At 73.5% G+C, this 114,255-nt stretch carries 98 protein-coding genes and 1 pseudogene (2 of these 99 only partly in view); 68 read left to right on the top strand and 31 right to left on the bottom strand.

Features of this window, described 5'->3' with window-relative positions:
* Positions 1–1,257, top strand: the 3' portion of a protein-coding gene (locus ACZ4UX_RS05215) for an NCS2 family permease (RefSeq protein ID WP_359803806.1). The gene continues 204 nt to the left of window position 1, outside the view; the window shows 1,257 of its 1,461 coding nt (coding positions 205–1,461); its start codon lies off the left edge, out of view; it ends in the stop codon at positions 1,255–1,257.
* Positions 1,258–1,333: 76 nt separating this feature from the next.
* On the opposite strand, the gene ACZ4UX_RS05210 is transcribed toward ACZ4UX_RS05215, so the two are convergent.
* Positions 1,334–1,783, bottom strand: coding sequence for a VOC family protein (locus ACZ4UX_RS05210; protein WP_465705651.1), 450 nt, complete (start codon positions 1,781–1,783; stop codon positions 1,334–1,336).
* Between the two features lie 131 nt (positions 1,784–1,914).
* On the opposite strand from ACZ4UX_RS05210, the gene ACZ4UX_RS05205 reads away from it, so the two are divergent.
* Both ACZ4UX_RS05205 and ACZ4UX_RS05200 read left to right on the top strand, forming a co-directional pair.
* The gene (locus tag ACZ4UX_RS05205) at positions 1,915–2,838 is read left to right on the top strand and encodes a DUF4231 domain-containing protein (RefSeq protein ID WP_329489183.1); all 924 of its coding nucleotides are present in this window, start codon (positions 1,915–1,917) and stop codon (positions 2,836–2,838) included.
* A 186-nt stretch (positions 2,839–3,024) separates the two neighbouring features.
* The gene (locus ACZ4UX_RS05200; protein ID WP_465705650.1) at positions 3,025–4,737 is read left to right on the top strand and encodes a hydrogenase maturation protein; all 1,713 of its coding nucleotides are present in this window, start codon (positions 3,025–3,027) and stop codon (positions 4,735–4,737) included.
* Between the two features lie 117 nt (positions 4,738–4,854).
* Here the strand turns inward: ACZ4UX_RS05200 and ACZ4UX_RS05195 are convergent, their stop codons facing one another.
* A complete protein-coding gene (locus tag ACZ4UX_RS05195; RefSeq protein ID WP_352291457.1) occupies positions 4,855–5,637 on the bottom strand; it encodes an MHYT domain-containing protein in 783 nt (260 codons plus the stop codon).
* A gap of 351 nt (positions 5,638–5,988) precedes the next feature.
* A complete protein-coding gene (locus ACZ4UX_RS05190; RefSeq protein ID WP_329489186.1) occupies positions 5,989–6,393 on the bottom strand; it encodes a VOC family protein in 405 nt (134 codons plus the stop codon).
* Positions 6,394–6,639: 246 nt separating this feature from the next.
* Between ACZ4UX_RS05190 and ACZ4UX_RS05185 the strand changes: the two genes are divergently transcribed.
* The 7 genes from ACZ4UX_RS05185 to ACZ4UX_RS05155 all read left to right on the top strand — a co-directional run bounded on the left by ACZ4UX_RS05185 (position 6,640) and on the right by ACZ4UX_RS05155 (position 13,798).
* On the top strand, positions 6,640–7,362 hold the full coding sequence (locus ACZ4UX_RS05185) for a WXG100-like domain-containing protein (RefSeq protein WP_329489187.1): 723 nt from the start codon (positions 6,640–6,642) through the stop codon (positions 7,360–7,362).
* Positions 7,359–8,348: a nucleic acid/nucleotide deaminase domain-containing protein gene (locus tag ACZ4UX_RS05180; RefSeq protein ID WP_465705649.1), complete on the top strand. Its 990-nt coding sequence runs from the start codon at positions 7,359–7,361 to the stop codon at positions 8,346–8,348. The genes ACZ4UX_RS05185 and ACZ4UX_RS05180 overlap by 4 nt, the downstream gene beginning before the upstream one ends.
* Before the next feature lie 36 nt (positions 8,349–8,384).
* Complete coding sequence (locus ACZ4UX_RS05175; RefSeq protein ID WP_329489189.1) at positions 8,385–8,945, top strand: SUKH-4 family immunity protein; 561 nt, start codon at positions 8,385–8,387, stop codon at positions 8,943–8,945.
* A gap of 16 nt (positions 8,946–8,961) precedes the next feature.
* Positions 8,962–9,798 carry a nucleic acid/nucleotide deaminase domain-containing protein gene (locus ACZ4UX_RS05170; protein WP_465705648.1) on the top strand — a complete coding sequence of 279 codons (837 nt, stop codon included), beginning with the start codon at positions 8,962–8,964 and terminating at the stop codon, positions 9,796–9,798.
* A 66-nt stretch (positions 9,799–9,864) separates the two neighbouring features.
* Entirely contained in the window at positions 9,865–11,685 is a 1,821-nt protein-coding gene (locus tag ACZ4UX_RS05165; protein WP_465705647.1) for a hypothetical protein, read from the top strand.
* A 41-nt stretch (positions 11,686–11,726) separates the two neighbouring features.
* Positions 11,727–12,161: a MarR family winged helix-turn-helix transcriptional regulator gene (locus tag ACZ4UX_RS05160; protein WP_329489192.1), complete on the top strand. Its 435-nt coding sequence runs from the start codon at positions 11,727–11,729 to the stop codon at positions 12,159–12,161.
* Between the two features lie 134 nt (positions 12,162–12,295).
* Positions 12,296–13,798 carry an MFS transporter gene (locus ACZ4UX_RS05155; RefSeq protein ID WP_465705646.1) on the top strand — a complete coding sequence of 501 codons (1,503 nt, stop codon included), beginning with the start codon at positions 12,296–12,298 and terminating at the stop codon, positions 13,796–13,798.
* 48 nt (positions 13,799–13,846) lie between these two features.
* On the opposite strand, the gene ACZ4UX_RS05150 is transcribed toward ACZ4UX_RS05155, so the two are convergent.
* Positions 13,847–14,365 carry a GNAT family N-acetyltransferase gene (locus ACZ4UX_RS05150; protein WP_465705645.1) on the bottom strand — a complete coding sequence of 173 codons (519 nt, stop codon included), beginning with the start codon at positions 14,363–14,365 and terminating at the stop codon, positions 13,847–13,849.
* A 45-nt stretch (positions 14,366–14,410) separates the two neighbouring features.
* Between ACZ4UX_RS05150 and thpR the strand changes: the two genes are divergently transcribed.
* Positions 14,411–14,998, top strand: coding sequence for an RNA 2',3'-cyclic phosphodiesterase (gene thpR / locus ACZ4UX_RS05145; RefSeq protein WP_465705644.1), 588 nt, complete (start codon positions 14,411–14,413; stop codon positions 14,996–14,998).
* 387 nt (positions 14,999–15,385) lie between these two features.
* On the opposite strand, the gene serC is transcribed toward thpR, so the two are convergent.
* Entirely contained in the window at positions 15,386–16,504 is a 1,119-nt protein-coding gene (gene serC, locus ACZ4UX_RS05140; protein WP_329489198.1) for a phosphoserine transaminase, read from the bottom strand.
* Between the two features lie 133 nt (positions 16,505–16,637).
* The gene (locus tag ACZ4UX_RS05135) at positions 16,638–17,738 is read right to left on the bottom strand and encodes a citrate synthase 2 (RefSeq protein ID WP_329489199.1); all 1,101 of its coding nucleotides are present in this window, start codon (positions 17,736–17,738) and stop codon (positions 16,638–16,640) included.
* Between the two features lie 416 nt (positions 17,739–18,154).
* Between ACZ4UX_RS05135 and pdxH the strand changes: the two genes are divergently transcribed.
* The 12 genes from pdxH (at position 18,155) to ACZ4UX_RS05075 (ending at position 37,629) form a co-directional block, all read left to right on the top strand.
* On the top strand, positions 18,155–18,787 hold the full coding sequence (pdxH, locus tag ACZ4UX_RS05130; protein WP_329492207.1) for a pyridoxamine 5'-phosphate oxidase: 633 nt from the start codon (positions 18,155–18,157) through the stop codon (positions 18,785–18,787).
* A 200-nt stretch (positions 18,788–18,987) separates the two neighbouring features.
* Complete coding sequence (gene fxsA / locus ACZ4UX_RS05125) at positions 18,988–19,173, top strand: FxSxx-COOH cyclophane-containing RiPP peptide (protein WP_329489200.1); 186 nt, start codon at positions 18,988–18,990, stop codon at positions 19,171–19,173.
* A 106-nt stretch (positions 19,174–19,279) separates the two neighbouring features.
* Positions 19,280–20,617: a TIR-like protein FxsC gene (locus ACZ4UX_RS05120; protein WP_352291451.1), complete on the top strand. Its 1,338-nt coding sequence runs from the start codon at positions 19,280–19,282 to the stop codon at positions 20,615–20,617.
* Positions 20,607–24,620, top strand: coding sequence for an FxSxx-COOH system tetratricopeptide repeat protein (gene fxsT, locus ACZ4UX_RS05115; RefSeq protein ID WP_465705643.1), 4,014 nt, complete (start codon positions 20,607–20,609; stop codon positions 24,618–24,620). Before ACZ4UX_RS05120 ends, fxsT (ACZ4UX_RS05115) begins: the two co-directional genes overlap by 11 nt.
* Positions 24,621–24,664: 44 nt before the next feature.
* Positions 24,665–25,837: an FxsB family cyclophane-forming radical SAM/SPASM peptide maturase gene (locus tag ACZ4UX_RS05110; protein ID WP_352291449.1), complete on the top strand. Its 1,173-nt coding sequence runs from the start codon at positions 24,665–24,667 to the stop codon at positions 25,835–25,837.
* Positions 25,838–25,840: 3 nt separating this feature from the next.
* Entirely contained in the window at positions 25,841–26,878 is a 1,038-nt protein-coding gene (locus ACZ4UX_RS05105; RefSeq protein ID WP_465705642.1) for an aKG-HExxH-type peptide beta-hydroxylase, read from the top strand.
* A 457-nt stretch (positions 26,879–27,335) separates the two neighbouring features.
* A complete protein-coding gene (gene fxsA / locus ACZ4UX_RS05100; RefSeq protein WP_329489205.1) occupies positions 27,336–27,521 on the top strand; it encodes an FxSxx-COOH cyclophane-containing RiPP peptide in 186 nt (61 codons plus the stop codon).
* A gap of 61 nt (positions 27,522–27,582) precedes the next feature.
* Entirely contained in the window at positions 27,583–29,970 is a 2,388-nt protein-coding gene (locus ACZ4UX_RS05095; protein WP_465705641.1) for an FxsB family cyclophane-forming radical SAM/SPASM peptide maturase, read from the top strand.
* Positions 29,971–30,104: 134 nt separating this feature from the next.
* Complete coding sequence (locus ACZ4UX_RS05090; protein ID WP_465705640.1) at positions 30,105–30,815, top strand: AAC(3) family N-acetyltransferase; 711 nt, start codon at positions 30,105–30,107, stop codon at positions 30,813–30,815.
* Between the two features lie 209 nt (positions 30,816–31,024).
* On the top strand, positions 31,025–32,392 hold the full coding sequence (locus ACZ4UX_RS05085; RefSeq protein WP_359803791.1) for a TIR-like protein FxsC: 1,368 nt from the start codon (positions 31,025–31,027) through the stop codon (positions 32,390–32,392).
* 227 nt (positions 32,393–32,619) lie between these two features.
* The gene (gene fxsT / locus ACZ4UX_RS05080) at positions 32,620–36,612 is read left to right on the top strand and encodes an FxSxx-COOH system tetratricopeptide repeat protein (RefSeq protein WP_465705639.1); all 3,993 of its coding nucleotides are present in this window, start codon (positions 32,620–32,622) and stop codon (positions 36,610–36,612) included.
* 48 nt (positions 36,613–36,660) lie between these two features.
* The gene (locus tag ACZ4UX_RS05075) at positions 36,661–37,629 is read left to right on the top strand and encodes a 2-hydroxyacid dehydrogenase (protein WP_465705638.1); all 969 of its coding nucleotides are present in this window, start codon (positions 36,661–36,663) and stop codon (positions 37,627–37,629) included.
* A 45-nt stretch (positions 37,630–37,674) separates the two neighbouring features.
* Here the strand turns inward: ACZ4UX_RS05075 and ACZ4UX_RS05070 are convergent, their stop codons facing one another.
* From ACZ4UX_RS05070 to ACZ4UX_RS05060, 3 genes are all read right to left on the bottom strand, one after another.
* Complete coding sequence (locus ACZ4UX_RS05070) at positions 37,675–38,631, bottom strand: alpha/beta fold hydrolase (RefSeq protein ID WP_465705963.1); 957 nt, start codon at positions 38,629–38,631, stop codon at positions 37,675–37,677.
* 58 nt (positions 38,632–38,689) lie between these two features.
* Positions 38,690–39,625, bottom strand: coding sequence for a DUF4231 domain-containing protein (locus tag ACZ4UX_RS05065; RefSeq protein ID WP_329489210.1), 936 nt, complete (start codon positions 39,623–39,625; stop codon positions 38,690–38,692).
* A gap of 175 nt (positions 39,626–39,800) precedes the next feature.
* The gene (locus ACZ4UX_RS05060) at positions 39,801–40,565 is read right to left on the bottom strand and encodes a sugar isomerase domain-containing protein (RefSeq protein WP_380382240.1); all 765 of its coding nucleotides are present in this window, start codon (positions 40,563–40,565) and stop codon (positions 39,801–39,803) included.
* A 220-nt stretch (positions 40,566–40,785) separates the two neighbouring features.
* Here ACZ4UX_RS05060 and ACZ4UX_RS05055 point away from each other — a divergent pair, with 220 nt between their 5' ends.
* Positions 40,786–41,478, top strand: coding sequence for a metal-dependent transcriptional regulator (locus ACZ4UX_RS05055; RefSeq protein ID WP_329489212.1), 693 nt, complete (start codon positions 40,786–40,788; stop codon positions 41,476–41,478).
* Between the two features lie 598 nt (positions 41,479–42,076).
* Here the strand turns inward: ACZ4UX_RS05055 and ACZ4UX_RS05050 are convergent.
* A complete protein-coding gene (locus ACZ4UX_RS05050; RefSeq protein WP_465705637.1) occupies positions 42,077–42,784 on the bottom strand; it encodes a bifunctional DNA primase/polymerase in 708 nt (235 codons plus the stop codon).
* 306 nt (positions 42,785–43,090) lie between these two features.
* Between ACZ4UX_RS05050 and ACZ4UX_RS05045 the strand changes: the two genes are divergently transcribed.
* Both ACZ4UX_RS05045 and ACZ4UX_RS05040 read left to right on the top strand, forming a co-directional pair.
* Positions 43,091–44,467, top strand: coding sequence for a tetratricopeptide repeat protein (locus ACZ4UX_RS05045; RefSeq protein ID WP_329489213.1), 1,377 nt, complete (start codon positions 43,091–43,093; stop codon positions 44,465–44,467).
* Positions 44,468–44,640: 173 nt separating this feature from the next.
* The gene (locus ACZ4UX_RS05040; RefSeq protein WP_465705636.1) at positions 44,641–45,795 is read left to right on the top strand and encodes a hypothetical protein; all 1,155 of its coding nucleotides are present in this window, start codon (positions 44,641–44,643) and stop codon (positions 45,793–45,795) included.
* Positions 45,796–45,893: 98 nt separating this feature from the next.
* On the opposite strand, the gene ACZ4UX_RS05035 is transcribed toward ACZ4UX_RS05040, so the two are convergent.
* Positions 45,894–47,195, bottom strand: a complete 1,302-nt coding sequence (locus tag ACZ4UX_RS05035; RefSeq protein ID WP_465705635.1) for an ABC transporter substrate-binding protein — start codon at positions 47,193–47,195, stop codon at positions 45,894–45,896.
* 245 nt (positions 47,196–47,440) lie between these two features.
* Here ACZ4UX_RS05035 and ACZ4UX_RS05030 point away from each other — a divergent pair, with 245 nt between their 5' ends.
* The gene (locus ACZ4UX_RS05030; protein ID WP_465705634.1) at positions 47,441–47,884 is read left to right on the top strand and encodes an SCO4402 family protein; all 444 of its coding nucleotides are present in this window, start codon (positions 47,441–47,443) and stop codon (positions 47,882–47,884) included.
* Positions 47,885–48,075: 191 nt separating this feature from the next.
* Positions 48,076–48,942: a formyltetrahydrofolate deformylase gene (purU, locus tag ACZ4UX_RS05025; RefSeq protein ID WP_396488814.1), complete on the top strand. Its 867-nt coding sequence runs from the start codon at positions 48,076–48,078 to the stop codon at positions 48,940–48,942.
* A 44-nt stretch (positions 48,943–48,986) separates the two neighbouring features.
* Here the strand turns inward: purU and ACZ4UX_RS05020 are convergent, their stop codons facing one another.
* The gene (locus ACZ4UX_RS05020; RefSeq protein WP_465705633.1) at positions 48,987–50,171 is read right to left on the bottom strand and encodes an anti-sigma factor family protein; all 1,185 of its coding nucleotides are present in this window, start codon (positions 50,169–50,171) and stop codon (positions 48,987–48,989) included.
* Entirely contained in the window at positions 50,168–50,959 is a 792-nt protein-coding gene (locus ACZ4UX_RS05015; protein ID WP_380382231.1) for a sigma-70 family RNA polymerase sigma factor, read from the bottom strand. Before ACZ4UX_RS05015 ends, ACZ4UX_RS05020 begins: the two co-directional genes overlap by 4 nt.
* A 545-nt stretch (positions 50,960–51,504) precedes the next feature.
* Here ACZ4UX_RS05015 and ACZ4UX_RS05010 point away from each other — a divergent pair.
* Positions 51,505–52,059, top strand: coding sequence for an ATP-binding protein (locus ACZ4UX_RS05010; RefSeq protein WP_465705632.1), 555 nt, complete (start codon positions 51,505–51,507; stop codon positions 52,057–52,059).
* A gap of 393 nt (positions 52,060–52,452) precedes the next feature.
* Here the strand turns inward: ACZ4UX_RS05010 and ACZ4UX_RS05005 are convergent, their stop codons facing one another.
* Entirely contained in the window at positions 52,453–53,430 is a 978-nt protein-coding gene (locus tag ACZ4UX_RS05005) for a GlxA family transcriptional regulator (RefSeq protein WP_329489220.1), read from the bottom strand.
* Between the two features lie 169 nt (positions 53,431–53,599).
* Here ACZ4UX_RS05005 and ACZ4UX_RS05000 point away from each other — a divergent pair, with 169 nt between their 5' ends.
* The 4 genes from ACZ4UX_RS05000 to ACZ4UX_RS04985 all read left to right on the top strand — a co-directional run bounded on the left by ACZ4UX_RS05000 (position 53,600) and on the right by ACZ4UX_RS04985 (position 57,270).
* Positions 53,600–54,988, top strand: coding sequence for an MFS transporter (locus ACZ4UX_RS05000; RefSeq protein ID WP_465705631.1), 1,389 nt, complete (start codon positions 53,600–53,602; stop codon positions 54,986–54,988).
* A gap of 21 nt (positions 54,989–55,009) precedes the next feature.
* Positions 55,010–55,537 carry a GNAT family N-acetyltransferase gene (locus ACZ4UX_RS04995; RefSeq protein ID WP_329489222.1) on the top strand — a complete coding sequence of 176 codons (528 nt, stop codon included), beginning with the start codon at positions 55,010–55,012 and terminating at the stop codon, positions 55,535–55,537.
* Between the two features lie 105 nt (positions 55,538–55,642).
* Positions 55,643–55,984 (top strand): DUF4229 domain-containing protein, encoded by a 342-nt coding sequence (locus tag ACZ4UX_RS04990; RefSeq protein WP_329489223.1) that lies wholly within the window; start codon positions 55,643–55,645, stop codon positions 55,982–55,984.
* A gap of 62 nt (positions 55,985–56,046) precedes the next feature.
* Positions 56,047–57,270, top strand: a complete 1,224-nt coding sequence (locus tag ACZ4UX_RS04985) for a LacI family DNA-binding transcriptional regulator (protein WP_465705630.1) — start codon at positions 56,047–56,049, stop codon at positions 57,268–57,270.
* Positions 57,271–57,492: 222 nt separating this feature from the next.
* Here ACZ4UX_RS04985 and ACZ4UX_RS04980 read toward each other — a convergent pair whose 3' ends face one another.
* Complete coding sequence (locus ACZ4UX_RS04980; protein ID WP_465705629.1) at positions 57,493–58,701, bottom strand: MFS transporter; 1,209 nt, start codon at positions 58,699–58,701, stop codon at positions 57,493–57,495.
* 428 nt (positions 58,702–59,129) lie between these two features.
* Between ACZ4UX_RS04980 and ACZ4UX_RS04975 the strand changes: the two genes are divergently transcribed.
* On the top strand, positions 59,130–60,476 hold the full coding sequence (locus ACZ4UX_RS04975; protein WP_465705628.1) for a dicarboxylate/amino acid:cation symporter: 1,347 nt from the start codon (positions 59,130–59,132) through the stop codon (positions 60,474–60,476).
* Positions 60,477–60,802: 326 nt separating this feature from the next.
* On the opposite strand, the gene ACZ4UX_RS04970 is transcribed toward ACZ4UX_RS04975, so the two are convergent.
* Complete coding sequence (locus tag ACZ4UX_RS04970; RefSeq protein WP_057227626.1) at positions 60,803–61,006, bottom strand: cold-shock protein; 204 nt, start codon at positions 61,004–61,006, stop codon at positions 60,803–60,805.
* Positions 61,007–61,328: 322 nt separating this feature from the next.
* On the opposite strand from ACZ4UX_RS04970, the gene ACZ4UX_RS04965 reads away from it, so the two are divergent.
* The 8 genes from ACZ4UX_RS04965 (at position 61,329) to ACZ4UX_RS04930 (ending at position 69,574) form a co-directional block, all read left to right on the top strand.
* The gene (locus ACZ4UX_RS04965; RefSeq protein ID WP_465705627.1) at positions 61,329–62,228 is read left to right on the top strand and encodes a menaquinone biosynthetic enzyme MqnA/MqnD family protein; all 900 of its coding nucleotides are present in this window, start codon (positions 61,329–61,331) and stop codon (positions 62,226–62,228) included.
* A gap of 148 nt (positions 62,229–62,376) precedes the next feature.
* Positions 62,377–64,116, top strand: coding sequence for a serine/threonine-protein kinase (locus tag ACZ4UX_RS04960; RefSeq protein WP_465705626.1), 1,740 nt, complete (start codon positions 62,377–62,379; stop codon positions 64,114–64,116).
* A 92-nt stretch (positions 64,117–64,208) separates the two neighbouring features.
* Positions 64,209–65,432: a cyclic dehypoxanthinyl futalosine synthase gene (gene mqnC, locus ACZ4UX_RS04955; protein ID WP_329489229.1), complete on the top strand. Its 1,224-nt coding sequence runs from the start codon at positions 64,209–64,211 to the stop codon at positions 65,430–65,432.
* Positions 65,433–65,495: 63 nt separating this feature from the next.
* Entirely contained in the window at positions 65,496–66,185 is a 690-nt protein-coding gene (locus ACZ4UX_RS04950) for an amidohydrolase family protein (RefSeq protein ID WP_465705625.1), read from the top strand.
* A 231-nt stretch (positions 66,186–66,416) separates the two neighbouring features.
* Positions 66,417–67,004 carry a hypothetical protein gene (locus tag ACZ4UX_RS04945; RefSeq protein WP_465705624.1) on the top strand — a complete coding sequence of 196 codons (588 nt, stop codon included), beginning with the start codon at positions 66,417–66,419 and terminating at the stop codon, positions 67,002–67,004.
* Positions 67,005–67,126: 122 nt separating this feature from the next.
* Positions 67,127–67,822 carry a demethylmenaquinone methyltransferase gene (locus ACZ4UX_RS04940; RefSeq protein ID WP_329489232.1) on the top strand — a complete coding sequence of 232 codons (696 nt, stop codon included), beginning with the start codon at positions 67,127–67,129 and terminating at the stop codon, positions 67,820–67,822.
* Positions 67,823–67,938: 116 nt separating this feature from the next.
* A complete protein-coding gene (locus tag ACZ4UX_RS04935; protein ID WP_465705623.1) occupies positions 67,939–68,163 on the top strand; it encodes a hypothetical protein in 225 nt (74 codons plus the stop codon).
* A 121-nt stretch (positions 68,164–68,284) separates the two neighbouring features.
* Positions 68,285–69,574, top strand: a complete 1,290-nt coding sequence (locus ACZ4UX_RS04930; RefSeq protein WP_329492213.1) for a geranylgeranyl reductase family protein — start codon at positions 68,285–68,287, stop codon at positions 69,572–69,574.
* Between the two features lie 99 nt (positions 69,575–69,673).
* Here ACZ4UX_RS04930 and ACZ4UX_RS04925 read toward each other — a convergent pair whose 3' ends face one another.
* Positions 69,674–70,381, bottom strand: coding sequence for a peptidylprolyl isomerase (locus tag ACZ4UX_RS04925; RefSeq protein WP_465705622.1), 708 nt, complete (start codon positions 70,379–70,381; stop codon positions 69,674–69,676).
* A gap of 271 nt (positions 70,382–70,652) precedes the next feature.
* On the opposite strand from ACZ4UX_RS04925, the gene ACZ4UX_RS04920 reads away from it, so the two are divergent.
* From ACZ4UX_RS04920 to ACZ4UX_RS04820, 21 genes and pseudogenes are all read left to right on the top strand, one after another.
* Positions 70,653–71,582: a DMT family transporter gene (locus ACZ4UX_RS04920; protein ID WP_465705621.1), complete on the top strand. Its 930-nt coding sequence runs from the start codon at positions 70,653–70,655 to the stop codon at positions 71,580–71,582.
* Positions 71,583–72,144: 562 nt separating this feature from the next.
* A complete protein-coding gene (locus ACZ4UX_RS04915; protein ID WP_014137597.1) occupies positions 72,145–72,504 on the top strand; it encodes an NADH-quinone oxidoreductase subunit A in 360 nt (119 codons plus the stop codon).
* Between the two features lie 116 nt (positions 72,505–72,620).
* A complete protein-coding gene (locus ACZ4UX_RS04910) occupies positions 72,621–73,175 on the top strand; it encodes a NuoB/complex I 20 kDa subunit family protein (RefSeq protein ID WP_329489235.1) in 555 nt (184 codons plus the stop codon).
* On the top strand, positions 73,172–73,891 hold the full coding sequence (locus ACZ4UX_RS04905; RefSeq protein ID WP_465705620.1) for an NADH-quinone oxidoreductase subunit C: 720 nt from the start codon (positions 73,172–73,174) through the stop codon (positions 73,889–73,891). The genes ACZ4UX_RS04910 and ACZ4UX_RS04905 overlap by 4 nt, the downstream gene beginning before the upstream one ends.
* A complete protein-coding gene (locus tag ACZ4UX_RS04900; protein ID WP_465705619.1) occupies positions 73,891–75,246 on the top strand; it encodes an NADH-quinone oxidoreductase subunit D in 1,356 nt (451 codons plus the stop codon). Before ACZ4UX_RS04905 ends, ACZ4UX_RS04900 begins: the two co-directional genes overlap by 1 nt.
* A complete protein-coding gene (gene nuoE / locus ACZ4UX_RS04895) occupies positions 75,243–75,983 on the top strand; it encodes an NADH-quinone oxidoreductase subunit NuoE (RefSeq protein WP_465705618.1) in 741 nt (246 codons plus the stop codon). Before ACZ4UX_RS04900 ends, nuoE begins: the two co-directional genes overlap by 4 nt.
* The gene (gene nuoF / locus ACZ4UX_RS04890) at positions 75,983–77,344 is read left to right on the top strand and encodes an NADH-quinone oxidoreductase subunit NuoF (RefSeq protein ID WP_329489239.1); all 1,362 of its coding nucleotides are present in this window, start codon (positions 75,983–75,985) and stop codon (positions 77,342–77,344) included. Before nuoE ends, nuoF begins: the two co-directional genes overlap by 1 nt.
* A pseudogene (locus tag ACZ4UX_RS04885) lies at positions 77,341–79,797 on the top strand (NADH-quinone oxidoreductase subunit G); the annotation flags it as partial. The gene nuoF and the pseudogene ACZ4UX_RS04885, both read left to right, overlap by 4 nt.
* 149 nt (positions 79,798–79,946) lie before the next feature.
* Entirely contained in the window at positions 79,947–81,290 is a 1,344-nt protein-coding gene (gene nuoH, locus ACZ4UX_RS04880) for an NADH-quinone oxidoreductase subunit NuoH (RefSeq protein ID WP_329489241.1), read from the top strand.
* 5 nt (positions 81,291–81,295) lie between these two features.
* The gene (gene nuoI, locus ACZ4UX_RS04875) at positions 81,296–81,889 is read left to right on the top strand and encodes an NADH-quinone oxidoreductase subunit NuoI (protein ID WP_329489242.1); all 594 of its coding nucleotides are present in this window, start codon (positions 81,296–81,298) and stop codon (positions 81,887–81,889) included.
* Between the two features lie 5 nt (positions 81,890–81,894).
* Complete coding sequence (locus ACZ4UX_RS04870; RefSeq protein ID WP_465705962.1) at positions 81,895–82,809, top strand: NADH-quinone oxidoreductase subunit J; 915 nt, start codon at positions 81,895–81,897, stop codon at positions 82,807–82,809.
* Positions 82,806–83,105 (top strand): NADH-quinone oxidoreductase subunit NuoK, encoded by a 300-nt coding sequence (nuoK, locus tag ACZ4UX_RS04865; RefSeq protein WP_209412994.1) that lies wholly within the window; start codon positions 82,806–82,808, stop codon positions 83,103–83,105. The genes ACZ4UX_RS04870 and nuoK overlap by 4 nt, the downstream gene beginning before the upstream one ends.
* Before the next feature lie 14 nt (positions 83,106–83,119).
* Positions 83,120–85,033, top strand: coding sequence for an NADH-quinone oxidoreductase subunit L (nuoL, locus tag ACZ4UX_RS04860; RefSeq protein WP_352290596.1), 1,914 nt, complete (start codon positions 83,120–83,122; stop codon positions 85,031–85,033).
* Between the two features lie 37 nt (positions 85,034–85,070).
* Entirely contained in the window at positions 85,071–86,699 is a 1,629-nt protein-coding gene (locus ACZ4UX_RS04855) for an NADH-quinone oxidoreductase subunit M (protein WP_352290598.1), read from the top strand.
* Entirely contained in the window at positions 86,696–88,333 is a 1,638-nt protein-coding gene (gene nuoN / locus ACZ4UX_RS04850; protein ID WP_465705617.1) for an NADH-quinone oxidoreductase subunit NuoN, read from the top strand. The genes ACZ4UX_RS04855 and nuoN overlap by 4 nt, the downstream gene beginning before the upstream one ends.
* A gap of 264 nt (positions 88,334–88,597) precedes the next feature.
* On the top strand, positions 88,598–89,608 hold the full coding sequence (locus ACZ4UX_RS04845) for a polyprenyl synthetase family protein (RefSeq protein ID WP_465705616.1): 1,011 nt from the start codon (positions 88,598–88,600) through the stop codon (positions 89,606–89,608).
* Between the two features lie 242 nt (positions 89,609–89,850).
* Positions 89,851–90,513 carry a response regulator transcription factor gene (locus ACZ4UX_RS04840; protein ID WP_329489248.1) on the top strand — a complete coding sequence of 221 codons (663 nt, stop codon included), beginning with the start codon at positions 89,851–89,853 and terminating at the stop codon, positions 90,511–90,513.
* A 256-nt stretch (positions 90,514–90,769) separates the two neighbouring features.
* On the top strand, positions 90,770–92,872 hold the full coding sequence (locus ACZ4UX_RS04835) for a 2-oxoacid:acceptor oxidoreductase subunit alpha (protein WP_465705615.1): 2,103 nt from the start codon (positions 90,770–90,772) through the stop codon (positions 92,870–92,872).
* Complete coding sequence (locus ACZ4UX_RS04830) at positions 92,869–93,921, top strand: 2-oxoacid:ferredoxin oxidoreductase subunit beta (protein WP_465705613.1); 1,053 nt, start codon at positions 92,869–92,871, stop codon at positions 93,919–93,921. The genes ACZ4UX_RS04835 and ACZ4UX_RS04830 overlap by 4 nt, the downstream gene beginning before the upstream one ends.
* 144 nt (positions 93,922–94,065) lie before the next feature.
* The gene (locus ACZ4UX_RS04825) at positions 94,066–94,416 is read left to right on the top strand and encodes a hypothetical protein (RefSeq protein ID WP_465705611.1); all 351 of its coding nucleotides are present in this window, start codon (positions 94,066–94,068) and stop codon (positions 94,414–94,416) included.
* A gap of 111 nt (positions 94,417–94,527) precedes the next feature.
* Entirely contained in the window at positions 94,528–95,154 is a 627-nt protein-coding gene (locus ACZ4UX_RS04820; protein ID WP_359836681.1) for a GNAT family N-acetyltransferase, read from the top strand.
* Here the strand turns inward: ACZ4UX_RS04820 and ACZ4UX_RS04815 are convergent.
* Complete coding sequence (locus ACZ4UX_RS04815; RefSeq protein WP_465705608.1) at positions 95,123–95,503, bottom strand: VOC family protein; 381 nt, start codon at positions 95,501–95,503, stop codon at positions 95,123–95,125. The genes ACZ4UX_RS04820 and ACZ4UX_RS04815 overlap by 32 nt on opposite strands.
* 238 nt (positions 95,504–95,741) lie before the next feature.
* Between ACZ4UX_RS04815 and ACZ4UX_RS04810 the strand changes: the two genes are divergently transcribed.
* On the top strand, positions 95,742–96,197 hold the full coding sequence (locus tag ACZ4UX_RS04810) for a carboxymuconolactone decarboxylase family protein (RefSeq protein WP_359836679.1): 456 nt from the start codon (positions 95,742–95,744) through the stop codon (positions 96,195–96,197).
* A gap of 62 nt (positions 96,198–96,259) precedes the next feature.
* Here the strand turns inward: ACZ4UX_RS04810 and ACZ4UX_RS04805 are convergent, their stop codons facing one another.
* From ACZ4UX_RS04805 to ACZ4UX_RS04790, 4 genes are all read right to left on the bottom strand, one after another.
* Positions 96,260–96,463: a hypothetical protein gene (locus tag ACZ4UX_RS04805; RefSeq protein WP_465705606.1), complete on the bottom strand. Its 204-nt coding sequence runs from the start codon at positions 96,461–96,463 to the stop codon at positions 96,260–96,262.
* 186 nt (positions 96,464–96,649) lie between these two features.
* Positions 96,650–97,393 (bottom strand): DUF305 domain-containing protein, encoded by a 744-nt coding sequence (locus ACZ4UX_RS04800; RefSeq protein WP_465705604.1) that lies wholly within the window; start codon positions 97,391–97,393, stop codon positions 96,650–96,652.
* The gene (locus ACZ4UX_RS04795; protein ID WP_465705602.1) at positions 97,390–98,055 is read right to left on the bottom strand and encodes a DUF3105 domain-containing protein; all 666 of its coding nucleotides are present in this window, start codon (positions 98,053–98,055) and stop codon (positions 97,390–97,392) included. The genes ACZ4UX_RS04800 and ACZ4UX_RS04795 overlap by 4 nt, the downstream gene beginning before the upstream one ends.
* A gap of 132 nt (positions 98,056–98,187) precedes the next feature.
* On the bottom strand, positions 98,188–98,790 hold the full coding sequence (locus ACZ4UX_RS04790; protein WP_465705600.1) for a hypothetical protein: 603 nt from the start codon (positions 98,788–98,790) through the stop codon (positions 98,188–98,190).
* 282 nt (positions 98,791–99,072) lie between these two features.
* Here ACZ4UX_RS04790 and ACZ4UX_RS04785 point away from each other — a divergent pair, with 282 nt between their 5' ends.
* A complete protein-coding gene (locus tag ACZ4UX_RS04785) occupies positions 99,073–100,722 on the top strand; it encodes a PP2C family serine/threonine-protein phosphatase (protein ID WP_465705598.1) in 1,650 nt (549 codons plus the stop codon).
* A 19-nt stretch (positions 100,723–100,741) separates the two neighbouring features.
* On the opposite strand, the gene ACZ4UX_RS04780 is transcribed toward ACZ4UX_RS04785, so the two are convergent.
* Both ACZ4UX_RS04780 and ACZ4UX_RS04775 read right to left on the bottom strand, forming a co-directional pair.
* Entirely contained in the window at positions 100,742–101,350 is a 609-nt protein-coding gene (locus tag ACZ4UX_RS04780; RefSeq protein WP_465705596.1) for a TetR/AcrR family transcriptional regulator, read from the bottom strand.
* A gap of 147 nt (positions 101,351–101,497) precedes the next feature.
* On the bottom strand, positions 101,498–102,073 hold the full coding sequence (locus ACZ4UX_RS04775) for an NUDIX hydrolase (protein WP_465705594.1): 576 nt from the start codon (positions 102,071–102,073) through the stop codon (positions 101,498–101,500).
* A gap of 299 nt (positions 102,074–102,372) precedes the next feature.
* Here ACZ4UX_RS04775 and ACZ4UX_RS04770 point away from each other — a divergent pair, with 299 nt between their 5' ends.
* Complete coding sequence (locus ACZ4UX_RS04770) at positions 102,373–103,359, top strand: hypothetical protein (protein ID WP_465705592.1); 987 nt, start codon at positions 102,373–102,375, stop codon at positions 103,357–103,359.
* Between the two features lie 140 nt (positions 103,360–103,499).
* Here ACZ4UX_RS04770 and ACZ4UX_RS04765 read toward each other — a convergent pair whose 3' ends face one another.
* From ACZ4UX_RS04765 to ACZ4UX_RS04755, 3 genes are read right to left on the bottom strand one after another with little or no spacing between them, the layout of a single operon-like run.
* Complete coding sequence (locus ACZ4UX_RS04765; protein ID WP_465705590.1) at positions 103,500–104,540, bottom strand: agmatine deiminase family protein; 1,041 nt, start codon at positions 104,538–104,540, stop codon at positions 103,500–103,502.
* Between the two features lie 32 nt (positions 104,541–104,572).
* Positions 104,573–106,294, bottom strand: coding sequence for an urease subunit alpha (locus ACZ4UX_RS04760; RefSeq protein ID WP_396486802.1), 1,722 nt, complete (start codon positions 106,292–106,294; stop codon positions 104,573–104,575).
* Positions 106,291–107,001 carry an urease subunit gamma gene (locus tag ACZ4UX_RS04755; protein ID WP_465705588.1) on the bottom strand — a complete coding sequence of 237 codons (711 nt, stop codon included), beginning with the start codon at positions 106,999–107,001 and terminating at the stop codon, positions 106,291–106,293. The genes ACZ4UX_RS04760 and ACZ4UX_RS04755 overlap by 4 nt, the downstream gene beginning before the upstream one ends.
* A gap of 501 nt (positions 107,002–107,502) precedes the next feature.
* Between ACZ4UX_RS04755 and ACZ4UX_RS04750 the strand changes: the two genes are divergently transcribed.
* Together ACZ4UX_RS04750 and ACZ4UX_RS04745 are read left to right on the top strand one after the other, a co-directional pair.
* Positions 107,503–107,871 carry an ATP-binding protein gene (locus tag ACZ4UX_RS04750; RefSeq protein WP_465705586.1) on the top strand — a complete coding sequence of 123 codons (369 nt, stop codon included), beginning with the start codon at positions 107,503–107,505 and terminating at the stop codon, positions 107,869–107,871.
* Positions 107,872–108,437: 566 nt separating this feature from the next.
* Positions 108,438–110,600 (top strand): ATP-binding SpoIIE family protein phosphatase, encoded by a 2,163-nt coding sequence (locus ACZ4UX_RS04745; RefSeq protein ID WP_465705584.1) that lies wholly within the window; start codon positions 108,438–108,440, stop codon positions 110,598–110,600.
* 190 nt (positions 110,601–110,790) lie between these two features.
* Here the strand turns inward: ACZ4UX_RS04745 and ACZ4UX_RS04740 are convergent, their stop codons facing one another.
* From ACZ4UX_RS04740 to ACZ4UX_RS04725, 4 genes are all read right to left on the bottom strand, one after another.
* Positions 110,791–111,840: a DUF2637 domain-containing protein gene (locus ACZ4UX_RS04740; protein ID WP_465705582.1), complete on the bottom strand. Its 1,050-nt coding sequence runs from the start codon at positions 111,838–111,840 to the stop codon at positions 110,791–110,793.
* A 201-nt stretch (positions 111,841–112,041) separates the two neighbouring features.
* The gene (locus ACZ4UX_RS04735; RefSeq protein WP_465705580.1) at positions 112,042–112,950 is read right to left on the bottom strand and encodes a (2Fe-2S)-binding protein; all 909 of its coding nucleotides are present in this window, start codon (positions 112,948–112,950) and stop codon (positions 112,042–112,044) included.
* A 164-nt stretch (positions 112,951–113,114) separates the two neighbouring features.
* On the bottom strand, positions 113,115–113,966 hold the full coding sequence (locus tag ACZ4UX_RS04730; RefSeq protein WP_380390210.1) for a tetratricopeptide repeat protein: 852 nt from the start codon (positions 113,964–113,966) through the stop codon (positions 113,115–113,117).
* A 258-nt stretch (positions 113,967–114,224) separates the two neighbouring features.
* Positions 114,225–114,255, bottom strand: partial view of a hypothetical protein gene (locus ACZ4UX_RS04725; protein ID WP_329487120.1) — the end only. Its footprint extends 824 nt past the window's final position; the window shows 31 of its 855 coding nt (coding positions 825–855); the start codon falls outside the window, past its right edge; its stop codon occupies positions 114,225–114,227.

Genomic DNA, 114,255 nt, shown 5'->3' with positions numbered 1-114,255 from the left:
ATGACCGGCGCCCACCTGGACAGCGCCCAGCTGGTCACCGCGACCGCGCTCACCGCGGGTCTCACCACCCTGCTGATGGGCGTGATCGGCAACGTCCCGATCGGCCTCGCCGCCGGCCTGGGCGTCAACACCATCGTCGCGCTGCAGCTCGCGCCCAAGATGACCTGGCCGGACGCCATGGGCATGGTGGTGCTGGCCGGTTTCGCGATCATGATCCTGGTCGCCACCGGTCTGCGCGAGCGCGTCATGAACGCCGTCCCGCTCGGCCTGCGCAAGGCGATCGCGATCGGCATCGGCCTCTTCATCAGCCTGGTCGGCCTGGTCGACTCCGGCTTCGTCAGCCGCATCCCGGACGCCGCCCACACCACCGTCCCGCTCCAGCTCGGCGGCAACGGCCACCTGCTCGGCTGGCCGGTGCTGGTCTTCGTGCTCGGCCTGCTGCTCACCCTGGTGCTGGTGGTCCGCAAGGTGCCCGGCGCGATCCTGGTCTCCATCGTCGTGATGACCGGCCTCGCCGTGGTGATCGACAAGGTCGCCGACATCCCGGCCACGAGCTGGGGCCTCACCGTCCCCAGCTGGCCCGGCAACCCGGTGGCGGCGCCCGACTTCGGCCTGGTCGGCAAGGTCAGCCTGTTCGGCGGCTTCGAGAAGGTCGGTGTCCTCACCGGCGTCCTCTTCGTCTTCACCGTCCTGATGTCCTGCTTCTTCGACGCGATGGGCACCATCCTCGGCGTCGCCGACGAGGCGCACCTGCTGGACGCCAAGGGCGACCTGCCCGGCATCAACCGGATCCTGATGGTGGACGGCATCGCCACCGCCGCCGGCGGCGCGACCTCCTCCTCCGCCAACACCTGCTTCGTGGAGTCCACGGCCGGCGTCGGCGAGGGCGCCCGTACCGGCTTCGCCTCGATCGTGACCGGCGCCTTCTTCATGGTCGCGCTCTTCCTCACCCCGCTCGCCACCATGGTCCCCGCCCAGGCCGCCACCCCGGCCCTGGTCACCGTCGGCTTCCTGATCCTGGCCAACTCGATCAAGGAGATCGACTGGGCCGACTACACGATCGCGATCCCGGCCTTCCTGACCATCGTGATGATGCCGTTCACGTACAGCATCACCAACGGCATCGGCTTCGGCTTCATCGCCTTCTGCGTCCTGCGGCTCGCCGCCGGGCGCGGCCGCGAGGTGCCGATCGCGATGTACGCGGTCTCGGCCGTCTTCGCCTTCTACTACCTGATGCCGGCCCTCGGCCTGCTCTGAGCCGTGGTGCCCACCGGGCCCCTCCCCGCTTCGTGCGGGGAGGGGCCCGGTGCGTTTGCGGGGGCCGGGGCACTCCTTAGTGGACGCAGAACTCGTTGCCCTCCGGGTCCTGCATGACCGTCCAGGAGCCGCCGGGCTCGTCGACCGCGCGCAGGACGGTGGCGCCGAGGGCCTCCAGCCGTTCCACGGTGGCGTCGCGGGCGTCGGGGCCGGGGTGGAGGTCGAGGTGGAGGCGGTTCTTGGCGGTCTTCGCCTCGGGGACCTGCTGGAAGAGCAGCCGGCGGCCGAGGCCGGTGCCGCTGACCGGGTCGAAGGGCTCGTCGGGGTGGCGGACGCCGGCCAGGGTGCGCCAGGCGGCGCGGCCGTCGGTCTCCGTGACGAGGTCGGGGGTCACGACGCCGGCCGCGAGCAGGCGGGCGATCAGGGCGCTGTGGTCCTCGACGGTGTAGTCGAGGGCGGCGGCCCAGAAGGCGGCCTGGCGGTGGGGGTCGGCGCAGTCGATGACGAGCTTCCAGTGCAGAGGCATGTAACCCGTTATATCGGTTACCTGACGTGCGATCAATGACCGACCTGACGGACTTGCCAAAAATGGCACTGTGTAGGGCAGTTGGCGGTGGGCATACTGCCTGGACGGGAGACGGGGAGGGGGCTCTACCGATGGTGCAACAGGATCCGCCCGGGGGAGACGAGGCGAGGCTGCTGCCGGAGCTGTTCCGGACGGCGGACCAGGCCTCGCTGGACGGTCAGCGCGAGACACTGCGCTGGTACCGGGGGCTGATCGGGATGCTCGTGATCGCCGCGGTGGTCGGCTCGCTGCCGGGGCCCGAGCACCGGGGGGACAGCGACATCACGCCGCTCTTCTCGGTGGTGGCGTTCCTGGTGGCCGGCTACTTCTGGTCACGGCTGCGCCGCAGCAACCCGCAGGGGCGGTGGTACGAGGCCCGGGCGGCGGCCGAGTCGGTCAAGACGCTCGCCTGGAAGTACTCGATGCGGGCCCGGCCGTTCGACGGCGAGGCGGAGTCGGCGGAGGTGGACCGCGGCTACCTGCTCCAGATGGAGGACGTGCTGCACGCCTTCGAGGACCCGGAGATCGTGCCGCCGGACACCACCGTGGAGATCACCCCGGAGATGCGCCGGGTGCGCGCCGAGAGCCTGGTCGCGCGGCGGACGTTCTACCTGCGCACCCGGGTCGAGGGGCAGCGCACCTGGTACCGCTCGCGGGCCGAGGCGTGCGAGACGCAGGCGGTCTCCTGGGGGCTGGGGATCGCCGCCCTCATCATCATCGGGGCGGCGGCGGCGATCGCGCAGGCGGTCGGCGCGCTGCCGGTGCACGTCTTCGGGGCCAGCTCGGCGGCGGCCGCCGCGGTGATCGCCTGGACCCAGCTGAAGCAGCTGCGCCCGCTGGCTGCCGCGTACCAGCTGGCCGCGCGCGAGCTGGAGAACGTCGGGAACCAGCTCTCCGACCTCGATCTGAAGGCCCCGGACGCCGAGGCCCGCTGGGCCCGGCTGGCCGCCGAGGCGGAGGACGCCGTCTCGCGCGAGCACACCACCTGGCGGGCCCGGCGCGCCTTCCCCCGGTGAGCGGCCGACCCGGTGTGGAATCGGGAGGTCGTGAGGAGATCGGGCGAAATGTACGGGGTGCTGTCGGCACAGGTGTGCGAGGTGGGTGAGGGTCGGCGGGAGAAGCGCCGTCCGTAATCGTTACGTGTCCATGCCCTGGTTTCATCGCCTCCGCGCACGACGTCAGTCACTGCCCGGAGGCCCCCTTTGCGCGTTCTTCTGATCGCCACCGCGTTCAACAGCCTGACCCAGCGCGTCCACGCCGAACTCCGCGAGCGCGGTCACGAGGTGGCCGTACAGCTCGCGCTCGGCGACGAGCCGGTCCGGGCCGCCGTGGCCCGGACCGACCCCGAGCTGATCATCTGCCCGATGCTCACCAAGGCGATCCCGAGGGATGTCTGGTCGACCCGGACCGTCCTGATCGTGCACCCCGGCCCGAAGGGCGACCGGGGCCCCTCCTCGCTCGACTGGGCGATCACCGAGGGCGCCGAACGCTGGGGGGTGACCGTCCTCCAGGCGGTGGAGGAGATGGACGCCGGGGACATCTGGGCGTCCGTGGACTTCCCGGTGCGGGCCTGCGGCAAGAGCGAGCTGTACCGGGGCGAGGTCGCGGACGCCGCCGTGGAGGCGGTGCTGCTCGCGGTGAGCCGCTTCGAGGGCGGGCTGTTCACGCCCGAACCGCTCGACTACGACCGGCCGGACGTGGGCGGCCGGCTGCGGCCCTTCCTCAAGCAGGAGGCCCGCCGGATCGACTGGGAGGCCGACGACACCGCCACCGTGCTGCGCAAGCTGCGCGCGGGCGACTCGCAGCCGGGCGTGCTCGACGAGCTGTACGGGCGCGAGTACTTCCTGCACGGCGGCCACCCCGAGGACGAGCTGCGCGGCGCCCGGCCCGGCGCGGTGATCGCCCAGCGGGACGGTGCGATCTGCCGGGCCACCACGGACGGCGCGGTCTGGATCCCGCAGCTGCGCCCGCGGCGGACGCCCGGCGGGCCGGCCACCTTCAAGCTGCCGGCCGCGACGGTGCTCGCCGACCACCTCCACCGGGTCCGCGAGGTACCGGTCACCCCGGCCTCGGCGGCCGGCCGGGACACCTGGGCGGAGATCCGCTACCACGAGCGGGCGGACGTCGGTTTCCTCGAATTCTCCTTCGCCGGCGGGGCGATGAGCACCGAGCAGTGCCGCCGGCTGCTGGCCGCCTACCGGGAGGCGGCCGACCGGCCGACCTCGGTGCTGGTGCTCGGCGCGGCCCGGGACTTCTTCTCCAACGGCATCCACCTCAACGTGATCGAGGGGGCGTCGTTCCCGGCGCTGGAGTCCTGGGAGAACATCAACGCGATGGACGACCTGGTCGAGGCCGTGCTGACCACCACCGACAAGCTCACCGTCGCGGCGCTGGCCGGGAACGCGGCCGCCGGCGGCCTGATGCTGGCGATCGCCGCCGACGAGGTCTGGTGCCGCGAGTCGGCCGTGCTCAACCCGCACTACCGGCTGATGGGCCTCTACGGGTCCGAGTACTGGACGTACACGCTGCCCCGGCGGGTCGGCGCCGAGCAGGCGGAGCAGCTGACCACGCAGACGCTGCCGGTGGGCGCGGCCCGGGCCGAGCGGCTCGGCCTGGTGGACCGGACGGCGGGCGGTGGCGCGGCCGAGTTCCGGGGCTGGGTCGAGCGGGAGGCGGCCGCGCTGGCCGGCTCGCCGGAGCTGACCGGCCGGCTGGTGGAGAAGAAGCGCCGCCGGGCCGAGGACGAGGAGGCGCGGCCGCTGGCCGACCACCGGACGGAGGAGCTGCGGCGGATGCACCGCAACTTCTACCGGGAGGGCGAGCCCTACCACCGGCTGCGGCGCGACTTCGTGCACAAGGTCTGCCCGGTGGCGACGCCGGAGCACCTGACGGGACTGCTCGGCCGACCGGAGTAGCGGGCGGCCGCAGTGCGACCGGCCGGAGTGGGACCGGCCGGAACGAGGGCGGTCCGGACCGAGGACGGTCCGGTGGGGGCGTCGCGCCGGGGCCGGCGCCCCCACCGGACCGGGCGCTCAGCGCCCGCGGCCGGCCAGCGGGGCGGCCCGGCCGATCAGCACCGGCTGCGCGTTGAGGGTGCTCCGGCTCGGCGAGACCGCGAAGGCCAGCGAGCCGAAGAAGATGTAGCAGCCCAGCCCGACCACCAGCGGGAAGATGAACTGGAGCGCCATCACACCGCCCTGGGTGCCCTGTTCGGCGTCGAGCCGGACGGAGACCGCCGCCATCCCGGTGTAGTGCATGGCGCACACCGCGACGCCCATCACCGGGGCGGCGGCCAGGACGGCGACGGTGCCCTTGATGTTCAGCGCGGCCCAGAGCGCTGCCGTCGCCGCGAAGATCGCGATGGCGACCGAGAGCCCCACCGTGGTGTGGTCGTAGCCGAGGTGGCCCGGCAGGACCATCGCGGCCATGCCGAGGTAGTGCATCGCGGCCACCCCGAGGCCGGTGGTGAGACCGCCCGCGAGCAGCGCGGTGCGGGGGTGGCGGCTGTAGCCGACCGTGAAGATGCCGAGCCCGACCACCGCGATCGCGACGAGCAGGCTGAGCACGGTCAGGCCAGGGCGGTAGGTGATCTCGGCCCCGGTGACGGAGAAGCCGAGCATCGCGATGAAGTGCATCGACCAGATGCCCGCGCCGAGCGACGTCGACGCGAACAGCAGCCAGTACGTCCGGGTGCGGCCCGACGAGACCAGGGCCCATCGGGCGCTGCGCAGGGCGACGAAGGCGCCCAGACAGGCGACGAAGTACGAAACCGCCGGCGTCACCCAGCCGAGGTCGGCATGGTGGATCTCACCCACGAGGAACTCCTGGACGGATTGGGGGAGGACGGACGCCAGGATCGGGCGGGCTCGTCGGCCGGGAACGGCCGGTCATGGATGGCGGCAGTGCCGGGACGCGGCACGTGCGGCGTCGTGGTCCTGCCCGGGGGAAGCCTGGCGTGTGGTGCCCCTGACAACGGGGGACAGTAACCACTACCGGTGAGTCGCACAAGGTTCGATCATTTGGTGAAACCGCAGGTCAGAGCCGTCCTTCACGTGATCGGCAAGATCTCGCCACCAAGCCCTGACGCCGCCTGCGCACGCACACGGGCCCTGCGCATGTGCCGTCCGGGCCCGCTGCGGCGCCGGCGTCCGGCCGCCGGGGCTCGGTCACTCCAGGGGGGCTAGGCCGAACGGGTGGCCGGCCGGATCGATCAGCACCCTGAGCGTGCGGCCGTGCTGGAACTGCGGCTCGGTGGCCCCGAGCGCGAGTGCCCGGGCGGTGGCCTCCTCCAGGTCGTCGACGTAGAAGTCCAGGTGGAAGTGCTTGCTGCCGTCGGGTTCGGTCCACGGCTCCTGGCGGTACCCGGCGACCCGTCCGAACCCGAGCGGGCTGCCGCCCTCGGGGTTGTCCAGGATGGCGAAGCGCTCGTCCACGTGCCTGGTCTCCCACCCGAGCAGCTCACCGTAGAAGGCGGCCAGCGCGACCGGGTCGGCGCAGTCGATGGTGACCATGGCGAGGCGGGCGAAGCCGGTGTCGTTCTGCTCGGCCTGCTCAGCGGCGACGTCGGTCATTTCTGGTCGGCCCTTCTACTGAGGGGTGGTGCCGGGGCCCGCGTGGATCGGGCCCCAGAACCAGCATCGCACCGGGAGTCACGGAGGGCGCGGCCGGTGGTGCGGGGGGCTCGTGTCCGGCGCCGTGCGCCGTGGAGCCGGGTGGATCGCTACAGAATCAGGACGTTTCCGCCACTGTCGGTGGGATGCGGGATGTATAAACTTTCGACGATATCGAAGGATTGTTGTTAACCGGGGGGTTCTCCAATGGCGATCGAGCTGCCGAGCGAGGTAGCGACGCTCCTGGACTTCATCGGCATCCACTGGCCCTCGGTCAACGAGGACAAGGTCCGTGAATTCGGGGAGCACGTCAAGGAGTTCGCGAAGGGCCTCGAAGACCTGCACGCGGACTCGACGGCGACGGTCCATCAGCTCGGCGGGGCGTACGAGGGGGCGTCCTACGAGGCGCTCATCGCCAAGTGGGCGCTGATGTCCGACAAGCACTTCAACGAGGTCGTCCAGGCGGCCCACGTGGTGGCGAAGGCGCTGGACACCGCCGCCGACGTGATCGTGGCGATGAAGCTGGAGGCGCTCGGCGAGCTCATCGTGCTGGCCGCCTCCTTCGTCGCCGCCCAGGCCGCCGCGGTGGCGACCTTCGGCCTGGCGGAGGCCGGGGTGATCGCGATCCAGCAGGCCGGGCGCAAGCTGATGTCCTACCTGGCGCACCAGTTGGAGGACCACATCGTCTCCGAGGTGATCGAGGCGGCGATCACCCCGCTGGTGGAGATCGTCTCCGGGGCGGTGGCCGGGTTGGTGTTCGAGGCCGCCGAGGCCGCGCTGAGCGGCGGTGGCGGGTCGGGGGGCACCCAGTTCAAGATCAACCCTGACGCGGTGGAGGCGCACGCCAAGGCCCTGCACGAACAGGCCGAGAAGGTGGCCCAGCACGCGCAGGTCTTCAGCAGCCGGGTCGCGGGGGTGAGTTTCGCGTGACGGACCCGATCGTCAAGGCCCTGGAGAAGGGCGCCCAGAAGCTCGGCAAGGCGCTCGCCGACGACATGGGCAAGGCCGCCAAGAATATGTACAAGCAGGCCGGCGACAACCTGTCGAAGGCCGCCAAGCACCACAAGGTCAACGAATCCGGCAACGCCCACACCTTCGACGAGAAGAACAAGGACAAGGCCGCGCCGCCGCCGAAGGCGGGCAGCAGCGGCGGCGACGGGCCGAAGACGCCGCCCCGGAAGTACTACGTCCACGACGACGGCCGGGTCCAGGAGATCAAGGACGGCAAGTTCGTCGACGTCGACGGGAGCGACAAGTCCCTGAAGACCCTGCTGGACGGGGCTTCGGAGAAGGTCAAGGACCCCTCCCCGGACGATCTCAAGGACAAGTACCACGCGAAGAAGTACAAGAAGTCCGACAAGGACGAGGACGGGAAGCCCAAGAAGGACGAGAAGGTCCCGAGCAGCCGGATCGACACTCCGACCCCGCTCTCCCGGGCCGTCGAGGAGGCCCGCCGGGCCCAGGGCGACTACGGCGGCAAGAACTACGCGGCGCTCCGGTACAAGCACCCGGACGGCGACGAGATCATCCTGGTCGGCCGCAGCGGTGACCGGAGCCACTCCGAACGGTCCATCGGCAAACCGCTGCTCGGCGGCCGGGAGGACCACGTCTCCGAGTTGTACACCGAGCGGGCCCCCTGTCAGGCCAACGAGAACTGCGAGCGCTGGCTCGGCCGGCACTTCCAGCCCAAGAACCCCGACCTCGACGTGAACTACGGCGTGGAGTACGACAGCAAGGTCCCCACGAAGAACCGGGACTGGGGCCACCGGGCGTACCTGGACCAGCTCCACCAGGATCACACCGCGGGCCAGCATGGTGGCACGATGGGCACGAAGGACTTCGACGCGCAGGGGCAGCAGGACAAGGCGGCCCACGAGACGAAGCACGTGGCGAAGAAGGCGAAGCATGGACAGTAGGGCAGTTGGCGGGCGGACCGAGAGGACGGATGACCGGTGCTGGTAGGGATCGACTGGCCCCGGGTCGTCGCCGAGGCCGCGCCCGGCGACCTGTTGAGGTTCAAGCCCGACGAGGCGGCCCGGATCTGGCCGGACGGGGACGGCGCCCGCTTCGTGACGGAGATCGGGGTGCCGTTCTCCAACGGGCTGTTCCGGTTGCTGGAGGAGCTCGCGGACCGGCGGCCCGAGAACCCGGACTGGGCGTTCGCCCGGCCGCTGACCGATTCGCTGGTGGAGACCGAGCACGGCACGCTGCGCCAGTTGGGCGAGTTGTCCAGCGCGTTCGTGTTCGTCAACCTCGACGACGGGACGATCTGGGTCTGCGACCCGGACGCCGACGAGGAGTACCAGCTGATCCACCGTGACATCTCCTCGCTGGCGTACCTGGTGTACAAGATCGCCATCGAGCGGCCGCGGCCCGAGGAGCGGCCGACGCCGTACGACTGGGCCGATGCCGAGGAGTACATCCGGGAGGGCATGGGCCGCTGGGACGATCTGCCGTTCGGCAGCGAGGCGGAGTTCTGGAACTCCTTCCTCGACTTCTACCAGACGACGTGAGAGGGCCGGTGCGGACATGGACGACGAGCTGACGGCGGCGCTTACGGCGCACTTCGGGCCGCGGGGGCTGCGCAGCCTGTCGGTCGCGCCCGCCGGGCCGCTGCGCGACCCCGGCCTGCCGCTCCAGGTGGGGCCGTACTTCCGGGCCGCCGAGGAGTCCGACCCGCTGTCGCTGGGTGAGTACGCGGCCGGGGCCGGGCTGGAGGCCGGAGCGTCGGCCGCCCAGCTGCGGATCGGCACCGACGGCGGGGCCGAGCTGTTCTTCGCCCCGGACCGGTCCGTCCGCGCGCTGCTGCTGGGGTCCGAGCCCGCGGAGCTGCCGGTCGCCTCGACGGTGGAGGCGTTCGCGGCTGGGCTGCTGCTGCTGGACCGGTACCTGCCGGCGGTCGCCGCGTCCGACCGGCCGGAGGCGGCCTTCGCCGCCTACCGGGAGCTGCGCCAGGGGCTGCTGGCGGCCGACCAAGCCGCCTTCGAGGACCGCGAGGGCTGGTGGCCGCGGGTGCTGGACGACCTGCGGCGCCCGCTGAACGTCGACTCCTCGGCGGCCTTCGAGGTGGTCGACGAGCAGGGCGGGACGCGGATCGAGACGGCCATCGGCGGCCCCGGCCTGCTGCACCCCGAGGAGGTGCTCTGGCACCGCCTGCGGGCGGAGGGCGTGGAGGCCGAGCAGGTGGTGCGGGTCTACTGCGAGCTGGAGCCGTGCATGATGCCCGGGCACTACTGCGCGCGCTGGATGGCGGCCGAGTTCCCGCAGGCGGAGTTCACCCACGGCTTCGACTACGGGGAGACGGCCGAGTCGCGCGAGAGCGGGATCAAGGCACTGATGATCAGCCTGGCCGAGCGGCAGGGCTGAGCGGTCGGGCCGCGCGGGGAGGCCCGAGCGGTCGGGCCGCGGTGGAACCAGGAGAGGGAAGCGGGAATGGTGCGGGACGGGCGACGGATGCCGCCGCTGGGGGCGGGGCGCAGGGCGGCCGGACTGGCACTGCTCGGCTGGCTGGACGACATGCGGGCACCGCGGCTCTGCCGGGTGGCGGGGCCGCCCGGGGCCGGCAAGTCGCACCTGCTGGCCTGGCTGGTCCGCGGCTGCACGACGGACGAGGCGCCGGGCGAGCGGCGGATCCACGCCGTGCTGCCCGCCGCCGGGGCCACCCTCCGGGCGGCCGTCTGGTCGCTGGGCCACCAGCTCGACCTGGTGGCGCACGCCCCGGGCCCGCTGATCGAGGCGATCGCGGCGGACAACCGCCCGACCCTGATCTGCGTCCCCGAGCTGGACAAGGCCGACGACCCGGCCGGCCTGGTGACCGGGCTGCTCGACCCGCTGCTCCGGCTGCCCGGGGTGCGCCTGGTGGTCGAGGCGACGACCGGGGGCGCGGCGGCCGGGGCGTTCACCGCGGTGCCCGCGCCGGCGGTGCTGGAGCTCGGCGATCCGCAGTGGACGGACCGGGAGCGGTTCGCGCAGTGGGCGGCGGCCCGGGGCGGCGACGCGGGCGCGTACCCGCTGCCCGGCCCGGTCCTCGGGACGCCGGCCGCTCCGCCGGTGGTGCCGGCCGGTGCCGATCTGCGGTCCGCCGGTGAGGAGGCGCTGTCCGCGCTCTGGGCGGCGGCCGCGGCCGGTGGCGATCCCGGCCCGCTGACCGCCGATCCGCTGCTCTACGCGCTGGCCCGCCCCGTCCCGGTGACGGCGGCCGTCGAGCGGCGGGACGACGCGCTCGGCCGGGCCTGGCGCGCCGCCGGTCCGGCCGTGATCGAGGAGCCCGACCCGGCCGTCCGGGCCGCCGTGCTGCGGACCAGGCTGCTGGGCGCGGACACCGCCGCCGCGGCCGCCGCGGCCGTCCTCGCGCAGCTGCCCGCGCCGTGGTCCGGGCGCTGGGCGCGTTGGGAGGGCTCCGACCGGGACTGGCCGGGCCCGGCCGTCGCGGTCACCGCCGGGGTCGGGCCGTACCTGTCGCAGGTGCTGGTGGCCGATCCGACCGGCGCGGTGCGGACCTTCGACGTCGCCACCGGCCGCCGGGTCGGGGCCGTGGTGGTGCCGTCCCCGCGCCCGCTGCGGGGGCTGGCCGTGACGGCCGGCGGTTCCGTGGTGCTGCTCGACGCCTGGGGCCGGGCGGAGCTGGTGGTGCCGGCCGAACCGCGACCGGGGCTGGACGGGTACGGGCTGATGGCGGCGCTGGACGCGGTCCGCGCGGTGGCCGGCGGTCCGGGCGGCGGTCTGAGCGCGGTGGCCGCGATCGGCGGGCTGGCCGACTCCGCGCCCGCCTTCGGCGACGCGGCCGGCGCCGTGCACTGGTACCAGGACGGCGCGGTGGTGAGCGAGCGGCTGCACCACGGGCCGGTCACCGCGCTGGCCGGCGCCGCGCTCGGGGGTGGACCGCTGTCCGACCCGGAGATCCCGCTGCTGGTCAGCGGCGGTTTCGACGGCGCCGTCCGGCTCTGGGGCCCGCGCTCGGCGCCGATGCCCGAGCCGTCCGACCGGCGCGGCTGCCCGGTGACGGCGGTGGCCGCCGGGGCGACCGCGGCCGGCCCGGTGGTGGCCGCGGCCTGGTCCGACGGGCTGGTCCGGGTGCGCGACCTCGGCACCGGCGGGGTGCTGGACCTGCGGACGGGCTCCGAGGTCTGGTCGCTGGCGCTGGCCGGGACGCTGCTGGTGCTGGGCATGCCGGACGGCCTCGCCGCGGTGGACACCCGGCCCCGGCCGCACGGGGCCGCGGCCCCCGCCGTCGGGCTGCGGGCCGGCGCCTGAAGCAATTTTCATTAGCGAGAGTAATGACATAGACTAAGGACATGCCCGAGATGTCCGAGCAGGACCTCGCAGCCGTCAGTCAGCTGCGGTCGTCCACCATGCGCCTCTCCCGCCGCCTGCGTCACCAGCGGGTCGAGGAGTCGCTCAGCCCTACCGAGATGGGGGTGCTGGGCACCCTCGCACGCTGCGGGAAGGCCACGCCGGGTGAGCTCGCCCGGAAGGAGCACGTGCAGCCGCCCTCGATGACCAGGATCGTCGCGATGCTGGAGGAGAAGGGCCTGGTGCGGCGGGAGCCGCACCCGGAGGACCGCCGTCAGGTGGTCGTCAGCAGTACCGAACAGGCGGAGGTGATCCTCGCGGAGAGCCGCCGCCGGCGCAACGCCTGGCTCGCCGAACTCGCCGAGGGTCTCGACGAGGAGGAGTGGGCCGCCCTGCGGGCGGCCGCGCCGGTGCTCTACAAGCTCGCACACCTGTAAGACACGCTCGGGGCCCAGCCGTTCCGGTCAGCCGCCGGAGGACGAAGGAGAACCGCATCACCGCAGCACCGACCACCGAAACCAGGAGCGCGACGACCCCCTGCCGGGTCGTCGCGCCGCGAGGGGAGAGCACCGTGACACCGCCGGCCGCAGCCAGCGCCGCCATCCGCACCGACGAACCGACCACCGAACCCGCCGCGGCCACCGCCGCGGCCGCCGACGCCCAGGCACCCGCCCCGACGGGGCCGGCCGGCAACGGCGACGACGACCCCGACGAACGCACCGCGGCGGTCACCCCCGCCGCTCAGGAATCCCCGACCGGAGCCCGCTTCACCCGGCCCGGAGGGATGTTCTCCTCACTGCGCGTCCGCAACTACCGTTACTACTTCGCCGGCCAGGTGGTCTCCAACACCGGTACCTGGATGCAGCGGATCGCCCAGGACTGGCTGGTCCTCAGCCTCACCGGCAGCCCGCTCGCGGTCGGCATCACCACCGCCATGCAGTTCCTGCCGATGCTGCTGCTCGGCCTCTTCGGCGGCGTGCTCGCCGACCGGATGCCCAAGCGCCGGCTGCTGATCTACACCCAGGGCGCGATGGGCCTGCTCGCCGCGGGCCTGGCCGTGCTGACCGTCGGCGGCGTGGTGACGCCCTACTACGTGTACGCGTTCGCGCTGCTGCTCGGCCTCGTCACGGTGGTCGACAACCCGACCCGGCAGGCCTTCGTCTCCGAGATGGTCGGTCCCAAGGACCTCGCCAACGCGGTCAGCCTGAACGCCGCCAACTTCCAGACCGCCCGGCTGGTCGGCCCCGCCGTCGCGGGCCTGCTGATCGCCGCGGTCGGCAGTGGCTGGGCCTTCGCGGTGAACGCGCTCTCCTTCGCCGCCGTGATCGGCGGGCTGCTCGCCATGCGGTCGTCCGAACTGCGCCCCACCGCGCCGATCGCCCGCGAGAAAGGGCAGTTGAGGGAGGGGCTGCGGTACGTCAAGGAGCGGCCCGAGCTGCTCTGGCCGATGGTGCTGGCCGGCTTCATCGGCACCTTCGGGTTCAACTTCCCGACGTTGCTCTCCGGTTTCGCCCACGACACCTTCAAGGTCGGCGCCGGGCAGTACGGCCTGCTGAACACCGCGATGGCGGTCGGTTCGCTGGCCGGCGCGCTGCTCGCGGCCCGGCGTGGCGCGCCCCGGCTGCGCCGGCTGGTCGCCGCCGCGCTGGCCTTCGGCGCGCTGGAGGTGCTGGCCGCCTTCGCGCCCGACTACTGGTCGTTCGCGCTGCTGCTGACCCTGATCGGGGTCTTCGGGCTGAGCTTCAACACCTCGGTCAACTCGATGCTCCAGCTGGGCACCGACCCCGCGATGCGGGGCCGGGTGATGGGCCTGCTGGTCCTGGTGTTCACCGGCGGCACGCCGATCGGCGCGCCGATCGTCGGCTGGGTGACGGCCTCGTACGGGCCCCGGCTCGGGCTGCTGGCCTGCGGGGTGGTCTCGGCGCTGGCGGCCGGCACGGTCGGTCTGGTGCTGGCCCGCAGTGCGGACCTGAAGGTGCGGGTCGATCTGCATCCGGGGCGCGGCGGGCGGGTGGTGGCCTTCGTTCCGCGCACCGTCGCCCCGGCCAAGTCCGAGCTGGCACCGGCCTGCTGACGACTCGTCACCCCGGAGCACACCGCGTGGTGCGCCCCGGGCGCGGGGTCAGAGCCGGATCTCCAGGATCTGGCCCCGCCAGGGCCTGCCCTTGTACTCGGACTCGAAGGCCTCGGTCTCGGTGAAGCCGAGCGCCCGGTACTGCTCGACCAGACGGCGGTCCTCGCTCGCGAAGCAGTCCACCCGGAGCAGGCCGATACCGCGCCGGCGGGCCTCGTCGAGGGCGTCGGCGATCAGCGCGGCGCCGATGCCGGAGCCCTTCAGGGAGCGGTCGGTGACCAGGTTGCGGACGTACAGCTCGCGCTCGTCCACGGGGGTGGCGTAGGCGCTGGCCTGCTCGGACAGCACGCAGCAGCCGATGGTGCGGCCCTCGTCGTCCGTCGCGAGCCGGATCAGGAACGGCTCGGCGGTGTACCCGTCGATGCGGTCGATCAGGGCCGGGACGCTGCTCCAGGGCCGGTCGCCCCACTGGTCGGCGCGGCCCCGCGCGGCGAGCCAGGCCACCGCGCCGTCGAGCAGGGCGAGGATGTCGGCGGTGTCGGCGCGGCCGCCGGTACGGATCTTCATGAAAAAGGTTCTAACCCAAACCGGGCGGCGGGGGAAGATGAGCCCATGAGGCTCTTTGTGGCGGTGCTGCCGCCGGTCGAGGCGTTGCAGGGGCTCGCCGACGCGGTCGCTCCGGTGCGGGCCCTCCCGGGGGCGGACCGGCTGCGCTGGACGGCCGTCGAGGGCTGGCACCTGACCCTGGCCTTCCTCGGCGAGGTGCCGGTGGAGCGGCTGCCGGAGCTGGAGGCCGGGCTGGCGGCGGTGGCCGGGGTGCACGGGGTGCACCGGCTGCGGCTCGCGGGCGCCGGGCGGTTCGGCGACCGGGTGCTCTGGGCCGGGGTGGAGGGCCAGGCGTGGGCGCTGCGCCGGCTCGCCGAGGCCGTGTACGAGGCCACCGCGGAGGTGGCCGGTGAGGTCGACGCGTTCACCTTCCACCCGCATCTCACCCTCGCCCGGGCCGGCTCCTCCCGGGGGCACCGGCGGGCGGCGCAGCGGGGGGCGGTGGCCGAGCTGGAGGCGCTGGAGTCGGCGCTCGGCGGGTACCGCGGGCCGGAGTGGGAGGCCGCGGAGCTGCACCTGATGAAGAGCGAGCTCGACGGCGGCTTCACGCACTACGAGACGGTCGCCTCCTGGCCGCTGGCCCGCTGGAGCTGAGGCGGGCCCGGGGGCCGCTCAGAGCCGGGGCATCGCGGGAGCGGGGTCCCCGGGCGGGACGGCGCGCCGGTCGCCGTACGCGGCCCCCGGCTGATGTGGCCTTCCCGGCCTCCGACGGCGCACGGTGGATCACCGGACGCGGCCCGACGCCACCGGCGGAGCCACCCTCGGGGTCCGGCCGCCGACGGGTCGCGGGTACGCTCGATGACCGTGGATCCCAAGACTCGCATGCGTATCGTGACCGGCGCCCTGGTGCTGCTGCTGGTGGTCGTCCTGATCAGCTCGCTCGTCAACAGGTAGCGCGAACAAACGGAAGGGCCACCGCCCGCAGGCGGTGGCCCTCACGCGTGTGCCGGCCCGCTCAGGGCCGTGCGACCGTGCCGGTGCTCAGAGCTGCTCGACCACGTAGTCGATGCAGGCGGTGAGCGCCTCGACGTCCGCCGGCTCGATGGCCGGGAACATCGCGACGCGCAGCTGGTTGCGGCCGAGCTTGCGGTACGGCTCGGTGTCGACGATGCCGTTGGCACGCAGTGCCTTGGCGACGGCGGAGGCGTCCACCGCGTCGTCGAAGTCGATCGTGCCGACCACCTGGGAGCGCTCCGCCGGGTTCGCCACGAACGGGGTGGCGAACGACGACTTCTCGGCCCAGCCGTAAAGCCGGGAGGAGGAGTCGGCCGTCCGGGCGACCGCCCAGTCGAGGCCGCCGTTGCCGTTCAGCCAGTCCAGCTGGTCGGCCAGCAGGAACAGGGTGGAGATCGCCGGGGTGTTGTACGTCTGGTCCTTCGACGAGTTGTCGATGGCCGTCGGCAGGTCGAAGAACGGCGGGATGTAGCGGCCGGAGCCGGCGATCTCGGCGGCGCGCTCCAGGGCGGCCGGGGAGAACGTCGCCAGCCAGAGGCCGCCCTCGGCGGCGAAGGACTTCTGCGGCGCGAAGTAGTAGACATCGGTCTCGGTGATGTCGACCGGCAGGCCGCCGGCGCCAGAGGTGGCGTCCACCAGGACCAGCGAGCCCTCGTCCGCCCCGGCCGGGCGCCCGATCGGCATCGCGACACCGGTGGAGGTCTCGTTGTGGGTGAGCGCGTAGACGTCCACGCCCGCCTCGGCGACCGGCAGCGGGTGGGTGCCCGGGGCGGTCTTGATCACGGTCGGCTCGCCCAGCCAGGGCGCCGCCTTGACCGAGGAGGCGAACTTGGAGGAGAACTCGCCGAAGTCGAGGTGCTGGGACTTCTCCCGCACCAGGCCGAAGGCCGCGATGTCCCAGAAGGCGGTGGAGCCACCGTTGCCGAGAACCACCTCGTACCCCTCGGGGAGGGAGAAGAGGCTGCTCACGCCCTCGCGCACGCGCTTGACCAGGTTCTTCACCGGGGCCTGGCGGTGCGAGGTGCCGAGCAGGGAGGTCTCGGTGGCGGCGAGGGCACTCAGGGCCTCGGGGCGCACCTTGGACGGGCCGCAGCCGAAACGGCCGTCTGCGGGCTTGATGTCAGCGGGGATCTGGATCTGAGCCACGGGCGGCAGCCTACCGGCCGCGATTGCGGAGGTGTTACGGCAGTCCGCCCGCTGAGATGCGATCTTCACGGCTGCGAGCTGCGGAAACAGCGGGTCCGACGGAGCGTCGGACCCGCTGCTCACCAGCGGTTTCTCAGTGCGCGATGGCCTCGAAGCCCTCGATGTCGCGCGGGCTGCGCGGGGCGGGGCCGATGTAGCGCGCGGCGGGGCGGACGAGCCGGCCCGTGCGCTTCTGCTCCAGGATGTGCGCCGACCAGCCGGCGGTGCGCGCACAGGTGAACATCGAGGTGAACATGTGCGCCGGGACCTCGGCGAAGTCCAGCATGATGGCGGCCCAGAACTCGACGTTGGTGGCCAGCACGCGGTCGGGGCGGCGGTTGTGCAGCTCCTCCAGCGCGGCCTTCTCCAGCGCCTCGGCGACCTCGAAGCGCGGCGCGCCGAGCTCCTTGGCGGTGCGGCGCAGCACGCGGGCGCGCGGGTCCTCGGCGCGGTAGACGCGGTGGCCGAAGCCCATCAGGCGCTCGCCCTTGTCCAGCGCGTTCTTCACCCAGGCCTTGGCGTCGCCGGTGCGCTCGATCTCCTCGATCATGCCGAGCACCCGGGACGGCGCGCCGCCGTGCAGCGGGCCGGACATCGCGCCGACGGCGCCGGAGAGCGCGGCCGCGACGTCGGCGCCGGTGGAGGCGATGACGCGGGCGGTGAAGGTGGAGGCGTTCATCCCGTGCTCGGCGGCGGACGTCCAGTAGGCGTCGATGGCCTTGACGTGCTTCGGGTCCGGCTCGCCGCGCCAGCGGATCATGAAGCGCTCGACGACCGTCTCGGCCTTGTCGATCTCGCTCTGCGGGACCATCGGCAGGCCCTGGCCGCGGGCGGACTGCGCCACGTACGAGAGGGCCATCACGGCCGCCCGGGCGAGGTCGTCACGGGCCTGCTCGGCGGAGATGTCGAGCAGCGGCTTGAGGCCCCAGACCGGGGCGAGCATGGCGAGGGCGGACTGCACGTCCACCCGGATGTCGCCGGAGTGGACCGGGATCGGGAAGGGCTCGGCGGCCGGCAGGCCGGGGTTGAACTTGCCGTCCACCAGCAGGCCCCAGACGTGGCCGAAGGAGACGTGGCCGACCAGGTCGTCGATGTCGACTCCGCGGTACCGCAGGGCGCCGCCTTCACGGTCGGGTTCGGCGATCTCGCTCTCGAAAGCGACGACTCCCTCAAGCCCGGGTACGAAGTCGGACATGCGACGGCTCCTTCAGCTCTGTGATCGGCGGGCCGCCGTGGTGGGGCGGTACGCCAGTGACCGAATGGTGTTTGGCACTCGGTGCCAGCCTGACAGGCACGGGGTGCATTGCGCCATACACCACGGTGGTGATGTTTCCCGCAGGACCGCTCGACCTTCACCTGAGGGCCGGTCGCGCCCGGCGATTCTCCGGAATCAATCATCGGTTTCCGGACAATTGCCTGTAGCTCGGACGGCCGAGCGGTGGCGAGACACCTTATCTCCCACGGGGGTTTGTCCGGAGGTAGCGGTGCCGGTTGCTTGTCGTACGGGATGATGTTGACGTGCAGACCCCGGAACGCGCCCAGTCGACGCCCCCGAGCCCCGCCTCCCGGATCCTGGCCGAGGAGGCCCGGCCCGGGCCGGACCTCACCGTGATGCGCAAGCACTACACCCACGAGGGCCTGGTCGAGGGGCAGCTCGCGGCCGACCCGGTCACCCAGTTCACCCGCTGGTTCCACGAGGCGGACGACGCCGGCGTGGTGGAACCCAACGCGATGGTGCTCTCCACCGCCGACGCCGGGGGGCGGCCGAGCTCGCGCACGGTGCTGCTGAAGGGCTTCGACCGGCGCGGCTTCGTGTTCTTCACCAACTACGGCTCCCGCAAGGGCACCGAGCTGGCCGTCAACCCGCAGGCGGCCCTGCTCTTCCCCTGGGTGGCGCTGGCCCGCCAGGTGATCGTGCAGGGCCGGGTGGAGAAGGTCGGCCGGGACGAGACCGCCGCCTACTTCCGCACCCGACCGCACGGCTCCCAGCTCGGCGCCTGGGCCAGCGAGCAGTCCAGCCCGGTCGGCAGCCGCGAGGTGCTGGAGCAGCGGTACGCGGAGCTGGAGCGCCGCTACCCGGAGGGCGAGGGGGTGCCGGTCCCGCCGTTCTGGGGCGGGTACCGGGTGGTCCCGGAGAGCGTGGAGTTCTGGCAGGGCCGGGAGAACCGGCTGCACGACCGGCTCCGCTTCCTCGCCGACCCGTCGGCGCCGACCGGCTGGCGGGTCGAGCGGCTCTGCCCCTGACCGCCGGGGGCGGGCCGACGCCGCCGTCGTGGCCGCCGCGCCGGGTGTCGTCGACCCCGCCCCGGCCGGGAAAGGGCCTGGCGCGGCGGCGCAGCACAGCTGATGGCCCGTCATGCGCGGGTGTAGTATGCGCGTCGCGGACCGGGTCGACTCCCCGGGGCCACCAGCCCGCTGGGCCGAGCAGATCGAGTGAGGGACTGATGGGCGTCACCGGTGCGGGAACCGCCGTTGGACTCGGCTCTGACCTGGTCGACGTCACCGCCCTGCCGCTGGACGAGATCGACGCCCTGCCCGACACCGTCCTCGGCGACCTGCTGCGCCGGGTGGTCGCGGACGTCCTGGCCCCCGGCGCGGAGCCGGTCGCGGCCTTCCAGTCGTCCCTGTAGTCCCGGAGCCACGAGCTTCGCCGACTCCCGGGCACGACCGCGGAGTTCGCGACATCCTGGGGAGGACAGCAGCGCAGTCGCGGCACCGTCGGGCCCGGGGGGATCAGTGCGGCCGTACTTCTTCTTCAGTTACGCCCGGCGGGACTACGAGGCCGGGGACGCCTTCGTCGACCAGTTCTTCAACGACCTGCGGGACGAGCTCGGCCGGATCGAGCCCGCCGCCGGCGCCGAGGAACTCGCCTACCGCGACACCGAGCGGCTGCGCCTGGGCGACAACTGGGAGCAGCAGCTCGCCCAGATGCTGGCCCGCTGCCGGGCCATGGTCGCGCTCTACTCCCCGGCCTACTTCGCCAGCCTCTACTGCGGCAAGGAGTGGACGGCGTTCCGCGGGCGGGTCCGCCGGCACGAGGAGCTGGCCGGCGAGGTCGTCCCGGCCCTGATCCCGGTGCTCTGGGAGACCCTGCCGGGGGAGCTGCCGGACGAGGTGCGGAAGATCCAGTTCGTCCAGCAGGGCATGGGCGACGCCTACGCCCGTTCGGGCCTGCGCGACCTGCTGCGCACCGACCCGCTCGGCCCCGACTACCGGCGGGTGGTCCGGGTGGTCGCCGAGCGGATCCGGGACGCGGCCGCCCGGCGGCTGGGCGAGCTGCCCGAGTTCGACCTCGGCGCCGTCCGCGGCTACTTCCCGGTGGTGCCGTCGATGCGGCCGGCGCCCACCGCCGGGATGGTCCGGCTGTTCATCGCCGCCGGCCGCTCCTCCGACGCCGCCGCCGCCGAGGCGGGCGGCTCGTCCCGCGGCGGCTGGTACGGGGCCAAGCCGTGGCAGTGGGCGCCCTACCACCCGCCGACGCAGCCGTCGCTGGCGGTCCGCGCCCAGCAGGTGATCACCTCCGCCGGGCACACCACCACCCTGGAGGAGGTCGGGCCCGGCCTCGGCGAGAAGCTCGACCGGGCCCGGGAGGACAACCAGGTCAGCGTGTTGCTGGTGGACCCGTGGATGGCCGGCGGCGAGGTCTACCGGCCGGCGCTGCGCGAGTACGACGACCAGAACCACCCGGTCACCGGCGTGATGGTGCCGGCCGGTACGGACGACCCGCCGGCCGGACCGGAGCGCGACGCGCTGTGGACCGGCGTGCGCAGCGTGTTCCGGCGCAACTGGTTGCGCCGGAGCGACCTGGAGCACTTGTTCCGCGTCGCGGTGGGCCGGGAGAGCTTTGACACGGACCTCACCATCATGGTGACGGTCGCTCAGAACAAGCTCATGGACGACAACTTCGATTGGGGGGACGATGTCGACGGCGCCGCCTTCGGCTTCGGCCCCGACGGCGAGGACGCCGCCCCGGCGATGCCCGGGCTGGCCATTCCGGCCGGGCCGCCAGGACCGCGCCGCAGCCCGGACGGCGCGGCGGTGCCGTCGAGGAGGGAACAGGACGATGTTCACTGAGCCCGGAACTGACCCGGAGCGGACCGGACCGGGGTCGGTCGTCACCTTCTACTCGTTCAAGGGCGGCACCGGCCGGACCATGGCCCTGGCCAACGTCGGCTGGATCCTGGCCAGCCGCGGCCTGCGCGTCCTGGTGGTCGACTGGGACCTGGAGGCGCCCGGCCTGCACCGCTACTACCACCCGCTGCTGGTCGACCCCGAACTGCACGCCACCGACGGCCTGATCGACCTGCTGCGGGCGTACGTCAAGCAGGCGCTGCCCACCGCCGCCGGTCCGGGCGGGCTCGCCCCCGCCGACTGGCTGGACGAACCGGGCCGGCTGAGCGGTTACATCTGCGGCCTGGCGCTCGACCTGCCGCCCGGCGGCCGCCTCGACTTCCTGCCGGCCGGGCGGCAGAACGCCGCCTACCCCGCCGCCGTCACCAGCTTCAACTGGCGCAGTTTCTACCACGGCCGGGACATCCGGGGCGGCGAGTTCCTGCGCGAACTGCGCGACCGCTGGGCCCGGGCCTACGACTACGTGCTGATCGACAGCCGCACCGGGGTCAGCGACACCTCGGGCATCTGCACCGTCCTGATGCCCGACTCCGTCGTCGACTGCTTCACCTTCAGCGCGCAGAACATCCGCGGCGGCGTGGACGCGGCCCGCACCATCGCCGAGGCCGAGGAGCGGGCCATCCGCGTCCTGCCGGTGCCGATGCGGGTCGAGGACGCCGAGCAGGAGCGGCTCGAAGCGGGCCGGGACTACGCCCGCGAGGCGTTCGCGCCCTACCTCGGCCGCTGGCTGGGGGCCGAGCGGCGGGCCGCCTACTGGAGCGACGTCGAAGTCCCGTACAAGCCCTTCTACGCCTACGAGGAGGTGCCCGCCACCGTCGCCGACCGGCCGCAGGAGGCGCGCAGCCTGCTCAACGCCTTCGAACGGCTGGCCGGGTGGATCACCGACGGCCGGGTGCGCACGCTGCGCCCGCTCACCGGGGACGCCCGCCGCCGGCTGTACGGCGCCTACCTGCGCTCCACCCGCACCATGCCCCGCCAGGTCTTCGTCAGCTACGCCCCCGAGGACCGGATGTGGGCCGAGTGGGCCGCCGCCACCCTCACCGGCTTCGGCTACCAGACCTCCCTGCACAACGCCGCCGAGCCCTACCCCGGCGGCCGTCCGCCGGAGGCCGCCGGGCCGCTGGACGGCCAGGGCCGGCTGCTCGCGCTGCTCTCGCCCGAGTACACCGCGCTGCCCCGCGCGGCCGAGGCCTGGCAGCTCCTCAGCGGGCGCGAACTGAGCTCCGGCTCGCCGGCCCTGGTGGCGCTGCGGCTGCAGGACTCGGACGAGCCGGTGCCGCGCCCGTTCGTCGGCCCGGCCGTCCCCGACCTGGTCCGCTCCTCGGCCGTGCTCGCCGAGTCCCAGCTGTACAGCGAGCTCGGGCCGCCGCCCGGCAGCAGCAGCCGGCCGGACGGGGACAGCGGGGAGCACGCCGCCCCCTCGCGCTTCCCCGGTACCGCGCCCAAGATCCAGGAGGCACCCTCGCGCAACGCCTCCTTCACCGGGCGCGGCCGGCTGCTGGAGCTGCTCCGCAACCGCTTCACCGGCGGCCCCGGCGCGGTGCTCAGCCAGGTGCTCTACGGCTTCGGCGGCGCCGGCAAGTCGCAGATCGCCGCCGAGTACGCACACCGCTTCAAGGCCGCCTACGACGTGATCTGGTGGGTGCCCGCCGAGGAGCCCGCCAACATCCCGCAGAAGCTCGCCGAACTCGCTCCCCGGATCGGCGTGCAGAGCAGCGACGACGTCGCCCACACCGCCGTCGCGGTGCTGGACGCGCTGCGCCGCGGCGAGCCGTACCGCCGCTGGCTGCTGGTCTACGACAACGCCGGCACCCCCGAGGAGCTGGCGCCCTGGCTGCCGGCCGGCTCCTCCGGCGGGCACGTGCTGATCACCTCGCGCAACCAGGGCTGGTCCAAGCACGCCGGCCTGGTCGAGGTCGACGTCTTCACCCGGGAGGAGAGCGTCCGGCTGCTGCGCCGCTTCAACGGCGGCCTCGCCCCGGACGACGCCGACCAGGTCGCGCACCGGCTCGGTGACCTGCCGCTCGCCGTCGGCCAGGCCGCGGTCTGGCTGCAGGAGACCTCGATGCCGATCGCCACCTACCTGGAACTGCTCGACGAGGAGCTCACCGAGATGCTGGAGCGCACCCGGCTGCGCACCGCCGAGTACCCGCACTCGGCCGCCGCCACCTGGCGGATCTCGGTCGAGGAGCTGCGCCGGATGAACGCCCCCGCCGCCCAGATCCTGGAGATCTGCGCGTTCTTCGGGCCCGACGCCATCCCGATGCGGCTGCTCTACAGCCGGGCCGTCACCCACGCGCTGCGGCTGCCGCCGCGCGCGCCCCGCGACAAGCTGGCGATCGGCGAGTTCCTGCGCGCCATCAACCGGTTCGGCCTGGCCCGCACCGACCAGGGCAGCGAGACCATCACCGTGCACCGGCTGGTCCAGGCCGTCCTGCGGGACCAGGTCGACGAGGAGCAGCGGACCGGGCTGCGGGCGGTGGTGCACGCCGCCCTCGCCACCGCGAACCCCGGTGACCCGGACATCCCCGCGAACTGGCCGCAGTACGCCGAACTCCTGCCGCACCTGTGGCCCTCCGGCGCGGCCGGCAGCGGTGACGAGGACGTCCGGCAGTGGATCATCGACTCGGTCCGCTACCAGTGGAAGCGCAGCCTGCACGAGTCCGGCCGCGACCTCGCCGAGCGCACCCTGGAGATCTGGCGCCAGGAGGACTACGGCGGCGCCGGCTTCGACGCCGAGAACGACGCCCAGACCCTGATGCTGCGCACCCAGCTCAGCAACATCCGCCGCTCCCAGGGCGCCCTGCACGAGGCGTACGCGATGGACCAGGACATCCTGGACCGCTTCACCGCCACGCTCGGCCCCGAGCACTCGCACACCCTCGCCGTCGCCAACAGCCTCGGCGCCGACCTGCGGTTCCTCGGCCGGTACGAGGAGGCCAGGGCGCGCGACCGCAGGACCCTGGACGCGGCCCGCCGCACCCTCGGCCCGGACCACCCGCGGACCCTCATGATCACCAACAACCTGGCGGTCTCCGACTACCTCGCCGGCGACCGCCGGGCCGCCCTGGAGCGCCACCGCAGCAACTACCTCCAGCAGCGCGACGCGCTCGGGGCGCACAGCCTCTACGCGCTGTCCTCCGCCTCCAACTACGCCCGCGACCTGCGCGAGACCGGGCGGCTGCGGGAGGCCCTGGACCTGCTGGAGGAGACCGTCCGGATCTACCAGCAGACCATCGGCGACGGCCACACCGACACCCTGCGCGCCCGCAAGAACCTCGCCGTGGCGCTGCGCCGGGCCGGCCGGTACAACGAGGCGCTGGAGATCGACGAGGACATCTACCAGCGCTACCTGGACATCAACGGCGCCGAGCACCCCGACACCCTGGCGGCCGCCACCAACCTGGCCAGCGACCTCAGCGCGCTCGGCGACACCGACCGGGCCATCCAGCTCGCCGAGCGCGCCCTCGCCCGCTACCGGGACTACCTGGGCGAGGACCACCCGGTCACGCTGGCCGGTGCCAACAACCTCTCCGTCTACCTGCGGCTGGCCGGCCGGACGGCGGAGGCACGGGAGCTGTCAGGGCGCACCCTGGCGCAGTTCCGGGCCGTCCTCGGCGACCAGCACCTGTACATACCGATCGCGATGATGAACCACGCCAACGACCTCGTCCTGTCCGGGGAGCCGGCGGCCGCGCTGGCCTTCGAGGAGCAGGCGGCGCCACTGATGGCCGAGACCCTCGGGCCGGACCACTACGACTCGATCGGGGTCACCTCCAACCTGGCGCTGTCGCTGGCCGCGGCGGGGGAGGGCGAGCGCGCGGCCCAGCTGCGCGGCGACTGCATCCGCCGGGCCCGGCAGACGCTCGGCGAGGAGCATCCGACCACGGTGGCGGTCAAGGCGGGGCTGCGGCTGGACTCCGACATCGAGCCGCCGTCGGTGTGAACTCCACCGCGGCGGCCGGTCCGCGGCGGGCTAGGCTCGCGGGCATGGTGCCGTTCCGCCAGTTCCTGCTCAAGGTCCACAGCCGGTGCAACCTGGCCTGCGACTACTGCTACATGTACGAGGCGGCGGACCAGAGTTGGCGCCGGCGGCCGCGCCGGATGGAGCTGGCGACGGTCCGCCGGGTGGCCCGGCGGATCGCCGAGCACGCGGCGGGGTGCGGGCTCGACGAGGTCGGGGTGATCCTGCACGGCGGTGAGCCGCTGCTCGTCGGGGCAGGCCATCTGGACGCGCTGCTGGCGGAGTTGGCCGGTGTCGCGCCGAGGGTGCGGTTCAGCCTGCAGACCAACGGACTACGGCTGCTGGACGAGCCGGCGCTGCTGGAGGTGCTGCACCGGCACCGGGTCGCCGTCGGGGTGTCGCTGGACGGCGCCGCCCCCGACCACGACCGGCACCGGCGGCTGCCGTCCGGCGGCGGCAGCTGGGAGCGGACGGCCGGGGCGCTGCGGCTGCTGGGTTCGGACCGGCACCGGGAGCTGTTCGCCGGGCTGCTCTGCGTGGTGGACCTCGCCGCCGATCCGGTCGCCACCTACGAGGCGCTGCTGGAGTTCGCGCCGCCGCGCGTCGATCTGCTGCTGCCGCACGGGACCTGGGCGGCCCAGCCGGCCGGGGTGCGGCGGTCGCTGCCGACCCGCCCGCCCTCGGGCGAGGACGCGGCGCCGTACGGGGAGTGGCTGATCGCCGCCTTCGACCGCTGGTACGGCGCCCCGCGGCGGGAGACCGGAGTACGGCTCTTCGAGGAGCTGGCGGTGCTGCTGCTCGGAGGCCGCGCGGCCAGCGAGGCGGTCGGGCTGGCCCCCGTGGACCTCGTGGTGGTCGAGACGGACGGCACGATCGAACAGGCCGACAGCCTCAAGGTGGTGGCCGACGGCGCCGCCGGGACGGGGTTGGACGTGTTCCGGCACGGCTTCGGCGAGGCCGCCGCCCACCCGGCGTTCCGGGGCCGCCAGCGCGGCCTCGCCGGGCTCGGACCGGTCTGCGCGGCCTGCCCGCTGGTCCGCGTGTGCGGAGGCGGCCTGTACGCGCACCGCTACCCCGGGCCGGACGCCGGGGGCGGCTTCGCTCACCCGTCCGTGTACTGCGCGGACCTGGACCGGCTGATCCGCCACATCGCGGGGAGGCTGCGGGCGGACACGGCCGCTGCGACACGAGGAGGATGACCGGTGGCGGGTGCGGGTGGGCGGACGACGGACGGACTGCCCCGGCACGGGGTGGACCGGGCGACCTTCCGGGCGATCGCGGCCGCGCGCGGCGGACCGGAGGCCGTCCGGCTGCTGCGCGCCGGACAGCTGAGCAAACGCGCGCTGCTGCTCCTGGCCCTGCGGCGGGCGGTGCCCGAGGACACCGCCTACCAGGCGGCCTACGCCGAGCTCCGGGCGTCGCAACGGGCCGACCGGGCGCGGTGGGAGGAGGTGCTGTTGCGGCCGGAGCTGGACGCCTGGGCGGCCGACCGGCTGCGCGCCCGCGCGGCGGGTGAGGCCGTCCGCCTGGACGGGCTGGCGGAGTTCCTCCGGGCCGCGCCGGGCGAGCCGCTCCGGCTGGAGTGCGACGGGCTGCGGTGGACGCCGGCGATCGACCACGCCGGGCCGCGCCGGGTGGACTACGGCCGGCCCCCGGCCGGACCGCTCGACGAGCGGGAACTCGCCCACTGGCGCACCGAACTGGCCCTCGCCTGGCAGGTCCTGGTGCGCCGCCACCGGCCGTACGCGGAGGCCGTCGCGGCCTGCGTCACCACGATCGTCCCGCTGCGCCCCGCCCCGGGCGGCGAGGCGGTCAGCGCCGCCGCCCGCCGGGCGTTCGGCGCGGTGGCGGCCTCGCGACCGGGGGATCCGGTGCTGCTCGCGCTCGCCCTGGCGCACGAGTTCCTGCACCTCCAACTCGGCGCGCTGCTCGACCTCGTGCCGCTGCACCACCCCAACGGCGCCGCCGTCCACCACGCTCCCTGGCGCCCCGACCCGCGCCCGGTCGGGGCCCTGCTGCAGGGCACCTACGCGCACCTCGGGGTGGTGGACTTCTGGTGCGCCGAGCTGGCCGCCGGCGCGGGGGACACGCGCCGCGCCGCCGGGGAGTTCACCCGGTGGCGCGGCCACGCCCTGACCGCGGGCGCCACCCTGCTGGACAGCGCGGAGCTCACCGGCCACGGCCGCGAGTTCACCGAGGAACTCGTGCGCACCGTACGCGAATTGGACGGTCCTCCATAGCGTGCGGGTCGCCCGGTCGCGCGGCCGCGGCCGGCCTGCTGTGCGGTATTGATGATTGCCGTAAGAATGAAGAGAATGAACGTCATTGACGGACGCTCAGGTGTCATGGCCGGCCCGTCGCGGGGCTCCTCCGGGAGCCGTGCCCCGCGAGGGGTGCCCGGGGTCCCAAACCGCGGGCACCCCGCCGGGGGTGCGCCGGACGGGGGCGGTGAGGAACCGGGCCCGCCGAGTCGCCGCAAGGGCCGAGGGAACGCTTCGGCGCGCGCCACGGCGAAGTGCGCGACCGCCGGACGGGTGAATTCTTGAGGCTCCGGGCGCCGCCACAGGGCGTCGACCGGGCGTGGAGACCAACTTGAGACCGCAAGGTGCCGCGCGGACGTCGCGCTGGCACTACATTGGTCGCAATCGGGTGGCTTACCCACCCCCGGCAGGTCCTAACCGCGCCTAAGGAACGAATATGACACCGGTAATCAGCACCAGGCCAGGCACCGAGCTGACGGACCCCCAGGACCTGGACCGAGGACCCTCGCTCGCCGCACTCGCCGCCCTCGGTGCGGAAGAGCTCGCCGCCCGACTGCAGCGCGCCCTGCCCGGCGCGGAAGCCGGTCGCGTCGCGGTCGCCGCCTTCAATTCCTCGATCTGACCGGTCCGGGAATGCCGGACCGGATTTCCGTCCGACCGGGCCCGAATTCACCAGAGCTACGATGAAGCGAATTCCGCTGCCTTTCTCGCAATTCGTGGTCAAGGTGCACAGTCGCTGCGACCTCGCCTGCGACCACTGCTACGTCTACGAGCACGCGGACACCAGTTGGCGCACCCGGCCGAAGGTCATCGGCGACGAGGTCCTGGCCAAGGCCGCCGAACGGATCGGCGCGCACGCGGCCGCGCACCGGCTGCCCGCCGTCCGGGTCGTCCTGCACGGGGGAGAACCCCTGCTCGCCGGCCCGGACCGGCTGCGCGGGGTGGCCGAGGCGCTCCGGGCGGCGCTCCCGCCCGGGTGCGCCCTCGACCTGCGCATCCACACCAACGGCGTCCTGCTGAACCGTGAATTCTGCGCCCTGTTCGCCGAGTTGGGCGTCGGGGTGGGCATCTCGCTGGACGGCGACCGGGCCGCCAACGACCGGCACCGCCGGTTCGCCGACGGGCGCAGCAGCCACCCCCAGGTGCTGCGGGCCGTGGCACTGCTGCGCGAACCGGAGTTCCAGCACCTCTTCGCCGGACTGCTCTGCACCGTCGACGTCGAGAACGACCCGGTGGCCGTGTACCGCGCGCTGGCCGAACTCCAGCCCCCCGCGGTCGACTTCCTGCTGCCGCACGCCACCTGGGACGATCCGCCGAAACGCCCCGCCGGCCGGGGCGAGCACCCGTACGCCGACTGGCTGCTCGCCGTGCACGACCACTGGGAGGCCGACGGGCGGCGCTTCGCCGTCCGCACCTTCGAGTCGGTGCACCGGACGCTGCGCGGGTTCACCAGCCTCACCGAGTCGCTCGGCCTGGAGCCGTCCGACCTGGTCGTGCTGGAGACCGACGGCACCTTCGAGCAGGTCGACAGCCTCAAGACCGCGTTCGACGGCGCCCCCGCGACCGGCTTCGACGTGTTCGCGCACAGCCTCGACGACGTCGCCCGGCACCCCGGCATCGTCGCCCGCCAGTCCGGCCTGGCCGGGCTCGCCGCCACCTGCCGCGGCTGTCCCGTCGTGCGCACCTGCGGAGGCGGCCTGTACGCCCACCGCTATCGGGGCCACGATGGTGGCGGCGGCTTCGACAACCCCTCCGTCTACTGCGGGGACCTCATGACGCTCATCAACGGCATCACGGCGCGGAGCGGGCCGGTCGCCCTGCCGGCCCAGGTCGCCGCACCGGTCGTGCCGGCGGCGCTCGCCCCGGCGCAGCTCGACGAACTCGCCCGCGGATACGGCGGCGCGGACACCGTGCGCGCGCTCGGCCGCTCCCAGCTCGCCCTCACCCGGGCGATGCTGGCCGCCGCCTGGGACGCCTCGGGCCAGGGGCGTCCGGAGGCGTGGGCGCTGCTGTCCGAGCTGGACGCCGCCGCCCCGGCCGCCGTCGACACCGTGCTCGCCCACCCGTACGCCCGCGCCTGGGCCGCCCGGCAGCTGGCCGGCGACCTGGGGACCGGTCTGGGCCCGCTGGCGGGCCTGGCCGCCGCCGCGGCGGTGCGGGCCGGGCGGGGCGACGCGGTCGCCGTACCGGTGCGCGGCGGGTGGCTGCACCTGCCGACGCTCGGGCGGATCGCCCTCCCCGACGGGGAGGCGGTCGTCACCGGCCGGGCCGACGGGTTCACCGTCCGGGCGGCCGACGGGTCGGTGCGCACGGCCCTGGACGAGCCGCTGCGGCGGATCCGGCTGGCCGGGGGGTGGACCGTCGCGCTGGAGGACGTCGACCCGCTGCGCGACAGCCACGACCACGCCGTGGCGGAGCGGCTGCCGGACGCCGAACTGCTCCACTGGACCGGTGCGCTGCGCGAGGCCTGGGAGCTGCTCGGGCACGACCTGCCGGGGTACGCGGACGGCATCCGGGTGGGGCTGGCGGCGGTCACCCCGCTGCGCCCGGGCCCGGCCGGGCGGGACGTCAGTTCGGCCGCCCGGCAGGCGTTCGGGGTGGTCGGCATCGCCCGGCCCGCCACCGCGCCGACCCTCGCCCTGCTGCTCGCGCACGAGTTCCAGCACGTGAAGCTCGGCGCGGTGCTGGACCTGCTGGACCTGTACGACCGGAACGACGACACGCTGTACCTCGCCCCCTGGCGGCCCGACCCGAGGCCGCTCGAAGGCCTGCTCCAGGGCACCTACGCCCATCTGGCCGTCACCGAGTACTGGGGCACCCGCACGCTCGCGTACGACGGCCTGCCGGGCGAGGCCGCCGACCGGGCGCGGCTGCAGTTCGCGCTCTGGCGGCAGTACACCGCGGAGGCGGTCGAACGGCTGGCCGGGTCCGGCTCGCTGACCGCGCTCGGCCTGCGGTTCGCGGACGGCATGCGGGCGACGGTCGCCCCCTGGCTCGCGGTGGCGCTGCCCGACGCCGCCGAGCGGGCGGCGCGGCTGGCCCGGGAGGAGCGCGCGATGGCCGGCGGCTGAGCCTCCCCCCACCCGCGTCCACCGCCCGCCGCCCTCACCCCCGGGGAGCCGTCATCCTCACCGAACTCCGTGCCCTCACCGAGGCCCGGCTGACCGAGCACGTCACGGCCCTCGGGGTCCGCCCCGGCGCGGTCGTGCACGTCCAGGCGTCGCTGCGGTCGCTCGGCCCGGTGACGGGCGGGGCCGCGGCGGTGGTGGCGGCGCTGCTGGCGGCGGTCGGCGACCGCGGCACCCTGGTCGGGTACACGGCCACCCCCGAGAACTCGGCCACCTCCCGCATCCACGCCACCGCCACCGCCGGCCTCTCGCCCGCCGAGGTCGCCGCCTACCGCGCCCTGATGCCGCCCTTCGACCCGGCCACCACCCCCTGCTCCCCGACCATGGGAGCCCTCTCGGAGGCGATCCGCACCCACCGGGACGCCCACCGCAGCCGCCACCCCCAGACCTCCTGGGCCGCCATCGGCCGGCACGCCCGGCGGATCACCGAACGGCACCCGTACGACTGCCACCTGGGCCCGGACTCCCCCCTCGGCCGGCTCTACGACCTCGACGCCCGGGTGCTGATGCTGGGCGTCCCGATGGCCAACTTCACCGCCTTCCACCTGGCGGACCTGCGGATGCCCGACGTCCCGCTGCGCGAGTACCGCTGCCGCGGCGCGGAGGGCTGGATCTCCTTCAAGGCCCCCGAGCTCGACGACCTCCACTTCGGCGAGCTGGGCGCACAGGTCCTCCGCGAGGCCGAGGGCGTGACCGCGGGGGAGATCGGCGGCGCGCCGTGCCGCCTCGTCCCGGTCCGCGAGGCCGTCGACGTCGCTGAGCGGATCCTCCGCCGCTCCCGCGCCTGAGCGGCGGCCCTGAGCGCCGGCCCTGACCGCCGGGCGCGCCGCGCCGCCGCCCCCGGGCCGGGCCGCCGTCGCACCCGGTTCGTTTCGGTCATGTCAATTCGTGCGGGGCGAGGTGCTATTCCATTAGTCCCGCAGTCGTTCCTACACTGAAGCCCCGCGTACGGGGACTCGCGGTAAAGAGGTTGCCGGCGGGCCAGGGGGAGGCGCGTGTGAACGACCATGGCTGGGACGAGGACGCCGCCCGGCCGTACTTCTTCCTCAGTTACGCCCACACCCCGAGGTCGGGGGCACGCGGTGCGGGGGATCCCAACCACTGGGTGCGGCAGCTGTACCGGGACCTCTGCGAGGCGGTGCTCCAGCTCACCACGGTGCCGGCGGGAGTCCCGGTCGGTTTCATGGACGAGTCCATGCACCAGGGGGAGTTGTGGGCCGAGCGGCTCTCCGAGGAGCTGGCCACCTGCCGGGTCTTCGTGCCGCTGTACTCGCCGCGCTACTTCAACAGCGTGCCGTGCGGCCAGGAGTGGCACTCCTTCACCCGCCGCCCGGTGTACCCGGCGAACCTCGACTCGGAGCGGACCAGCGGGATCGTCCCGGTGCTCTGGGCGCCGATGAGCCGCTACCGGCTGCCCCGGGTGGCGAGCGAACTCCAGTTCAACCACACCAGTTTCGGGCCGGACTACGCCACCGAGGGCCTGTACGCGCTGATGAAGCTCACCTACTTCCGCTCCGCCTACGAGCTCGCCGTGCACCGGCTGGCCCGGCGGATCGTGGAGGTGGCGGAGGAGACGGTGATCCCGGTCGGGCGCCGGCTGGACTTCAACTCCCTGCCCAGCGCGTTCGACGTCACCGCGCCCACCAAACAGCTGCGGATCTCCGTGCTCTCCTACCACCGGGGCGAGCTGCCGGGTGACCGCAACCCCGACTACTACGGCGCCAAGCGGACCGACTGGCACCCCTACCGGCCCGCCGCCACCCGTCCGCTCGCCGAGCACGCCGTCCGCCTCGCCCGGCAGTTGGGGTTCCAGGCCACCGTGCACGAGTTCGACGACGAGGCCGAGGCGATCATCGCGGGCAGTGAACCCAGCGCCCCCGGCCTGCTGCTGCTGGACCGCTGGGCGCTCCAGGACGAGCGGCGGCGCGAGCTGGTCCGCCGCTTCGACCGCTCGGACTCCACCTGGGTGAGCGTCCTGGAGCCGTGGAACCAGGACGACCCGGACTGCGTGGAGCGGCACCGGGAGATGGGCGAACTCAGCGACCAGATACTGCGGATCACCCACCGGTCGGCCCGGCCGAGCTTCCTCGGCGCCGTCGGCGGGACCCCCGGGCTGGGCAGTCTGGAGGAGTTCGACGACGCGCTGCCGCGGGCCGCGATGAAGGCCAAGTACGCCTTCGAGGGCCGGACCAGGACCGAGCCCGACGAACCGGCACCACCGCGGCCCAATCTGCGCGACGCCTTCCGCCAGGGGCGCGGCCGGGACGGGCCGGGCCCCGCTCCCTTCGGCGACGACGACCACTCAGCCAGCGACTTAGGCGACCGCCCGGACCACGGGACGCCGCCCGGGGGAGGAATCACATGAGCGAGCGCAGCGAGCGAATCATCGGGGGCGGCGCGTCTCGCGAGGCGGCAGTCGAGTGCGGCGGGGTGGGCGTATGAGCGAGCGCAGCGAGCGAATCATCGGGGGCGGCGCGTCTCGCGAAGCGGCAGTCGAGTGCGGCGGGGTGGGCGTATGAGCGAGCGCAGCGAGCGAATCATCGGGGGCGGCGCGTCTCGCGAAGCGACCGCCGAGGGCAGCGAGGTGGGCGCATGAGCGAGAACCGCACCAGGAACCTCCGCATCGGCGGCCTGACCGCGGCCGAACTCGCCGCCCAGCGCGAGGCGGAGCAGGACCGGCAGGGCCGGGTCATCACCTTCTACTCCTACAAGGGCGGCACCGGGCGCACCATGGCGCTCGCCAACACCGCCTGGATCCTGGCGGCCAACGGCTTCCGGGTGCTCACCGTGGACTGGGACCTGGAGGCCCCGGGCCTGGCCAAGTTCTTCCACCCGTTCCTCGACCCGGCGGTGCTGGCCGGCACCACCGGGATGATGGACCTGATCGCCGAGTACCGGGAGGAGGCGCTGCGGCCGGTCGAGCACGAGGAGGGCTGGCACCTCGACTTCGCCCGGGTGCACCCGCACGCGCTCTCGCTCTCCTGGCCGCTGTTCCCCGGCGGCGGGAGCCTGGACTTCCTCTCCGCCGGCCAGTTCAACCGGGACTACTCCGAGGCCGTCACCCACCTGGACTGGGACATCTTCTACGACCGCTTCGACGGCGGGCAGTTCTTCGACGCGCTCAAGGCCGACATGAGCAAGCGCTACGACTACGTACTGATCGACTCCCGTACCGGCCTGTCCGACATCGCCGAGATCTGCACCGTCCAGATGCCCGACGACCTGGTGGTCTGCTTCACCCTGAGCGACCAGTCCATCGACGGCGCCTCCCGGATCGCCCAGCACATCCACGACCGCTACCGCGAGCGCGGCATCCGGATCCTGCCGGTGCCGATGCGCATCGACGAGGGCGAGAAGGAGAAGGCGGACGCCGGCCGGGCGCTGGCCCGGATCCGCTTCGACGGCCTGCCGGCCGGTCTGTCCGGCGAGGAACTGGCCCACTACTGGGGCTCGGTGGAGATCCCGTACCGGCCGTTCTACGCCTACGAGGAGATCCTGGCGACCTTCGGTGACCAGGGCGGCACCCAGACCTCGATGCTGGCCGCCTGCGAACGGCTGACCGGCGAGATCACCAACGGCCGGGTCACCTCGCTGCCGACGGTCGACGAGGAGGTCCGGCTGCGCTACGTCGACGCCTTCACCCGGCGTCGCCCGTCCGTCCCGGCCGACCTCTACCTCTCCTACGTCCCCGAGGACCGGATGTGGGCGGACTGGATCGAGTCGGTGCTGACCCGGGCCGGCTTCCGGGTGCTGCCCCGGGACCTCAGCGCCGGCTCCGACCCTCGCCAGGAGACCGAGCGCGGCATCGACGCCGCCTACCGCACGGTCGCCGTGCTCTCGCCCGCCTACCAGCGCTCGCCGCAGGCCCGCGCGCTCTGGGAGTCGGTGGTCAGCTCCGATCCGTCCGGCACCCGGCGCCAGCTCGTCCCGGTCCGGGTCGGCGACGTCCGGCTCACCGCGCCGTTCAGCAACCGCAACCCGGTCGACCTGGTCGGCCGGGACGAGACGCAGTCCGTGCAGACGCTGCTGCGCGCCCTCGGCCGGGCCGACGTGCCGCTCGCCGAGACCACCGGGACGGGCCCGCGCTTCCCCGGCAGCAAGCCGCAGGTCTGGGACGTGCCGCCGCGCAACCCCTCCTTCACCGGTCGGGCCGCCGTCCTGGAGCAGCTGCGCAACCAGCTCCGCGGCGGGATGGCCGCCGTGCTGCCCACCCCGCAGACGCTGTACGGGCTCGGCGGCGTCGGCAAGACCCAGGTGGCGCTGGAGTACGCGCACCGCTTCATGTCCGACTACGACCTGGTCTGGTGGATCGACGCGGAGCAGACCGAGCTGGTCGCCCCGGCGCTGGCCGACCTGGCCCGCCGGCTCGGTCTGCGGGTCGGCGACTCGGTGACCGAGGCCGCCGAGGCGGCCCGGGAGGCGCTGCGCCGCGGGGTGCCCACCTCGCGCTGGCTGCTGATCTTCGACAACGCCGACGAACCCGCAGAGATCCGCCGGTTCTTCCCCGGCGGCTCCGGCCACATCCTGGTCACCTCCCGCAACCAGGCCTGGTCCGGGCACGCGGAGGCGCTGGAGGTCGACGTCTTCACCCGCGGCGAGAGCGTCGAGCACCTCTGCCGCCGCGCCCGCGGGCTCTCCCGCTCGGACGCCGACCGGGTGGCCGAGGCGGTCGGAGACCTGCCGCTGGCCGTCGAGGTGGCCGCCGCCTGGCTGGACACCACCGGCACGCCGGTGGACACCTACGTCACCCAGCTGCAGGCCGAGGCCGCCCGCGCGCTGGCGGGTGCCCGTCCGGCCGACTACCCGACGCCGGTCGGCGCGACCTGGAACGTCTCGATCGGCCGGCTGCGGACGCAGTCCCCGGCGGCGGTCCGGCTGCTCCAGCTCTGCGCGTTCTTCGCGCCGGAGCCGATCTCGATGAACCTGTTCTACAGCGACCAGATGATCCGCGCGCTGGTGCAGTACGACGCCGACCTCAGCGACAAGTTCATGCTGGGCAAGGTGATCCAGGCGATCGGCCGGTACGCGCTCGCCAAGGTCGACGCCGGCACCAACAGCTTCCAGGTGCACCGGCTGGTCCAGGCGGTGATCCGGGCCGAGATGACCGAGGACGAGCAGGAGGTCGCCGTCCACGAGGTGCACCGCATCCTCACCGGTGCCCGGCCCGTCCTCGGGGACACCGACGACCCGGCCAACTGGCCGGCCTTCGACGAGATCTGGCCGCACCTGTCGCCCTCCAGGGCGCACAACTGCGACGAGGCGGACACCCGGCAGCTGCTCATCGACCGCGTCCGCTACCTCTGGAAGCGCGGCGAGCTGGACCGCGCCCGGGACCTCGGCCACGCGCTGGACGCGGAGTGGACCGGCAAGCTCGGCGAGGACGACCGGCAGACCCTGCTGCTGCGCTTCCAGCTCGCCAACGTGCTCCGCTCGCAGGGCAACTACGCCGACGCGCTGGCGCTGGACGAGTCCACCCTGGAGCGCCAGCGGGCCCTGCTGGGCGAGCACCACCCCTACACCCTGATGACCGCGGGCTCGCTCGGCGCCGACCGCCGGGCCCTCGGCCGGTTCCAGGAGGCGCTCGACCTGGACCGCGAGATCCTGGACCAGTTCCGGGAGCTGTTCGGCGACGACAACCCGCGCACCCTCTCGATGGCGAACAACCTGGCCATCGACTACCGGCTGGTCGGCGACAGCGAGGCCGCCCGCGAGCTCGACCAGGAGACCCTGGACCGGCGCACCGCGGTGCTCGGCCCGCGCCACCCCTACACCCTCTCCACCAAGTCCAACCTCGCCCGGGACCTGCGCGAACTCGGCGACTACCGGGGCTCGGTGGAGCTGCTCCAGGAGGTCACCAACGACCTCGGCGACGTGCTGGACCCGGACCTCCCGGAGAACCTGCGCAACGCCAAGTCGCTGGCCGTCTCGCTGCGCCGGACCGGTCAGCTGGCCGAGGCCCGGCGGATCACCAAGGAGACCTACGAGCGCTACCTGGAGCGGTACGGCGCCGACGCGCCCGACGCGCTGGCCTGCGCGCTCAACCTGGCCGCCGACCACAGCGCCTCCGGCGACAAGGAGGCCGCCCGCGACCTCTGCACCACCGTCTACGAGGGCCACCGCCGGCTGTTCGGCGAGGAGCACCCGTTCACCCTGGCCTGCGCCAACAACCTCGGCATCTACCTGCGGGGCAGCGGCGACGTCCCGGGGGCCATCGAGCGCGGCCGGGACACCGTGGACGGGCTCACCCGCTCGGTCGGCCCGGAGCACCCGTACACCCTCAACGCGATGATCAACCTGGCCAACGCCCACGGGGACGCCGGCCAGGTCGGACTCGCCGAGGAGCTGGGCCGCCGCGCCTACGCCGGACTGTGCGAGCGCTACTCGCCCCGCCACCCGGACGCGGTGGCCTGCGAGGCCAACCTGGCCGTCACCCTGCGGGCCGCCGGCCGGCACGGCCAAGCCGCCGACCTGCGTGCCCGGGCGATCGCCGAGCTGATCCGCCAGTTCGGCGAGGAACACCCCAACACCGTCGCGGCCCGCGGCTGGAAGCGGATCAACCGGGACCTGGAACCGCAGCCGGTGTGACCGGAGCGCTGCTCGCTCATAAGCCCCGGAGCGTATGCTTCGGGCCCTATGAGCGAGCAGCCCCCGCCCCCGGTCCTGGTCACCCGACGCCTCGCCCCCGGGGTGATCGAGCGGCTCACCGCGCGGCACACCGTGACGCGGCACGACTCGGACCTGCCGATGGCCCGCGAGGAGCTGCTGGCCGCCGTCCGCGGCCGGTCGGCGGTGATCACCACGCTGGACGACGTGGTGGACGGCGCCTTCCTGGACGCGGCCGGGCCGGGCCTGCGGATCGTCGCCAACCACGCGGTCGGCCACCACAACGTCGACCTCGCCGCCTGCGCCGAGCGGGGCGTCGCGGTCAGCAACACCCCCGGGGTGCTCACCGCCGCCACCGCCGACATGGCCTGGGCGCTGCTGCTGGCCGCCACCCGCCGGCTCGGCGAGGGCGAGCGGCTGCTGCGGTCCGGCCGGCCGTGGGCTTGGGCGCCGAACTTCCTGCTCGGCCTGGAGCTGGCCGGTACCCCGCTGGGTGTCCTCGGCATGGGCCGGATCGGGCAGGCGGTGGCCCGCCGGGCCCGCGCGTTCGACATGCCGGTCGGCTACCACAACCGCCGCGAACTGCCCCCGGAGCAGGCCGAGGGCGCCGAGTGGCTGCCGCTGGAGGAGCTGCTGGCGCGGTCCACCGTGCTGGTGGTCACCTGCCCGCTCGGCCCCGCCACCCGGCACCTGCTGGACGCCCACCGGCTGGCGCTGCTGCCGCCCGGCGCGGTGGTGGTCTCGATGACCGCCGGGGTGGTGGACGAGGAGGCGCTGGCCGCCGCGCTGGAGTCGGGCGCGTTGTTCGCCGCGGCGGTGGACAACTTCGAGCGCGAGCCGGCGGTGCCCGCCGCGCTGCTCGCCCAGGAGCGGGCGGTGCTGGCCCCGCACCTGGGCAGCGCGACCGTGCGGACCAGGCAGGCGATGGGCGGCCTGGCGGTGGACAACGTGCTGGCGGTGCTGGCGGGCGGCGAACCGGTCACCCCGGTCGGGGTCTGAACGGCTCCGGTCTCCCGCAGGCTCCCGGGGCGCCGGGAGGCCGCGTCAGGGCCTGAGCGGGCCGCCCGGCGGCAGGCCGGCCGAGGGCAGCCCGGAGGAGGGCAACCCGGAGGAGGGCAGCCCGGTGGAGGGCAGCCCGGTGGAGGTTTGGCCCGCCGCCCAGGCCAGCGCGGCGGTCATCACCCGGAAGGCGCCGAAGTGCGCGGCGCCGGGCTCCAGGAAGAGCGAGGCGCCCGGGATGTGGTCGCCCAGCCAGCGCGAGTGGTCGACCGGGGAGAACTGGTCGTCGGCGCCGTGCCAGAGCCAGGTGGGCACGGTGATGTCCTCCACCTTGAAGCCCCAGTCGGCGGTGAACGCCAGCACGTCGTCGATCCAGCCGTCCGCGCCGTGCCGGAAGGCCTCGCGGTAGTTGCTCTGCAGCATCCGGCGCAGCCCGGTGTCGGCGACCACCTCGCGGTCGGTGGGCGGCAGTTCGGGCCGCAGACCCCGCAGCAGCCGGCCCGGGTCGGCCCGGATCTGCTCGGAGCGGAACCGCATCGTGTCGGCCATCCGGTTGTGCCCGCGCTCGGCCTCCCGGTACGCCCGCACGTTGGAGGGGGTCATCCCGCCGTACCAGTCCAGGCCGGTCGCGTTCCTGGGGGCGAGGCCGACCAGGACGGCCACCCGGCTGACCCGCTCGGCCAGCAGCGCCGCGCAGGCCAGCGCGTGCGGTCCGCCGCCGGAGCGGCCGAGCACCGCGAACCGGCTGAGCCCGAGGGAGTCCGCGATGGTCCGCACGTCGGCGGCGGCCGCGCTCACCCGGCGGCCGCGCAGCCGGGTGGAGTCCCCGTACCCGGGCCGGTCGTAGGAGATCAGCCGGACCCCCAGCCGGTAGAGCACGGTGCTGCGGGGGTGCGGGCCGACCCGGCTGCCGGGCATGCCGTGCATCAGGAACACCGGCCGGCCGCGCGGGTCGCCCACGGTCTCGACGGCGAGGGCACGGCCGTCGGCCGCCTTGACCATCCGTAATGACACGCGCGGCCTCCTCAGGCTCCGGTCCGGGCTCCGCTCGGGGCCCCTGTCAGTGGTCCCGGTCGGTCGTCCCGCGCACCTCGCGGCGGGCCTGCCAGGTGGTGTGCTCCCGGGACACCGCGTCCTCGGCGTCGCGGGCCAGCCGGGCCCAGATCTCCTCCGCGTCGGCCGAGGCGACGTCCAGCCCGGCCAGCTGGCGGCGGATCAGCTCCAGTTCGTCGGCGGCCAGGCGGTAGGCGGCGGCCAGCGGCCGGTACTGCCGCAGCTGGGCCCAGGCGGTGACCGAGGCGGCCACCGCGGAGACCGTGCCGAGCGCGTCGTAGCGGAACCAGCCCATCGCCCGCAGGACGGCCAGCACCAGGCCGAGCAGCGGCAGCACCACGCCCAGCACGCCGGTCCAGAAGCCGGCCCGGGCGCAGTAGCGGGCCTTGGCGCGGTACCAGCCGTGCTGCACCTGGATCCGCTGCCGCAGGTACACCTCGCGGCGCACCGCCAGCGGCTGGCCGCGCAGGCCGCGCATCGCCTCGGTGACCCCGGTGCCGTCGCCGCCGTCCGGCCCGGCGCCCCCGGCGGCCGGGCCGAGAGCGCCGCTGCCCCGGAAGGCGTTCAGCACCCGGCCGAGCTGGAACCGGTACAGGCCCTCGGCGTCCGGCAGGCTGCGCGGCGGCGGCTGGTACGCGTCGGCCCGGACGGCGAACTTCCAGGCGAGCGTCTTCACCGACTCGGCGGCGGCCCGGCCCTCGTACCAGAGGCCCTGCGGGTTCTGCCGGCTGATCACCAGGGCGAGGACGATCGCGCCGAGGTAGGCGACGGCGGCCGGCCAGGCCCAGGGCTCGCCGTCGGCCGAGCCCGCCGCGGCGGCGGCCACCAGCAGCGCCAGCTCCCAGGCGGAGAGCAGGACCGACCGCCGCTGGCCCCGCAGCGAGGCGGTGTCGGCGACCCGGAACAGCTCGGGCAGCAGGTCCTCCTCGCGCGCCCACCCCATCGGATCCGCACCCGACGCCATCCTCGGCCCCCACCCGTCGCTCCGGTCGCACCGTCCTCCTGCCCAGCCCGCCCGCCCGGCACGCCCGGCCGGGGCCGGGCCCGGCCGCATTGGCCGGGATGCCGCCGGAGGTTGTCCCATATCGTGAGGGTCCGGGGCGGCCGGGCCGGGCGGCTCAGTAGGTGTAGAAGATCCGCTCCGCGTTGTCGGCCATCTGCTTGGCGTTCCACTCGGTGCCGCCGGGGACGTTGCCGGAGCGGAACAGCGGCGGGGCGGCGCCGTCGCCGGCGGCCGCCGCGTCGGCCAGTCGGCCGACCGCCGAGGCGACCACGGCCTGCATCAGCGCGCTGGTGACGATGGTGGAGACCGGGCCGAAGGTGGTCTCGGCCGCCGGGTGGGTCAGCTCGCCGTCCCCGACCGCGATCTTGTTGTCCAGCACGACGTCGCAGTGGTCCTTCAGATAGGTGCCCGACGGGTGCGCCGACGGGACCTCCGCCGGGTACGCCAGCGAGGTCACCCCCACCACCTTCAGGCCGCGGGACCGGGCGTACTGGGCCAGCTCGACCGGCATCACCTGGCGGCCGGAGAGCGAGATGACGAACAGCAGGTCCCCGGCGGTGGCGGGGGTGAGGTCCAGGGTGGTGGTGGCGAGCCCGGAGACCCGCTCCAGCGCGCTGGCCAGCGGGGCCGGCATCACCGTCACCCCGGCCATCCCGGGGACGTCCAGCAGGTTGACCGGAACGAGCCCGCCGGCCCGGTAGACCACGTCCTGGGCGGCCAGCGAGGAGTGGCCGGAGCCGAAGGTGAAGATCCGGCGCCCCTCGCGGACCGCCCCGGCGAGCAGCGCGGCGGCCGCCTCGATGTTCCCGGCCTCCTCGGCGCGGACCCGCCGCAGGTGCTCGATCGCGGCGTCGAAGTACCGGCCGACCAGGTCGCTCATCTGTTGCCTTCGCTCTCTGCCGGTGGGGGCCGCCGGCCGGGTGGGACGGCCCGCCGACCGGGCCGCCGATGGAGAAAGCTACGGCGAGCACGGTGCTGCCTCACCGGTGCCGCTGTCAACAGGAACGAAAACCCGCCCCCGGAGCCCCTGCGCGGGCCCGGTTGCCTGCCCGGTACGTCAGAATTGGCGATGAGGACACCGAGGAACGGAGCCAGCGGCGATGTCTGGGCTGATCGACACCACTGAGATGTACCTTCGCACCATCCTGGAACTGGAGGAGGAGGGCATCACCCCGATGCGCGCCCGGATCGCCGAGCGCCTGGAGCAGAGCGGCCCCACGGTCAGCCAGACGGTCGGGCGAATGGAGCGGGACGGGCTGCTGCAGGTCGCGGGCGACCGCCACCTCGAACTCACCGAGGAGGGGCGCCGGCTCGCGGTGCGGGTGATGCGCAAGCACCGCATCGCCGAGTGCCTGCTGGTCGACGTGATCGGGCTGGAGTGGGAACAGGTGCACGAGGAGGCCTGTCGCTGGGAGCACGTGATGAGCGAGACGGTCGAGCGCAAGGTGCTCGCCATGCTCGGCCACCCCACCCAGTCCCCGTACGGGAACCCGATCCCCGGGCTGGACGAGCTCGGGGACGCCAAGGCCGAGGGCGAGGGCTTCGACGCCGCGCTCGTGCCGCTGGACTCGGTACGGCCGGGTGACGGCGGCGCCGACGTGGTGGTCCGCCGGATCGGCGAGCCGATCCAGACCGACGGCGAGCTGATGCGCACGCTGCGCCGGGCCGGGATCCGGCCGGGCTCCACGGTGCGGGTCTCCGCCGGGGTCGGCGGGGTGCTGGTGGGCACCGGCGACAACGCGGCCGAGCTGGGCAAGGAGATCGCGGCGCACGTCTTCGTCGCGCAGCCCTGACCACGGCGCGGTGCGCGGCCGTGACGGCCTCGCCGGCCGTGCGACGCGAAGCGATGAGCAGGGCCCGGTGCTCCCGAAGCACCGGGCCCTGCTCGCCCTCCCCGTCCCTCCCGCTCCCGCGGCACCGGCCTCCCCGAACCCGGCCGGTGCCACGGCCCCTCCCGCTCCCCTCCTGTTCCCTCCCGCTCCCCTCCTGTTCCCTCCCGCTCCCCTCCCGGTTCCCCTCCGCTCCCTCCCGACCGCCTCACCCGGCTTCCCCGTCCGAGCGACCCTTCCGGCGTCCCCTCACGGTGGAATTCCTCCCCTCGGCAGATCATGGCAATCCTTGAGCGTTGTCACTCGTACGAGGGGCTTTCGCCGTTGACCAGCGGGTACATCGAAGCCTTATCCGCACATGCGTCTGACGGGCCCCGCCTCCGGTGGGGGGCAAGGCCCGTCAGTCGCGCGCGGGGTGTCGCGCATCGCACGCCCTCACCCGATAGGCGTAGGGCGGCTGTCCACGGGGTGGTGAATCATTCGGCCGATCACCGGCCCGATCACCGGCCCGTCCCGGCCCGGGGCGCGGGTCCGGGCGGTCGGTCGGGCGGTCGGCCGGGCCTCAGCGCACCGCCGCCGGCTGGGCCGGCCGGGGGCGGACCGAGGGCGCCTCGCGGCCGCAGGCGTACGCCAGCGGGCTGATCAGCTCCGCCGCGTCGGGCAGCCAGCGGTTCAGCGCGGACGGCGAGCGGGCCCACTGCGCGAAGCCGCTCGGACCGACCCGGGACGGCGGGGCCACCGTCCAGTCGCCCTCGCCGCGGGCCACCAGGTCCAGCCGGCCCGGCGGCCAGCCGAGCCGGCGCAGCATCTCCGGCAGCTTGGCCGCCACCCCGGGCAGTACCAGGAAGTGCAGCCGCCGCCCGTCCCGGCCGTGCGCGGCCGGGACGGCCACCACCGGGCCGAGCTGGAGGTCCATCCGCTCCATCCGGGCCAGCGCGAGACAGCCGGCCACCTCCGGCACGTCCAGGACGTCGAAGGACCGGCCGGTGGGCAGCAGGATCGAGGCGTCGGGGCGCTCGGTCCACCAGCGCCGCACCGCACCCGGACCGGCGCTCGCCTTGCGGGCCCAGTCCGCGTCGATCGGGTGCGCACCGGGCAGCGGGCAGCGGCCGTCGCCGCAGGAGCAGCGGGCCGGCCCGTCGCCGTCGATCAGCCAGGCGCCCGGGGCGACCTCCCAGTGGCGGTTCTCGGCATAGCCGACGGCTTCGACGAGCAGCGGAGGGAGGCTGGCGTCGCCGCCCTGGTCGGGGGAGTCTGGGATGTCTTCCACGCGCTGCTCAACTACCGTGCGTGAGGCTGGTTACGGCCCGGCGCGAGCGGGTCTGCCCGGCGGCACCGATTGTCACCCGAACCGGTGAGACAACCGAGTTGGGGCGGGCGGCGGTGGGCGCAGTGGGGGCGCACGGGAGCATTTACCAGGGCGCGTGGGGGGTGGGGATCGTCACCGTGGGTATCCCGGTGGCGTTGCTGATCGCTAACCTGGTGTCAGATTCCTTGGACGGTCGGACAGTCGGCAACAGATCAGCAGAATCGTCGCCCGCCGGCCGGGACCGGAGGGTGTGGGGAGGCGAAGCCAATGGCCGCGAGACCACTTGTCGCACGACAGCCCAACGAGCGTCTGCAGCAGCTGATCCAGGAGGCCAGCTGCTCGAACGCCGGCCTGGCGCGGAGGGTCAACCTCTGCGGGGCCGAACACGGCCTGGACCTGCGGTACGACAAGACCTCCGTCGCGCGCTGGCTCCGTGGCCAGCAGCCGCGCGGGCAGGCGCCGGCGGTGATCGCCGAAGCGCTCGGGCGCAAGCTCGGCCGGGGCGTGTCGGTCGAGGAGATCGGCATGGCCGACGGCAAGAACCTCAGCTCCGGGATCGGGCTGCAGTTCGCGCCGACGCTCAACGCCGCGCTGGAGCAGGTCTGCGAGCTCTGGCGCAGCGACGTCGGTCGGCGGGACTTCCTGACCGGGGCGACGGTGGCGGCCTCCGCCCTGGTCGAACCCAGCCGGGACTGGCTGATCACCCCGCCCGACCCGGTGGTGGCGCGTACCGGCGGCCCGCGGGTCGGTCCGACGGACGTCGCCGCCATCAAGGCGACCACGGCGATGCTGGTCGACCTGGACCACCGGTTCGGCAGCGGGCACGTCCGCCCGGTGGTCGTCCACTACCTCAACAGCGTGGTCTCCGGCCTGCTCGGCGGCGCCTACCGGGAGGAGACCGGGCGGCAACTCTTCGCGGCGGTCGCCCGGTTGACGGAGCTGGCCGGCTACATGGCGGTGGACACCGGGCAGCCGGGGCTGGCCCAGCGCTACTACATCCAGGCGCTGCGCCTCGCCCAGGCGGCCGACGACCGCGGCTACGGCGGGTACGTGCTGGCTGCCTCGATGAGCCACCTGGCGGCGACGCTCGGCAATCCGCGGGAGATCGCCCAACTCGCCCGCGCCGCGCAGGAGGGCGCCCGTTCGGTGGCCACTCCGACGGCGATGGCGATGTTCTACGCGGCCGAGGCCCGCGGCCACGCCCTGCTCGGCGACGCCCGCTCCTGCGAGGCGGTGGCCGCCAAGGCGCTGGAGGCGATGGAGCGGCGCCGTCCGGAGGACGACCCGGACTGGATCGTCCACTTCGACGACGCCTACCTGGCGGACGAGCTGGCCCACTGCCACCGGGACTTGGAGCAGGCCGGTCAGGCCGAGCACTACGCCCGCCGGGCGCTCGACCTGCACCCGCCGACCAGGGTGCGGCGCCGCGCGGTGGACCTGGTGCTGCTGGCCACGGCCCAGTTGCAGCAGCGGGACCTGGAGCGCGCCTGCGAGACGGGCGCGCAGGCGGTCCGGCTGCTGAGCGGGCTGCGGTCCAACCGGGGCGTCGAGTACCTGGACGAGTTCCGGCGGCGGCTGGAGCCGTACCGGGAGCAGCGGGTGGTCCGCGAGTTCCAGGCGCGGGCCGAGGCGGAGGCCGCCTGACCGGGGTGGGGAGCGGCGCGTGAGGGGCCGGTGAGGGATGGACCGCCCACGTGGTCACCCGGTTCGGTGAACCGGTAGCGTGGGCGCGACGTCCAAGGAACTGTGATGCCCCCAAGAACCGACGAGATGTGGTCCGCCGTCAGCGCGCGGTCGTGCACAGGTGAGGAATCGCGTTGAGCCAGCGCCGCTCGTACCCCAACTCGGGTGACTTCAACCTGGACGATCTCTTCCGTCCCGAGCCGAGTCAGCCCCCGGGGCCGGACGCCCAGGGCCAGCTGCCGCCCCCGATGCCCGGCCAGCAGCCGCCGGCCGGGCTCCAGGGGCAGCAGCAGCCGCCCGGACAGCCCTCCGGGCAGCCGGAGTACCTCGGCGGCGGTGGGCACGGGCTGCCGGCCCAGGGCGCCTCGTGGGGCGGCCAGCCGCTGCCCGCCCAGGGCGCCCCGTGGAACGGCGCTCCGCAGGCCGCCCAGGCGCCGGAGACGCAGTACCTGCCGCCCTACCCCTCGGGGGACCCGCAGGCGGCCGGCTACCCGGCGCGACCCGGGCACCAGCAGCCCGCCCCGGGCTATCCGCAGCAGCCGGACCACGGCTACCCGGCCTACCAGCAGGCTCCGCCGGAGTACCCGGCCCCGCAGCAGGGGTACCCCGGGCAGGACTTCCCGACCCAGGCCGGCAACCGCGGTGGCGGGCGGTCGTCCGGCAAGCTGATCATCGGCGGGGTGGTGGCCGGCTGCGTGGCCGCCGGCCTCCTGGTCATGGTGCTGATGAACGGGGACGACGACACGGCGGACCCGGGGAAGAAGGCCGCCCCGGCGGCCTCCGGCAGCAGCACGGCCGGCAGCCCGCCGCCCGCGAGCGGTTCGGCGGCGGCCGTCAGCCCCGAGGTCAAGGCCCAGGCCCAGCCCCTCTCCGACCTGCTGGGCACCGCCAACGACAGCCGCCAGGCGGTGATCGGCGCGGTCGCCGCGGTGCAGAAGTGCGACAAGCTCCCCGAGTCCCAGCAGGCCCTGACCGAGGCCGCGGGCAAGCGCCGGGAGCTGCAGACCAAGCTCGCCGCGCTCAAGACGGACAAGCTGCCCGGCGGCCCGCAGCTGGTCGAGCAGCTCAACGCGGCCTGGCAGGCCTCGGCGACCGCGGACGACGAGTACGCGGCCTGGGCCGCCGACGCGCAGAGCGCCTGCGACCCCAAGAAGATCGACAACCAGCACTACAAGAACGCGGTCCAGGCCAGCGGGACCGCCACCCTCGCGAAGAAGCAGGCCTCCGGCCTGTGGAACACCATCGCCGGCCAGACCGGCCTGCCGACCCGCGGCGACGGCGACCTCTGACGGCGACGGGGCCCGCCCCCGGCTGGGCCGGCCCGGACCTGCGGCGGGGCCGGCCCGGGTGACCGGTCCGGCCCCGCGGCGGGCCCCGTCGAGGCCGGTCAGGCCGGCGGCCGGCTCCCGGTGAGCACCCAGCGGACGTCCACGAAACCCGGCTGCTGCAGGGCCAGCCGGCCGCTCTTGACCACCTGGTAGGTCACCCACGTGTTGACCAGCCGGGGCGACTCGGTGCTGGCCAGCATGTTGGTGGTGCCCCAGTTCAGCGGCGGGGTGAGCCCGACGTCGATCTGCTCGCCGCCGTCCAGCAGGGCGGTCACGGTCTTGGCGGTGAGCGGGCGGCCGGCGGAGGAGAGCCGGTCGGCGACCTGCCGGAAGACCTCGTAGGCGACCCAGGTGGTCTGCACCCCCGGGTCGGAGACGTCCACGCTGCGGCCGCCGGCGGAGTCGCCGGACACCACCGAGCGCAGCGCGTCCCAGACCTTGGCCGACTCCGGCGGGTACCAGCTGGTGACGAACGCGCCGGCCAGCGGGCCGCTGTCGCCGCCGGTGGAGTCGACCACCGACTGCTGGACGCTGCCGATCACCGAGGCGACCCGGGTGTTCTTGGGGCCCAGCCGGCGGTAGGAGTCCAGCAGGTTGCCGGTCGGCTCGGCGGCGAGCGCGGAGGTGATGCAGTTCCCCGGTTCGTCCTTGCCGATCGCCTTGCGGACGACCGGCGCGTAGTCGCTGGACTGCTCGGGCGCCTTGACGTCCAGCAGCTTGATCCCGGCCGGCTTGAGCGCGTTGGCCAGGTAGCCGAGCAGGTTGTCGCCGGCCGGGGTGTCCGGCCGGACCAGCGCGACGGCCTTGCAGCCGGCCTCCACCAGCTGCCGGCCGCTGCCGCCGATCAGCGCCGGCAGACCGCCGCCCACCGGGTAGGACAGCGGGCTGCTGAACTCGGGCTGGGAGAGCCCGTACCCGCCGATCAGCGGGATGCCGGCGCGCTCCAGGACGGGCATGAAGCTGTCCCCGTACTGGCTGTAGGAGCCGAGCACGGCGACCGCCTTGGCGTCCACGGCCTGCTGCGCGCAGGCCGCGGCCCCGTCGGCGGTGTTGTGCTCGTTGCAGGTCAGGACCCGCAGCGGGCGGCCGTTCAGACCGCCCTTGGCGTTGAGGTCGCGGCCGATGGCCTCGGCGAGGGCCGTCATGCCGGGCCGGTCCGCGGTGCCGGTGCCGGACGGGGCCCAGGTCATCACGGTCAGTTCGCCCTTGCCGGTGGCGGCGTCGGCCGGTCCGCCGCACGCGGAGGCCGAGAAGAGGGTGGGGAGCAGCGCCACGGTGATGGCGGCTGCGGCGATCGGGCGGCGGTTGCGCCGTGCCACGATCGGGTTCTGAGCCTGGGACGAGCCCTTGAGGCCGGTCATCGGTCTTCCCTCCCGGGGCGCTTCTGCTGCGTACCGGCCCAGCCAAGCCCGGGCGTCGCAAGCAGAGAGGGCCGAAAACCGAACGAACGGCAAACGCCGACGGAACTCCGGGTGGGGACGCGTGTAGATGGGGAGTAGAGCACGAACCGTCGGGGAACGTACGATCGCTGTCCATGTCCGCCAGCTCAGATTCTTCGTATCGGTCTTCCCGAAACCCTTCTCGTCCGGGCCACCGCTCCAGCACGATGGGCGGCATGCCGCTCAACGACCTGCCCTGGTGGCGCTGGCGAGCCCGACTGCGCTCGGCGCTGCACATGCTGTCCGACCCCGGGTTCCAGCAGGAGACCTGGCTCTCCGGCCGGGAGGGCTTCGGGGACGTGACCGACGCCGTCTACCGGCTGGTCGAGGACACCTGGCTGGACCGCTGGTCCGCCGAGAAGTACGTCGGCACGATCTTCCGGGACTCGGCCGAGGCGGCGGTGGTGGACGTCGCGGTGCTGCGGGTGGTCCGGATCCTGCACCAGGTCGGCGCGGACGCCCCGGCCTCCGCCTACCTGGGCCACCACGGCTGGCCGGAGGCGGTCCGGGCGGCCCGGGAGGCCCACGTCAAGCTGGCGGCCAACGACGGTGAGGACCCGGACGCCCCGCCGCGCTCGCTGGACGTGCTGCGCATCCTGACCTCGTCCTGAGTCCGTTCTGACCTCGTCCTGAGCCCGTTCCGGGCGCTTCGGCGCGGACCCGCGCCGGCGGCCCGGGTCCCGGCCTGCCCGCCGGTGGGCCGGAGCGTCCCGCAGTGCGGGCAGCGGAACGGTCGCTGTCCAGGATGTGACACGCTGGACCATTCACCACCGGCACGACCTCAGGACGGGATATCCCCACCGTGGAACAGCAGACGGCCAGCGCCCAGTACGTCCTCACGCTGTCCTGCCCCGACAAGCAGGGCATCGTTCACGCGGTCTCCAGCTACCTCTTCATGACCGGCTGCAACATCATCGACAGCCAGCAGTTCGGGGACGGGGACAGCGGACTGTTCTTCATGCGGGTGCACTTCACCGCGGCCGAGCCGGTGAGCGTGGACAAGCTGCGGGCCAGCTTCGCCGCGATCGGCGCGTCGTTCGGGATGGAGTGGCAGATCCACCCGACCGAGGAGCGGATGCGGATCGTCCTGATGGTCAGCAAGTTCGGGCACTGCCTGAACGACCTGCTGTTCCGCACCCGGATCGGCGCGCTGCCGGTGGAGATCGCCGCGGTGGTCTCCAACCACACCGACTTCCGCGACCTCACCGAGGGCTACGGGATCCCGTTCCACCACATCCCGGTCACCCGGGACAACAAGGCCGCGGCCGAGCAGGAGCTGCTGGACCTGGTGGCCAAGGAGAACGTCGAGCTGGTCGTGCTGGCCCGCTACATGCAGGTGCTCTCGGACGAGCTCTGCACCGCGCTGTCCGGCAAGGTGATCAACATCCACCACTCCTTCCTGCCGAGCTTCAAGGGCGCCAAGCCCTACCACCAGGCCCACACCCGGGGTGTGAAGCTGATCGGCGCCACCGCGCACTACGTCACCGCCGACCTCGACGAGGGCCCGATCATCGAGCAGGAGGTGGCCCGGGTGACCCACGACATCACCCCGGACCAGCTGGTCGCGCTCGGCCGGGACGTCGAGTGCCAGGCGCTGGCGCGCGCGGTGAAGTGGCACAGCGAGCACCGGGTGCTGCTCAACGGCACCCGCACGGTGGTCTTCACCTAGAGCCCGCCCGGGCCGCCCGCGCCGCCCGGCCGCGTCCCGCCCGGCTAAGGGCGGGACAGCAGCGGCGCCGCCCGGAGCACCTCGCGGATCGCCGCCCGGTCGCCGTGCTCGCCGACCGGCACCCGGTCCGGGTCGCGGTGCGCGGCGGCCAGCTGGCAGAACTCCAGCCCGTCCAGGACCATCGCGGCCACCGGCTCGCCGCCGGCCGGTCCGCACTCCGGGCCGTCCAGCGGTATCAGCCACTCGCCGGCGGCCGGTCCGTCGATGACCAGCCGGATCTGCCGGCCGGCCCGGGCGGTGCCGTCGGGCGGTCCGCCCGCGGGGGTCCCGGCGTGCTCGGGCCGGGAGGCCCGCAGGCCCGCCAACGCGGCCGGGAGCATCCGTACGGCCAGGTCGACCATCTGCCGCAGGTGCTGCGGCGCCGGCGGGGCGTACGGGTAGGCGACCGCGCGGGCCACGTCCTCGCCGTGCACGTAGCACTCGAAGGCCCGGTCGACGAAGGCGTCGCGCAGCGGGACGGTCACGACGCCGAAGTCCACCGGGGTGTTGCCCTGCGGGGCCAGGGCCGCGGTGCGGACCAGCTCGTGGCAGTGCCGGCGCCACCGGGCCCGGACCCGCTGCGGGGGCTGCCCGGCCTGCTCGGCGGTCAGCCGGGCGGTGCGCTCGGTGATCCCGGCCCACGGCGGGCCGCTCTGCCGGGGCACCCGGGGGAGCGGGGGAGCCGCGTCCTGCGGCGGCACCCGGCGGTCGGCCGTCGGCGCGCCGCCGCCCGGGACGGGGTCGGGCAGCCCGAGGGCGAGTGCCACGTAGCCGTCCACCGCGGCGAGATGGCAGAGCACCTCGGCCGGGCGCAGGTACTCGGTACCGCCGTGCCAGGGGAGTTCGGCGACCTCCTGCCACTCCTCCGGGCCGAGGTCGCGCAGCAGTGCGTCGAGCTTGGCGGTCTCCGCGGTGTAGGGAACGCCCCAGTTGGGGACGGGCAGTTCGGCCGGCCGCCGGGTCAGGCACCAGTCGAGGACCTGCTGGCGCAGCGAGGCGGGCTGGTCGAGCGGCTCGTCGGCGGAGAGCCAGCCGGCCGCGTCCCGGAGCCGGGCGGCCTCCTCGGCGCAGCCCGGGCAGCCGCGCAGGTGCTGCTCCAACTCGGCGGCCTCGCGCCGCGGGCAGGCACCCAGGGCCCAGGCGCCGAGCAGCGAGCGCAGGGCCTCGTGCTGCTCCTCGGTGATGGTCACGTGCCCCCGCCCTCGTTCCCGTGGCGCGGTCCGTCGTGCCGGCGCCCGTCGTGCCGCTGTCCGTCGTCGTGCCGGCCTTCGTGGTGCTGTCCTTCGTGGTGCCGGTCGCCGTGCCGCTGCCCCGGGTGACCCGGTCCCTCGTGCGGCGCGGTGCCCTGCCGCGGCCCGCCGTCGCACCCGTCGTGCCGCCGGCAGTCGGGCGGGCCCGGCTGCCGCTGATGGGCGCGCTCCTCGGCGAGTTCGGTGGCCAGCAGCTCCAGGCCGAGCCGCATCCGCTGCTTGGCGGTCTGCTCGGTGATGCCGAGCCGGCGGGCCGTCTCCTGGTAGGTGCGGCCGTCGTAGTACGACACCTCGATGGTCTCACGCAGGCTCTGCGGGAGGGAGTCGACCACGTACTGGACGCGGGCGGCGGTGGCCACGGCCCGGATCTCCTCCTCGACGGGCCCGCCCGGCGCGCCGGTGCCGTCCGCGCCCTCGACGCCCAGCGGGGCCTCGGCGGCCCGCCGGACCCGCAGGCGGTCGACCGCGCGGCTGTGCGTCAGGGCGCCGAGCCAGGAACGGAGCGAGCCCTGGGCGGGGTCGAAGGCCTCGGGGTGCTCCCAGACGTGGGCGAATATCTCGCGGGTCAGCTGGGTGGCGGCGGCCTGGTCGGCCAGTATCCGCCCGGCCAGTCCGTGCACCATCGGCGCGAGCTGGTCGTACAGTTCGCCCAGCGCCGTCTCCTCGCCGCGGGCGAGGCGCCGTTGGAGCTGTTCGTCCCAGCGCGGGGCGCTGCCGGGGGTGGCCATCGGTAACCACCCTCCTACCGTGGGGTTCGCTGCCGTGCCCAACGGTATCCTGCGGCCTTCCGGGAGCGGGCGGATTCGGTACCGGAGGGGCCACCCGGTTTCGGATCGTCACATCGTGGGATCTGCCGTGGATCCCGCTGTTCGAAGGCCGTTGGACATATGTCGCACGGGTGGTTCGCGAGTGGCGGGCGGCGCGCCCGGGGTGTCCGGCGGTAGGTTCACCACTGCATGTCCGGCCGGTCGGCCCGGGCCGGACGATCGCCGGTACGAGGCTCGCCAGAGTGAACGGGACAGTATGCACTGCCCTGTCCCCCGATCGTTGGAATATGCCCGAAGCGCTTGCTGCGGTCCGCCCGTCGAACCATCCTGAGGCGTATTCGTGTCGCAGCCGGAGCGCGACGGACGAGATGGCGCGGGCGCGACGTACCGGATGTGAACGTACGGCGGCCCGGCCTGCGGCGGCCCGGCGGGAGCCGGGACCAGCCGGCTGGACGATCCGGCCCGATCGAGACGATGGCCGAACTGCGAGTGCGGGTGGTGGAGCGGTGCAGGTTCTTCAGGTACAGCTTGCGGTGCGGGCGGACCCCGCGGAGGTCGGCCGGGCCCGCCGCTGGGTGCGCTCGCGGCTGCTCAACCACGGGGTGGACCCGGACGCTCCGATCGCCGAGACGGTCGTCCTGGTGGTCTCCGAACTGGTGACCAACGCCGTGGTGCACACCGGCTGTCCGGCCGTCCTGCGGCTCTGCTTCCCCGTCGACGACTCCCCGGCCGGGAGCGGTACTTCGGTGGCCGCCGGCTGCCCGCCGGCCGGCGGGCCGGTGGACGGGACGGGCTGCGGCGGCGCGCCGCGGGAGACGGCCGCGATCGGCCCGCTCCGGGTCGAGGTCGCCGACGCCAGCCAGGCCGCGCCGGCTCCCCGGCACGCGGGGCCGGACGCCGACGCCACCAACGGGCGGGGCCTGGAGCTGGTCGAACTGCTCTGCGACCGCTGGGGCTGGTATCCGGACGGTTCGGGCAAGCGCGTCTGGTGCGAGATCGGCGCCGGCGCGCCGCCGGTGGACCCGCTGACCGCCGTGGACTGGGCCGCACTGGCCCAGTGAGGCCCGACGATCAACGGGCCGAAACCTGACGCAACCATTCCGAATTTCGGACAACCCATTGACGTGACGTATCCGACTGATCACTCTGGGAGCAGCTCTCCGTTGCGAGGGGACGCCGAGGGAACACCCGAACGCCGCTGCGGTGCTGCTGTCCAGGGGGATCATGTCAGCAGGGGGGCCGTGGTACGCCGATCGCGCGGTGGCTCCTTGGCGAGTGCGGTGGGCTTTGCGCGGGTTCAGGGCCCGTGCTTCACGATCGGATGGCGGCGGGCCGTGCCGTGCTCGGGGTGCGTGCGGCCCGCCGCCGTCCGATCCGTGCGTTCCGCAGGGCCGGTTCCGGTCATTCGCCGCTGACTTGTCCGCCGCTGAGCACCCCGCGGGGGTGGCGCCCCGTCAGTGCGACCGCTCCACCGACCGGAAGGTGCGCCGGTACGCGCTCGGCGCGACGTCCAGCCGCCCGCGCAGCCGTAGCCGCAGCGAGGCCGCCGTCCCGAAGCCGGACTCCCGGGCCACCTGGTCGATCGTCATGTCGGTGCTCTCCAGCAACTGGCGGGCGCGCTCGGCGCGCTGGACCGTCAGCCACTGGCCCGGGCTGCTGCCCGTCTCCTCGCGGAACCGCCGCGTGAAGCTCCGCACGCTCATGCCCGCCCGGTCGGCGAGCAGGCGCAGCGGGAGCGGCTGGTCCAGGTGCTCCAGCGCCCAGGCGCGGACCGCCGCGGCGCCGGGGCCGGCGTCGACGGCCGGGCGGGGGAGTTCGACGTACTGCTTCTGGCCGCCCTCGCGCCAGGGCGGCACCAGGCAGGTGCGGGCCACCGCGTTGGCCACCGCGCTGCCGTGGTCGCGGCGCACGATGTGCAGGCAGAGGTCGATGCCGGCCGCCACCCCGCCCGAGGTGAGGACGTCCCCGTCGTCGGTGAACAGGACGTCCGGATCGAGCCGGACCTTCGGGTACAGGGCGGCGAAGAGCTCGGTGTAGCGCCAGTGGGTGGTGGCCGGGCGGCCGTCCAGCAGTCCGGCGGCCGCCAGGACGAAGGAGCCGGTGCAGATCGACACCAGCCGGGTGCCGGGCCGGATCCTGGCCAGCGCGGCGACCAGGGCGGGATCGAGCCGGGCGTCGACCTCCCGGGGCCCCTGGTCCGCGGAGGCCGGGATCACCACGGTGTCCGCCCACTCCAGGAGTTCGGGCCCGTGGTCGACGGCGATCCGGAAGTCCGTACTGGTGGGGACCGGCCGGCCGTCCACGGTGCAGGTGGCCACCTGGTAGTGCGGCACGCCGTCGGCGTCCTTGGCCGACTCGAAGATCCTTGCGGGGATGCCCAGTTCGAAGGCGATCACCCTGTCGAGCGCCAGTACCGCGATCCTGTGCGCCATCGCGCCCGCCCTTCCGTTCCCCGCCGGCGCCCGCCGCCTGCCGCCGGGCACCCCGCCGCCCGTCGCCCGGGCCGGCGACCAGCGTACGCCGAACCGCTGGCCCGATCTTTGCGAAAGCTGGCAGTCAGGCCACTCGTGGTCGTTCGGGCCGTTCGGGAGACTCGGCCGGGTGAACGAACGCCACACCCCCACGGGCCCGACCGCCGCGCCGGCCCGCCCCGAGGCACCGGCCCCCGCACCGGACCTCGCCCTCGCCGGGCCCCCGCGGCCGGGTCGCACCGGCCGCCCCCGGCCGCACTACGCCTGGGTGGTCGCCGCGGTCTCTCTGCTGGTGCTGCTCGGATCGGCCGGCTTCCGCTCCACGCCCAGCCTGATGATGGACGCGCTGCACAACGAGTTCGGCTGGTCGATGGGGACGATATCCAGCGCCACCTCGGTCAACCTCGCGCTCTACGGCCTCACCGCCCCCTTCGCCGCCGCGCTGATGGACCGCTTCGGCGTCCGGCTGGTGGTGGTCTGCGCGCTGCTGACCATCTCGGTCGGCGCCGGGCTCACCATGCTGATGCGCGAGCCCTGGCAACTGGTCCTCTGCTGGGGCGTGTTGGTGGGCCTCGGCAGCGGCTCGATGGCCGGCGCGTTCGCCACCACCGTCACCGGCCGCTGGTTCCGGGCCCGCCAGGGCCTGGTCACCGGTGTGCTCACGGCCGCCGGCGCGGCCGGCAACCTGGTCTTCCTGCCGGTCGGCGCCTGGCTGGTGGAGGAGCACGGCTGGCGTTCGGCGGTCGTCGTCGTCTCGCTGGCGGCCAGCGCGGTCGCCGTCCCGGTGCTGCTGCTGATGCGCGAGCGACCCGCCGACCTCGGCCTGCTCCCGTACGGCGCGACCGAGGAGCCGCCCCCGCCGGTGGCGGACAACCGGGCGCTGGCCCGCTCACTGCGGGTGCTCCGGGACGCCTCCCGCAGCCGGGCGTTCTGGCTGCTGGCCGGCTCCTTCGCGATCTGCGGCGCGACGACGGCGGGGCTGGTCGGCACCCACTTCATCCCCGCCGCGCACGACCACGGCCTGCCGGTCACCACGGCGGCGAGCCTGCTGGCCCTGATCGGGATCTTCGACGTGATCGGCACCATCGCCAGCGGCTGGTTCACCGACCGCTTCGACTCCCGGCTGCTGCTGGTCGTCTACTACGCGCTGCGCGGGTTCTCGCTGTTCCTGCTGCCGCAGCTGTTCGCGGGTTCGCTGGAGCCGCCGATCCTGGCCTTCGTGATCTTCTACGGCCTGGACTGGGTGGCCACCGTCCCGCCGACCGTCGCGCTCTGCCGACGGCACTTCGGCGACGACGCGCCGATCGTCTTCGGCTGGGTGCTGGCCTGCCACCAGCTCGGCGCGGCCGCGGTGGCCGGGCTGGCCGGCCTCGCCCGGGACGCGCTCGGCACCTACGACCTCGCCTGGTACGCGGCCGGCGGGCTCTGCGCGGTCGCCGTGCTGCTCTGCCTGGCCCTGCGGGCGGACCGGCCGGGGGTGGGGGCGGGGCCGGGGGCGACGGCACCGAGCCTGTCGTGAGCGGACACTAGGCTCACCGTCATGACGCTCGCCTTCACCCTCGACCCCGAGCCCGGTCCGGACCTGCGCGCCGACATCGTCCGGCTCTGGACCGACGTCACCAACGCCGGCGGCGCGGTCGGCTTCGTGGCGCCGGTGACGGAGGACGAGGTCTGGAAGACCGCCGACCCGCACTTCGCCGGCCTCGCGCCGGCCGGACCGGACCGGCTGCTGATCGCCCACGAGCGGGAGAGCGGCCGGCTGGCCGCCCTGCTCTTCCTGGACTCCATGCGGTTCGGCCTGATGGACCACTGGCGGCTGCTCAAGCGCGTCATGGTGCATCCCGACTTCCAGGGCCGCGGCTACGGCGCCGAGCTGATGGCCGAGGCCGAGCGGGTGGCCCGGGCCTGGGGGCTGGAGGGACTGCGGCTGACCCTGCGCGGCGGTCTCGGGCTGGAGGCCTTCTACGCCCGCTGCGGCTACACCGAGGTCGGCCGGGTCCCCGCCGCGATCCGGGTGGCCCCCGGGGACGACCGCGACGACGTCACGATGTGGCTGGACCTGCGCTGACGGGCGGCCGCGCGGGGGCCGGGTGACCCGTGCCCCGCGCGGCGCGTCGGGCATGCTTCACTGGGATACCGGTCCGGTCCCCGCGCAGAGAAGGATGTGTCCCCCGTGAGCAGCAAGGTGAGCGACAAGTCCCACGCCACGCTCCGTTACACCTCCATGCGGGTCAGCATCTTCCTCGGCTGCCTGCTGGTCGCCCTGCTGCTGGGCCACTTCCAGGTCATCCCGGTCAAGGGGCAGACCGGCGCGATCTTCCTGTTCCTGGTGGCCGCCGTGGTCTCGGCGCCGCTCAGCTACGTGCTGCTGAGCCGGCAGCGCGACGCGATGTCGGCCCAGATCTCCGGCAGGGTCGACGGCCTCCGCAGCCGGACGGCCGCGCGGATCGCCGACCAGAACGCCGAGGAGGACGCGGCCGACGACGCCGCGCGCGCGACCGCCCTGCAGGGCTGATCCGCGTCACCGCCGTGCCCGCCCCCGACCCCGAGCCGCCGACCGAACCGGTGTCCGAACCGGTGTCCGAAACCGAGCCGCCGGCCGACCGCGAGCCGCCGGCCGGGCCGCTCTCCGGGCCGTTGCGCGAGCCGCTGCCCGGGCCCGCCGCGCCGCAGGGCGGGAGCGTCAGCGGCACCTGGCCGGCTCCGGTCCGCAAGCCCACCGGGCGGGACGTGGCACGGCTCGCCGGGGTCTCGCAGGCCACCGTCTCGCTGGTGTTCTCCGGCCCCGAGGCGGGCCGCCGGGTCTCCGACGCCACCCGGGAGCGCGTCCGGGAGGCGGCCCGCAGCCTCGGCTACCGCCCGCAGGCGGCCGGCCGGCAACTGCGGCTCGGCCGCAGCGGCATGATCCTGCTGGCCGTGCCGAACATCCTCGGCCCGTTCTTCGGCCGGGTGCTGGAGGGCGTCCACGAGGAGGCCGGCCGGCACGGCCTGGCCGTCGTGGTCAGCTCCGGCTGGGGGAGTGCCACCCTCGCCGACGCGGCCACCACCAGCCGGTTCGACGGCCTGCTGATCTGCTCCCCGGACGACAGCCAGCTCGGTGCGCTGCCCGCCGACACCCCCGCGGTCTTCCTGGACGCCGACCCCGGCACCGACCCGGCCCGGCCGACCGTCGAGCTGGACGTGGCCGGCGGCATGCGCGCCGCCGTCGAACACCTGGCCGGGCTGGGCCACCGGCGGATCGGCCGACTGCGCTCCACCCACGCCGCGTACACCTTCCGGGTCCGCCAGGCCGCCTTCGAGCAGGCCGCCGTGGAACTCGGCCTGGACGTGGTCGAGCTGGGCGTCAGCCTCAACGAGGGCCAGCCCGCCGCCCGCGGCGCCGCCCGCCGGATGCTGGCGGGCCCCGACCGCCCGCACGCGGTGATCTGCGACGACGACGTGGTGGCCTCCGGGGTCTACCAGGCGGCCGCCGAACTCGGTCTGCGGGTGCCCGCGGACCTCTCGGTGGTCGGCATCGACAACATCCCGGTGGCCGAGCTGCTCACCCCGCCGCTCACCACCGTGGACCTGCCCGGCGAGGAGCTGGGCCGGGCCGGGGTCGCGGCCCTCGCGGACCTGCTCCGCGGCGAGCCGGTCGCGCCGGTGCCGCCGCTGGCGACCTCGCTGGTGCTGCGCTCCTCGACCGCGGCCGGGACCGCCGCGACCGGTACCCCCGCGGCCGGGAGCCCCGCCTCCGGTGCCTCGCCCACCGGTGCCTCGCCCACCGGCACCTCGCCCACCGGGACCGGCCGTTCGGATTAGCTCGGACAGGTGAAATGCCGTCAGGACGTCTCGCGCCGCAGCGGTGGGCGAATGAACCGACGATGAGATTCCGGCATGCGGACGCTCCGATCAACGGTCTGATCACCGACACCCCTGCCGGCCGGTTGGAGTTCGTCGGCCGGACCCTCTCGGCTGTCAGTGACCGCGCCCGTCGGCCAGACCACCCGGTCCGATGGGCGCGGTCACGTATGAGGGGTGGGTTCAGCCCACCGGTACCGGCTGCGCCACCGGGGCCGCCGGCAGCGGCTGGAACCAGCGGCGGGCGCCGAACAGCAGCAGTCCGCCCAGGCCGATCCCGCCGGCCGCGCAGAGCGCCACCGGGCGCAGCGAGTCCTCGGCGAGGTTGCCGGAGACGGCGTAGCCGAGCGAGTTGCCGGTCGCGAACAGCGTCACCAGCCAGGCGAACGCCTCGGTCACCGTGCCCACCGGGGCCAGCTCGGCGACCAGGACGAACGCGGCCGCCAGCAGCGGGGCCAGCCCGATCCCGGACAGGAAGGCCAGCGCGGCCATCGCGTACGGCCCGGGCAGCAGCACCAGCGGGAGGTAGGAGACGGCCATCCCGAGCGCCATCACCCAGGTGCGGGTCGCCGTTCCGCTGCGCCAGCGCACCGCCCCGTACCCGAGCGCGCCGAGCAGTCCGCCCAGCGCGGCCAGCGCCAGCAGCGTCCCCGCGCCGCCCGGCAGGCCGCCCTCGTGCGCCTCCGCGTAGGCGATGAACAGCACGTTCTGGGCACCGACCGCCCAGCCGGCGCCGGCCAGGCCGATCAGCAGCAGTACCAGGCCGGGCGAGCGGAGCGGCCCGAGCAGACCGGCCGAGTGCGCGCGCGGCGGTGCCTGCCACGTCCGGGCCGGTCCGGCGGTGGCCACCACCAGGGCCCCGGCCAGCCCCAGCCCGGCCGCCACCCAGAGCGCCGCGACCGGGCTGAAGACCCCGGCGATCCCGGCCACCGCGAGCGGGCCGGCCACGTAGAGGATCTGCTGCGAGGCGGAGTCGAAGGCGTACGCGGTGTCGAGCTGCTCCTCGGCGACGACATCCGGCCAGAGCGAGCGCAGGCAGGGTTCGAGCGGCGGCATGGCCAGTCCGGCGATCGCGGCGCCGACCGGTGCGGCCAGCGCCGAGCCCGGCGCGAGTGCCAGGAGCGCGTACCCGCCGCCCGCGACCACGGCGGAGGCGAGCAGCACCCGCGGCTGGCCGGTGCGGTCCACGATCCGGCCGAGGACCGGCCCGCCCACGGCGGCCGAGATCGCGTAGGCGGCGGTGGCCAGTCCGATCCGGCTGTAGGGGGTGCCGGCCTCGCGCAGGGCCAGCGCGATCACCAGGGCGGTCATACCGGCGGGGAGGCGGCCGAGCAGGGTGCCGAGGAGCAGACGGCTGACGTGCGGGGCGCGGAGCAGGGCGACATAGCCCATGGACGGTTCTCCGGGTCGGGGCAGGGGAAGGCGGGGACTCTCTCCAAGTTATACGTATAACTGCTGAGCGGTCAATCGGGCCCGTGACGCGATCTGATGGTGCGTCAGCCTCGTTCGTGTCCGGATTTACCCTTGCGCGGGTCACATCTCAAACAAGTACTTTGAACATCTCAAACCTTTACTGCTAACGTATCGGCCATGACCACCTCAGGAGCAGCGCGGATGTACGGCTCGGGCCCGGTGCCCACGGCCGCCCGCGCGTGCTGCCTGACGGGTGCTGTGGACAGCGCGCGCCGTTGTCGTGCCATGAGCTGTATCCAGGCGGCACGCCCCTGACGGGGCCGCGTCCTCCCGTCCGGCCCACCCGCCGTGCCGCCTTCCCCGCCTCACCCCACCGTCAGCAACGCCCTCCCCGGAGCCGCACCGTCATGTCCACAGTGCCCGAGGCGACCTCGTCGCCGTCCGTGCTCGCCAGAATCCGCAAGACCCCGTTCTGGGTCCAGATCGTCGCCGGCCTCGTGCTCGGCGTCGGACTCGGCTACCTGGCCCGCGCGGCCGACATCTCCTGGCTGGCCACCACCCTGGAGACGATCGGCAAGATCTTCGTCCAGCTGCTGAAGCTGGCCGTCCCGCCGCTGGTCTTCACCGCGATCGTGGTGTCGGTCGCCAACCTGCGCAACGTCACCAACGCGGCCCGGCTGGCCGCCCGGACGCTGCTCTGGTTCCTGATCACCTCGCTGATCGCCGTCGCGATCGGCCTCGGCCTGGGCCTGCTGACCAACCCGGGCCACGGCACCGACCTGAAGACCGAGGGCCTGAAGGCGCCGAAGTCCACCGGCAGCTGGATCGACTTCCTGACCGGCATCTTCCCGACCAACATCGTCACCGCCTTCACCGAGGTCGAGGTCCTGCAGATCGTCTTCCTGGCGGTCGTGACCGGCGCGGCGATCATCAAGCTGGGCAAGAAGGCCGAGCCCGTCCTCAAGCTCAGCGAGTCCGTCCTGGAGCTCGTGCAGACCGCCCTCTGGTGGGTCATCCGGCTCTCGCCGCTCGGCACCCTCGGCCTGATCGGCAAGTCCGTCGCCAAGTACGGCTGGGACCTGCTGAAGCCCTTCGCCACGCTGACCATCGACGTCTACGTCGGCTGCGCCCTGGTGCTGTTCGTGGTCTACTCCCTGCTGCTGAAGTTCGTCGGCGGCCTCAACCCGCTGAACTTCTTCAAGGGCGCCTGGCCGGCCATCCAGCTGGCCTTCGTCTCCCGCTCCTCGGTCGGCACCCTGCCGGTCACCCGCCGCGTCACCGAGCGCCTCGGCGTCCCGAGCGAGTACGCCTCGTTCGCCGTGCCGTTCGGCGCGACCACCAAGATGGACGGCTGCGCCGCGATCTACCCCTCGCTGGCCGCGATCTTCGTCGCCCAGGTCTACGGCATCGACCTCGGCATCAAGGACTACCTGCTGATCGCCTTCGTCTCGGTCATCGGCTCGGCCGCCACCGCGGGCCTCACCGGCGCGATCGTGATGCTGACCCTGACCCTCTCCACCCTGGGCCTGCCCCTGGAGGGCGTCGGCCTCCTCCTCGCCATCGACCCGATCCTCGATATGGTCCGCACGGCGACGAACGTCGCAGGTCAAGCGGTCGTGCCGGTCCTGGTGGCGGCCCGGGAGAAGACGCTCGACCTGGTCGCCTACAACAACCCGCACGGTGACCTGTACGACGACGCCCCCGCGGCGACCGTCCCGGCGCAGGCCTCCGCGAAGGCCCCCGCCGCGGCCTGACAGCCGCGCCCGCAGCACCACGGGCCCTCTCCCCACGCCTGGGGAGAGGGCCCGTTGCCGTCGGTTCAGCGGGCGGCGGGTGCCGACGCTGTCGGCCATCGCGAAGGGCTGGCTCCGGGCGGGCCGGGAGAGGTCCGGAGGGGGCCGCGGCCGCCGGGAGTGGGCACCTGGGCGGGGTTCCGCGAGACCGGTGCCGGGCCGGGAAAGGCAGGGGGCCCGGCAGCTGGCCGGGCCCCCTTGGGTACTGCTCTTGTGCTCATGATGACGGCCGCGGGGGCCGTCTGCGGACCCGAGGGGTCCCGAGCGATCAGGTCATCAGAGGATGATCAGATAGCGGTAACGTTCTCCGCCTGCGGGCCCTTCGGACCCTGGGTGACGTCGAAGCTGACCGCCTGGTTCTCCTCCAGCGAGCGGAAACCGTTCGCGTTGATGGCGGAGTAGTGGACGAAGACGTCGGGGCCGCCGCCCTCCTGGGCGATGAAGCCGAAGCCCTTCTCAGCGTTGAACCACTTGACGGTTCCCTGAGCCATGCCGTTCTCCTTGCGAGGGACGTATTGGGGGCCACACCGTGTGGCACCCGGTCCGCTGCGCTGATCGCCCTGCCTCCGGACGGGTCCGGAGTTTTTCGATATTGCTGAAAAACTACGAAAAGCCTGCGGTTACATGCTCCGCAGGCTTCAAGTACTGCAAGGGGAATCAAACTGCAACTGAGGGCAACGCTAGCATGCGGTCGCGGTGACGACCAGGGGTGACTTACGGGCCGGACAGGGCGTGTCGCAAGGCCGGTGCGGGGCTTCCGGAAGGGCGGGCATACCCTGCCTGGAGGCCCACGAACAGCAAGGGAGCGGCGCAGTGGCGGTACCGGATGCGGAAACGCACGAGCCCCGGCAGAACCCCCCGGTCAGGCCGCGGGTCGGACACATTCAGTTCCTGAACTGCGTACCCCTCTACTGGGGGCTGGCCAGGACGGGCAATCTGCTCGATCTCGACCTCACCAAGGACACTCCGGAGAAGCTCAGCGACCAGTTGGTCGGCGGCTCCCTCGACATCGGCCCGATCACCTGCGTCGAGTACCTGCGGCACGCGGACGAGCTGCTGGTGCTGCCCGACATCGCGGTCGGCAGCGACGGACCGGTGATGTCCTGCGTGATCGTCAGCAAGGTCCCGCTGGCCGAGCTGGACGGCCGCCGGGTCGCCCTCGGCTCCACCAGCCGGACGTCGGTGCGGCTGGCCCGGCTGCTGCTGGAGGAGCGCGAGGGGGTGCGGCCGGAGTACTTCAGCTGCCCGCCCGACCTGGACGCGATGCTCGCCGCGGCCGACGCCGCCGTGCTGATCGGCGACCCGGCGCTGCGGGCCTACCTGGGACAGGCGGCCGACCAGGGCCTGACCGTGCACGACCTCGGCGCGATGTGGAAGGAGTGGACCGGTCTCCCCTTCGTCTTCGCCGTCTGGGCCGCCCGCCGCGACTTCGCCGACCGCAGCCCCGAGCTGACGGCGGCCGTGCACCGGGCCTTCCTGGAGTCCCGCGACCTCTCGCTGGTCGAGGCCGGCGCGGTGGCCGAGCACGCGGCCCGCTGGGAGGAGTTCGACGCCGGGGTGCTGGAGCGCTACTTCAGCGAGGCGCTGGACTTCTCGCTCGGGGAGCGGCAGCTGGCCGGCATGGCCGAGTTCGCCCGCCGGGTCGCCCCGGACAGCGGCTTCGCCCCGGACGTCACGGTCCGGCTGCTGGAGCCGGCACCGGCGGTGGTCTGACCCCGCCGGGGAGGTAAGGGGTGCACCGGTCCTTCCGCGCCACCCCTCCCGCCCCGCGCGGCCCGGTAGCGTCTGCACGCGAGATCCGTGCGGTCGGCGGTGCCTGGAGGGCGCCGGCGACGCCGGGCGGTCGAGGGGAGCGTGCGGGATGCAGGCACTGGGGGCGGACGACCCGAGACAGGTCGGCGGGTACCGGCTGCTGCGGCGCCTCGGCGCGGGCGGGATGGGCCGGGTCTACCTCGGCCGGACGGCCGGCGGCCGCACGGTGGCCGTCAAGCTGGTCCGCGGCGAGCTCGCGGAGGACGCCGAGTTCCGGGCGCGGTTCCGGCAGGAGGTCGCCGCCGCCCGCCGGGTCGGCGGTGCCTGGACGGCGCCCGTGCTGGACGCCGACACCGAGGGCGAGCACCCCTGGGTGGCCACCGGCTACGTGGCCGGTCCCGCGCTCGGCACCGCCGTCCGGGACTTCGGCCCGCTGCCCGAACAGGCCGTACGGACCCTCGGCGTCGGGCTCGCCGAGGCGCTGGGCCACGTCCACGGCCTCGGACTGGTGCACCGGGACGTCAAGCCCTCCAACGTCCTGCTGACGCTGGACGGGCCGCGCCTGATCGACTTCGGCATCGCCCGCGCGCTGGACGCGACCAGCGGCTTCACACAGTCCGGCTACGTGGTCGGCTCGCCCGGCTTCATGTCGCCCGAACAGGCGAACGGGCAGCCGGCCGGGCCGCCGAGCGACGTCTTCTCGCTGGGCGCGGTGCTGGCCTTCGCGGCCACCGGGGTGCAGCCCTTCGGCGAGGGGGTGAGCGTGGCGGTGCTGCTCTACCGGGTGCTGCACGAGGAGCCGGACCTCTCCGGGCTGGCCGGGCCGCTGCGCCCGATCGTGCTGGACTGCCTGGCCAAGGACCCGGCCGCCCGCCCGGCCCCGTGGCAGCTCCGGGAGCGGCTGGACGCCGACGGCGCGGCCACCGTACGGCTCGGGCGGGGCGGCTGGCTGCCGCCCGCGCTGGCGGCGGGGGTCGGCCGCAGCGCGGTCGAACTGCTCGACCTGGAGGGGGAGGTGGAGGCCGGGGGAGCCGCCGCCCCGCGGCGCCCGGCCGCGGCGCCGGACCTGCCGGGCGGCCGGACCCCGACCGACCGGGTGCCGTTCGGCGGCGGGCCGGTCGGCCACCAGCAGGCCGGTCACCAGCAGGCCGGTCACCCGCAGGCCGGCCACCGGGCGTACGACGATCCGCCCCGCGACGCCGTGCCGCAGGACCGGGTGCCGACCGGGCCGGAGCGGCCGGGGCACCGGGTGCGGAACGCGGCGCTGGTCGCGGTGGCCGTCCTCCTGGTGCTCTCGGCCGGCGGCTACGGCGCCTACCGGGGCTTCCGGGGGGAGGCGGCGGTGGAGCACCCGCCCACCGACGGGCCGACGGTCACGTCCTCGTTCAGCTGGTCGGCCAGTTCGACCTCCACCACCTCCTCGTCCACGACCTCCTCCTCCACCACGCTGCCGCCCGGCCCGGTGCCGCCGGGCACCGGCGGCCCGAGCGTCGTGCCGGCCGGCTTCCTCGGCACCTGGCGCGGGGAGATGACCACCGACAAGGGGCTGCCCGCCGGTACCACCACGCTGGTGATCGGCCCGGCCGCGGTCGGGCAGGAGAACACCACCAGCCGCAACGCCGTCACCGGGCTGATCTCGGTCAGCTGCGAGGGCGCCTGGACGCTGGACTCGGCGTCCGAGGGGAAGCTGGTGTTCACCTCCCGGCTGGTCCGCTCCTCGCTGCCGGGGGCGTGCAGCGGCGGCTCCAACGCGGAGACGCTCACCCTGCAGAAGGACGGCACGATCCGGTTCTCCTCCGCCGATCCGGCGGCCGGGAACCCGACCGGGACGATGCGGAAAGCGGCCTGACGCCGACGCGCGAAAGCGCTGGCGTAGGCTGGTTCGGCCGTACCCGGAAGCACTGAAACGCACAGCAGTACCGAGAGAGAGAAGGCCGCCAGGTGTCCGAGCTCGCAGCGACCACCCTCGATGCGCCCAGCACCGACCTGCAGGCCGTGCTCGACCGGGCGGCCGGCGGTGGCCGGATCAGCCCGGAGGAGGCCCTGGAGCTGTACCGCTCGGCGCCCCTGCACGCGCTCGGCTCGGCGGCCGACGCGGTGCGCCGCCGCCGCTACGCCGGTACCGAGCACATCGCGACGTACATCATCGAGCGGAACATCAACTACACCAACGTCTGCGTGACGGCGTGCAAGTTCTGCGCCTTCTACGTGCCGCCGAAGAGCGACAAGGGCTGGTCCCGCGACCTCGACGAGATCCTGCGCCGCTGCGCGGAGACGGTCGAGCTGGGCGGCACCCAGATCATGTTCCAGGGCGGCCACCACCCGGACTACGGCGTGGAGTACTACGAGCGCGCCTTCGCGGCGATCAAGGCGGACTTCCCGCAGCTGGTGATCCACTCGCTGGGCGCGTCCGAGGTCGACCACATGGCCCGGCTCTCCGGGGTGTCGGTCGAGGAGGCCATCACCCGGATCCACAAGGCGGGCCTGGACTCCTTCGCGGGCGCCGGCGCCGAGCTGCTGCCGGCCCGGCCGCGCAAGGCGATCGCACCGCTCAAGGAGTCCGGCGAGCGCTGGCTGGAGATCATGGAGGCCGCGCACGGCCTGGGCGTGGAGTCCACCTCCACCATGCTGATGGGCACCGGCGAGACCAACGCCGAGCGGATCGAGCACCTGCGGATGATCCGCGACGTGCAGGACCGCACCGGCGGGTTCCGCGCCTTCATCCCGTACACCTACCAGCCGCAGAACAACCACCTCAAGGGCTCCACCCAGGCGACCGTCTTCGAGTACCTGCGGATGATCGCGATCGCCCGGCTGTTCCTCGACAACGTCGCGCACATCCAGGGCTCCTGGCTGACCACCGGCAAGGAGGCCGGCCAGCTGTCGCTGCACTACGGCGCGGACGACCTCGGCTCGGTCATGCTGGAGGAGAACGTGGTCTCGGCGGCCGGCGCCAAGCACCGGTCCAACCTCACCGAGCTGATCCACCTGATCCGGGCCGCCGACCGCGTCCCGGCCCAGCGCTCGACCACCTACGAGCACCTGCGGGTGCTGGACGACCCGGCCAACGACCCGGTCGACCCGCGGGTCGCCTCGCACATCGCCTCCACGGCGATCGCCGGCGGCACCGCCCACCCCGAGCTGAAGATCCTCGACAACGGCTGACGCCGGCGTCCGGGGCGCCCGCCGCAGGGGCGCCCCCGCCGGCCCCGCAACGGTGACCTCGCCATGCTGACGCTGCACCGGGCCGCCCTCGTGCTGCCCGACCCCGCCGACCCCACCGCCCCGTCCGTCGCCGACGGGGCGGTGCTGGTGCACGGCGAACTGATCGCCGCCCTGGGCCGCCACGACGAGCTGGCCGCCGCCCACCCCCGGGCCCGGCTGCGCGACTGGGGCGACGCCCTGCTCACCCCCGGGCTGCGCAACCCGTACGGGCACTGGCTGCTGGAGAACGCGTACCACCCGGACCCGCGCGAGGAGCTCGGGGACGCGCCGGTGCCCGGTGGACTGCTGGGGGAGGCCGACGAGGCGCGCTGCGGCGCGAGCGCCCGGCGCGGGCTGCAGCGGATGCTCGGCTCCGGGGTGACGGCGGTGGCCGGCCCGTTCGAGCGGGCTGCGGTGCGGACGGCGGTGGCTCGGTCCGGGCTGGCCGCGCTGCCCGGTCCGGCCGGTCCCCCCGGTGCGGAGGGGCCGCTGGACCCGCTCGCCGTGCTGCCGCTCGCGGCGGCGGTGCACGAGCGGCTGGCCGTGGGCGGGCGGGCCGACTTCGCGGTGTTCGCGCCGGCCGGCGCCGCCGGTGCCGGTGCGTCCGGTGCGTCCGGTGCCGGTGCCTCCGACGGTGCTCGCGGGCCGGCCCCGCGGCCGGCCGGCTGCCTGGCGACGGTCCTGGCCGGGCGGTTGGTGTACCGCCGACGCTGAGCCCCGGCTACTCGCGGGTAGCCGGACTCCCGTGCGACGTACGGTCGTTCCTTCGTGTGCCGCCGAACTGCGGTGTCGGCCATATTGTCTGATTCACCCTTCGCCGTGACCTGAGGGCCCGCCAGCGGATACGATCCCGGCAGCTCAGTCCGTACCCTCACCACGCACCACCCGTCCCCGCGGGTGGCGGGGCCCCGTCCCAGGCCCCGAAGGCTAGCCAGGACAGGAACCATGCGATCCGCGACCGTCCCCCCGCCGCGCTTCCCGCGGTTGGGCCGTGGCTGGTACCTCACCGCCGTGCTCAGTGCCGTGCTGGCCGTCGGCATGTGCCTGCTCGGCTGGCGCCAGACCGAGCAGGCCGACCGGATCGGCGCGCACCCGGTGAGAGTGGACGGCGTCGTCACCCAGATGCCCTCCGGCGGCGGCTCCTACAGCACCGTCAGCTACCGGGCCGCCGGCCAGCAGCACACCGCCGCCGCGCTGCCGCTGGCGGACGGCGCCAAGGTCGGTGACGCGGTCTGCCTGGAGCACGCCGCCGACGACCCGGGCGCGGTCCGGATCTGCGGCGCCACCTACCCGCAGCCGGTCGGCGTCGGACTGGCCCGGTTCAGCGTGCCGGTGGCCGTCGTGCTCTTCCTGGTCTGCGTGCTGAGGATCCGCCGGCACCGCCGGGCGGTCGCCATCCGCAGCGACACCGGGCGGTTCGCGACCACCGTCGCGCTGGCGACCGGCGCGCTGGCCGAGGGGATGCCCGCGATAACGCAGGGCAAGCGCTCGCGCCGCAGGCGGCGTTCGGGCGGGCGGCGCGGGCTGCACTGAGGCCGCGCGCCCTCCGGGCACGCCCCGGGCCGGGGCGGTGACGGGCCGCGCGGAGCGCCCGCGACGGGCGGGCGGCGTGCCCCCTTGCCGAACCCGCCGGTGGCAGGGTGAACAATGGGGGCGTGACCCGAGCCTCTCTGGACAAGCAGCCGCACGAAGTCGCCGCCATGTTCGACGACGTCGCGGCCAAGTACGACCGCACCAACGACGTGCTTTCCCTCGGCCAGGCCCGTGCCTGGCGCCGGGCGGTGGCCGAGGCGGTGGCCGCCGGTCCGGGCGACGTCGTGCTCGACCTCGGGGCCGGTACCGGCACCTCCTCGCTGCCCTTCGCCGAGGCGGGCGCCACGGTCGTCCCGTGCGACTTCTCGGTCGGCATGCTCGCGGAGGGCAAGCGCCGCCACCCCGAACTGCCGCTCACCGCGGGGGACGCGACCAGGCTGCCGTTCGCCGACGGCACCTTCGACTCGGTGACGATCTCCTTCGCGCTGCGCAACGTGCAGGACACCGACGCGGCGCTGAGCGAGATGTTCCGGGTCACCAAGCCCGGCGGCAAGCTGGTGATCTGCGAGTTCTCGACGCCGACCTGGACGCCGCTGCGGACGGTCTACACCGAGTACCTGATGCGCGCGCTGCCGCCGGTGGCCACCGCGGTCAGCAGCAACCCGGACGCCTACGTCTACCTCGCCGAGTCCATCCGGGAGTGGCCGGACCAGCCGGAGCTGGCCGCGAAGCTCCAGGAGGCCGGCTGGTCCAAGGTCGCCTGGCGCAACCTGACCGGCGGGATCGTCGCCCTGCACCGGGCGTACAAGGTCTCCTAGGGCCCGGTCCGACGGGTCCGCGCGCTGGTGCGGCGCGAACGGTCGACCGGCTACGGCCTGGGCCGCTCGGCGGTGGCGGCCGGGCTCCGCATGGCCCCGCCGGGGCGCGGCCTGCGGTGCTCGCGCGCACGGCGGTCCCCTTCGGGCCGGCGCAGGTGCCCTCGCTCGGCGGCTTCCGGGCGACCTTCGCGATCGGTGCCGGGGCGGCGGCGCTCGGGGTGCTGGTCATCGCCTTCATCCCGCGCCGGCGGCGGGAGGCGGCGCCGGTGGTGCTCACGGGGGTGCCGGACGACGCCGGCGCGGACCGCGGGGACGCCACCGGGGTCGCCGCGCGCGGCTGACGCCGCGGACGCCGTCCTCGGACCCGGTCCCGGGGGCGGCAACTAGACTGCCGGGGTCAACGCCTCCGTCCCCAGCCGTAGCTCCAGGAGAGTGCCCACCGTGTCCGAGACCGCAGCCGACCTGACGAAGCCGGACAGCCCCGTGGAGAGCACCGCGGACGTCATCGTGGTCGGCGCGGGCCCGGCCGGCGCCACCACCGCCTACTACCTCGCCCAGGCCGGGCTGGACGTGCTGCTGCTGGAGAAGACGTCGTTCCCCCGCGAGAAGGTCTGCGGCGACGGTCTGACGCCCCGTGCCACCAAGCAGCTGGTCGACATGGGGATCGACGTGTCGACCGGGAACGGCTGGCTGCACAACAAGGGCCTGCGGATCATCGGCGGCGGGGTCCGGCTGGAGCTGGACTGGCCGGAGCTGTCCGCGTTCCCCGACTACGGGCTGGTCCGCAAGCGCGCCGACTTCGACGAGCTGCTCGCCCGTCAGGCGGAGAAGGCCGGCGCCCGGCTGTACGAGCGGTGCAACGTCAGCGGTCCGGTGCTGGACGACCGGACCGGCCGGATCGTCGGCGTCACCGCCCGGCTCGGCGACGAGAAGCGTGCGGTGACCTTCCGCGCCCCGCTGGTCGTCGCGGCCGACGGCAACTCCACCCGGCTCTCGCTGGCCATGGGCCTGCACCGCCGGGAGGACCGTCCGATGGGCGTCGCCTACCGGACGTACTTCAACTCCCCGCGCCACGACGACGACTACCTGGAGTCCTGGCTGGAGCTGTGGGACACCCGCGCCGGGGAGCGCAAGCTGCTGCCCGGCTACGGCTGGATCTTCGGCATGGGCGACGGCACCTCCAACGTCGGCCTCGGCATCCTCAACTCCTCGCCCGCCTTCGGCGAGCTGGACTGGCGCGACGTGCTCAAGGCCTGGTGCGCGAGCATGCCGGCGGAGTGGGGCTACACCCCCGAGAACATGACCGACCCGATCCGCGGCGCCGCCCTGCCGATGGCCTTCAACCGGCAGCCGCACTACACCCGCGGCCTGCTGCTGGTCGGTGACGCGGGCGGCATGGTCAACCCGTTCAACGGCGAGGGCATCGCCTATGCGATGGAATCCGGCCAGATCGCGGCCGGCGTCATCGTCCAGGCCAACGCCCGGGTGACGGAGGGCGGCCGCGAGCGCGCCCTCCAGGCGTACCCGCGCATCCTCAAGGACGTCTACGGCGGCTACTACACCCTCGGCCGCGCCTTCGTGAAGCTCATCGGCAACCCCAAGGTGATGCAGCTCGCCACCCAGCGCGGCCTGACCCACCCGATGCTGATGAAGTTCGTGCTCAAGATGCTGGCCAACCTGACGGACCCGCAGGGCGGCGACGCCATGGACCGCATCATCAACGGCCTCGCCCGGGTCGCCCCGAACGCCTGATCCGCCGCCGCCCGGAGCGGCCGGCGCTCCGGGCGGCCCGGGGTGGGGCCGCCGCTCCCGCACGGCCCGGTGACGCCGGCCGCCGTACGGGAGCGGGGTTCAGCGGGCGCTGATCCGTACGTTCCGGAACGTCACCGGGAGGGTCGGGAAGCCGTCGCCGGGGCCGTTCTGGTCGTCCTCGCCGCCCGCCGCGATCTTCTGCAGGACGTCCAGGCCGGCGGTCACCCGGCCGAACGGGGTGTAGGCGGGGGAGAGCTTGGTGTCCTTCCAGACGATGAAGAACTGGCTGCCGTTGGTGTTCGGTCCGGCGTTGGCCATGGCCACGGTGCCGGCGGGGTAGGTGGCACCGGTGAGGTTCTCGTCGGGGAACGAGTAGCCCGGGCCGCCGCTGCCGGTGCCGGTCGGGTCGCCGCACTGCAGGACGAAGATCCGCTGGGTGGTGAGCCGGTGGCAGTGGCTCCGGTCGAAGTAGTCGTGCTCGGCGAGGAAGCGGAACGAGAACGTCGTGCAGGGCGCCTCGGCGGTCAGGGCCCGGAAGGTGATCGCGCCCTGGCCGGTCCTCAGGGTCGCCTGGTAGGGCTTGGCGGCCTTCTTGGCGTCGAAGACCGGGATGCCCTTGAAGTTGTCGGCGGGCACGGCCGGGGTGTACGCGCAGCCGGGGGCCGCGGGCGGGGCCGGCGCGGGGTCCGCCGCGGCGGTGCCGGTGGTCGCGGCCAGCAGGAGGACGGTGGCGGCGGCGGGCAGCGCCCAGTGCTTGCGCCTCATGTGACGGGCCTTCCGGGGGGTGGTGGACGGCTGGATTGTCATGGCGACATCATCCATGGTCGGGCGGGGATCCGGTAGACGTCGGGGGCCGGTGGTGGGCGGTGGGCGGCAGGGGCGGGTGGCGCCCCCGTCGCCGTGGGCGTCCGGATGGGAGGAGCGCGCCGAAAGCCGTTGATCGCGGGCGGTGCGGTGCGCGAGGATGGCGGACCTTGGCGCGGGTCCGTCCGAGCGGGCCCGCGGTGCTCCGAGATCCGTCCGACGCCGTACGGGAGTCTCCTCGTCCGCCCCGTTCGCCTTCGGAGAGGTCCCGCCCATGCGCCCGTCATCCGCCCTGCTCCGTGATGTACCCGTGCTGCTGGTGGCGGTGGTGTGGGGGTCGAGCTTCCTCGCGGTGCAGCAGGTGGCCGGGCCGGGGACGGTGGTGGCGATGCTGGTGCTGCGCTTCGGGCTGGTGCTGCCGCTGCTGGGGGTCCTCGCCCGGCGGGCGCTGCGGGGGATGGGCCGGGCCGAGTGGCTGGGCGGGGCGGTGCTGGGCCTGGTGCTCGGCGGGGTCTTCCTGCTGGAGACCTACGGCGCGGTGCACACCTCCGCGACCAACGCCGGGCTGATCATCAGCCTCACGATGGTGTTCACCCCGCTCGCGGAGAGCGCGCTCACCCGGACACCGCTGCCGCGGGCCTTCCTCGCGGCGGCCGGGCTGGCCGTGCTGGGCGTCGCCCTGCTCACCGGCGGCGGCGGGCTGAAGGCGCCGACCTCCGGTGACCTGCTGGTGCTCGGCGCCGCCGTGGTGCGGACGGCGCACGTCCTGGCGATGTCCCGGGTCCGGGCCATCCGGAACACCGACAACCTGGGTCTCACCTGGGTCCAACTCGCCACCGCCACGGTGGTGTTCGCCCTCGCCGCGCCGTTCGCCGGGCCGCTGCCGTGGACCGTCGCCGCCTCGTACGGGCCGACCGAGTGGGCCTGGCTGCTGCATCTGGCGCTGCTCTGCACGCTGTTCGCCTTCCTGGTGCAGATGTGGGCGGTCCGGGCCACCTCGCCGTCCCGGGTCAGCCTGCTGCTCGGCACCGAGCCGCTCTGGGCCGCCGTCTTCGGGATCGCCCTGGCCGGCAACCACCTGGGCCCGGTGGCGCTGGCCGGCGGCGCGCTCGTCCTGGTCGCCACCGAGTGGGGGCGCCGCACCGCCGTCGGCGCCGCGCGGCCCGAACCCCGGCCGGTGGAGCCGGCCCCGGCGTCGGTCTGACCGACTGCCCGCGACCGCCCGGGGCCGCAGCCCCTGTGTGACGGCCCTGTGCGACGGCCCGGGCGGCAGCCCTGTGCGACGACCCTGGGCGGCAGTTCGTCGGGCCTTGGTCCCGGGTCGTGGAAACGGACGCTCGCGCGCTTGTGAACGAAGGGTCAAGCGGGCGTTCGGAGCCCCGCCACCCCTGCGGGTGAGGCGCTATAACACGTCAACATGACGCCCGGAAATTTGCTCTGGGCGCTGCGTAGTTGATATAGGAGCGAAGCTCTGACCTGCCAGTTCGCAGATGAATGCGACGTGTTGTGACCATTTGACTGCTTTGCGTCGACAACTCTGGGCATGTTCACTTTCGGCAGCATTCCAGGGGTGGCGTAGATCACAAAGATCGCCCTGAACTGCGTGTCGCAGATCACAAGCCGACGGGCATAGGATGCGCTCGTTCCAGGCTTTGTGAACTGCCTCACATGGGGTGGATCTCGGGAACTGGAACGCGGGCCACCACAGCGTGACCCGGCGGTTCCGATCTGCAGTCAAGGACGACTGGACGGAGGGAGCGGGGGCTATGAATGCCTACGCGCCGATCCTCGTACTCGGTGCCATCGCGGCGGCGTTCGCGGTCGGCTCCGTCGTGATGGCCTCACTGACCGGGCCCAAGCGGTACAACCGGGCCAAGTTGGAGGCGTACGAGTGCGGCATCGAGCCGACCCCGCAGCCCGTGGGCGGCGGTCGGTTCCCGATCAAGTACTACCTGACGGCGATGCTCTTCATCGTCTTCGACATCGAGATCGTCTTCCTTTATCCGTGGGCGGTGAGCTTCGACGCCCTGGGGATCTTCGGGCTGGTCGAGATGCTCCTGTTCATCGCCACCGTCTTCGTCGCGTACGCCTACGTCTGGCGCCGCGGCGGTCTGGAGTGGGACTGAGGGCGGGGCGGCCGCTGACTTTGTGAACGGGCGGACAAGCCCGGGCGCGTGCAGCGGCCCGAACCAGCGCACGGACCACCGGACTTGAGGGCACTGAGGGCATTGAGAGGGATCTGATGGGAATCGAGGAGAAGCTGCCGAGCGGCTTTCTGCTCACGAGTGTGGAGACGGCCGCGGGCTGGGTGCGCAAGGCGTCGCTCTTCCCGGCCACCTTCGGACTCGCCTGCTGCGCGATCGAGATGATGACCACCGGGGCCGGCCGCTACGACCTGGCCCGGTTCGGGATGGAGGTCTTCCGGGGCTCCCCCCGGCAGGCCGACCTGATGATCGTGGCAGGCCGGGTGAGCCAGAAGATGGCGCCGGTGCTGCGCCAGGTGTACGACCAGATGCCCAACCCGAAGTGGGTCATCTCGATGGGGGTCTGCGCCTCCTCGGGCGGGATGTTCAACAACTACGCGATCGTGCAGGGCGTCGACCACATCGTCCCGGTGGACATCTACCTCCCCGGGTGTCCGCCCCGCCCGGAGATGCTGCTGGACGCCATCCTGAAGCTCCACGACAAGATCCAGCACGAGCCGCTGGGCGCGAACCGGCGCCGGGCCGAGGAGCTGGGCGAGGCACTGGCCCTCACGGCCACCCCGGTGAGCGAGATGCGGGGGCAGCTGCGATGAGCGACCAGGTACCCGGAACCCGCAGCGACCCGGAGCAGCCGCGCCGGGAGATCCCCGTCGAGGTGGTCGGCCGGCGCCAGGGCATGTTCGGCGCCCAGGGCAGCGGCGACACCTCCGGCTTCGGCGGGCTCAACACCACGGTCGTCCTGCCGTCCGCGAGCGAACGCCCCTACGGCGGCTGGTTCGACGAGGTCGCGGACGAGCTGGAGGGCGCGCTGGAGGAGCAGGGCCTCGACCCGGCGGACGTGATCGAGAAGACCGTCGTCGACCGCGTCGAGCTCACCTTCCACATCGCCCGCGAACACCTGCTGCGGACGGTGCGCATCCTGCGCGACGACCCCGCGCTCCGCTTCGAGCTCTGCCTCGGCGTGAGCGGCGTGCACCACCCCGGCGACCGGGGCCGGGAACTGCACGCGGTCTACCACCTGCGGTCGATCACCCACGGCCGGTTGATCAGGGTGGAGGTCAGCGCGCCGGACGCGGATCCGCGGATCCCGTCGGTGGTCACCGTCTACCCGACCAACGACTGGCACGAGCGCGAGGCCTACGACTTCTTCGGCCTGGTCTTCGAGGGCCACCCCGCGCTCACCCGGATCATGATGCCGGACGACTGGCTGGGCCACCCGCAGCGCAAGGACTACCCGCTCGGCGGCATCCCCGTCGAGTACAAGGGCGCCCAGATCCCGGCACCCGACCAGCGGAGGTCGTACAGCTGATGAGTACTCGGCACTACGAAGAGGCGGCGGCCGGCGAGGCCGCCCACGCCGGCGCCCGCGAGACCACCGAGGGCCGGGTCTTCACCGTCACCGGGGGCGACTGGGGCGAGGTGGTCGAAGCCGTCGGCCGGGCCGACGACGAGCGCATCATCGTCAACATGGGCCCCCAACACCCCTCCACCCACGGGGTGCTGCGGCTGATCCTGGAGATCGACGGCGAGACGGTGAAGGAGGCCCGCTGCGGCATCGGCTACCTCCACACCGGCATCGAGAAGAACATGGAGTTCCGCAGCTGGGTCCAGGGCACCACCTTCGTGACCCGGATGGACTACCTGACGCCGCTGTTCAACGAGACCGCGTACTGCCTCGCGGTCGAGAAGCTGCTCGGCATCACCGACGACATCCCGGACCGGGCCAGCGTCATCCGCGTCCTGATGATGGAGCTCAACCGGATCTCCTCGCACCTGGTCTGCCTGGCCACCGGCGGCATGGAGATCGGCTCCACCACGCTGATGATCTACGGCTTCCGGGACCGCGAACTCATCCTGGACGTCTTCGAGCTGGTCACCGGCCTGCGGATGAACCACGCGTACGTCCGCCCCGGCGGCCTCGCCCAGGACCTCCCGCCCGGCGCCGTCGACCAGATCCACGAGGCGGTGAAGACCCTCCGCTCGCGGATGCACGAGTACGACAAGCTCGCCACCGGCAACCCGGTGTTCAAGGCCCGGCTGGTCGACGTCGGCTTCCTCGACCTGGCCGGCTGCCTGGCCCTCGGCGCCACCGGCCCGATCCTGCGCGCCACCGGCCTGCCGAACGACCTGCGCAAGAGCGACCCGTACTGCGGCTACGAGGACTACGACTTCGAGGTCGCGACCGCCGACAGCGCCGACTCCTACGGCCGGTTCCTGATCCGGCTGGAGGAGATGCGCCAGTCGCTGCGGATCGTCGAGCAGTGCCTGGAGCGGCTGCGCCCCGGCCCGGTCATGGTGGCCGACAAGAAGATCGCCTGGCCGGCCCAACTGGCCGTCGGCCCGGACGGCATGGGCAACTCGCTCGACCACATCCGCAAGATCATGGGTACCTCGATGGAAGCCCTGATCCACCACTTCAAGCTGGTCACCGAGGGCTTCCGGGTCCCGGCCGGCCAGGCGTACACGGCGGTCGAGTCGCCCAAGGGCGAGCTGGGCGTGCACGTGGTCAGCGACGGCGGCACGCGCCCGTACCGGGTGCACTTCCGGGACCCGTCGTTCACCAATCTGCAGTCGATGGCGGCGATGTGCGAGGGCGGCCAGGTCGCCGACGTGATCGTCGCGGTGGCCGGGATCGACCCGGTGATGGGAGGCGTGGACCGGTGACAGACGTCCAGTTGGGGATGCCGGCACTGCCGGCCAGGCCGTACCCCGAGGAGGTGCGTGCCCGCCTCGCCGCCGACGCGAAGGAGCTGATCGGCCGCTACCCGGTGGCCCGCTCCGCACTCCTGCCGCTGCTGCACCTGGTGCAGGCCGAGGAGGGCTTCGTCAGCACGACCGGCATCCGGTTCTGCGCCGAGCAGTTGGACCTCACCACCGCCGAGGTCACCGCCGTCGCGACCTTCTACACCATGTACCGGCGCCGGCCGGCCGGGAAGTACCACGTCGGGGTCTGCACCAACACCCTGTGCGCGGTGCTCGGCGGCGACCAGATCTTCGACGAGCTCCAGCAGCACCTCGGGGTCGGCAACAACGAGACCACCGAGGACGGCGAGATCTCGATCGAGCACATCGAGTGCAACGCCGCCTGCGACTACGCCCCCGTGGTGATGGTGAACTGGGAGTTCTTCGACGACCAGACCCCGGAGAGCGCCCGGCGGCTGGTCGACGACCTGCGGGCGGGCCGGGAGGTCCGCCCCACCCGCGGTGCCCGGCTCTGCAGCTTCAAGGAGTCCGCCCGCATCCTGGCCGGCTTCCCCGACGAGCGCCCCGGCGCCGTCGACGAGTCCGGTGCCGGCGGCGCGCCCTCGCTGGCCGGCCTGCGCCTCGCCAAGGGCGAGGCCCTGCCCGGGACCGGTGGCACCCGGGTCGTCTCGCCCCGTCACGAAGGGACCGAAGCGTGATGACCTCCGCCGAGCCGGCCGAGAAGTTGCTCACCCCCGTGCTCTCCGCGTCCTGGGACGACAGCCGCCCCTGGACGCTCGCCACCTACCGCCGCCACGCGGGGTACGAGGGGCTGAAGGCCGCCCTCGCGATGCCCCCGGACGACGTGATCGCGCTGGTCAAGGACTCCGGGCTGCGCGGTCGCGGCGGCGCCGGCTTCCCCACCGGCATGAAGTGGCAGTTCATCCCGCAGAACGACGGCAAGCCGCACTACCTGGTGGTCAACGCGGACGAGTCCGAGCCGGGCACCTGCAAGGACATCCCGCTGCTGTTCGCCAACCCGCACGCGCTGATCGAGGGCATGATCATCGCCTCCTACGCGATCCGCTGCGACCACGCGTTCATCTACCTGCGCGGCGAGGTCGTCCCGGTGCTGCGCCGGCTCCAGGCCGCGGTCGCCGAGGCGTACGGGGCCGGGCTGCTCGGCAAGAACATCCTGGGCTCCGGCACCGACCTCGACATCACCGTGCACGCCGGCGCCGGCGCCTACATCTGCGGCGAGGAGACGGCCCTGCTGGACTCGCTGGAGGGGCGCCGCGGCCAGCCCCGGCTGCGCCCGCCGTTCCCGGCGATCGCCGGCCTCTACGCCTGCCCGACGGTGGTCAACAACGTCGAGTCGATCGCCTCGGTGCCGCCGATCCTGGCCCGCGGCAAGGAGTGGTTCAAGAGCCTGGGCACCGAGAAGTCCCCCGGCTTCACGCTCTACTCCCTCTCCGGCCACGTCACCAACCCCGGCCAGTACGAGGCCCCGCTCGGCGTCACGCTGCGCCAGCTGCTGGAGATCAGCGGCGGCGTCCGGACCGGGCACCGGCTGAAGTTCTGGACCCCGGGCGGCTCCTCCACCCCGATGTTCACCGACGAGCACCTCGACGTCCCGCTCGACTACGAGGGCGTCGGCGCGGCCGGCTCGATGCTCGGCACCAAGGCCCTCCAGGTCTTCGACGAGACCACCTGCGTGGTCCGGGCCGTCACCCGCTGGACGGAGTTCTACGCCCACGAGTCCTGCGGCAAGTGCACGCCCTGCCGCGAGGGGACGTACTGGCTCGTCCAGCTGCTCAAGCGGATCGAGGCCGGCGAGGGCGTCGACGGCGACCTGGAGAAGCTGCTCGACATCGCCGACAACATCAACGGCAAGTCCTTCTGCGCGCTGGGGGACGGCGCGGCCAGCCCGATCGTCTCCTCGCTCCAGCACTTCCGGGCCGAGTACGAGCAGCACCTGGCCGAGCGCCGCTGCCCGTTCGACCCGGCCGCCTCCACCGTCTGGGCCGACGGCCCCCGCCCCGGCCACCAGTCCGCCACCGAAAGGGAGGTGCACGCGTGACGATCACAGAACCAGCCACCTCCAAGGCCGCGGTCGACCTGGTCACGCTCACCATCGACGGCATCGAAGTGCAGGTCCCCAAGGGGACGTTGGTGATCCGGGCGGCCGAGCAGATCGGCACCCAGATCCCGCGCTTCTGCGACCACCCGCTGCTCGACCCGGCCGGCGCCTGCCGGCAGTGCATCGTCGAGATCGAGGGCCAGCGCAAGCCCGTCGCCTCCTGCACCATCCCGGTCGCCGAGGGCATGGTGGTCCGCACGCAGGTCAGCTCGCCGGTCGCCGAGAAGGCCCAGCGCGGCGTGATGGAACTGCTGCTGATCAACCACCCGCTGGACTGCCCGGTCTGCGACAAGGGCGGCGAGTGCCCGCTGCAGAACCAGGCGATGTCCACCGGGGACACCGACTCCCGCTTCGAGGGGATGAAGCGGACGTACCAGAAGCCGGTGCCGATCAGCACCCAGGTGCTGCTGGACCGCGAACGCTGCGTGCTCTGCGCCCGCTGCACCCGCTTCTCGCAGCAGATCGCCGGGGACCCGTTCATCGACCTGGTCGAGCGCGGCGCCCTCCAGCAGGTCGGCACCGGCGCGGGGGACGACTTCGAGTCGTACTTCTCCGGCAACACCATCCAGATCTGCCCGGTCGGCGCGCTCACCTCGGCGGCTTATCGTTTCCGCTCCCGCCCGTTCGACCTGGTCTCCTCGCCGAGCGTCTGCGAGCACTGCTCCTCCGGCTGCGCGCAGCGCACCGACCACCGGCGCGGCAAGGTGCTGCGGCGCCTCGCCGGCGAGGACCCGGCGGTCAACGAGGAGTGGAACTGCGACAAGGGCCGGTTCGCCTTCCGCTACGCGCAGCAGCGCGACCGGCTCGCCACCCCGCTGGTCCGCGACCCGGCGACGGGTGAACTCGTCGCCGCCTCCTGGCCGGAGGCGCTGGCCCGGGCCGCCGAGGGGCTGCGCGGCGCCCGCGCCGGAGTGCTCACCGGCGGCCGGGTCACCGTCGAGGACGCCTACGCCTACGCCAAGTTCGCCCGGGTGGTGCTCGGCACCAACGACGTGGACTTCCGGGCCCGCCCGCACAGCGGCGAGGAGGCGGACTTCCTGGCCGCCGCCGTCGCCGGCCGGGGCACCGACCTCGGCCCGGGCGGCGTCGACTACGAGCAACTGGAGGCCGCCCCGGCGGTGCTGCTCGCGGGCTTCGAGCCCGAGGAGGAGTCGCCGATCGTCTTCCTGCGGCTGCGCAAGGCCACCCGGGCCACCGGCCTCAAGGTGTTCTCGATCGCCGCCTACGGCTCCCGGGGCCTGGGCAAGCTGCGCGGCGCCCTGCTGCCGGCCGCCCCCGGCACCGAGGCCGAGTGGCTCGGCGCCCTCGCCGCCGACGAGCCGCTGAACGACGACGCGGGCCGCGCCGCCGAATTGCTCCGCACCCCCGGCGCCGTCATCCTGGCCGGCGAGCGGCTGGCCGCCGCCCCCGGCGCGCTGACCGCCGCGCTGCGCCTCGCGCACGCCACCGGCGCCCGGCTCGCCTGGATCCCGCGCCGGGCCGGCGAACGTGGCGCCGTCGAGGCCGGCGCGCTGCCCGGGCTGCTGCCCGGCGGCCGCCCGGTCACCGCCCCGGCCGCCCGGGCCGAGGCCGCCGCCGCCTGGGGCGTGGCCGAACTCCCCGCCCGGCTCGGCCGGGACACCGACCAGATCCTCGCGGCCGCCGCCCACGGCGACCTGGACGCGCTGCTGGTCGGCGGCGTCGACCCGGACGACCTGCCGGACCCGGTGCTCGCCGAGGAGGCGCTGGCCACCGCGCGGTTCGTGGTCTCGCTGGAGCTGCGCCCGTCCGCCGTCACCGCCGTGGCCGACGTTGTCCTGCCGGTCGCCGCGGTGGCCGAGAAGGCCGGGACCTTCCTGGACTGGGAGGGCCGGGTGCGGATGTTCGAGGCCGCGCTCAAGCCCGACCAGCAGATGGGCCGGCACCTGTACCCGGACCTGCGGGTGCTGAACATGCTGGCGGACGCGCTGGGCCACCGGCTGGGCCTGCCCGACGTCCGGGCCGCCCGGCTGGAGCTGGACCGCTTCGAGCCGTGGACCGGCGACCACCCGGCCGCCCCCGCCGCGCACCCCGGACTGCTGCCCCGGCCGGCCACCGGCCAGGCGGTGCTCGCCGGCTGGCGCCAACTGCTGGACAACGGTTCGCTCCAGCAGGGCGACCCGCACCTGGCCGGCACCCGGCACCCGGCGGTCGCCCGGATCTCACCGGCCACCGCCGAGGAGGTCGGCGCCACCGGGGTGCCCGCCGCGGCGCTGCGCCCGGCCCTGCGGCTGACCGGCCCGGCCGGGTCGCTCACCCTGCCGCTGGAGATCACCAAGGACATCCCGGACCGGACGGTCTGGATCCCGCTCAACTCCACCCCGGGCGGCGCCCACCGCACCCTGGGCACCGCCGTGGGCCACCTGGTCACGATCGCGGCCGACACGATCGCCGTCGCCACCGCGGACGCCACCCCGGACGCCGGTGCCGACGCCGGTGCGGAGCCCCCGGCGCCCACCGGCACGGCGACGGCCGGCACCCCGACCACCGCCCCGACCGCCCCGACCGCCGAGGGGGAGCACCGATGAACCTCGCCGCGTACGAGACCCTGGGCTTCTTCGGCCGCGACCCCTGGTGGCTGGTCCTGCTCAAGGCCGTCTTCTGCTTCGCGTTCCTGGTCGGCACGGTGCTGATCGCGATCGTCTGGGAGCGCAAGGTGGTGGCCTGGATGCAGCTGCGCATCGGCCCCAACCGGCACGGCCCCTGGGGCATGCTGCAGTCGCTCGCCGACGGCGTGAAGCTGGCGCTCAAGGAAGACCTGGTGGTCAAGGGCGCCGACAAGGTGGTCTACATCCTGGCCCCGATCGTCTGCGCCATCCCCGCGTTCATGGCCTTCGCGGTGATCCCCTTCGGCCCGGCCGGTGACGAGGTGTCGGTCTTCGGCACCCGGACCCCGCTGCAGCTGACGGACTTCCCGGTGGCGCTGCTGTACATCCTGGCCACCGCCTCGGTCGGGATCTACGGCATCGTGCTGGCCGGCTGGTCCTCCGGCTCGACCTACCCGCTGCTCGGCGGGCTGCGCTCCTCGGCGCAGATGATCAGCTACGAGATCGCGATGGGCCTGTCCTTCGCGGCGGTGTTCATCTACTCGGGGTCGATGTCCACCTCGGAGATCGTCTCCTCGCAGCAGCCGACCTGGTTCGCGGTGCTGCTGCCGGTCTCCTTCATCGTCTACATCATCGCCATGGTCGGCGAGACCAACCGGGCGCCGTTCGACCTCCCGGAGGCCGAGGGCGAGCTGGTCGGCGGCTTCAACACCGAGTACTCCTCACTGAAGTTCGCGATGTTCATGCTGGCCGAGTACGTCAACATGGTCACCGTCTCGGCCGTCGCCTCCACGCTCTTCCTGGGCGGCTGGCGGGCGCCCTGGCCGGTCTCCACCTTCTGGGAGGGGGCCAACCACGGCTGGTGGCCGATGCTCTGGATCACGCTGAAGATCCAGCTGCTGCTCTTCTTCTTCATCTGGCTGCGCGGCACGCTGCCCCGGCTCCGCTACGACCAGTTCATGAAGCTCGGCTGGAAGGTCCTGATCCCGGTCTCGCTGGTCTGGCTGGTCATGGTGGCCAGCGTCCGGGCGCTGCGCAACGAGGGCTACGACTTCGGCGAGGTGGTGCTGTACGTCGGTGCGCCGGCCGGCGCCGTCCTGCTGCTGGCGCTGCTCCGGGACACCCTGAAGAAGGGGCCCGAACCGGCCGGCCCGGAGGCCGAGGGCGCGCCGCCCGGCGGCGAGTTCGACCCGATGGCCGGCGGCTACCCGGTGCCCCCGCTGCCCGGCCAGCAGCTCCCGCCGGTCCCGCGCCGGCCCAGCCGCGCCCCGAAGCAACTCCAGGACGCCCTCAACGGGTCCGACCATTCCGAAGGGAGCTGACCGCGATGTCGTCCGACCAGAACGACAGGACCGACAAGCCGTCCGTCCTCGGGCCGGCCGCCGGCTTCGGCGTGACCTTCAAGGCCATGTTCAAGAAGCGGCTCACCGAGCAGTACCCGGAGCAGAAGAAGCCCACCGCTCCACGCTTCCACGGCCGCCACCAGCTGAACCGGCACCCGGACGGCCTGGAGAAGTGCGTCGGCTGCGAGCTCTGCGCCTGGGCCTGCCCGGCCGACGCGATCTACGTGGAGGGCGCCGACAACCGCGAGGACGAGCGCTACTCGCCGGGTGAGCGGTACGGGGCGGTCTACCAGATCAACTACGCCCGCTGCATCCTCTGCGGCCTCTGCATCGAGGCCTGCCCGACCCGCGCGCTCACCATGACCAACGAGTACGAACTCGCGGACTCCTCGCGCCAGGACCTCATCTTCACCAAGGACCAGCTGCTGGTCGGCCTCTCCGAAGGCATGGTCGACAGCCCGCACTCGATCTTCCCGGGCGCCGACGAAGGCGCCTACTACCGGGGCGAGATCACCGCGGCGGCGCCCGGGACGGTCCAGCAGGAGAGCACCGACCGGGACAAGGAGGCCCAGCAGTGACCGCCCTGAACCTCGCCGGGCACGGCGCGGCCCTCGCCGCCACCGGGACGACCTCCACCGGTGAGGCCGTCCAGTTCTGGGTGCTCGCGGTGATCGCCGTCGGCGGCGCGCTCGGCATGCTGCTGATGAAGAAGGCCGTGCACAGCGCGCTCTGCCTGGCCGCCACCATGCTCGCCCTGGCGGTCTGTTACATGGCCCAGGGCGCGGTCTTCCTGGGCGTGGTGCAGATCGTCGTCTACACCGGCGCGATCATGATGCTCTTCCTGTTCGTGGTGATGCTGGTCGGTGTCACCAGCGCGGACTCGCTGAAGGAGCAGCTGAAGGGCCAGCGGTTCGCCGCCGTCCTGTGCGGGCTCGGGTTCGGCGTGCTGCTGGTGGCCGGCATCGCCAACGCCAGGCTGGACACCTTCACCGGCCTCGCCGAGGCCAACGCCGAGGGCAACGTCCAGGGACTGGCCCGGCTGATCTTCACCAAGTACGTCTGGGCCTTCGAGGTCACCGGCGCGCTGCTGATCACCGCCGCGATCGGCGCCATGGTGCTGACCCACCGTGAGCACGTGACGGCCCCGAAGACCCAGCGCGAGCTGGCCGCCCAGCGGGTCAAGGACAACATCCAGCTGCCGCCGCTGCCCGCGCCGGGCGTCTACGCCCGGCACAACGCGGTCGACGTCCCGGGCCTGTTGCCGGACGGCACCGTCGCCGAGGACTCGGTGATGGCGACCCTGCGCGACCGCGGCCAGATCCGCGACGTCAGCCAGGAGATGCTGCGGCGGATGGCCGAGCTGGAGAACACCACCGCCGACTGGCTGGGCCGCCCGTCGTCCGAGCGCCCGCCGGTCGCCGGCCCGCGCAAGGAGCTGGAGCCGGTCCCGCACGACCGGCCGGCGTCGGCCGGCCACGACGAGGAGGGCGCGGAGTGAATCCGGTCAACTACCTCTATCTCTCCGCCCTGTTGTTCACCATCGGCGCCTCCGGCGTGCTGATCCGGCGGAACGCGATCGTGCTGTTCATGTGCGTGGAGCTGATGCTCAACGCCTCGAACCTGGCCCTGGTCACGTTCTCCCGGCTGCACGGCAACCTGGACGGCCAGATCATCGCGTTCTTCACCATGGTGGTCGCGGCGGCCGAAGTAGTGGTCGGTCTCGCCATCATCGTGTCCATCTTCCGGACCAGGCACTCGGCTTCGGTCGATGACAGCAACCTGATGAAGCTGTAGGCGGAGGGCCTTCGGTGAACTCTCTCATTCCGCTGCTGGTGGCAGCGCCGCTGGCCGGCGCCGCCCTGCTGCTCCTCGGTGGCCGCCGCTTCGACCGGTTCGGCCACTGGCTGGCCACCGCTCTGGCCGCGCTCTCGTTCGGCTTCGGGCTCGCGCTGTTCTCGGAGCTGCTGGGCCGCGAGGCCGAGGACCGCTCGATCACCGAGCACCTGTTCAGCTGGATCCCGGTCAACGGGTTCCAGGCCGACGTCGCGTTCCAACTCGACCAGCTCTCGATCACCTTCGTCCTGCTGATCACCGGTGTGGGCACGCTGATCCACCTCTACTCGGTGGGGTACATGGCGCACGACGAGCGCCGGCGCCGCTTCTTCGCGTACCTGAACCTCTTCCTGGCGGCCATGCTGCTGCTGGTGCTCGCCGACAACTACCTGCTGCTGTACGTCGGCTGGGAGGGCGTCGGGCTCGCCTCGTACCTGCTGATCGGCTTCTGGCAGCACAAGCCGAGCGCCGCGACGGCCGCCAAGAAGGCGTTCATCGTGAACCGGGTCGGCGACATGGGCCTCTCCATCGCGATCATGCTGATGTTCGTGGAGTTCGGCTCCTTCGCCTTCGGCCCGATCCTCGGCACCGAGGGCGCGGCCGGTGCGGCCGGCCAGGCCAGTGAGGGCAAGCTGACCGCCATCGGGCTGATGCTGCTGCTGGCGGCCTGCGGCAAGTCCGCCCAGGTCCCGCTGCAGTCCTGGCTCGGAGACGCCATGGAGGGCCCGACCCCGGTCTCGGCCCTGATCCACGCGGCCACCATGGTGACCGCCGGCGTCTACCTGATCACCCGCTCCGGTGCCATCTTCAACCTGGCGCCGGACGCCCAGACCGCCGTGGTGGTGGTCGGCGCGGTCACCCTGCTGTTCGGGGCGATCGTCGGTTGCGCCAAGGACGACATCAAGAAGGCGCTGGCCGGTTCGACGATGTCGCAGATCGGCTACATGATCCTGGCGGCGGGCCTCGGCCCGATCGGCTACGCCTTCGCGATCATGCACCTGGTGACCCACGGCTTCTTCAAGGCCGGGCTCTTCCTCGGCGCCGGGTCGGTCATGCACGGCATGAACGACGAGGTGAACATGCGGCACTACGGCGGCCTGCGCAAGTACATGCCGATCACCTTCGTCACCTTCGGCCTCGGCTACCTGGCCATCATCGGGTTCCCCGGCCTGTCCGGCTTCTTCTCCAAGGACAAGATCATCGAAGCGGCCTTCGCCAAGGGCGGCACGGAGGGCTGGATCCTCGGCCTCTGCACCCTGGTCGGCGCCGCGATCACCGCGTTCTACATGACCCGGGTGATGATCCTGACCTTCTTCGGCGAGAAGCGCTGGCAGCCGGACGCGGACGGCAACGACCCGCACCCGCACGAGTCGCCCAGGACCATGACCATCCCGATGATCGTGCTCGCGTTCGGCTCGGTCTTCGCCGGCGGACTGTTCGCCCTGAACAGCTCCTTCGTCACCTGGTTGGAGCCGGTCACCGGGCACTCCGAGGGGGACTCCCCGCTCAGCCCGCTGGTGGTCACCCTGCTCACCATGGTCTGCATGCTGGCCGGTGTCGCGCTGTCGTACCTGATGTACGGCCGCTCCACCGTCCCCGTGGTGCCGCCGGTCGGCTCCCCGCTCACCCGGGCGGCCCGCCGGGACCTCCTCCAGGACGACTTCAACCACGCCGTCCTGGTGCGCCCCGGGTCCGCGCTCGCCGCGGCGCTGGTCTACTTCGACAGCCGCGGCCTGGACGGCTTCGTCAACGGCCTGGCCGCCACCATCGGCGGGATCTCCGGCCGGCTGCGGCGGATCCAGAACGGCTACGTCCGCACCTACGCACTCTCCATGTTCGGCGGCACGCTGGTGCTGGTCGCCACGACTCTCCTGATGAGGTCCGTCTGATGGACAGGGATTACACAGACCTTCGGGGAGGCGCGGCATGAGTGCCCTGCTGACCGCCACCTGCGCCGTCCCGGCGGCCGGCGCGGTGCTCACCGCCGCGCTGCCCGCCGGGACGACCGGGCCCCGGCGGCGGACCACCAAGCTCGTCGCCCTCGGCGTCTCGGCCGTCACGCTGGCCCTGGCGGCCACCGCGGCGGCCCGGTTCGACCCCGACGGGGCCCGCTACCAGCTGACCGAGTCCTACAGCTGGATCCGCTCCTTCGGCATCACCTTCTCGCTCGGCGTGGACGGCATCGGCGCCGTGCTGGCCCTGCTCACGGCCGTCCTGGTGCCGATCGTGATGCTCGCCTCCTGGCACGACGCCGACCCGCCCGCCGAACCGGCCCCCGCGCCGGACGGCAGCTTCGAGAACCGGCGCCGCACCCAGGGCTACTTCGCCCTGATCCTGGCCGTCGAGGCGATGGTGATCGTCTCCTTCTACGCCACCGACGTCTTCCTCTTCTACGTGTTCTTCGAAGCCATGCTGATCCCGATGTACTTCCTCATCGGCGGCTTCGGCGACAAGGCGGGCGGCCCCGAGTCGGCCCGCCAACGGTCCTACGCCGCGGTGAAGTTCCTGCTGTACAACCTGCTCGGCGGCCTGGTCATGCTGGCCGCCGTGATCGGGCTGTACGTGATCGCGCAGGACCAGGGGTTCGGCACCTTCGACCTCCGGACGCTGACCTCGGCGATCGCCGACGGCAAGCTGGTCCTCAGCGGCACCGCCGAGAAGGCGCTGTTCCTCGGCTTCTTCTTCGCCTTCGCCGTGAAGGCCCCGCTCTGGCCGCTGCACACCTGGCTGCCCAACGCGATGGGCGAGTCCACCGCCGGCACGGCCGTGCTGATCACCGCGGTGGTCGACAAGGTCGGCACCTTCGCGATGCTCCGCTTCTGCCTCGGGCTCTTCCCGGACGCCTCGAAGACCTTCGCCCCGGCGATCCTGGTCCTCTCGGTGATCGGGATCATCTACGGCGCGCTGCTGGCCATCGGCCAGAAGGACATCAAGCGGCTGGTCGCGTACGCCTCGATCTCGCACTTCGGCTTCATCATCATGGGCATCTTCGCGCTGACCAGCCAGGGCCAGAGCGGCGCCACCCTCTACATGGTCAACCACGGCATCTCCACCGCCGCGTGGATGCTGGTGGCCGGCTTCCTGATCTCCCGCCGCGGCTCGCGCCTGATCGCCGACTACGGCGGCGTGCAGAAGGTCGCCCCGGTGCTCGCCGGGACGTTCCTGATCGGTGGCCTGGCCACGCTGTCGCTGCCCGGGCTGGCGCCCTTCGTCAGCGAGTTCCTGGTCCTGGTCGGCACGTTCACCCGGTACCCGGCGATCGGCATCGTCGCCACCTTCGGCATCGTGCTCGCCGCGCTCTACGCGCTGCTGCTCTACCAGCGCACCATGACCGGACCGGTCAAGGAGGGCGTGCGCGGCATGCCCGACCTCAAGGCGCGCGAACTCGCGGTCGTCGCACCGCTGGTGGCCCTGACCATCCTGCTCGGCGTCTACCCCAAGCCGCTCACCGACATCGTCAACCCGTCGGTGGACGCGACGCTCTCGCAGGTCCACGAGACCGACCCGGCGCCGGCCCACCCGGTCGCCGCCACCTCAGGAGGTGAGCACAAGTGAGCACCACCGGTTGGCTCGCCGCCGCGGGCGGCAACACGTCGAGCATCCCGGCCCCGCACGTCGAGTACGGCCAGCTCTCCCCGATGCTGGTGGTGTTCGGCGCCGCCGTGCTCGGCATCCTGCTGGAGGCCTTCCTGCCCCGCCGGCACCGGCACTGGGCCCAGGTCTCGGTGGCCCTGCTCGGCCTGGCCGGCGCGTTCACCGCCGTGGTGGTGCTCGCCGCCCAGGGCTACGGCTCCACCAAGGTCGACCTGCTCGCCATGGGCTCGGTCGCCCTGGACGGCCCCGCGCTGTTCCTGCAGGGCGTGATCCTGCTGGCCTCCGTGGTCGCCGTGCTCACCTACGCGGAGCGGAAGCTGGAGCCCAAGGCCGGCGGCGAGCCGGCCGACGCGTTCGCGGCGCAGGCCTCCGCCACGCCCGGCGGCGAGCAGGAGCGCGCCGCCGTCCGGGCCGGCTTCGCCACCAGCGAGGTCTTCCCGCTCACCATGTTCGCGGTCGGCGGCATGCTGCTGTTCCCCGCCGCCAACGACCTGCTGACCATGTTCGTGGCGCTGGAGGTCTTCTCCCTCCCGCTCTACCTGCTCTGCGCGCTGGCCCGCCGCCGCCGGCTGCTCTCCCAGGAGGCGGCGGTCAAGTACTTCCTGCTCGGCGCCTTCGCCTCGGCGTTCTTCCTGTTCGGCACCGCCCTGCTGTACGGGTACGCGGGCAGCGTCCGGCTCGGCGAGATCTCGGACGTCATCTCCGGCAAGGCCCTGGCCACCCCGGCGCTGCTCTCCACCACGCAGAACGACGCCCTGCTCCTGATCGGCCTGGCGATGCTCGCGGTCGGCCTGCTCTTCAAGGTCGGCGCGGTGCCCTTCCACTCCTGGACCCCGGACGTCTACCAGGGCGCCCCGACCCCGGTCACCGGGTTCATGGCGGCGGCGACCAAGGTGGCCGCCTTCGGGGCCATGCTCCGGCTGTTCTACGTCGCCTTCCCCGGCCTGCGGCTGGACTGGCGGCCGGTGATGTGGGGCGTGGCCATCCTGACCATGGTGGTCGGCGCGATCCTGGCCGTCACCCAGCAGGACGTGAAGCGGCTCCTCGCCTACTCCTCCGTCGCGCACGCCGGGTTCATCCTCACCGGCGTGATCGCCACCAACAAGCAGGGCCTCGGCTCGGTGCTCTTCTACCTGCTGGCGTACTCCTTCGTGACCCTCGGCGCCTTCGCCGTGGTCACCCTGGTGCGCGACTCCAAGGGCGAGGCCACCCACCTGTCCAGCTGGGCGGGGCTCGGCCGGCGGTCCCCGCTGGTCGCGGCGGTCTTCGCGCTCTTCCTGCTGGCCTTCGCGGGCATCCCGCTCACCTCGGGCTTCACCGGGAAGTTCGCGGTCTTCCAGGCCGCGGCGGCCGGCGGGGCGACCCCGCTGGTGATCGTGGGTGTGCTCAGCTCGGCGGTGGCCGCGTTCTTCTACATCCGGGTCATCGTGCTGATGTTCTTCTCGGACCCGCAGCCCGGCGGCCCCACCGTGGCCATCCCGAGCGCCTTCACGGCGACCGCGATCGGCATCGGCGTGGTGGTCACCATCGGCCTCGGGGTGCTGCCGCAGTACTTCCTGGACCTGGCGTCGAAGGCCTCGCTCTTCGTTCGCTGAGCCCGCCGTCCGGGCGCCGCCCGGACCCGCTCCACCGGCCGGAACCGCTCCGGCCGCGCCCCACCGTCCGGGCCGCGCACTCGTCCGCGCGGCCCGGACGTGTCGTCTCCGGACCGGCTCCCACCAGCGGGTCCGGCCCGATCATGACAGGATCCGCACGCCCGTGCAGTGATCCACTCGCGACCGGATACCCTGCCTGTATGGCCAGCGGCGGCACTCAGGGACCAGGCCGCTAGATCGACCAGGGACAGAGGAGTGGTCTTCGTGACCGTCGTGGGACCCTTTGGGCTCAACGTGCAGGACCGCGATCTGACCCGCGATGTCCAGTCCGGGATGGACGCGGTGGAGGTCGCGCTCACCGAGGCCGTGAAGAGTGACGTCCCGTTCATCACCGTCACCGCCAGCCATCTGATGGAGGCCGGCGGCAAGCGCTTCCGTCCGCTGCTGGTGATGCTCGCCGCGCAGTTCGGCGACGCCAACGCCCCGGGCGTGGTCCCGGCCGCCGTGGTGGTCGAGCTGACCCACCTCGCGACGCTCTACCACGACGACGTCATGGACGAGGCCCCCGTGCGCCGCGGCGCCCCCAGCGCCAACTCGCGCTGGGACAACTCGGTCGCCATCCTCACCGGTGACTTCCTCTTCTCCCGCGCCTCCCAGGTGCTCGCCGACCTCGGCCCGGAGGCCGTCCGGCTGCAGGCCGACGCGTTCGAACGGCTGGTCACCGGCCAGATCCTGGAGACCGCCGGCCCCCGCCCGGAGGACGACCCGCTGGACCACTACCTCGCCGTGCTGGCCGGCAAGACCGGCTCGCTGATCGCCGTCTCCTGCCGGCTCGGCGCGCTGATGGCCGGCGCCGAGCCGTGGGTGACCGACATCCTCAGCGCGTACGGCGAGCGGATCGGCATCGCCTTCCAGCTGGCCGACGACGTGCTCGACATCGCCAGCGACGGCCACGAGTCCGGCAAGACCCCCGGCACCGACCTGCGCGAGGGCGTGCCGACGCTGCCCACGCTGCTGCTCCGGCAGATGCCGGTCGACGAGTCCGACCCGGCCGACCTGCGGCTGCGCGAGCTGGTCGAGAACGACCTCGCCGACGACGACCTGCACGCCGAGGCGCTGCGCCTGCTCCGCCGCCACCCGGCACTGGAGCGCGCCCGTCGGGAGACCCTGCGGCACGCGGAGGAGGCCCGCGCGCTGCTCGACCCGCTGCCCGACAGCGCGGCCAAGGCGGCCCTCCAGGGCCTGTGCGACGCGGTGGCCATCCGCACCATGTGACCGGCGGCCCGCGCATGTGCCCCGCCGTGCACCGGAGGTGACCGGCCGTCCGCCGCCTGTGTCCGGCCGTCCGCCGCCTGTTACCGGCCGTCCGGGCCCTGCTCCGGCCGGCCGGGCGCACCCGCCCGGCGGTCGGCGACCGCGGTCGGCGGGATTCTCCGCCCGGCGGACCGGGGCGTCCGCGGATAGGGAAGACTGACCTCGTCAGCACCGTCCGCAGCGCCGCCAACCGGAAGGCCACCATGCTTCGTGTCGTCATCGCCGAGGACTCCGTCCTGCTTCGGGAGGGCCTGACCAGGCTGCTGACCGACCGCGGTCTGGAGGTCGTGGCGGGAGTCGGCGACGGCGAGGCGCTGCTGAAGGCCGTCCACGACCTGGCCGGCGCCGGCGCCCTGCCCGACGTGGTGGTCGCCGACGTCCGGATGCCCCCGACCCACACCGACGAGGGGGTGCGCGCCTGCGTCACGCTGCGCGGCCTCTACCCCGAGGTGGGCGTCCTGGTGCTGTCGCAGTACGTCGAGGAGCGCTACGCCTCCGAGCTGCTGGCCGGCTCCACCCGGGGCGTCGGGTACCTGCTGAAGGACCGGGTGGCCGAGGTCCGCGAGTTCGTCGACGCCGTGGTGCGGGTGGCCGGGGGCGGCACCGCGCTGGACCCCGAGGTCGTCCAGCAGCTGCTCAGCCGCAGCCGCAAGGGCGACGTCCTGGCCGGGCTGACCCCGCGCGAGCGCGAGGTGCTCGGGCTGATGGCGGAGGGCCGGACCAACGCGGCGGTGGCCAAGCAGCTGGTGGTCTCGGACGGCGCGGTGGAGAAGCACGTCAGCAACATCTTCCTCAAGCTGGGCCTGGCCCAGAGCTCCGAGGACCACCGGCGGGTGCTCGCGGTGCTCACCTACCTGAACTCGTAGCGGGGCCGCCCGCTGGCCGACGGCGGGGGTGACAGCGGGGCGCGGGCGGTCTCCGGCCCGCCGGACGGCCCCCGGCCCGCGTTCGCGTCCCGGTCCGCGACACGCGGGGGCGGGGCGCGCGGAGCCCGTCCGAGCGCCCGAGCAGGGGCGTTCCCGCCGGTGTCCGGCCGGTCACGTACCGTGTTTCCGTGACATCCGGCGGTGATTTCCCGCCGCATCGGGTAGTTCCGTCCAAGGCAATCCTTACCCGCATAGGATGCGAGAGGTGCACCAGGCGGACGGGGCACACGGCTCACGCCCGCGGCTGGTGCCCACGAGGAGGTCCGCGGCAGTGACCAGTCAGGTCGATCAGTCAGAAGCGGTGGACGGTCCGGACGGCGACGAGGGCCGCTCCGGGCCCGGTGAGGGCCGCTCCGGCCCCGCCGTGCCGGCCGGTCCGCAGCCCAGGCGAGCCAAGCCGATCCGCAGATTGGACCGGGTGATCATCCGCTTCGCCGGGGACTCCGGCGACGGCATGCAGCTCACCGGTGACCGCTTCACCTCGGAGACGGCGTCCTTCGGCAACGACCTCTCCACCCTGCCCAACTTCCCGGCCGAGATCCGGGCCCCCGCCGGCACGCTCCCGGGGGTCTCGTCCTTCCAGCTCCACTTCGCCGACCACGACATCCTGACCCCGGGGGACGCGCCCAACGTCCTGGTGGCGATGAACCCGGCCGCCCTGAAGGCCAACGTGCCGGACCTGCCGCGCGGCGCGGAGATCATCGTCAACACCGACGAGTTCACCAAGCGCGCCCTGGCCAAGGTCGGCTACCCGGCCGACCCGCTGGGGGACGGCTCGCTGGAGGCCTACCACCTGCACAAGGTGCCGCTGACCACGCTGACCCTGGAGGCGCTCAAGGACAGCGGGCTGACCCGCAAGGACGCCGAGCGCGCCAAGAACATGTTCGCGCTGGGCCTGCTCTCCTGGATGTACCACCGGCCCACCCACGGCACCGAGTCCTTCCTGCGTACCAAGTTCGCCAAGAAGCCGCTGATCGCCGAGGCCAACATCAGCGCCTTCCGGGCGGGCTGGAACTTCGGGGAGACCACGGAGTCCTTCGCCGTCTCGTACGAGGTGCCGCCGGCCAAGCTGCCACCGGGCCGCTACCGCAACATCTCCGGCAACCTGGCCCTGTCGTACGGACTGATCGCCGCCTCCGAGCGCTCCGGGCTGCCGCTCTACCTCGGCTCGTACCCGATCACCCCGGCCTCGGACATCCTGCACGAGCTGAGCAGACACAAGAACTTCGACGTACGGACCTTCCAGGCGGAGGACGAGATCGCCGGCATCGGCGCGGCGCTCGGTGCCTCGTTCGGCGGCGCGCTGGGCGTGACCACCACCTCCGGCCCGGGCGTGGCCCTGAAGAGCGAGACCATCGGCCTGGCCGTCTCGCTCGAACTGCCCCTGCTGGTGGTCGACATCCAGCGCGGCGGTCCGTCCACCGGCCTGCCGACCAAGACCGAGCAGGCGGACCTGCTGCAGGCGATGTTCGGCCGCAACGGCGAGGCGCCGGTGCCGATCGTCGCCCCGGCGACCCCGGCCGAGTGCTTCGACGCGGCCCTGGAGGCGGCCCGGATCGCCGTCACCTACCGCACCCCGGTGTTCCTGCTGTCGGACGGCTACCTGGCCAACGGGTCCGAACCCTGGCGGATCCCCGAGGTCGGCGAACTGCCCGAGATCACCCCGGACTTCGCGACCGGCCCGAACCGCGAGGACGGCGCGTTCTGGCCCTACCAGCGCGACCCGCAGACGCTGGCCCGCCCCTGGGCGGTGCCCGGCACGCCGGGCCTGGAGCACCGGATCGGCGGGATCGAGAAGCAGGACGGCACGGGGAACATCTCCTACGACCCCGCCAACCACGACTTCATGGTCCGCACCCGTCAGGCGAAGGTGGACGGCATCGCGGTGCCGGCGCTGGAGGTCGACGACCCCGGCGGCGAGGCACGGGTCCTGGTCCTCGGCTGGGGGTCGACGTACGGGCCGATCACCGCCGCCGTCCGCCGGGTCCGGGCCGACGGCGGGCAGGTCGCCCAGGCGCACCTGCGCAACCTCAATCCGTTTCCGGCCAATCTCGGTGCGGTGCTGAAGGGTTACGACAAGGTCATCGTTCCCGAGATGAACCTCGGGCAGCTGGCGCTGCTGCTGCGGGCCAAGTACCTGGTGGACGCGCAGTCCTACAACCAGGTGCGTGGACTGCCCTTCAAGGCGGCCCAGTTGGCGGACGTGCTGTGGGCGGCGATCGGCAGCCTGGACGAGGCGGGTGCTGCTTCGGGGGCTGCCTCGGGTGCTGCTTCGGCGAACGAGGAGGACAACCGATGAGCGAGAAGTTTCCCTCCTTGAAGCTGGTGCCGAAGGCCGAAGGGCCCCAGACCGCCAAGGAGTTCAAGACCGACCAGGAGGTCCGCTGGTGTCCCGGCTGCGGGGACTACGCGATCCTGGCGGCGGTGCAGGCCTTCATGCCGGAGCTGGGGATCAAGCGGGAGAACACCGTCTTCGTCTCCGGCATCGGGTGCTCCTCCCGTTTCCCGTACTACATGAATACCTATGGCGTGCACTCGATCCACGGGCGCGCACCGGCCATCGCCACCGGGCTGGCCTCCTCCCGGCAGGACCTGAGCGTCTGGGTGGTGACGGGTGACGGCGACGCCCTCTCGATCGGCGGCAACCATCTGATCCACGCGCTACGGCGGAACGTCAATCTGAAGATCCTGCTGTTCAACAACCGGATCTACGGCCTCACCAAGGGCCAGTACTCGCCGACCAGCGAGGTCGGCAAGATCACCAAGTCCACGCCGATGGGCTCCCTGGACGCGCCCTTCAACCCGCTCTCGCTGGCCATCGGCGCGGAGGCCACCTTCGTCGCCCGGACCATCGACTCCGACCGCCAGCACCTCCAGTCCGTGCTGCGGGCGGCGGCGGAGCACGAGGGCACCGCGCTGGTGGAGATCTACCAGAACTGCAACATCTTCAACGACGGCGCCTTCGAGATCCTGAAGGAGTCCGGCACCCGGGACGAGGCCCTGATCCGACTGGAGCACGGCCGGCCGATCCGCTTCGGCGCCGACGGGGCGCAGGGCGTCTTCCGGGATGCCGACGGCGAGCTGTACGTCGACACCGTCACGGCCGACAACGAGGCCTCGGTGGTGGTCCACGACGCCCACGCCGCAGGCTCCGCGGCGGCGTTCGCGCTCTCCCGGATCGCCGACGCCGACACCCTGCACCACACCCCGATCGGTGTCCTGCGCAGCGTCCGCCGGCCGGTCTACGACGAGCTGATGGCCGCCCAGCTGACCACCGCCGTGGCGCAGCGCGGCACCGGCGACCTGGCCGGTCTGCTGGCCGGCAGCGACACCTGGACGGTCGACTGACCGCCGCCGGGCGGACGACGGCTCCCCGGCGGGAGCGATCCCTCCCGCCGGGGGCCACCGCCGGGTCGGTATGACAGGTGTCATCCCGAGGAGCTGCCCCCGGGCACTACGGGCCGACGGCCGCCCGGTCCTACCGTTCTTGCCATGACGAACACGAAGCTCGTTGACACCAGGACCGACGTCCACGTGAGCATCATCGGTGGCACCCGGCTGGCGGGCCGGGAGGTCCACCGCCGCACCGTGACCGCCTCGCTGATCGGCGGTGCGGACATCGACCTGACGGATGTGGAGATCCCCGAGGGCGCCGAGTTCCGGATCACCAAGCTGAGCCTGATCGGCGGGGTGAGGCTGAAGGTCCGCCCGAACGTGCGCGTCGTGGTCAGCGGTCTGCGCCTCGGCGGCGTCCGCGACGACGGCCGTACCGAACTCGGCGGTCCGACCGTGCACGTGGGGGCCTGGGGCCTGCTCGGTGGTGTGAGCGTCCGCCGCCCGTGAGTACCCGGGGTCGTGAGCGCCCGGTCGGTCGGGGAAGGCCGGGTCGGGGGGAGGTCGGTCGGGGGGAGGTCGGCCGGTCCGTGGTCCGGTGCGGCTGGGTATCGTCCGGGTATGGCCGAACTGATCGCACCGACCACCCGTCTGCACGCCAACTGGCTTGAGGCGCACAAGGAATGGGGCCCGGGGAGCCATGAGGACGGCTTCGGGCTCACGCCGGGCGACGAGGTCGACTCCCCGGCCGGCTTCGCCGCCTGGATCTCCCGGCTGGCCGCCGAGGAGGCGCCGTCGCACCCGGCCGAGGCCGGGGCGCTGGCCTTCCGCTACCGCTGGATCGTGGAGGACGGCCGGGTCCTGGGCGGCATCGTCCTGCGGTACGGAGTGCACGGCTTCGTCCCGTACTTCGGCCACATCGGCTACGGCATCCGGCCCTCCGCCCGCCGCCGCGGACTGGCGGCGTGGGCGTTGGGCCGGATGCTCGACGAAGCCCGCACGGTCGGCCTGGACCGCGTCCTGGTCGCCTGCGCGGTGGACAACATCGCCTCGGTCCGGACCATCGAGGGCCGGGGAGGTGTTCTCGAAAGCGTCCAGGACACCAAGTTCGGTGCCGTTCGCCGCTACTGGATCGGGCTCCAGGGCGACCCGGCGCCCGTCGCCCGGCCGACGGCCGGGGTGTCGTCGCGGACGTCCGGTTCCTGTCGCCGGACTCCTACTGCTGGGCCCACTCGACCAGCTGGATGACCACCCCGTTCGGGTCGGTGACCTGGAACAGCCTCTCGCCCCAGGGCTCGTCGCGCAGCGGCATGGTGATCTCCACGCCGGCGGCCCGCAGGCGGGCCTCCTCGGCCGCCACGTCCGCCACGGTGAACGCCAGGATCAGCCCGGCGGCGTGCTGGTCCCGGAAGCCCTCGGGCAGCACGTCGAGGCCGCGGCGCAGGTAGACGACGTTCATCCCGGAGTCCGGGCGCCCGAGCGAGACGAACCCGTCGGCCGCCATCTGCTCGGCGAACCCGAAGTGCTGCTGGAGGAAGGTGGCGGAGGCGGTGACGTCCTCGACGGTGAGTGAGACGGCGGCGCCGGTGATCTGCATGGAGGAGTGCCCTTTCGTCGGCGGTTATCCCGTACGCAGTACACTATACATAGTACGGAGTATTGCGCCAGGGGTCTGCGAGGGGAGTGGGCGGGGAGCGCGCGGGATCGGGGCTTGTGTTGGAGTGAACTCCAACTCATACCGTCGTCATGTCGGCCGGGGAGGACTCCTCCCGGGGCCGGAAGCCCGATCGCCCGTCCCTGATTGCGGCCGTCCCGACGGCAGAAACGGATCACCCATGACGAACGCCATCGCCACCGCCTCCACCATTGCCGCCGCCACCGCGGCTGTCCGGCAGGAGCGCTTCGACCACGGCATGGGCGTCCTGGCCCGGATCGACGGCGAGAGCGGCCAGAAGGTCATCGAGGCGCTGGCGGACGTCTCGCCGGAACTCGGCCACCAGGTCGTCGCCTGGGCCTTCGGCGACATCTACGACCGCCCGGGCCTGGCGCCGCGCGACCGACAGCTGGTGACCCTCGGCATGCTCACCGCGCTCGGCGGCTGCGAGCCCCAGCTGGAGGTGCACATCAACGCGGCCCTCAACGTCGGGCTCGGTCGGGAGGAGATCGTCGAGGCGCTGCTGCACTCGGCCGTCTACTGCGGGATGCCCCGCGCCCTCAACGCGACGTTCGTCGCCAAGAAGGTCTTCGGGGAGCGCGGCCTGCTGCCCGTCGCAGTGCCGGCCGAGGGCTGACCCCGAGTGGGGCCGGGGGCCGGGGGCCGGGGGGTGGGGGTGTGGCGGGGCGCGACGGGGCGTCAGGAGTCGGAGGCGCCCGGGTCGGAGCGGCGGGACGACTTGGCGAAGGCCTTGAAGGCGGCGAGGAGCCCGTCACGGGCGACCCCCGCGAACAGTACGGCGACCCGGAGCGGGTAGTTCCGGGCGTACCGGGCCCGAACGGAGCGGACGGCACGCGGGGCCGCGGGGTCCTGGCGGGGCGTCGGGCAGTGGGGCTCGTTCATGAGGGGACGGTACCTCGGGGGGTCGGCGTGCGGCCGTGGCCGGTGCGGTCGGTGCGGTCGGAGCGGTCGGAGCGGTCGGAGCGGTAGGAGCGGTAGGTGCGGGGGGGGGGGGGGGGGGGGGGGGGGGGGGGGGGGGGGGGGGAAGCACCCCCCCCCCCCCCCCCCCGGCCGGGTGCTGCGGGTCGATCAGGACGCGGGCACACCAGGGGTGGCGCCGCGCTCGGTGAGCATGTCGGTGATCAGCTGGATCTCCGAGGTCTGCCCGACCACCATGGACTGGGCGAGCCGCTTCTCGGTCTCGTTCTTCGCCAGGTCGACGTAGCCCTGGGCCATCTCCACCCCGCCCTTGTGGTGCTCCAGCATCAGCTGCAGGTAGAGCACCTCGGCGTCCCGCCCGGTGAGCGAGCCCAGCTTGGCGAGCTGGGTGTTGGTGGCCATGCCGGGCATCAGCGAACCGTCGTGCGCCGTGTAGTCGTGGCCCATCTTCATCCAGGCCATCGGCTTGGCCGCCGAGTGCTGCGGGAGCCCCCACTGGTCGAGCCAGCCCATCATCATCCCGCGCTGGTTCGCCTGGGTGTTGATGATGTCGAAGGCGAGGGTGCGCACCGACGCGTCGCCGGTCCGGTCCCGGACGATGAACGACAGGTCCACGGCCTGCTGGTGGTGGGTCGCCATGTCACGGGCGAACCCGGCCTCGGGCGAGTCGTCCGCCGGGGCCGCGATCGAGGACGAGCCGGACGCCGAGGTCCCGCTCGCCACCAGCGCGGGGACCCCGAGCGCGAGGGCGAGCGCGGCGGCCAGCGCCGCCGGCCACCAGAGCCGCTTGCGGCCGGGCCGGGGCGCCGCGTCCGAGGTGTCGTCCAGGGCGTCGCCGTGGCCGGTGTCCCGGCCGTCGTCGTGCGCCCCGGACACCGCCGCGTCGGCGGTCACATCGCCCCCATGGTGCAGGACGCGCCCGGCTCCTGGGTCTGCTTGCCCTGCACGTACTTGGTGAAGAACTCGCCCACCCGGGGGTCACTGGCGCTGTCCACCACCAGCTGGGTGCTCCAGGCGCTGAGGGTGATGGTGCCCTTCTCGTCCGGGTACGGGCTCATCAGCGAGTACGGGGTGGCCTTGACCTTGTCGGAGAGGGTCTTGATGTCGTCCGGCGTGGCCTTGCCGTTGTAGGTCACCCAGACCGCGCCGTGCTCCAGCGAGTGGACGGCGCGCTCGTTCTCGACCGGCTGGTCGTAGACGTGGCCCATGCAGTCCAGCCAGATCGCGTTGTGGTCGCCGCCGACCGGCGGGGTCTGCGGGTAGGTGACCTTCTCCTTGACGTGGTTGCGGCTCAGGTCGCCGAAGGTCTGGACGCCGTCGATCGGCGCGGCGGCCGCGGTCTCCTTGGCCTTCTTGTCGTTGTTGGCGTCGACCACGATCCAGGTGCCGGTGGCGATCGCGGCGACCACCAGGGTCCCGGCGATCACCGAGGCGATGATCTTGTTGCGGCGGTCGCGGCGCTGCTCGGCGGCGCGCAGCTCGGCTATCCGGGCACGACGGTCGAGACCGGCCTGCTTGCCGCTCGGCTTGTTGGACTGCTTCGAGGCGGAACCCATGAGGTGTCCTTGTCCCCGCCGCGCGCTTCGGGCGCGGCGGTCAGATGAGAGGGCGGAGGGGCGGATCCGTCGGCGCCACCCCGGCCGCCGTCCGTTCGGACGGGCGGGGGGAGGACCGGCGGTGGGTTCCGCTCAGGACCGGTGAACTTGGAGCTCGTGCAGGTCGGGTGCCGGGCGCGGACCGTCCGGGAGCCCGCGCGGGAGCATCCGGGGCCGGGCCCCGGGAGTCTCCGGGTGGGGCGTCAGGGCGGGCTGCTGCTGGGGCGGCGGATTGGGCAGCTGGGCGTCCTGGGCGCAGTACGGGTGACCGGAGCAGCCGTTGTCGCGGTGCGGCGGCTCGCCGTCGGCGGAGCACCACGTCCGGTGCCGCTTCTGCTCGGCGAGCCGGTCGGCGAGCGTGTCGGCCGGACCGGTGCGCGGGGCTCCGGCCTGCCGGGACGCGTGCTCCGCCGCCGGCGTCCGCGCCGCTCCGGCGGTCGACGGTGTCCCGGGGGTCGGAGGTGTCCCGGCGGTCCGCGGTGTCCCCGTCGTCGGGGCGGCCGCGAGGGCCGGGCCGGCGACGCCGTCCGGAACGGACGCGGGGGCGGACCGGTCCACCGAGACCGCCTGGGCCTGGCCCGCGCACGGGAGCGCCGCCAGCAGCCCGACCAGCAGGAGGAACCACAGGGCGCCCACCGGGCGGCCCGCGAACGCGGTCCTCCCCGGTCGGAGCGATCTGGGGGCCGACGCGGTCATGCGCACATTTAATCAGCCGAACGGGTGAAGCGATGCCCCTCCTCGGCCCCCATTTTCGGCCTCCGAACCTCCTGAATACCCCGGAAACGCCCTGCTCGGGGCAGTTCCGGCAAGCGCGGACGGAACGGAAACGAAACATGGGGCGAACCCGGTCATCGGGATCATCCGATCAGTGTGCGGTTGTCGCCGAAACCCGGACACCGTCGTTGCACTCGGAGACAATGACGTCGAGTCCGGCCCCGCCGGGGGCGGCGCGACCACGGACCGACCAGGAGCCGCCAGATGAGCAAAAAGGGTGCACCCGCACAGCAGCCCCGACCGGACGACGGTTGGTGGGAAACGGTCTACGAAGGGCCGGCGGGCACCCTCCCCGACACCCCGGACGCGGTACCGGGGGAGGGTAGCGTCGACGACTGGTTCGACACGGCGGCCGGGCTGATCGGCCAGCAGCGCACGGGTGGGTCGGAGGGCGAGGCGAAGCCCGCGGTGGCGCCCGAGGTGGCGGCTCCGATGGCGGCGCCCGGGGTGGCGGAACCGGAGGCGTCGGTGCCCGAGGGGTCGGCCTCCGAGGGGTCGGAGCGGGCCGTGCCGGAGCCCGACCTGCTGGAGCGGGACAGCATCGACGACTGGTTCGACACTGCGGTCGGGGTGATCGGGCAGCAGCGTGGGCCGGAGGAGACGCACCGGTTCCCGGCCCCGGCCTGGGCGGCCGCGCCCGAGGCGGAGGCGGGGCCCGAGCCGGAGCCGGAGCCGGAGCCGGGTCCGGAGGCGGTGGAGGAGCCCGTTCTCCGGAAGGACCCGGTGCCGGCACCGGAGCCGGACGCCGTGGTGGAGCCAGAGCCTGAGCCCGAGTCCGAGCCCGACCCCGAGCCGGCGACTGCCGGCCCCGAGCCCGCCGTCGAGCCCCAGCCCGCTCCGGCGCCCGAACCCGACCCCGTCCCCCCGGCTGCGGTGGCCGTCGCCCGCCCCGCCGCCCGGTCGGTGCTCGCCGACGCCGGGCCCGCCGTCCCGCACGTCGGCGAGCGCCCGCCGACGTACGGGCCCGAGCCGACCGCCGTACCGGAGGCCGACCCGGGCTCGCTCGGCGCCGTGGTGCCGGACACCGTGCTGGAGGGGGCCCAGTACGCCACCGCCACCGTGCGCGCCGTCTCGGTCCGCGGCGACTCCGCCCGCTACCGCGGCGAGCCCCGCCGGGACGCGCTGCTGGTGACCAGGTTCGGCGAGGGCACGGACGGCCTGCTGCTCGCCGTGCTCGGTGGCTTCGACCGCACCGGCGCGGGCTCCGCCGAGGCGCTTGCCGACATCGCCGACGTCGCTCCGGAGGCGGTCGCGGTCGCCTCCGCCGAGGCGTGCCGCCAGCTCGCCGCCGCGATCGGCCGCAGCCGGGCCGGCCTCGCCGCCGACCTGCGCGACGGCGCGCGGGACCGCCTCCGCTACGGCCTCCAACGGCTCGCGACGGCCGCCGCCGCCCCGCTGCGCGGCCTGGCCCCCCGGGCGGCCGGCGAGGACCCGGTCTTCCCGGCCTCGCTGCACTGCCTGCTGCTCTCGCTCGACCCGGCGGCCTCCTACCGGGCGGCCTTCGGGGTCGGCCCTGGCGGGCTCTACCTGCTGCGCTCCGGTCACTGGATCGACGCCTACGCGGCCCGGCTGCTGCACCACCCGGACGGTCAGCCCCCGCTGCCGGACGGTCCGGCGCCGGACCCCCGCCCGTTCCGGTTCCGGATGGTCCCGGCCACTCCGGGCGACATCCTGCTGCTCTGCACCCCGGGTCTGGCCCGGCCGATCGCCGACGAGCCGGCCGTCGCGCACTTCCTCGCCGCCCACTGGGCACACCCGCACCCGCCGGGCACCGTGGACTTCCTGCGCCAGGTCCAGGTCCGTGCCAAGGGGTACGCCGACGACCGCACGGCGGCCGCGATCTGGACGGAGTGACGCTGCCGGAGTCCCTCCGTCAGGCGGGCGCCAGCAGGGTCCGGCAGGCCGAGTCCGCGAGGTGCAGGGCCCTCGCGCGGAGCGCGCCGGGCAGGCCGAGCGCGAGCGGTACGGCGAGACCGTCCAGCAGCGCGCGGATCTGGGCGGCCCGCTCGGTGGTCGCTCCGGCCGCCGCGGCGAAGGAACCGGAGGCGGCGCCCTCGTCGAGCAGGGCGACCAGGTCGGCGTCCCAGGGGGCCTCGATCTCCAACTGCCCCTGCCGCAGCTCCTCGCTGGCGGGGGAGCGCCCCCACACCTCCACCCAGAGGATCCAGCGCGGATCGCCCGCGCCCTCGGGCAGGTAGAGCCGGGTGTAGTCGCCCAGCCGCTCCCAGACGTCCCGGTCGCCGTCGGCCAGCGCGGTGCGGCGGCGGGCCCCGAGCTGGTCCTCGCTCCAGCGCAGGGTCTCCAGCAGCAGTTGGTCCTTGCTGCCGAAGTAGTAGAGCAGGTGACCGGCGCTCATCTGCAACTGCTTGCCGAGGCCGGCCATGGTCAGCTTGGCGAGCCCGTGTTCGGCGATGGCGGCCCGCGCGGTGGCGAAGACCTCCTCGCGGGGCCGCGCCGGCCGGCGCGGGCGGGCGTCCGCCATGTGCTGCTCTCCTCTGTGCCGCTGCGACCGCGCCGCAGCGGCACCCACGATACCGGCGGCCCCCGAAGCCCCCCTGACCAGGAGCCCACCGGCCCGACGCCCCGCCCCGGCCGTCTCGGCGGGGTCGGGGCCCGCCGCCGGGGCAGCTCAGCTGCTGGCCTGTGCGAGCCGGTAGGGGCCGAGGTAGTACGAGAGTGCGGCGTGGGAAGGACCGTCGGAGATCTCGCCGCCGGTGAGCAGCTTCACGACCCCGGCTTCCGACACCCACTCCACCCGGGCCGCTTCGGAGATGTCCTCCGGCTCGCCGATGCGGGTGCATCCGGTGACGTGGTAGCTGCGGAAGTGTGCGTCCGAGATGCCGGCCATGGCGTCGTACTCGGTCATCAGCTCGACCCGGCCCGGACGCCAGCCGGTCTCCTCCTCGACCTCGCGGGCGATCGCCACGGCCGGGTCCTCGCCGGGATCGGCCCAGCCGGCCGGTACCTCCCAGCCCCACCGGCCGGTGATGAAACGGTGCCGGTGGATGAGCAGGAACTCGCCCGCCTCGTTGGTGACGACGGAGGTGGTGGAAGCCCGGGGCATGCGGACCACGTGATGCTCGATCCGGCCGATACCGGGGATGTCCACGTCGTCGAGCCAGACCTCGACCCAGGGTGAGCCGTACACCTGCCGCCGACCATGCACCGGCCACTCCGCTCCCGCCACCGGGCCCTCCTCATCCATGTGCGAGCCTGTGGACCGACACTTTCACGCGCGATGACGACGATTCGGGATCCTCCCACTCCTGCTCCCGTTCCTCGGATCGTTCGTCGTTGAAGCAACTGGGAGGCTCGGAGAGCAAGGACCGTGCGGCCGCCCGCCCGCGCACTATTCGGTCAGCTCGCACCGCCCACGTCGGCGTTGCTGACGCGAGCGACTGCGTCTGCCTGACTGCGGCGGCGTGGGGATCCCGGAGCCGCATTGACAGCGGTGACGGATAAGGTCCGCTGGTCAGTCACTCCAGCCCTTCCGAAGGGATTCCGATGGTCCGTGTCACCCCGCCGCGCCAGGTGAACGTAGCCGCGGTCTTCCCGGAGTTGGTGCCGTTGGCGCGGCAGGCGGTGCGCCTGCATCCGCGCCTGGGCGAACCTACCGTCCGCGACAGTTCGGTCGGGGGGCCGCTGCTGTGGCCGGCGGACGAGCCGTGGCCGGTCTGCGCCGGCCCGCATCCGGAGGACGACCTGCCGGTGTCGCTGGCCGACGTCCGGACCCACCGCAGAATCCTCCAGATGGGTTGGGCGGGAGGGAGCCCGACCGTGCAGGAGCGGCTGGAACTCAAGGCGACGCGGGAGGGCCATCCGTGGAGTACGAGTCCGAACGTCCTGCTGCCGGTGGCCCAGCTCTACGCGCGCGACGTCCCCGGCCTGCCCTGTCCCGACGGGGCGGACCTGCTGCAGGTGCTGTGGTGTCCCTTGGAACACGAACCGGAGTGGATGCCGGCCGCTCGTCCGGTGTGGCGTTCTTCTTCAGGGGTCGGCACGGTGCTGGCCGAGCAGCCGGAGCCCGCAGACGTGTCGAACCACGGCCAGTATGTGCCCGAGCCGTGCGTCCTGCACCCCGAGGTGGTGACGGAGTACCCGGCTCCGCTGGAGCTGGAGGCCGACCTCGCGGACCGGATCGAGGACTGGTGCGAGCGGGAGTTCACCGGCACCGACCCGAGGTATCTCTACGCCGAGGAGTTCCGGGCCTACTACCGGTACGAGCTGTCGGTCGCCCCCGGGTGGAAGGTCGGCGGCTGGGGGCCGTGGAGCTTCAGAGACCCCTGGGTGATGCGGTGCGCCGCCTGCGAATCCGTCATGATGCCGCTGTTGACGATCAGTTCCGGTGCTCTGGACGGCAGCGGCTGGGATCCTGTCGAGGACCGGGAGACGGACGAGGACATCGGCATCCAGATCGGCCGGAGCTACGAGATGCAGCTCTACTACTGCCCGCTCTCCTTCGACCATCCGCATCTGGAAGTCATGCAGTAGAGGCCGAGGCGCTCGGACGACATCAGGTGATGCCGGCCCCGCGCGACGAGTGCCGCAGGGGAGATGATCTACGAAGGAGCTGCTGTCCAGTGCCGGCACTGGACAGCAGCCCCGGCATTCGGGCCTGATCTATCGGGACGTCACACCTTCGGCTGCTGCTGGGTGATGCAGTGGATGCCGCCGCCGTTGGCGAAGATCTCGCGGGCGTCGACCAGTTCGACGGTGCGGCCGGGGTAGGCCTGGCCGAGGATGGCGGCGGCCTCCTGGTCGCGGGGGTCGTCGAAGGCGCAGAGCACCACGGCGCCGTTGGCCACGTAGTGGTTGATGTAGGAGTAGTCGACCGGCTCGCCGTCCTCGTCCGTCAGGACGGTGGGGGCGGGGAGTTCGATGACCTCCAGGGCGCGGCCCCGGGCGTCGGTGGACGCGCGCAGGATCGCCACCAGCTCCTGGCACACCTCGTGGTCGGGGTGGGCCGGGTCCGGCTGGACGTGGGCGACCACGACGCCGGGGCGGACGAAGGAGGCGACGATGTCGATGTGGCCGCGGGTGCCGAACTCGTCGTAGTCGCGGGTGAGTCCGCGCGGCAGCCAGATCGCCTTGGTGGTGCCGAGGTGGGCGTGCAGCTCGGCCTCGACCTCCTCGCGGGTCCAGTCGGAGTTGCGGCCCTCGCCGAGCTGCACGGTGTCGGTGACGAGCACGGTGCCCTCGCCGTCGACGTGGATGCCGCCGCCCTCGTTGATCAGGCGGGAGGCAAAACGCTGAACACCCGTCAGTTCGCTGATGTGCTCGGCGATGTGCTGGTCGTTGTCCCAGCGGGCCCAGGACTGCGCGCCCCAGCCGTTGAAGATCCAGTCGGCCGCGGCCAGCGAGCCCTTGCCGTCGATCAGGAAGGACGGGCCGATGTCGCGCATCCAGGCGTCGTCCAGCGGGCGCTCGACGATCTCGACCTCGGGGGCGACGTACTTGCGCGCCTCCTCGGTCTCGCCGGTGTTGACCACCAGCGTCACCGGCTCGTACCGGACGATGGTGTTGGCCACCGCGGCCCAGGCCTCGCGCCCGGCGTGCAGGTGCTCCGGGCTGTCGAAGGTCGGGTTGGTGGTGGGGAACGCCATCCAGGTCCGCTCGTGCGGGTGCCACTCGGCGGGCATCCGGTAGCCGAGCGAGGCGGGGGTGGGGGTCATCTTCGCGTCCTTGGAGGGGAGGTGAGGGTGGGTCAGAGGAAGTACAGGCGGCTGAGCGAGACGCTGTCGGCGGGCTCGGAGCGCAGCGGGTCGCCGTCCAGCGAGACCAGGCCGGTCTCGGTGACCTGCACGTCGCCGATCCGGGCGTTGCGGACCATGTCGCGCGGGCCGATGCCGCGGGTGTTGCGGACGCCGACCCGGCGGCGCCGGGTGGGCATGCCGTCGGCGGCCCGGTCCAGGTAGGCGCCGTCGGCGGCGGCCTGGGCGACGAAGGCGACCGAGAGGTCGGCGGCGGTGGCGCCGTGGGCGCCGAACTGGGGGCCCAGTACGAGGGGTTCGCAGCGGTCGGTGGAGGCGTTGGGGTCGCCCACGACGCCGTAGGCGGGGAAGCCGGCCTTCAGGACGAGCTGCGGCTTGGCGCCGAAGTGGTCGGGGCGCCACAGGACGATGTCGGCGAGCTTGCCGACCTCGATCGAGCCGACCTCGTGGGCCAGGCCGTGGGCGATCGCCGGGTTGATGGTGAGCTTGGCGATGTAGCGCAGGACGCGCTCGTTGTCGTCGCCGCCCTCGGTCGTCCCGTAGGAGCCGGTGCCGTCGAGGGCGCCGAGCTCGGCCTTCATCTTGCCGGCCATGGCGAAGGTGCGGCGCACGGTCTCGCCGGCGCGGCCCATGCCCTGGGCGTCGGAGGAGGTGATGCCGATGACGCCGAGGTCGTGCAGGACGTCCTCGGCGCCCATGGTGCCGGCCCGGATGCGGTCGCGGGCCATCGCGGCGTCGCCGGGGAGGTCGACCTTGAGGTCGTGGGCGGAGACGATCATGCCGAAGTGCTCGCCGAGGGCGTCGCGGCCGAACGGCAGGGTGGGGTTGGTGGAGGAGCCGATGACGTTCTCGACGCCCGCCATCTTGAGGACGTTGGGGACGTGCCCGCCGCCGCAGCCCTCGATGTGGAAGGCGTGGATGGTGCGGCCTTCCAGGACCTTGAGGGTGTCCTCCACGGAGAGGCACTCGTTGAGGCCGTCGGTGTGCAGGGCGACCTGGACGTCGTACTCCTCGGCGACCCGCAGGGCGGTGTCCAGGGCGCGGGTGTGGGCGCCCATGTCCTCGTGCACCTTGAAGCCGGAGGCGCCGCCCTCGGCGAGGGCCTCGACCAGCGGGGCCGGGTCGGAGGAGGAGCCGCGGCCGAGGAAGCCGATGTTGACCGGCCAGGCGTCGAAGGCGTTGAAGGCGTGCCGCAGCGCCCAGGGCGAGTTCACGCCCACGCCCCAGACCGGGCCGAACTCCTGGCCGATGATCGTGGTGACGCCGGAGGCGAGCGAGGCCTCCATGATCCGCGGCGAGAGCAGGTGGACGTGGGTGTCGATGGCGCCGGCGGTGGCGATCATGCCCTCGCCGGAGACGATGGTCGTCCCGGTGCCGACGACGACCTCCACGCCGGCCAGGGTGTCCGGGTTGCCGGCGCGGCCGATGGCGGCGATCCGGCCGTCGATCAGACCGATCGAGGTCTTCCGGATGCCCTGGATGGCGTCGATCACCAGCACGTTGCTGATCACCACGTCGCAGGTGTCGCGGACGGCGGCGGCCTTGAGGTGCAGGCCGTCCCGGGCGGTCTTGCCGAAGCCGGCCAGGAACTCCTCGCCGGGCGCCTGCGAGTCGGACTCGACCCGGACGATCAGACCGGAGTCGCCGAGCCGGATCCGGTCCCCGGCGCGCGGACCGTGCACCGCGATGTAGTCGTGCGGGGTGATGGCGGTCACGATTCCACCTCGGCGTCGTCGAAGTTGGTCAGGTAGCCGGTCGCGCGGGCCTTGGCCAGGGCGGCCTCCTTGGCGCCGGGCGCGTCCAGCGGGCCGTCCACCAGCCCGGCGAAGCCGATCGCGACCCGCTCGCCGCCGATCGGCACCAGGCCGACCTCGACGGTGGCGCCCGGGTCGAAGCGGACCGAGGAGCCGGCCGGTACCGCGAGGTGGGTCCCGTAGGCGGCGGCGCGGTCGAAGGCCAGGCGCGGGTTGGCCTCGAAGAAGTGGAAGTGCGAGGTGACCGAGATCGGCACCCCGGAGGTGTTGTGGACGGGCAGCACCACCGTCTCCTCGACGGGGTCGTAGCCCGTGCCCGGGCCGAGCAGCGCGCCGCCGGGCGCGTCGTCGCCGAGCGAGCCGGCGCCCTTGAACGGGTCGTTCACCACGGCCAGCCGGGTGCCGTCGTCGAACACCGCCTCGACCTGGACCACGGTGACCACGTCCGGGACGCCGGGGAGCACGTCGTCGGCGGTGAGCACGCTGCGCCCGGCCTCGATGGCCTCGGCGAGCCGCCGGCCGTCGCGCGCGGCCTCGCAGACGGTGTCGGCGATCAGGGCGTGCGCTTCGGGGACGTTGAGGCGTACGCCTCGGGCGCGCCGGGTGCGGGCCAGCTCGGCTGCTGTGAAGATCAGCAGCCGGTCCCGCTCGGTGGGGGTCAGTCGCACGGTTCCTCGCTCGCGGTCGCCGGGGGGTGCCGATGGGTGCTGGGGGTGCCGGGGATGAAGTTAGAACGGCGTTCAAACATCTCGGGTCATTGAACCCGGACCCGGCCGCTCTGTCCAGCGTTGCCCGAAAACGACTCGTACGCATCGCAAACCTGTCCGGCGCGGGCAGTTGGATCACGAGTGCCGCGCCGTGCCCCTTTCACCCCAGGTGATCGGACGCACACTGTTCCAAACGGCGAAAGCTGGGCATGAGGATGGTGGTCAGAACGAGGCGGCCACCCGACCGGCGGGGGATCCGGCAGCGGGTGCCCGGATTGAGGGCGGGGGCAAGTGGTGATGGACGGTCAGTCGCGATTCCCGCGGCAGCGGACGGGCTCGGGGGACGCCTTCCGAGCCAGGCCCCAGGGGGGTGCGCCGGGTGCGTCGGCGGCCACGGGCACGGCGGGCCAGGCACTGCCGAGCATTCCGGCCCCGGGGTGTGCGCTGAACCGCCGGCTGCACGTGACGCTCGACGCGGCCGACCTGGTCGCCGTCGGCGCGGTCCGCCGGCGGCTGCGTTCCGCGCTCGGCCACTGGGGGGTGCCCGAGCTGGCCGACACGGCGGAGCTGCTCTCCTCCGAGCTGGTCACCAACGCGTTGCTGCACACCGGCCAGGGCGCGGTCTTCGACGCGGTGCTCACCGCCGACCTGCGGTTGCGGATCGAGGTCCAGGACAGCGTCACCCGGCTGCCCGGCCGCCGCCGGGACGCGGACACCGAGTACGCCACCTCGGGGCGCGGGCTGCTGCTGGTCGAGGCGCTGGCCGACTCCTGGGGGGTCCAGCTGCGCGGGGACGGCAAGGTCACCTGGTTCGAGCTGGTCACCGCCTGAGCTGTTCGAGCTGGTCACCGCCCGGGCTCCCGCCGCGTGACGCCCGCCTGAGCTGTTCGGGCTGGTCGCCGCCCGCGCTCCCGCCGCGTGACGCCCGCCCGCCTCCGCCTCCGCACCCATCGCCTCCGCACCCATCGCGCCGCGCCGCTCCGGCGGCCCCGGCGCCACCCGTTCGCCGCAGTTCCCGGACCCCGGCCGACCCGGCCTTCGAGCCGGGAGGACCAGGTCGTTCGCCGCCGAACGGAACCTCCGGGCGAAGGGCGAGCCGAAGATTCCCGGTCCGGTGCCATTGCCGCTCGGCCGAACATTGGCGAGGATGGTGGGAATGTGTGTCCACGTGCGGCAAACAGCGGGGAGACCTCACCTCGACTGGTCGCCGCCCGGCCGCACGGTCCGATCGAGCACCACCCACTCACACTGCCCCGCGGCCACGCCGGACACCCGGCGCGGCTCGCCACGGCAGCGGCAGGAGCAGCATGCCCACTGAGCCCGAGTCGCCGGGGCCGGCGCTTCCTCCCGGTCAGTCCACGGCCGGGTCGGGGCGGGCGAGACCACCCGCCCAGGCGGTGCGCAGGCACGCACTGCGGACGACGCCCGGACTTGCCGGGGGCCGGCTGGCGCCGATGCTCTCGGGTGGCCTGCCCGTCGCCTCCGGGGACTCCACGCCGGACTGGCTGGAGCCCGCGATGGCCGCCAACGGCATCGGCTCCTTCGACTGGGACATCCGCCGCGACGTCCTGGAGGGCGACCAGCGGGCCTGCGCGATCATGGGCCTGGACGCGGCCGAGCGGGACCGCTTCGACCGCACCTCGTCCTCCTTCCTGGCCCTGCTGCACCCCGAGGACGCGCCGGTGGTGCGCCGCCGGGTCGAGCGCGCGGTCGCCGAGCTGGGCCAGTGCGGCGCCTACTACCGCACCGTCGGGCCGAGCGGGACGATGCGCGCCGTGCGGTTCCGCGGCCGGGTCCTCGCGGACGCCTTCGGCCGGGCCTCGCGGATGGTGGGCTTCGTCTGGGACGCCACCGTCGAGCTGCGCAAGCGCGACCGCGCCGACCGGATGGCCCTGCTGCGGGAGGAGCGCTCGCGGTTCATCAAGGAGGCCGCCCGCGCGCTCTCCGAAGCCGTCACCGTCCGTGACGTCGCCCGGGTCTTCACGGAGCTCCCGCTGCCCGGGCTGCCGCCGGACGGCCTGGTGCTGGCCTCCTTCGAGTCCGGCCGGGTACAGATCCTCGGCGCCTCCGGCTACCGGCCCGAGGAGCTCACCTTCTGGGACCGCTCGGTGCTGCCCGCCGACCACCCGGCGGCCGAGGCGCTGCGCAACCGGGCGCCGGTCTTCATCGCCAGCCGCGAGGAGTTCCTGGAGCGCTACGCGAAGGTGTGGACGCCGACCAGCCGGACCGGCCGCAGCTCCTGGGCCTTCCTGCCGCTGGTCGCCAGCGGCCGGCCGATCGGCGTCTGCCTGGTCAGCTTCGACGACGACCGCCAGCTGGACACCGACGAGCGCACCCTGCTCTCCACCCTCGGCGGCCTGGTCGCCCAGTCGCTGGCCCGGGCCCGGCTGCACGACGCCGAGCACGAGCTGGCGGCCGGCCTGCAGCGGGTGATGCTGCCGCGCACCGTCCCGTCGGTGCCCGGCGTGACCACCGCCGTCCGCTACCTGGCGGCCGGCTCCGGCCTGCAGATCGGCGGCGACTGGTACGACGTCGTCCCGCTGCCCGGCGGGCACGTCGGGCTGGTGATCGGCGACGTCCAGGGGCACGACGTGCACGCCGCCGGGATCATGGGCCAGCTGCGGATCGCGCTGCGCGCGTACGCGGCCGAGGGCCACCCGCCGGCGGCGGTGATGGCCCGCGCCTCCCGCTTCCTCGCCGACCTGGACACCGACCACTTCGCCACCTGCACCTACGCCGAGGTCAACGTCGACTACGGCGTGGTCTACGCCGTCCGGGCCGGCCACCTCGACCCGCTGGTCCGCCGGGCCGACGGCACCGCCACCGTGGTCCAGGTGGCCGGCGGGCTGCCGCTGGGCATCGCCCCGGACGAGGAGTACCGGGTCACCCGGTTCAGCCTGGACCCGGGTGAGACGGTGCTGCTCTGCACCGACGGCCTGGTCGAGGCGCGCGGCATGGACCTCGACGACGGGATCGCCCGGCTGGCCGAGGTGGTCGCCGGCCCGCTGGCCGAGCGCCGGGAGGGCCACGCCGACCCGCTGGAGGAGCTGGCCGACCGGATCTCCTCCCAGGTCGCCGACTCCAGCGAGCGCGAGGACGACATAGCGCTCCTGCTGCTGCGCTGGGACGGCCCGGAGGGCGGCCTCGCCGCCCAGCAGCTGCGCCGCCGGATCGGGCAGGCCGACCTCGAACGAATTTCCGAGGTGCGGGCCGAGCTGCGGGACGCGCTGCGCCGCTGGGGCGTGGCCGAGCTGGTGGACACCGCCGAGCTGCTCGCCTCGGAGCTGGTCACCAACGCGATCCGGCACACCGACCGGGACGCCATGTTCACCGCCCGGCTCTACCGCGAGGCGGCGGCGGACGGCGGCCGGGCCCGGTTGCGGGTCGAGGTGGAGGACGAGTCCGACCTCTGGCCGACCCGCCGGACACCGGGGGAGCAGGCCTCCTCCGGGCGCGGGCTGATGCTGGTCGAGGCGCTGGCGGACGGCTGGGGCGTGGAGCCGCGCGGCTCGGGCAAGCGGATGTGGTTCGAGCTCACCGCGACGACGCCGGCGGCCTGACCGGCTCGGCCCAGGGGCGCTGGTCGGCCCCGGGCCGACCGGCACCCCTGAGGCGGGCGCGGGTCGTGCGCCGAGCGCTGCCGTCCGGCGCCCGCCCGTCGGCCCTGCGGCGTCCGAGCGGCCCGGGGCCGGCCGGTAGAGCGCCGGCCGGTGGAGCGCCGGCCGGTGGAGCGCCGGCCGGCGGGCGGCCTCAGCCGAACTGCTGCTCCAGGTCCTTCAGCTTGCGCTCCAGCGAGTCGAGCCGGGGCAGCGCGACGGTGTCCTCCTCCATCGTGAGGTCGATGGTGCGCCGCTCCGGGCGGGCCGGCAGGCCGGTCTGCACCACCGGGCCCTCGGCGGCCGGCGCGGGCGGCTCCACGGCGGGCGGCTCCACGGCGGGGCGCTCCGCCATGGGCCCGCCGGCTATGGCGGACTCCTGGCCGGCCTCCAGCTGCCGGGCGGCGCCGCGGCCGCGCCAGGCACTGTTGGAGCGGTTGATGGCCCGGATCTCGGCCCGTTCGCGGCGCCCGGCCAGCCTGCGGCGCTCCTTCTCCATGATCTTCTCCCGCTTGTCGTCGCGGACCTCGTCCACCGCCTCGTCCAGGCTGCGCACGCCCTCCAGCAGCATCAGCGACCACGCCGCGTAGGTCTCGCGCGGGGCGCGCATCCAGCGGACGATCCGGATCTGCGGCAGCGGGCGCGGGACGAGGCCCTGCTCGCGCAGCGCGGCCCGGCGGGTCTGCTTGAGCGCCCGGTCGAACAGCACGGCGGCCGAGAGCGACATCCCCGCGAAGAACTGCGGGGCACCGGCGTGGCCGAAGCCGCGCGGGGCGTGCACCCAGTTGAACCAGGCGGAGGCACCGGCGAACAGCCAGACCAGCAGGCGCGAGCCGAGTGCGGCGTCACCGTGGCTGGCCTCGCGGACGGCGAGCACCGAGCAGAACATCGCCGCCCCGTCCAGGCCGAACGGGACGAGGTATTCCCAGCCGCCGGAGAGGTTGAGGTTCTGCATCCCGAAGCCGACCAGGCCGTGGAACGACAGCGCGGCCGCGACGCCGGCGCAGCAGAACAGCAGCGTGTACGAGGCCGCGCCGTACAGGGATTCCTTGCGACGGCGGCGTTCCTCGGAACGCTCCCAGGAATCCGAGCCGCCCGGGCCGGCGGATCCCCGATTTCGGACCAGGGCCACCAGCAGGGCGGTGACCAGCAGCACCGCAACGCCGGTGACGGCCCAACCGAGCGGTATGTCGGACAATTTCATCGCCTGGACCAGCCTCGCTTTCCTGCGTCGTGATGGCGGGGACCATCATGGCGGATGCTCGGCCCGAGAATGGCCGATTCTCCGTCAATGCGCTGAGGAGAGGGATTTCTGACGTGGGAGAAGTCCCATTGTCGTATTAATTAAGGGGTGCTATTCCCCGGAATTCCGGGGATTCCGGGGGCCGTCCGAAGACCGTTGCCGTCAACTTCGCGTGACGCGGGGGCAGCCGCCGCACATCTCCTCCGGCCGCACGGTGTACACGAGGCAGCAACTGGCCCGGGCACGGTCGGTGCCCGAAGCACCTGCGGTCGCGAAGCCCGCGCCGGGAGTGAAGGACGGCGCGCACACGCCGGGCGTGCACGCCCTGGCCACCGGGAGCGCCGGGGCTGTCGCCGGCCCGTCGGCCGCCCGGTCCGGTGCCAGCAGGTCCGAGAGCTCCGCCCGGGCCCGTTCCTCCTCGCCGAGCAGCCCGCCGACGTACCAGAGGCCCTCCACCACCGCGTCGGTCGCCATCGCCCAGAGCATCCGCGGGCTGCGCCGCACCGCCGGGCGGAAGGCGGTCAGCACCGGGGCCAGGAAGCCGGCCAGCGCGGTGCGCAGTTCGGCGGCCAGTGCCGCCTCGTCGGCCACCGTGCGGGCGCCGGGCAGCCCGGCCGCCGGGTCGTCCGGCAGGCAGACGAACGCCCCCGGGCGGGCGGTGAGTTCGCCGGTGGCGCGGCGGATCGAGACGTCCTCGGGGGTGAGCAGTGGCACCCGGCGCTCCAGGAACCAGGGCAGGGTGAACAGCAGCGCCGCCGGCCAGCTGAAGCGGTGCAGGCCGAAGCCGGCTGCGACGTCGGGGCGCAGCGGGCGGCCGTACCGGGCGAGCCCCTCCCGGGCGTCGTGGGCGATCAGTTCGGCCAGCGCGTCCGGGTCGGTGAGGAGGTCGGTGCCGCTGATCCAGCCGTCGCCGGTGCGGGGAGGGGCGCTGTGCACCCGCAGTGCCGGGAAGAGCCGGCCGAGTCTGCGGTAGCTGGTGGTGCATGGCGTCGGCGTGCGGGTGACAGCGTGCGCGGGGGTGGTGCGGGGGGCGTACGGCGCGGGGCCGGGTCGGGTGCTGCTCGCGGTCATGGGGCGGGCCCTATCGGGTCGACCGGACCCGTGCCGGACCGTCCGACCCGTGCCCGGCCGGTTCGGCGGCGGCCGGGCCCGGCCGGCCGGGGCCTGGCGGAGCCCGGGAACGGCAAGGCGAACCTGGCCGGAGTACTGCTCACCCCGGCCAGGTTAGGCTCACCTTAGCTGATGGTTCCCCGGGGTTCCCGTTCGACGCGTCCGTCCGGGGGAGCGCCCGGCGTACGCACCGCGCTCAGCTGGCGTGCGAGCCAGACCGGTACGCCCCCCAGCGCCTGGACCAGCCTGGTCGCCTCGGCCCGCAGCCGGACCGCCTCGTCCGGTTCGGAGACCTCGGCCAGCGCCGCCAGCGCGGGTGCCACCCCGACCGTGAAGCCCAGCTGCTCGCGCAGCCGCAGCGAGGCGTCGAACCCCTCCCGGGCCCGGTCGTGGTCCCCGGCGGCCTGGGCCAGTGCGGCCAGGTGTCGCCAGGTGTAGGAGCGCAGCAGCTCGTCCCCGCGCTCGTCGGCCCCCTCGTGCGCGCGGCGGTAGGCGATCCAGGCCGCCGTCGGGTCGCGCAGCAGGTTCTCCGCGACCAGCCCCCGGCGGAAGTCCAGCAGCGGACGCCCGGGGGCGTCCGGCGGCAGCAGCGCCGAGGTGCGTCCGAGCGCCGCCTGTGCTTCGTCCAGCCGGTCGCGTGCGCCGAGCACGCTGGAGACGTAGGCGAGGAACCCGCGGGCGCAGGAGGCGCCCGCGCGCTGCTCGGTACTGGTCACCAACGCCTCGGCGAGGCGCAGCGCCTGTTCCGCCTGGGTCCAGTTGGCCGCGGTGAACAGGCATTGCTCGATGAGGAGTTCGGCCCGGCCGAGGGCGGCCTCGGGGTCGCGTTCGGCGGCCGGGCGTAACAGCTCGGCGGCCTCCTGCCAGCACGCCCGGGACCGCAGCCGCCATACGGTGTCCCCCGGTTCGCGGGGCGCCGGCCGCCCCCGACCGTCGCTCCCGCCCTGGCCACTCGGGCCCCATCCGTGCTCCGACAACGCCACCTCCTTGTGTGCGCCATCCAGCAGGACGCCGGCCTCTGCCCCCAAGGCCCGCGTTGTGGCGGCAATTCAACACGGGGGTGAGCTTGTGCACCAGATCACGAGCGCAGGTTGTTGCGGGCGAACCGGTTCCGCGCCGATCGCTCCTGGAGGCGGGCGGGTCCGCCGGGACGCCCGGGGCCGGTGGGCCGGGCAGGCCGACGGCCCGGGCCGCGGGTGGACGGTGTCAGGCGGGCCGGGCCGGTCGGAGCGGGGTCAGGACGTCCAGCCGGTCTCCATCAGCGCC

This window comes from Kitasatospora sp. NPDC028961 (genome assembly GCF_055564815.1).
Note: the sequence above shows the minus strand (reverse complement) of the source record. Positions and strands in the feature narration are given on the sequence as shown.

Coding starts and splice junctions, on each gene's coding strand:
- ACZ4UX_RS05210 (WP_465705651.1), bottom strand. CDS start 1,783: ATGCCTCTGCACTGGAAGCTCGTCATCGACTGCGCCGACCCCCACCGC.
- ACZ4UX_RS05205 (WP_329489183.1), top strand. CDS start 1,915: ATGGTGCAACAGGATCCGCCCGGGGGAGACGAGGCGAGGCTGCTGCCG.
- ACZ4UX_RS05190 (WP_329489186.1), bottom strand. CDS start 6,393: ATGACCGACGTCGCCGCTGAGCAGGCCGAGCAGAACGACACCGGCTTC.
- ACZ4UX_RS05185 (WP_329489187.1), top strand. CDS start 6,640: ATGGCGATCGAGCTGCCGAGCGAGGTAGCGACGCTCCTGGACTTCATC.
- ACZ4UX_RS05170 (WP_465705648.1), top strand. CDS start 8,962: ATGGACGACGAGCTGACGGCGGCGCTTACGGCGCACTTCGGGCCGCGG.
- ACZ4UX_RS05165 (WP_465705647.1), top strand. CDS start 9,865: ATGGTGCGGGACGGGCGACGGATGCCGCCGCTGGGGGCGGGGCGCAGG.
- ACZ4UX_RS05160 (WP_329489192.1), top strand. CDS start 11,727: ATGCCCGAGATGTCCGAGCAGGACCTCGCAGCCGTCAGTCAGCTGCGG.
- ACZ4UX_RS05150 (WP_465705645.1), bottom strand. CDS start 14,365: ATGAAGATCCGTACCGGCGGCCGCGCCGACACCGCCGACATCCTCGCC.
- thpR (WP_465705644.1), top strand. CDS start 14,411: ATGAGGCTCTTTGTGGCGGTGCTGCCGCCGGTCGAGGCGTTGCAGGGG.
- ACZ4UX_RS05135 (WP_329489199.1), bottom strand. CDS start 17,738: ATGTCCGACTTCGTACCCGGGCTTGAGGGAGTCGTCGCTTTCGAGAGC.
- pdxH (WP_329492207.1), top strand. CDS start 18,155: ATGCGCAAGCACTACACCCACGAGGGCCTGGTCGAGGGGCAGCTCGCG.
- fxsA (WP_329489200.1), top strand. CDS start 18,988: ATGGGCGTCACCGGTGCGGGAACCGCCGTTGGACTCGGCTCTGACCTG.
- fxsT (WP_465705643.1), top strand. CDS start 20,607: ATGTTCACTGAGCCCGGAACTGACCCGGAGCGGACCGGACCGGGGTCG.
- ACZ4UX_RS05110 (WP_352291449.1), top strand. CDS start 24,665: ATGGTGCCGTTCCGCCAGTTCCTGCTCAAGGTCCACAGCCGGTGCAAC.
- fxsA (WP_329489205.1), top strand. CDS start 27,336: ATGACACCGGTAATCAGCACCAGGCCAGGCACCGAGCTGACGGACCCC.
- ACZ4UX_RS05095 (WP_465705641.1), top strand. CDS start 27,583: ATGAAGCGAATTCCGCTGCCTTTCTCGCAATTCGTGGTCAAGGTGCAC.
- fxsT (WP_465705639.1), top strand. CDS start 32,620: ATGAGCGAGAACCGCACCAGGAACCTCCGCATCGGCGGCCTGACCGCG.
- ACZ4UX_RS05075 (WP_465705638.1), top strand. CDS start 36,661: ATGAGCGAGCAGCCCCCGCCCCCGGTCCTGGTCACCCGACGCCTCGCC.
- ACZ4UX_RS05070 (WP_465705963.1), bottom strand. CDS start 38,631: ATGGTCAAGGCGGCCGACGGCCGTGCCCTCGCCGTCGAGACCGTGGGC.
- ACZ4UX_RS05065 (WP_329489210.1), bottom strand. CDS start 39,625: ATGGGGTGGGCGCGCGAGGAGGACCTGCTGCCCGAGCTGTTCCGGGTC.
- ACZ4UX_RS05060 (WP_380382240.1), bottom strand. CDS start 40,565: ATGAGCGACCTGGTCGGCCGGTACTTCGACGCCGCGATCGAGCACCTG.
- ACZ4UX_RS05055 (WP_329489212.1), top strand. CDS start 40,786: ATGTCTGGGCTGATCGACACCACTGAGATGTACCTTCGCACCATCCTG.
- ACZ4UX_RS05045 (WP_329489213.1), top strand. CDS start 43,091: ATGGCCGCGAGACCACTTGTCGCACGACAGCCCAACGAGCGTCTGCAG.
- ACZ4UX_RS05035 (WP_465705635.1), bottom strand. CDS start 47,195: ATGACCGGCCTCAAGGGCTCGTCCCAGGCTCAGAACCCGATCGTGGCA.
- ACZ4UX_RS05030 (WP_465705634.1), top strand. CDS start 47,441: ATGGGCGGCATGCCGCTCAACGACCTGCCCTGGTGGCGCTGGCGAGCC.
- ACZ4UX_RS05015 (WP_380382231.1), bottom strand. CDS start 50,959: ATGGCCACCCCCGGCAGCGCCCCGCGCTGGGACGAACAGCTCCAACGG.
- ACZ4UX_RS05005 (WP_329489220.1), bottom strand. CDS start 53,430: ATGGCGCACAGGATCGCGGTACTGGCGCTCGACAGGGTGATCGCCTTC.
- ACZ4UX_RS04995 (WP_329489222.1), top strand. CDS start 55,010: ATGACGCTCGCCTTCACCCTCGACCCCGAGCCCGGTCCGGACCTGCGC.
- ACZ4UX_RS04980 (WP_465705629.1), bottom strand. CDS start 58,701: ATGGGCTATGTCGCCCTGCTCCGCGCCCCGCACGTCAGCCGTCTGCTC.
- ACZ4UX_RS04975 (WP_465705628.1), top strand. CDS start 59,130: ATGTCCACAGTGCCCGAGGCGACCTCGTCGCCGTCCGTGCTCGCCAGA.
- ACZ4UX_RS04970 (WP_057227626.1), bottom strand. CDS start 61,006: ATGGCTCAGGGAACCGTCAAGTGGTTCAACGCTGAGAAGGGCTTCGGC.
- ACZ4UX_RS04960 (WP_465705626.1), top strand. CDS start 62,377: ATGCAGGCACTGGGGGCGGACGACCCGAGACAGGTCGGCGGGTACCGG.
- ACZ4UX_RS04950 (WP_465705625.1), top strand. CDS start 65,496: ATGCTGACGCTGCACCGGGCCGCCCTCGTGCTGCCCGACCCCGCCGAC.
- ACZ4UX_RS04945 (WP_465705624.1), top strand. CDS start 66,417: ATGCGATCCGCGACCGTCCCCCCGCCGCGCTTCCCGCGGTTGGGCCGT.
- ACZ4UX_RS04925 (WP_465705622.1), bottom strand. CDS start 70,381: ATGACAATCCAGCCGTCCACCACCCCCCGGAAGGCCCGTCACATGAGG.
- ACZ4UX_RS04920 (WP_465705621.1), top strand. CDS start 70,653: ATGCGCCCGTCATCCGCCCTGCTCCGTGATGTACCCGTGCTGCTGGTG.
- ACZ4UX_RS04915 (WP_014137597.1), top strand. CDS start 72,145: ATGAATGCCTACGCGCCGATCCTCGTACTCGGTGCCATCGCGGCGGCG.
- ACZ4UX_RS04910 (WP_329489235.1), top strand. CDS start 72,621: ATGGGAATCGAGGAGAAGCTGCCGAGCGGCTTTCTGCTCACGAGTGTG.
- ACZ4UX_RS04905 (WP_465705620.1), top strand. CDS start 73,172: ATGAGCGACCAGGTACCCGGAACCCGCAGCGACCCGGAGCAGCCGCGC.
- ACZ4UX_RS04900 (WP_465705619.1), top strand. CDS start 73,891: ATGAGTACTCGGCACTACGAAGAGGCGGCGGCCGGCGAGGCCGCCCAC.
- nuoF (WP_329489239.1), top strand. CDS start 75,983: ATGACCTCCGCCGAGCCGGCCGAGAAGTTGCTCACCCCCGTGCTCTCC.
- nuoH (WP_329489241.1), top strand. CDS start 79,947: ATGAACCTCGCCGCGTACGAGACCCTGGGCTTCTTCGGCCGCGACCCC.
- nuoI (WP_329489242.1), top strand. CDS start 81,296: ATGTCGTCCGACCAGAACGACAGGACCGACAAGCCGTCCGTCCTCGGG.
- ACZ4UX_RS04855 (WP_352290598.1), top strand. CDS start 85,071: ATGAGTGCCCTGCTGACCGCCACCTGCGCCGTCCCGGCGGCCGGCGCG.
- ACZ4UX_RS04840 (WP_329489248.1), top strand. CDS start 89,851: ATGCTTCGTGTCGTCATCGCCGAGGACTCCGTCCTGCTTCGGGAGGGC.
- ACZ4UX_RS04835 (WP_465705615.1), top strand. CDS start 90,770: ATGCGAGAGGTGCACCAGGCGGACGGGGCACACGGCTCACGCCCGCGG.
- ACZ4UX_RS04830 (WP_465705613.1), top strand. CDS start 92,869: ATGAGCGAGAAGTTTCCCTCCTTGAAGCTGGTGCCGAAGGCCGAAGGG.
- ACZ4UX_RS04825 (WP_465705611.1), top strand. CDS start 94,066: ATGACGAACACGAAGCTCGTTGACACCAGGACCGACGTCCACGTGAGC.
- ACZ4UX_RS04820 (WP_359836681.1), top strand. CDS start 94,528: ATGGCCGAACTGATCGCACCGACCACCCGTCTGCACGCCAACTGGCTT.
- ACZ4UX_RS04815 (WP_465705608.1), bottom strand. CDS start 95,503: ATGCAGATCACCGGCGCCGCCGTCTCACTCACCGTCGAGGACGTCACC.
- ACZ4UX_RS04810 (WP_359836679.1), top strand. CDS start 95,742: ATGACGAACGCCATCGCCACCGCCTCCACCATTGCCGCCGCCACCGCG.
- ACZ4UX_RS04805 (WP_465705606.1), bottom strand. CDS start 96,463: ATGAACGAGCCCCACTGCCCGACGCCCCGCCAGGACCCCGCGGCCCCG.
- ACZ4UX_RS04795 (WP_465705602.1), bottom strand. CDS start 98,055: ATGGGTTCCGCCTCGAAGCAGTCCAACAAGCCGAGCGGCAAGCAGGCC.
- ACZ4UX_RS04790 (WP_465705600.1), bottom strand. CDS start 98,790: ATGACCGCGTCGGCCCCCAGATCGCTCCGACCGGGGAGGACCGCGTTC.
- ACZ4UX_RS04785 (WP_465705598.1), top strand. CDS start 99,073: ATGAGCAAAAAGGGTGCACCCGCACAGCAGCCCCGACCGGACGACGGT.
- ACZ4UX_RS04780 (WP_465705596.1), bottom strand. CDS start 101,350: ATGGCGGACGCCCGCCCGCGCCGGCCGGCGCGGCCCCGCGAGGAGGTC.
- ACZ4UX_RS04775 (WP_465705594.1), bottom strand. CDS start 102,073: ATGGATGAGGAGGGCCCGGTGGCGGGAGCGGAGTGGCCGGTGCATGGT.
- ACZ4UX_RS04770 (WP_465705592.1), top strand. CDS start 102,373: ATGGTCCGTGTCACCCCGCCGCGCCAGGTGAACGTAGCCGCGGTCTTC.
- ACZ4UX_RS04765 (WP_465705590.1), bottom strand. CDS start 104,540: ATGACCCCCACCCCCGCCTCGCTCGGCTACCGGATGCCCGCCGAGTGG.
- ACZ4UX_RS04740 (WP_465705582.1), bottom strand. CDS start 111,840: ATGAAATTGTCCGACATACCGCTCGGTTGGGCCGTCACCGGCGTTGCG.
- ACZ4UX_RS04735 (WP_465705580.1), bottom strand. CDS start 112,950: ATGACCGCGAGCAGCACCCGACCCGGCCCCGCGCCGTACGCCCCCCGC.